This window comes from Paraburkholderia elongata, assembly GCF_013177735.1.
GTDB classification, from domain to species: domain Bacteria; phylum Pseudomonadota; class Gammaproteobacteria; order Burkholderiales; family Burkholderiaceae; genus Paraburkholderia; species Paraburkholderia elongata.
The window spans coordinates 1-85,904 of record NZ_WOEZ01000146.1 but is presented as its reverse complement, the minus strand read 5'-3'; the positions used below and the strand labels follow the sequence as shown (position 1 = coordinate 85,904).

Here is an 85,904-nt window from a genome sequence, read left to right as displayed (position 1 = left end):
CACGCCTGCAGCGCGCAGGAACTCCGCGAAGAACACCAGCTGGCCATTGGGCGTGGCTTGTGACGACCCGTCCCAGCACACCTGCATCCGACCGCCCAGCGTATCGACCACCATCGGCTCAACAGCCCGCCCCAGCGCGGCTATCTGCCCGTTTCCTGTTTCACCCATTTGGTGAGTATGCCAATTTTGCAGAGCGCCGCATCCGTATTGCTTCTCCGACCGTTCCGGCAGCCTCAACTGCGGTTTTTAGGTTTAACCGAATCCGGAGATATATATGAACGCGAAATTACTACTGACTGCTTCCCTGTTGGCACTTTCGTTGGGTACGAGCGCTGTCGCCATGGCTGCCGGTGGGACCGGTAATGACCCGAGTCACCCACCGCAAATGCGGGAACACGGCTCCACCATGATGGGCGGCATGGGAATGGGAGGGATGGGCGGCGGCACGATGGGTAGCTGTCCAATGATGGGCGGCGATATGGGCATGAACCCGAAGACCGCGATGCGCATGCATGGGGAAATGATGAAGGCGATGGGCGACATCATGCTCAAGTACTCGGACCAGGCAGGTGCGTCTCCATCGAAGTGACGCGGGTTTCTTCCCGACACCACTACTCAATCTAATTTCAGAAAGGAAGCAATCATGAAGTGCAACACAAAGACGATGGCGACGACTGCACTTGCGCTCGCGCTTGTTATCGCCCTTGGATATTGGGCGCTGCCTCAGTTCCGAATCGCCCTCGCACCGTTCATTCTGGTGGCCTGCATGCTGGTGTGTCCGCTCTCGATGCTGCTCATGATGCCGGCGACGAAGTCCGGTACCGACAAGCAGGACGTGCAGAGTGAAACGGTGACGGGTCCGAAATCGTGACCTGATTCATCACGCCACGTTGAAATCACGCGGAGCAGCGCGATATCACTGCTCGTCACGCTGCTCCGCGAGTGATGTGAAGGAGGACGATATGGAACTGAAATGCGTTGTTGCCATTGTCAGGCCCGATGTAGTGGAAGTACTGGAACGAAAGCTCGGCGCCCTTCACATCCATGGGGTGACCATTACTAGAGTACGAGGGTTCGGCTCGCATCCGAATTACTTTGCCGACGATTGGACGACGGAGCACGTCAAGATTGAAATCTTCGCGCAGGCAGAAAACGTCGATGCTCTCGTGAAGGCCATCATGGATATCGCACATGTCGGCGCCATTGGAGACGGGATCGTAGCGGTCCTTCCGGTGGAGAAATTCTTCCGCGTTCGCAGTCAGGCCGAAGCGAAGCCGTGACTCGATGGCGGACATCGGTCCGTCGTCGTGTGACGCTTGACCTTAACATTGCGTAAAAATAAACGCCCTGTGTAGGGCGTTTATTGTCTGTGCGTGAGTCGCCGCAGAGCGGCGACGCGGCTTAGACCGTCGCTTCGACAATCGCCTGCGTGCGAGCCGATCTCATCAGCCCCTCAACCATCTTCGCTTCCGCGTTCGCAATCTCGCTCAACGATGCGACGGACAGTTGCCCATCCAGAATCGCCAGCGCGGTGCAAAGACGGGCGTATTCGCCGTCCTCGAGAATCCAGGCGCCGTCTTGATGCTCACGCGCGTCGAGCTGCACCATCGCCGCATGTGCGCTTTCGATATCGGCAAGAACCTCCTCTCCAAGACCAAGACGCGCCAATTCTTGCGACACCAGCAAATGCCGGCTCAAGGTCAGGTGCAAATTCCGCGAGCCTCGGCCGCGCCGGAATGCGTCGAGGGCGGTGTAGCACTGCATGAGCATCGCCGTGGTGACCGGCTCGTGGGCGGTGCGGCTATAGGTCAGCGCACGCAGCAGCGGAGACATGGCCGGCTGGGTGTGCTTGCGAACTCGCGATTTACTGGACATATCGATTCAACTCCTTCGCTAACTCTAGGCTTTGCCACCGAATGCTGTGTTCTCCGGTGGCAAACGCCGCCGATGCGCCGGCGGCTCGACAGGCCCTTAATGTGAGTCTGTGCAACCATCATGGCAAGCAACTATTAAGACAGCCTTAAACAACTCAAAGTCTCGTTTGTGCGCGGCAGCTCGCCGCGCGCGAACGCACTTTCCGCTGCGGCGGGCCCGAAATGCAACGCTGCCATATAGGTTCGGACCGGCCAAATACAAGTCGCATTGGCCGCACCGACGAAAAAAAACCCTGTTCCCGCGAGGGAACAGGGCCGGACAGGATGGAGGAGTCGTACAGGCGCGTGGATGCTTGCCGACCTATAACCACCACAAACTAACAAAGCTGTTGCTACTTGAACTGTTACTGCTGCTACAACTGCATTGCAGCTCGGTCCCTCGCCATCAACATCACCTCGCTGCAACCCCCTGCTGATCCGCGCGCATTGTTGCGTGGATTGCGCGCTGTTTGCATTGCTTCGACTTCCTACTGCTTTACTGCCCTGCCACGTTCGACAACCGCGGCAAACTGCCATCAACGGTACGGTTCAAAACAACGCGGGGGAAGACCGCGTCGATGGGCTCGGTGACTTGTCGCTCCATGGAAAACAGTTTATGTGAGCACGCACGAATGCAATTGCTCGAAACGAGGGGAATTGGCAGGCCAGTTTGCTGAATCGGCGCAGCGTGGCGGTTTCTTCAGACGTAAACTGTGCGCACGCGCTCCGCGGCTCGTGAGTCGCAAACGCCGCCTACACCTGATGCGTCAAGCCTGACGGCGCGTTAATCCGTAACAAGACAGACCCTTGGCAAACGGCACTGAGGCGTGCGCCGCACGCGTCGGCGGAAACTCAAGCAAAATGAGTGTCTGATAAAGACGGAACCGCATCGGACCCCTGTTATGACCTTTCGCGACACCTCAGCCATAGAGAGCTGGCACGCCCACGTTTACTTCGATTCAAGCAGCCGCGACGCCGCGTGGACCTTTCGCGAACAGATCGAAGCGCACTGGAACGGCAAACTGCAAATGGGCCGCTTTCACGAACGCCCGGTCGGGCCGCACCCGATGTGGTCGTATCAGCTTGCGTTCGCGCAGGAGCAATTCGCCGAACTCGTCGGCTGGCTCACGCTGAATCACGGCACGCTCGATATTTTTCTGCACCCGAATACCGGCGACGCCTTGCGCGACCACCGCGACGCGGCGATATGGATCGGCCACTCGCATGACCTGGTACTGAGTGCTTTGAACTAAGGCCAAGGCGTTTTCAGATCACACATACCCGCGCGCGGACCGCTTGCGCGGTCACATATTCGAATACGAACTGCACCAGCCGCGCGCGGCGACCTGCTTGTCGCCAAACAACGTGCAGCCACCGTAGGCGTCCGTGGCTTTACCTTGGAATAGCGAGCAGTTGGCGCAGGTTTGTCCGGCGGCATAGCCAGGGAATTTCGCCTTGTCGACCTTTGATGCGTCCTCTTTATAGCCGAGGGCTTGCGCCTTCGGATCGGCTTCGCTCAGTGTGTTCGCGGTGTCGGCGAACGCGACGCGGGACAGCATGAGCGATGAGCTCACGCCCACACTCAGCATCAGAAAATGGCGGCGTGAGGTTTTCATAGTGGTCCGATGGGAAGTGGGGATGCCCGTCAATCGGGATCAATCGAGAAATCGTGTGAACCGTTCAACCGGTTCGCGATCGGTGCGCAGCGCATTGACCAGCGCGCTTTCGTCGGCGAAACCGAGCGACATGCCGCACACGAGTTGCTCTTTGGCTGGCAGGTCGAGATGCTCGGCAATCACCCGATGAAACGGCGTAAATGCGGCCTGCGGACAGGTATCGAGGCCGCGCCCGCGCGCCGCTGTCATGATCGCTTGCAGGAACATGCCGTAATCGAGCCAGCTGCCGCGCTCCATCACCCGCTCGATCGTAAAGAACAGGCCGACCGGCGCGCCGAAAAACCGGTAGTTCTGCGCGTGCTGTTCATGCATGCGCGCCTTGTCGCCCTTTTCGATGCCCAGCAGGCCGTACAGATTCCAGCCGATCTTGCGGCGGCGGTCGATATACGGCGACACCCATTGATGCGGGTAGTAGCGATACTCTTCCTGATACAGCGCATCGCGCCGGGGGTCGTTATAGGCGGCAACCAGCGCCTGCGACAGTCGCGCGAGCGACTTGTCGGTCACCACGTACACCTTCCAAGGCTGGGTATTGGTGCCCGACGGCGCGCGGCTGGCAGTTTCGAGAATCGCTTCGATGTCGGCGCGCGCAACCGGCGTGGGCAGAAAGGCGCGGATCGCGCGCCGCGACATCAGCGCGGCGTCGACCTGATTGGAGGGTGTGGTCATCGGCAGAATTCCGGCGGGGCCAACAGTTTTGGCGGTCTGCAAAGATTCTAGCGCGAGTGCCCGCTTTCCTGCTGGCGGGCTTGCAGGGCTCTGCATAAAGGCGCATCAATCGCGCTGAAGCTTACCTGGCGCAATCGAATTGCTTTTGTTTCTTTCGGACGTATGGATAACGTAATTTTCAACGCTCCGTCGTCGGTCACGCATTGTGCGGGTGGCCGAACACGAAATCGCCACACCGTTTATCCTTTTGCAACATCGCATACCGCAACCGTTCCGTCCTGCTTCGGAGTTGACCATGCAATACCGCAAATTCGGCCGCACTGGCCTGACCGTTTCGCGCCTGTGTCTCGGCACGATGACCTTTGGCCTGCAAACTGAAGAAGATGTCTCGCATCGCATTCTCGACACGGCGGCGGATGCCGGCGTGAACTTCATCGATACCGCCGACGTTTATCCGCTCGGCGGCGGCGAGAACATTGCCGGGCGCACGGAGGAAATCGTCGGACGGTGGCTGAAGGGCAAACGCGACCGCTTCATTCTGGCAACGAAAGCGGTTGGCAAGATGGGGCCGTCAGCGTGGGATCAAGGCGCGTCGCGCAAACATCTGCTGGACGCGATCGACGCATCGCTGCGGCGGCTCGGCACGGATTACGTGGACCTGTACCAGCTCCATTCCGACGACGCGAATACGCCGCTCGATGAGACGCTGGAGGCGCTGGACGTCATCGTGCGATCGGGCAAGGCACGGTATATCGGCGTGTCGAATTTCCTGGCCTATCGGCTGGCGCGGGCGTTGGGCCGCGCTGACGTGTTGCGCGTGGCGCGGTTTGTATCGGTGCAGCCCCGCTATAACCTGTTGTTCCGGCAGATCGAGAGGGAACTGCTGCCTTTGGCGGCTGAAGAGCAATTAGCGGTGATGCCGTATAACCCGCTGGCGGGTGGCTTGCTGACGGGTAAGCATCGGATGGATGCTACGCCCACGTCCGGGCGATTCACCGAAACCGTCGGCAAGGCGGGGGCGATGTACCAGGAGCGGTACTGGCATCAGCGCGAGTTCGAAACGATCGAAAAGCTGAAGGCGATTGCTACGCCGACGGGCGAGTCTCTGACTCGGGTTTCTCTTGCGTGGGTGTTGGCTAATCCGCTGATTACCTCGGCGATTATCGGCGCCAGTCGCGCTGAGCAACTGAGCGACACGTTGGCTGCTTCGGAGCTTGTGCTCGATGCACAAGTTAAGGCGCAGCTTGATGAGGTTAGTCTGGAATATCGATGGGGTGATGCGGCCAGGTAGTGTGTTGCCTTTGACGGCGGCGTCGTTTACCCGGCCGCCGCAAAGGCAAAATAATCACCGCCCGTATCGCAGCACAATACTTGTAGCAGCAAGCACATGATCCTTCATAGCCGCCTGCAACGCGTCCCGCGTCAACCCTGCCGGCAATGCGTCGGGCGGTAAATCAAGCGCATAAATTTGCACGAGATAATGATGCGGAACCTCTCCGACCGGCGGGCAGGGTCCGCGATACCCCAGGCCGCCAGTCCGGTTCGTTCCGGCCACACTACCGGCCGGCGGCGTAGCACCAGCACCGAGCCCGGTCGCCGAAGGCGCGACGCCATATAGCACCCAGTGCGCAATCCCGAGTCCCTTCGCGCCGTCCGGATCGAACATAGTAATCGCGTAACTCTTCGTGCCGGCAGGCGCGTTCTGCCATTGCAAGGCCGGCGACATGTTCCCGCCACCGCAATTATTCGCGCTCGCCGCATGGCTCGAATCCAGCGTGCCACCGTCGGCCACACCCGGCGACGACAGCGCGAATGCATCCGCCGCGCGGACATTCACTGCAGCTAGAGCCAGCGAGGCGCAAACGCCGACAGCGAACAGGCGTCGTGCAAGACTGGAGTCATTGATTCGAATCATCGTTGGCTGTCTCCGTTTCACTTGAACCGGCCGGTCCGCTCATTGGCCTCCGGCAATTGCCGCGTCTCACGCAGAGACTTCGGATGCCACAAGCGCGCGCCGCCTTCGATCCCCGCATCGTTCGATACTGTCGCAACATTCGCAGGCAACTTGAACGTCAGCCGCGCCGCGTTGCCACCGCCGATCCACAGCTTGTCGTAGTTCACCAACGAATCGAGAATCCCGATCACCTTCTGGATCCGGCGATTCCAGCGCTTATTCCCGGCCTTCTCGCGCGCCGCGTCGCCGATGTACTCATCGTACGCCACACCCTTCTTGCTGACCGGATGATGCGCAAGCTCGAGGTGAGGCATCAACTCACCATCCCTGAACAGCGCCGTGCCCGCGCCCGTGCCAAGCGTCAGCACGAGCTCGATCCCATGGCCTTCAATCGCGGCAAAGCCCTGCATCTCTGCGTCGTTGATCATCCGCACTGGCAGACCGCCCAGGCGCTTCGCCAGCGAATCCGCTAACGGAATATCGTGCCAACCTTCAACGCCAAAGTGCGGCGCCGTCAGAATGCGGTTGTTGCGCACCACGCCAGGAAAACCGATCGACATCAGCGTGGGTGGCTCCTTATCGACGAGCGGTTCGACCAGCTTCACCAACGCATCCACCAGTTGATCCGGCGTGCACGGATGCGGCGTGGGCACGCGCAAACGCTCCGTTTTCATCTGTCCGTCCGCATCGATGATCGCGGCTTTCAAGCCAGTCCCACCGACATCGATCGCCAGAATTCGCTCGGTACTGCTTTTTACTTTCGTCTTACGTGTGGCCAAGGTGTCCCCCGATTGTGTTGGTGTGCCTCATGGAGTTACTTCTTTTCGACCGCATCCTGCTTCAAAGGCCGCCATGCATGGCCGTCGCGTGCGAGCAGCGCGTCCGCTTCAGCAGGCCCTTCACTCCCAGCCGGATAACCGTGCACCGGCATCGCGCCGCCGGTCTTCGGGTGCAGCACGTCGTCCACCGCGCACCAGCTCGTTTCGATGCTGTCGGCACGCTGGAACAGTGTCTCGTCGCCAAGCATGCAGTCGTACAGCAAGGTCTCATAGCCGACGTTGGCGCGTTCGGCGAAGAAGTCTGCGTAGTCGAAAGACGACTGCACGGCGCCCACCTGCATCACCGGCCCCGGCGTCTTCACGTTGAAATCGAAACTCGTGCCGTGCGCGGGATCGATACGCAAGGTCAGCACATTCGGCGTAAGCGCATCGACCGGCGTGTCGCGAAACAGACGGAACGGCACCGGTTTCAGTTGCACCGAGATCTCCGTGCGGCGCGCGGCAAGCCGCTTACCGGTGCGTAGATAAAACGGCACGCCGGCCCAACGCCAGTTCTCGACGTACACGCGTGCGGCGGCGTAGGTTTCCGTCGTGCTGTCCGAGGCGACGTCCGGTTCCTCACGATAGCCGACGCCCGCCGGCCCTTTTTCGTATTGACCGAAGACGACGTCGGCGGCGCTCAGCGGCTGGATCGCGTCGAAGATTTCAGACTTCTTGTCGCGCACGGCTTCGGCATCGAACGAATTGGGCGGCTCCATCGCGACCATGCCGAGCAACTGAAACAGGTGGTTCGGCAGCATGTCGCGGAACGCACCGGTCTGCTCGTAAAACTTGCCGCGCCCTTCCACGCCGATCGTTTCCGCCGCGGTGATCTGCACGCTGTCGATATATTCGCGCCGCCAGATCGGTTCGAAGAGCGCATTCGCGAAGCGCACCGCGAGAATGCTCTGCACGGTGTCCTTACCGAGAAAGTGATCGATGCGATACACCTGCGACTCGTTCGCGTACGACAGAATGTGCGCATTCAGATCGCGCGCCGAGGCGAGATCGGTACCGAACGGCTTCTCGATCACGATCCGACGGAAGCCGCCCGCGTCGCCCTCGCCTTCTTTCAGCAAGCCCGCTTTGCCGAGATGCTCGACGATCGGCTTGAAAAAGCGCGAGCTGACCGCCAGGTAAAAAATCACGTTGCCACCCGGCGATTGATCGAGCTTTTGCTTGAGCTTGGTGAACGTGTCGTCGGTTTCGAACTCGCCGGCCATGTATTCGAGCCGTTGCGCGACCCAGTCCCACGCTTTGTCGTCGAGCTTGCCCGCATGGAAGGTACTGGCTTTGTCGGCGGCAAACTGTTGCAACGACGTGTGCAAGTCTTCGCGCCATTCGCTCGTTTCGCGCTCGCCGTGATTCACGCCGATGATCTTCATGCCGCCGTCGAGCAGGCCGTCCACCGCGAGGTTGTACAACGCGGGCATCAGCAGCCGTTTGGTCAGGTCACCGCCCGCACCGAAGATCACCAGCGTGCAAGGCGGCGCGGGCCGCTTGCCGGCCGGCGACGACGGCGCCTCATGCGGACCCGCGCTGACTTTGCAACTGGGTTCGTGACGGGCGGAAGTTGAGGTGTTCGGAGTAGTCGACATGGGATTCGCTTAAGGAAGCCAATGGAACGGACGTGGCGGTACATGAAAGACCACGCTTGAAGCCGTACAGTTCAAAAACAACGACTCAACCTGCCCGGTGCGTACGCTGTATGGCTTATGTAACCTCGCGCGCGGGTTGGTTGCCACTCGGCACTCGCTACTCGCTACTTGGTCACTGCCGTTGCCAGCGCAGGCGCAGGTTCGGGTGACTTTGCGGGAGCAGGCGCTGAAGTCGACGTTGGCGACGTTGGCACTGGCGCCCGGTCCGGCTCGCCTGCCAGCGGCACACTACCCGACGCGGCCATCGCCCTCGGTTGCAGGAGCAACGCCACGAGCCCGCTCCAGCCGGTTTGATGCGAAGCGCCCACACCTCGCCCGTTGTCGCCATGGAAATACTCATGGAACAGGACGAGATCGCGCGAACGCGGGTCGGCCTGCAAGAGTGGATACGCGCCCATCACCGGACGTTCGCCGTTCTTGTCCTTGAGGAACAAGGTGGTTGCCCGGCGCGCCAATTCGTCGCCGATTTCGCAGAGCGAGAACTTCTGCCCCGAGCCGGTCGGATATTCGACGCGGAAACCGTCGCCGTAGTAGCGATGAAATTCGTACAGCGATTCAATCAGCAGATAGTTCATCGGCATCCACACCGGCCCGCGCCAGTTCGAATTGCCGCCGAACACGCGTGTGTCGGATTCGGCCGGCAGATACTTGACGGTGACGCTGGTGCCGTTGTGGTTGAACTCGAACGGATGGTCGCGATGGAATCGCGACAACGCCCGCACGCCGTGATCGGAGAGGAATTCGCTTTCGTCGAGCGCACGGCGCAGCAATGCTTTCATCCGATGCCCGCGCAGCAGCGAGAGCAGCAACGCATTGCCCTTGCCGGGCTCGTTCCAGCGCGAAACCAGCTTCGCCAGATCGGGGCGATGTTCGAGGAACCAGACGAGCCGCTCGCGCAGACCCGGCAAGTGACCATGCAAGCGTTCTTCGAGCACGTGCACGGCGAAAAGCGGAATCAAGCCGACGATCGAACGCAGGCGCATCGGAATATTGCTGCCGTCGGGCAGACGCAGTTTGTCGTAGAAGAACTCGTCTTCGCTGTCCCATAGACCGGTATCGCAGCCGTCGTCGCAACTCACGGCTTCGGCGATATACAGAAAGTGCTCGAAGAACTTCACGCCGATATCGACGAACACGTGGTTCGCATACGCCAGTTCGAGCGCGATCCGCATCAGGTCGAGCGCGTACGCGGCCATCCACGCGGTGCCATCGGCCTGATCGATATGACCGCCGGTCGGCAACGGCGACGAGCGGTCGAAGATACCGACGTTGTCCAACCCGAGAAAGCCGCCCTGAAAAACGTTGCGGCCGTCCGCATCCTTGCGGTTCACCCACCACGTGAAATTCAGCAACAGCTTGTGGAAAACGAGTTCCAGAAAATCGCGATCCGCTTTGCCCATGAGCGCACGGTCGATTTCATACACGCGCCATGCAGCCCAGGCATGCACAGGGGGATTCGCGTCGCCGAGCGCCCATTCGTAGGCGGGTATCTGGCCGTTTGGGTGCTGATAGCGGTCCTTCACCAGCAGCAGCAATTGGCGCTTGGCAAACGCGGGATCGATCAGCGCGAACGCGGCCGCATGAAACGCCAGGTCCCATGACGCGTACCACGGGTATTCCCACTTGTCGGGCATCGACACGATGTCCGCATTGCACAGATGCCGCCAGTCTGCGTTGCGACCGCGCTTGCGAGACTCAGGCGGCCTGGGTTGCAGCGGATCGCCGTCGAGCCAGCGCTGCACGTCGTACTGGTAGTACTGCTTGGACCACAACATGCCCGCGAGCGCCTGACGCTGCACGAGGCGAGCGTCGGGATCGTCGATCTCGTGCTGCAGCGCGCCATAGAACTCATCGGCCTCCGCGATGCGGTGAGCGAACACGGCATCGGCATCGAGTTGCGCGTCATCGGGACTCGACTGGGGGCGCCAGCGCATGTACACCACGGCGCGGCCATGCGGGGCAAGGTCAATCGACGCGTGCGCGCCCGCCTTGGTGCCGGCGTCACGGCGTACGGCCTGTTCGTCGCCGTGGACGAGGTAGTCGTTGAAACCGTCCTTGAACGGCCCCTTGCCATCCATGTTGAACAGGCGCTTGACGTTGGTGTCGTTCTCGCAGAACAGCCACGCCATCTGCGGCGCGTCTTTCGACCACGCTGTCACGACGATCGGCTCATGGCCATGCTGACGGCCGATCACTTGGGTTTCGCAGTTGTGATCCTGGCCCGCGACGAGCGAGGGCTTGTCCTTGTTTTCCTTCCACGACCACGAATTGCGCGCCCAGATCTGCGGCAGCACATCGAGCGAAGCCGCCTCGTCCGCGCGATTCTCGATGGTCACGCGCATCAGGATGTCGTCGGGCGCATGTTTCGCGTATTCGACCTGCACGTCGAAGTAGCGCAAATCGTCGAACACACCAGTGTCGAGGATCTCGTATTCCGGCATGTCGCCGCCACGTCGCGCGTTTTCCTGAACCAGGTCGTCGTACGGAAAGGCGGCGTGCGGATACTTGTAAAGCATCCGCATGTACGAATGCGTAGGTGTGCCATCGACGTAGAAGTACAGTTCCTTCACGTCCTCGCCGTGATTGCCCTGCGCGTTGGTGAGGCCGAACAGGCGCTCCTTCAGAATCGGGTCTTTGCGGTTCCACAGCGCGAGCGACACGCACCAGCTGAGTTTGTCGTCGCCGAAACCGGCGATGCCGTCTTCGCCCCAACGGTAGGCGCGGCTGCGCGCGTGGTCGTGCGGAAAGTGGTCCCAGGCGGTGCCGTCCGGGCTGTAATCCTCGCGCACCGTGCCCCATTGACGCTCGCTAAGGTACGGCCCCCAGCGCTGCCAATGGGCGCAGTCGGCGGAATGCAGGCGGGAACCTTCGATCGTGTCGAGCAGATTGGCAGCGCGCAGCGGTGGCATGACGATGTCCTTGCGTCGGGCCTGGCGGTGGGACTCACATCGTAGCGCGGTTTAAGCGGCAATGGACTCCAATCGGACAAGCAGGTTTTCGATGCGCAGCAACTCCCCCAGCGACCACGCCTGAAACGGCGTGCCGGCGGGCGTGTGCGGCGCGGCGCCGTCGGCGATTTCGGAGAGATGGTCGAGGCCGGCGTGATCGAGATGCGCGTACAGGGGGTCGAGAAAGCGCGCTTTGGCTTGTGCACGGGCATCCGGCTCGGCACCGTGAACCCGCAGCCATGCTTCGACAAACGGGCCTAGCAGCCATGGCCAGACCGTCCCTTGATGATAGGCGCCATCGCGCTCTAGCGGAGTGCCGCCGTAGTGCCCGCGGTAGGCCGGATCGGACGGGGCGAGCGTTCTGAGGCCGAGCGGCGTGAGCAAATGGGCTTCGACCTGATTGACCACCGCGCGCGCCGCCGCGCCTTCGAGTAGCGGAAACGGCAAACCGCCTACAGCGAAGATCTGGTTCGGGCGGATCGAGCGATCCACTGCGCCTTTCACGAAATCCACGTCGACGTTGTCGACAAGCGCTTGCGTCGACGGATCGGTAAAGCGTTCATGAAACGCTTGCAACGCTCGCTCCGCAGGCGGCTGCCAACGCGAATTCCACGTTGCTGCAATGCGCAATGCGTTGATCCAGAGCGCCTGCACTTCCACGGGTTTGCCGATGCGCGGCGTGACTACCCAGTCGCCGACCTTTGCATCCATCCACGTGAGTTGTACGCCGGGGACGCCGGCGCCGAGGAGGCCGTCGTCGCTGGATGCCTTGATGTTGAAGCGCGTGCCGTTCGTGTAGCCCGTGAGGATGGTTTCGACTGCCTGCTGCAGGTGCGTTCGGGTGTTGGCTTTCGCGTGGTTCGTCGCCAGATAGTCGTGGACGGCAATGACGAACCATAAGGATGCATCGACGGAGTTGTATTCCGGGGTGTCGCCATAGTCGGGGAAACGATTCGGCAGCATGCCTTTGGATAACGTTCCCGACCATTCGAGCAGGATCGCTTCGGCCTCGGCGAGGCGGCCCGCCGCGATCAGCAGGCCGCGCATGGCGATGAACGTGTCGCGGCCCCAATCGGTGAACCATGGAAAGCCGGCGAGGATCGTGCGGCCTTCGTTACGCGCTACGACGTAGGCATCGGCGGAACGCTGCAGGCGTGAGCCGAGTGCGCCGCGGCGCTGCTGTTCGATGCGCGCGAGTTCGGTTGCGTGGGCGGCGTTGCCTGCCGGCGCCGACGCTGGGAATGCCAACACTGAGGATGCGATCGACGCACTGAAGATCATCACCGCTTCGCCATCAGCGAGATTAAAGCTGAACACGCCGGGCGTGGCGAGGTCTTCGCTGAAATCAAGGCCACGCTCGCGCTCGCGAACGTAGCAGAAGTTCCGGTACCAATCAGGCGCGTGCGTGTAGACGCCGTTCGTTACGGCATTGATGACCGGCAGGTCACCATAGGGTTGCCAACTCACGCAGGCCTGGTCGCCGCTTGTCTGCGCGTTGAAGTTGAACGCGGGGTTTTCGTGGTGCAGCGCGTGGTAGTCGCGGCCGGAGAGCAAGGGCCTGACTTTCAGACTGAACCCACCTGCGGCAGAAGCAGCCTCCGAACCTTCCAGCCGCCAGCGCAAAACCGTTTCGCGCGTCGCCTTGCTCACGAACACAACCGCTATCAGCGTTATGTGCGGATCGAGTTGCAAACGCCATGTGGGCCACGGCTCAGTATTGAACTCGAGAGGACTCGCTGTCAGGTCGGGATAGATCACGTCCGGCAGGTACCGCTGCATGCTCAATGGATAACGCTTGCCGTCCGCTTCGAGCCAGGCTTCGATGCCGTTGACGAGCACCACTCGCCCGCCAGGCGCGCGCGTAGCGGTGAGCAGCAACGCGTGATAGCGGCGCGTGCGTAGCGTGCCGACGGTTCCCGATGCGAAGCCGCCGAAACCGTCTGCTTCGAGCCATTCGTCTTCGAGACGCGTGATGTCGAAAGGTCTGCCGATGTGTGTCATGCACTTACCGAGGTTATGCAAACTGCAAATCTTTCGGTGTGCCTGGACTTCAGGCGCGTGGCGTTAACGTGACCATTCTCCTGCTTATCGCTTTCCATTTCCTTTCGACCTGCCGACGCGAATTGTTAAGCATTGTTCACTCGCAAACGTTTTCACAATTATTTCTCGAAAGGAATGGAGACTGCATCCGTCGCCACAAATTGGATGCCGACATGAGAACAGATACTCGCCTGGCCAGCGTCGTTTTAGTTGCGCTCGAAACTTTTGCGTTGAGCGCTTGTGGCGCCGATGACTCCGCCTCGGCTTCAGCGTCTTCATCGCCGACCACCGCGAATAACGTTGCCGCGCAAAGCACGACGATAGCCCCCGCCGCTGGAATCCTCAACGCTCGCAGCCAACCCTGCTGCCTCGTCCGACGCCCTCACGCAAAACATGCAAGCCAGCCTCGCTGCCGATAGCCAGCAAGTCGCGCCCGTGATGCATTACGCACCGAGCGACAACGCCAATAGCAACTGACCTGATTCCACCGGCGCGCGAGGCGCGCTATTCTTTCCCCCGCAGAAGGTGATATTCGATGACATCAAATAGCCGTCGCCGTTTCCTGCAGACCGTGGCCTCATCCGCCGGCGCTGCTGCCGCGCTGACCGCGCTGCCCGAGTCCATTCGCAATGCGCTTGCCGTGCCCGCGTTTTCGCGCACCGGCACGATCCGCGATGTCGAGCACATCGTCGTATTCATGCAGGAGAACCGTTCGTTCGACCACTACTTCGGTCATCTGCGTGGCGTACGTGGTTACAACGACCGCTTCCCGATTCCGCTGCCGAACGGCAAGCCGGTGTGGTATCAACCGTCGAAGGAAGATCCGACCCAGCCAGTGCTGCCGTTCCATCTGAACACGGCGACGACCAGCGCGCAATGCGTCGGCGACCTCGATCACACCTGGTACAAGACCCATGCCGCGATCGACGGCGGCCGCTACGACCAGTGGCCCGCGAACAAGACCGACATGACGATGGGCTATCACCTGCGCAGCGACATTCCGTTCCACTACGCGCTGGCCGATGCATTCACGATCTGCGACGCCTACTTCTGCTCGCTGCCCGGACCGACGCACCCGAACCGTTCGTATCTGATGACCGGCATGGTCGATCCGACCGGCACGATGGGGGGTCCGCTGCTCGACAACAGCGATTTCGTCGATGGCGACGGTCCGCCGAACTATCAGTTGCTCTCGTGGACCACGTACCCGGAACGTCTGCAAGCCGCGGGTATTTCGTGGCAGGTGTATCAGCAGGGTTTGACCGGCGCCGATCCGTTGAACGGCAACTATGGCACCAACGTCCTGCAGAACTTCGCGAACTTCATCAACGCGCAGCCGGGTTCGCCGTTGTACGAGCGCGCGCAAACCGTGCGCACCATCGCCGATTTGAAGGCCGACGTGCTGGCCAACAAGTTGCCGCAAGTGTCGTGGTTGTGCCCGCCGGCTGCGTACTCCGAGCACCCGAGCTATACGCCCGCATACGGCGCGGAATATACGTCGCAGATTCTCGATGCGTTGACGTCGAATCCCGAAGTGTGGAGCAAGACCGTGCTGTTCATCATGTACGACGAGAACGACGGCTTCTTCGATCACCTCGTGCCGCCGCAACCGGCGACGACACCGGCACAAGGCCAGTCGACGGTCAGCACCGACGGCGAGATTCACAACGTGGTGAATCCGGCGCGCGGCGGCAGCTACACCGCGGACGGCTTGCCGTACGGCCTCGGCCCGCGCGTGCCGATGACGGTCGTGTCGCCGTGGACCAAGGGTGGATTTGTGTGCTCGCAGGTGTTCGATCACACGTCGGTGATTCGCTTCATCGAGACGCGCTTTGGCGTGTTTGAGCCGAACATTACGCAATGGCGCCGTGCAGTGTGCGGTGACCTGACAACGGCGTTCGACTTCCGCACGCCGGACTCGAAGGTGCCGCCGTTGCCGGACACGAGCAACTACAAGAGCATCGCCGACAACCAGTGCGCGACGCAGCCGAAGCCGACTGTGCCTGCGACGCCGGGTGCGATCGATCCGCAGGAAAGCGGTATTCGTTTTGCTCGTGCGTTGCCGTATGAGTTGCATGTGAACGGTCACGCGGATGTGAAGAAGAACACGTTCGAGATCGTGCTTGCCAATACCGGCGATCAAGGCGCGCATTTCTACGTGTACTCGACGAATCGCACAGATGGTCCGTGGCGCTATACGGTCGAGGCTGGCAAGTCGCTCAACGAGAGCTTCGATCTGACGACGACGAACGGTGTGTACGCGTTCGAGGTGTTTGGGCCGAACGGTTTCGTGCGTAAGTTTGCGGGGAATACGCAGCAGGCGACGGCGCAGGCTGCGGGTTGGCATGGCCACGATAAACCCGCGCAGCCGGAGATCAAGGTGCAATACGATGTTGCGAACGGGAATGTGTTTTTGAAGTTCAGCAACAAGGGCGGCGGTGTTGCGCGGTTGACGGTCACTGACAACGCGTATGGGGCGCGGACGCGTCCGGTGCTGGTGCCGGCAGAGGCGCATATTGAAGAGGCGTGGGTGCTGGCGTCGAGCCATCACTGGTATGACTTGACGGTGACGAGTAACGATGACGCCAGCTTCTCGCGTCGTTTGGCTGGACACGTTGAGAATGGGCGGCCGAGTATCAGTGATCCGGCGGCAGTGGCGCCGGTGTTGGTGGTGAATTAAGGGCGGGTGAAGTGGATGGGCTTCGGTTGGGCGGCTGCTATGCTGGGTCGCTTGATCGAAGTCCAGAGGTGCGATGTCGTTGCGCTGAGGGAATGTTGCGGCTGTCTTAGGCCGATTGGCCAAAGTTAGATAGTTAGCTTAACAAAGTGAATTTTAAGAGAAGGGCGCACTTATAATTTTGGCTGCTGTTGAAGCAATTTCGACGGCCGGGTTTGACAGCCTGAATGCTGGCTCCCGCACGACCTGCTCCGCAGGCAGTGCGTGAGCTTCTGCACGCCCTTTCAACGGGTGGGCCGTAGCGAGGGAGCCGCAAGGCTCGCCGGTTTGAGCTAGCGCCGGCCTGTTAACCTCGCTACGTGCCCGCCCACCCGTTTGCAGCGAGTGTCGGGCGATTTCGAGAATCAACCGGAAATCGCGCCATGAGCAAACCCGCTGAAGCTACTTACATGTACCCTCGTCTGTCTGTGAAACCCGCCGAATACAAGCGGCTCGCGGCTGAGGTAGTGGAGGCAACCCGCATCTACGTCGAGCGACTCTCGTCGCTGGCCATGCTAGCCAGGACGCTGCGCAAAGGTATCGCGATGAACCTTTGTGACCGCCGCGACCAGATGTTGCTTGCGGAGTTGTTGGAGCGTACGGCAAATCAGTACGAAACAGAGACGAACATCGAGCGAGGGAAGATCTCGGTCGTCATGCTCGACGCAGAAGAGGCGGAAGCGAACGCTACGCGCCGCAGGAAAGGGATGGGCGAATCGTCGCCGCGCGCGCGAACGCGCAGGAAGGTCGACTCCGGCGTGACAGCATCGGCATAACACACGGCTGCGCTCTGCACGAGTTGACGGATAGCGTTACATTGAGTGTCCCCCACTGCCTGAAGATGGAGGCGCCATGGACCGCGAAACATTTACTGAAAACCTGACGAAAGAAGGTTTCGCCGAGACCGTCGTTGTGACGCGGGAGGCGAACACCTCGATGGATGTTCACGAACATCCGTTCGAAGCGAAGGCACTGATTTTGGACGGTGAGTTGCACATCCGCGTGGACGAGACGGAGCAGGCGTATAAAGTCGGCGACGTCTTCCACTTGCCGGCGAACAAACCGCATTCAGAGCGTTATGGCCCGAATGGCGTGACGTATCTCGTGGGAAGGAAGTAGGAGCGCGCGAGTGGGAGGCGTGCGGCGAGCGGCGTGGTCTGACGCAGCAACGGGGCCACTGATCCGGCTATGGTAGGCCCGACTCCGGTGCGGTTGCAAACTGCGCGGCCCCGTGGCACACACCTGACTATTGCAGCGGAATGCGTTCCATACGCAGGTCGCTGGCCTCCAGACGCCCCATCTTCGCGGCCAGTTGAAGCCGCGCCGCGCGCCAGTCGGTGAGCGCCTGAATACGTTGCTGCTTTGCCTCCGAAAGCGCCTTCTGTGCGGCCACCAGTTCCAGGATGTTTCCCACACCCACCGCATACCGATGCTTTGCAACATCAAATGAACGCTGCGCAATCTGCTTTAACGTAGCCGTGTTCCCCACATTCTGTATGTTCGTCTGGAGTGCCTGGTAGCTTTTCCAGACATCGAGCCCGACCTGCTGCCGGGCTTCATCGAGCTTGTCCTCCTGGACCTCCACCTGAGCATGTGCTCCACGCACCTTGTACGTCCGGCTCAACCCGTCGAACAACGGAATCTGCACCTGTACGCCAACATACCAGTCGTGCCCGGTCGCGGCGAATTGAGGTTGGCCCAGCCCCAGACTGGCGGGCTGGTTGTTCTGGCTATACTTCGCAATCAGACTCAGGTTGGGCAATCCTTCGGCACGTGTCTGCTGCTCGCTCGCCATTGCCGCGTCAAGCTTCGCCCTGGCGGCAGCGATATCCGGATGGGCGCTTTGCGCTTCCTCGATCATCGCAGCGACCGACTCCGCGAAATTCTGGTCTGGCACCACGCCGTCGTCAGCATCCGGCATTGTGACGGGTTGATCCGGGCGCAGGCTCATGTCGGCGGCAAGGGTACCGAGAGCGGCCTGCAGGTCGCCTTCGGCCTTCGCCCGGTTGAACGTCGCCTGCGCATATGATGTCTGCGCCTGCAACTGGTCGGAAATCGCGGCGACGCCGTGGGCCACGCGTGCCGACGCCGCCATGAAGCTGTCACGCGCGATACTTTCCGCTTCCTTAGCCGAAGCCAGCTTGCCGGCTGCCGCCTGTGCTGCGTAGTAGTCTGTTGCCACAGAGGAAAAGGAAGCCTGCAGCGTCGCGTCCTGGTTGGCCCACGCGGCAGCAAGCAGAGCCTGTGCATTGGCAAGCGCGGCCTTCCTGCCCCCGAAGTCGTACAGCACCCAGTTCGCCGAGACCGAGCCGGAGTAAACCGTCGAGCGGTTCCCTGAACTCAGGCGAGGATACCCACGCCACGATCACCCATCGAAAGCGGCTCGCCGACAAACGCAAAGCCTTTTCCCGCCGGCGTGCGCAAAAAGCCATAGTCGGCCTCGACGGAACCGAGCAACGCGCCATCAAGGCGGCCGTTCTGCAAGTCAGCAAACACCTCATCCTGACTCTTATACGCAACCACATGCGCGCCAAGTGGCGCCCAATTCTTCAACGCGTACCCCTCAAACTGCGTCCCCGACTGCACGCCGATCTGCTTGCCGGTCAACGCGTTCGTACCGCCCGCGAGCGCCGAACCTTGACGCGCAATCAGCCGCGACTTGAACTGGAACAGCTTCGACGAAAACAGGATCTGTTGCTCGCGTTTCTCCGTGATCGCCATCGAGGAAAGGATCGCGTCGATCTTGCGCGCCTGCAGCGCCGGAATCATCCCCGAGAACTCGAGTTCGACCCACTGGCAACGCGCATGGATGCGCCGGCAGATTTCGTTGCCGAGATCGACGTCGAAACCTTTGAAGCTGCCGTCGGGCGCCTTGGCGTCCATTGGCGGATAGCTCGGATCGATACCGAGGCGCAGCGTGGCGGGGTCGGCGGCAAACGCACCACTGCTGAAAGCCAGCGCGGCGCTCAAGATCATCAGCGGGATTTTCATGGGAGGCAGGTGTGAGTTGGGCGGATGACTGCAGGGTACGGGGGCCATCCTATGCCGCCGCCGCGCCTCAAAGAAGTCCCGAAAGTAATATCATGATCACTTTTACCGATCACAGAGATTCTTCATGGCGTTGACGATCTCCCAGTTGCGCGCGTTCACCGCCGTTGCCGAGCACGGCAGCATCCGCGCGGCGTCGCGGGCGCTCGGCATCGCCCAGAGTGGCATCACGCAGCAGTTGCAGAACCTCGAATCGATGCTGGGCGCGACCTTATTCACCCGCACGAACCGCGGGATCGCGCTGACCGCGCTCGGCCAGCGCCTGTTGCAGCGCGCCGGCGCGATTCTCGGCGAATGCGAGCGGGCCGAACAGGAAGTGCAGCAATTGCGCGGCGACTACGCGGGCGAGGTCACGTTCGGCATGACCACCGAGCCGCTCGTCGACGCCTTCGCGCCGGTGCTAATGGAATTCCGCGCGCGCTTCGAGCGGGTCGCGGTGCATTTGCGCACGGGCACCTCGCGGATGATGATTTCGTGGATTCGCGAAGGCACGCTCGATTTCGCTGTCGCGCTGGTGTCGAAACATACCGATACGGCCGATCTGTCCGTGACGCCGCTCTATCCGTCCGATCCGGTGATCGTCTGCCGTCGCGGTCATCCGAAAGCGGGCGCGACGTCGCTTGCCGAGCTCGTCGATTGCACGTGGGTGGCGACGCGCTCGCCGAATCTCACCGACGATCCGCAAGTCAACCGCCTGAACCATCTATTCGAGAGCCACGGCTTGCCGCCGCCGAAAATCATCGCGACGGTGGAAGGTCTGTACGAGACGCTGCATCTGGTCGGCGCGACGGACTGCCTGTCGCTGGAGTCGTCGATCGTCGCGAAACGCGGGCCGTTTGCGAGCACGCTCACGTCGATCAACGTGCGCGAGCGTGCGATCGAACAGAACGTGTGTCTGCTACAGCGCGCGGCCATTCCCGTCACGCCTGCCGCGCAGGAACTCGCGACGATGATCGCGTCGTACACGCGCACGGTGCGGGCGCGATAGGGGCTGCGGCATAAGGAGCCCGATGAGGGCTGCGTTAGCGTCGAACGTGCATTCGCAATGCACAACGCTTGCAGTGGGTTGGCCGGTATTGCCGGCTTGGCGTGCGGCCGAGGGCTCGCAGCGACCACGCTCGGCAGAATCAGCCCAGCGTTTCGAGCGCGATCAACTCCTCGATGGTTTGCCTGCGCCGGATCAAACGCGGCTTGCCATTTTCGATCAACACCTCCGCAGCCAGCGGCCTACTGTTGTAGTTCGATGACATCGACGCACCGTAAGCCCCCGCGTCGTGAAACACGATGAAGTCCCCCACTTCCGGCGTCTGCATGGAGCGGCTCGTGACGACACCACCCGCCTCCTGCGTGAACACATCGCCCGCTTCGCACAACGGCCCGGCCACCGCGAAAGAGCCACCCAACGCTTCGCTCGGCATGCCGTTACCTTTCACCACCGTCATCTCATGGTGACTGCCGTAAAACGACGGCCTCATCAGATCGTTGAAACCCGCATCGACTAAGGCGAACTGCCGGTTCGGCCGCCGGGTCAGCGCATGCACCTCGGCAACCAGCACACCCGCTTCGGCAACCAGAAAGCGCCCTGGTTCGATCTCCAGTCTCACGCGATGCCCGAGATGCGCTTCGATCTGCCGCCGCGCGGTGTCCCAAAGACGAAAATAATGTTCGACGTCAATCCGCGGCTCACCTTCGCTGTACGGCACCGACAAACCACCGCCAGCCGAAATCGCTTCGATATCGTGCCCCAAGCTTTGCACCGCTTCGACCATCGCATCGCACACGCGCGACAGATGCGTGTAGTCGACGCCGGAGCCGATATGCATGTGCAGCCCGACCAACTTCAGGCCATAACGCCGCACCGTGGCTATCGCCAGCGGCACGTCATCGAGCCAGATACCGTGCTTGCTATGCTCGCCGCCTGTGTTGGTCTTGTTGCTGTGTCCGTGGCCGAAACCAGGATTGATCCGCAGCCACACACGGTGCCCCTCGGGCGCATGCTGCCCCACACGTTCAAGCATATCGAGCGACCCGGCGTTGATCGTGATGCGATGCTCGATCACGGCAGCCAGCGTCGCGTGATCGACGAGATCCGCCGTAAAAACGACGCCCTCGGGGTCACCATCCGGCGTGAAACCCGCGGCGAGACTGCGCGCGATTTCGCCCAGAGACACCGCATCGACCATCGCCCCTTCGTCTCGCATCAACTTCAGGATATGCACGTTCGAACACGCCTTCTGCGCATAGCGGATCACGTCGAAGCTGCGCAATTCGGCGATACGTTGGCGAATCACGTCGGCGTCATAGACCCAAAGGGGCGTGCCGTGCTGTTGCGCGAGTTCGACAAGTTGTTGTGGATTGAACGTGGTCACGGTGCTCGGCTCTCTATATCGAAGCATGGGTGTGAGCAATATGATGCTGAGAACCGATCATTCAGTAAAATACCTTTTCTTCGCGAACTCATTCATTCCTGATATAGGCACCATGGCGCTCACTCATCGACATATCGAAGTCTTCCGCGCGTTGATGACGGCAGGCAGCGTCACCAAAGCGGCCGAGATGCTCTTCACCTCACAGCCCACGGTAAGCCGCGAACTCGCGCGCATCGAACTCATCATCGGCTTTACCTTGTTCGAACGCGTGCACGGCCGATTGCGTCCGACCATGTCCGCGTTGACGTTGTTCGACGAAATCAAGCGCGCGTATGTCGGGCTCGAACGGGTGGCGTCCACGGCGGCAAGCCTGCGCGAATTTCAGGGTGGCCAGCTTTCCATCATCGCGTTGCCCGCGTTTTCGCATTCGATCCTGCCCGCCGCATCGAAGCGTTTCCACGATGTACAGCCCGGCGTAAGCCTCTCGATCGCGACGCAGGAATCGCCGTTTCTCGAAGAATGGCTGACCGCGCAGCGCTACGACCTCGGCTTGACCGAACACGGCGCGCCGCCCGCCGGAACCCGCCTGACGCCGTTGCTCGAAGTGGACGAAGTCTGCGTGCTGCCCGATGAGCATGCATTGCTCGCCAAGCGCGTGATCGAGTTGAAGGACTTGGCGAATCAGCCGTTCATCAGCCTGTCGTCGAACGATCCGTACCGGATTCAGATCGACGAAGCCTTCACGCAAGCGGGCATCGCGCGCCGCCAGATGATCGAGACGCCCACCGCCGTCTCCGTTTGCAGTTTCGTGCGCCAAGGTCTCGGCGTGGCCATCGTCAATCCGCTTACCTCGCTCGATTTCACAGGCCGCAATCTGCATATCCGGCCGCTCGCCGTGTCGCTGCCGTTTCGCGTGAGCGTGATTCATCCGGAGCATCGTCCGAGTCATCCGCTAGCTGGCGCGTTCGTCGAAGCGCTGCAAAGCGAAGCTTCCGCGCTGCGACTACAATTAAAAACCCACTCAAAACGCAAGCAGCAATAAGGGCGCTGTTCGACGAACAATCCGCGCCACGTTGGCCCATCAACAGGAGTTTCCCAAATGATGAATCGAGACAATCCCGTCTGGCTGATTACAGGCTGTTCCACCGGCTTCGGCCGCGAGTTGGCGAAGCTGGTGCTGGAGCGCGGTTGGCGCGCGGTGGTCACCGCACGGGACCCGTCGAAAGTGAAAGATATCGCCGAAGGACACGGCGATCGCGCGCTGGTTCTGCCGCTCGACGTGACGAATCGCCAGCAGATCGACGACGTGGTCGCGCAAGCCAAACAGCGTTTCGGGCGCATCGACGCACTCGTCAATAACGCGGGTTACGGCTATCTGGCCGCGATCGAAGAAGGCGAGGACGACGAAGTCCGCGCGATGTTCGAGACCAATGTGTTCGGCCTAGTCGATATAACGAAGGCGGTGCTGCCGATCATGCGTGAGCAGCACAGCGGCTTGATCGTGAATGTGTCGTCGATTGGCGGCATTACGAGTTTCGCTGCGACTGGTTATTACCACGCCACCAAATACGCAGTGGAAGGCTTGTCCGAATCACTCGCAACAGAGGTGAAGCCGCTCGGCATCGACGTATTGATCGTCGAACCCGGCCCGTTCCGCACGAACTGGGCAGGTCCGTCGATCAAGCAATCGGCCACGGTGATCGACGATTACGCGGCCACGGCCGGCGAGCGCCGCAAGCAGACCGAAGCGCGTAGCGGCAAACAGGCGGGCGATCCGGTGCGCGCCGCTCAGGCGATCATCGACGCCGCGCTGTCGGACAAGCCGCCGCTTCGTTTGCTGCTTGGCAAGGCTGCGCTCGAACTGGCACGCAAGAAGCTGGACTTCATGCGCGGCGACTTCGACGCGTGGCAAGCCACGACGGTCGGCGCGGATTTTCCGGCTTAAAACTCGACCAACGCAAAATCTTCCTTGCCCACGTCGCACAGTGGGCAGCGCCAGTCGGCCGGGACATCTGCCCAACGGGTGCCCGGCGCAATACCTTCTTCCGGCAAGCCGGCGGCTTCATCGTAGATCCAGCCGCAGATCACGCAGACCCATTGTTTGAAATCGTCCGCAGACGCTGCGTTTTCTACCGCCGCATGGGGCACAGCGACCGCATGCGACGCCTGCGTCTCATCGAGGCTCACCACCAAAGGCGCAGCCGTGCCCATACTGCTTTCAGCAAGGCGTGCCTGCAGGCTTTCCAGCAGCCGTTGCGCTTCGGCCTGCGTCAAATCGATCCAGTACGGATCGCCGGCGCCGTCGTTGAGCCGCTCGGGGGAAAACTGGATCTCTACGGCTACGCCCTTCTTGTACATGGCAAATCGGAATATCGATGAAGCCGGCGGCGAGCGCCGGCATAGGGTCGGATGCTTGAAGCGAGGGCGTCGTGGCGGGGGTTGGGTTAGACGAACTGATTCAGCACGAAGGCTGCAATCAGTCCAGCGGCGCCGATGAGGCCCAGCAATTGCAGCAGAGTGAGGGATTTACGGGATGCGGTGGGGATTTGTTGCGTAGTCACGGGGTGTTCTTAAAGATCGGAAAAAGCGAAATGGTACACGGGTCGAAGGCCGGCGCATCTCGAATGGCGCAAACCTAAGTGTGTTAGATGCCATTATCGCTGCTCGATCGGCCTGAATTCCCCACCGGGTGGAAAGCCAGCCTACGAAAGAGCCACCTCGCCGGTATGCTCAGACACCGCCGCTACGATCGCAGCGACGGCCGAAGCATCGAGTGTCAACGCGATATGTGCCACGCCAGGCACGATCGTGACCGGCACCGCACGCCCCGCTTCCTCAAAGACCGCAGCAAATGCCTCGGCGTGAAACGCCTCGTCATCCGCGCCGACCAGCACTTCAACCGGTTGTCGCGTGGCCCGGATATCCGCACGGTAATTCTCATGCGGGCGAAAGTTTTGCATCAGGTTGTACGAGTACTGCGGCGTGAGCTTGGCGGCAGCCTCGGCCGACAACGCGTAGGCCACCGTCGGCAGATGATTGAAAAGCCTGATGTGCAGCTTGTTGAGGATCACCAGCACGATCACGCGTGGCAACCCGACATTCACCCACCCGCCGACGGAAGGCCGCGTTGTCGGCGCGTCCTGATGAATGAACGGCGCAAGCAGCACGTAGCGGTCGAATGCCATTTGCCGCGCATCCCCCGCGAACCGAAGCGCGAAGCCACCGCCCGCCGAGAAACCGGCCAGCGTGCGCGGGCCGGCCGGCTGAACCGCGTCGATGAAGTCGCTCAGATCGTCTTCAAGCTGGCCGATGTACGCGATCGTTCCTTTTTTACCCGATTCGCCATGCCCGCGCATGTCGGGCACGTAGACATCGTAACCGGCCGCGGCGAGCGCCTTTGCCAAGGTATGCAGGCTCACGCCACTCGCCGACGAGCCGTGAATCAGCACCGCGCTGCCCCGCACCCGCGTGATCCCGCTTGCGTAGCGCCGATACGCGAGCTGCGCGTTATCGCGCGCGGTGTAGCGTTCAATTGGAGGTAAATCGGAAGTGTCGACCGACTTGAAAGGCTCATTGATCGATGCGAGCGGCGGCGGCTGTTTGGGACCGCCCTTCACAAGCGCCACCGCCATGATGGCGAGGCCCACACAGAACGCGACAACCGGCATCACTGCATGCAGTTCGATACTCATCGAATGGACCCCTCATGCGATTGATTATGATTTTGGATTTCCCGATCGATGAGCCTGCGCTTTATGCCTCTTATGCGTCTTCTATAGCCGATGCCGCCGGCTCACCGCTCATCGTCGCCGACGATTGTACGGTCCTGCGCGGCGTCAAAAAACTCGAATATCAGGTATTCGACAATGGGTTGCCGTGACGCGAATCCCAGAAACGGATCACCGCGGCGCCACCCGTGCCGGCACCCACCACCTGATCCGGCGCACCGCTTTCGCGCAACAAGGCGCGTAGTTCGTTGATGACCGGAAACACCTCGTGGTTCCAGTCCGCGCCCTGCGTGTCGTGCGCGCGTTGTTCGGCTTCGACAATGGCGCGGTCTTCCTTGAAGATACGTTCGGTGAACCACACGAGCAGAGGCCACGCGAGATTCAGCGCGCCGGGAATACCCGGCTTGCGAATCGACAGCAGCCCGAACGTGCGGTTCGTGCGCTGCTCGCGATCGAGCGGCACGTAGACGATCCACAAATCCATCACCAGCGTCTGATCGGACGTGCGGATCTGCAGCGTCTGATACGGATACTCGGTGCGGATCGTCATGACGTCCTTGTCGTTTTCGCCGCCTGTCTTGCGGCTCTGGCCGAACACGATCGCTTCGCCGATCGGTTGCTGGCCGGCCATGCGCGCAAACGTGTAATCGACTTCGACCCAGCCTTCGCCGCGCCGCCGCCCCAGCGAACGCGCGCGCATCTGCCCCATCTGCCGACGATGCAGGAACTGATGGTTCATGTCCATCAGGTTCTCGTGCATGAACGAATAGTGGCAATTCACCGGACGGCCGAAACGGCGCGTCTTGTACTTCTTGTCGGATACGGAACCGAACGCGGGTAGTGGCTGTTCTTCGGCCAAAGCGGCGTCGCCGGGGAACACGAAAATCAGTCCTTCGACTTCGCGGCACGGATAAGCACGCACGCCGTTCGGCAGACGCTCGCGGCCCAGATAAGGCACGTCGATGCACGTCCCCGAGCAGTCGTAGGTCCAGCCGTGATAGCCGCAACGGATCGATTCACCGTCCACCACGCCCTGATGCAAGGGCACCTGACGATGCGCGCAACGATCTTCGAGCGCGAACACCTTGCCGGACTCCGTACGCGCCAGCACGATCGGCTCGCCCGCGAACGTCACGCCATGCGTCTTGCCCCGCTTCACTTCATGCGACCATGCGAACGGATACCAGTAGTCGGGATGAATGCCGACGCGGCGCAGATCGCGCACCGGGGCCCCGTTGGCGGCCTGATCTGGCGCATGTGCATTCGCGGCTGTTGGGGCATTGGTTTGCGCGGCTGCATGAGCAAGCGACGTATCGACCGGCGCGTCGACGGTGTCTTGTTCGAGCGGGGGAACAGCATGCATGAGTGGAGCCTCCGTGCACGAGCGGATAGAAGGTTGCCGCCCCGCAATTCGCAGGCCGACATCGTTGCACAGTCTACTCGAACCCGAAGCGGCATAACCGCGCGCCATGCCAATCTGCGCAGCCGACGGACGCAATCGCGCCTGCCTGCCACCCTGCGTACGTCAACTAAGGCGATCGGCTGCTAACTTTCGTCGTGCGTCACAAGCCCGGAGCGGCGTTGCACGCCCCACGAGCGACCACCACGCAGGAAGTGCAGCCAGCCGAGCAGTGCACCGACATGTCGCACCAGCTGGAACGTGAACGGCTCGGCGATCGCCGCGAGCATCGCCATCCACAAACTGGAGCCGGTGCGCTCGCCCGTCCAGCGGCGGTACAGATGGATACACCAGAGATAAAACGCGAGATCGATCGCCGTTTTGAGGCCGATCACGCTGAAAATCGACACGACGATCGCGCCATGCCCGCCGAACAGAAAGCCGAGCAGCAGCGCGAACGCAGTCAGTCCGTAGATCGGCTGCATCGTGTCGATTGCCTTGACAGGCAGCATTAGCATGCCGAGCGTACCGTAGCGCGGATTGCCAGTCATGTCGCGGTTCCAGTACTGCGTCTGCAGGAAGCCCGCGAACCAACGACGGCGCTGCCGCAGGAAACTGCCGAGGTTGCCTGGCGCGTCGGTATGCGCGTGCGCGCCGCCAACCACGCGCACGTCCCAGCCAAGACCATGATCGACCGAATAGCGGCGCAGCCGATGAATCAGCTCGTAGTCTTCGACCAGACACTGCGGATCGAAGCCGCCCACGTCGACCAGCGCGTCGCGCTTGAACGACGCAAAGGCGCCTGAAATCAGCAGCAGACTGTCAGCGCGCATCCACGCAAAGCGGGCGATGAAGTTGCGCATGTACTCGTAGCTCTGGAACCACTGGAACACGCGGCCCGAAACTGATTTACCGCACACCGGCACCAGAATGCCGGCCGCCGCGACCAGCTTCGGCTCGCTCGCGAAGGCGGCGCGCATCGCGTAGGTGGCGTCGTCGTCGAGCAGCGTGTCGGCGTCGACGGTCATGATGGTGTCGGTGGTCATGACCGTGATGGCGGCGTTCAGCGCACGCGCCTTGCCGCCGTGCGGCACGCGCAGCCAGTACAGATTGGGGTAAAGCGCACTCGGCGCGCTCAGCACGCCGTCGGCCGCGGCAACGAGGCCGAAGCGTTCGGTGAGCAGCGCGTGGGTGGCATCGGTGGAACCGTCGTCGGCGATCACAATTTGTGCGGGGCCATGCGTCTGGCGCAGCAATGCCGCGAGCGTCACCGGCAACACCGTCGCCTCGTTATGCGACGCGACGATCACGCCCATGCTCGGCAAGCTGCGCGCATCGAAGTCAGGCTCGAGCGACAGCGTAGGCCGCATCAGCGGCAGCGTTTTCCACGTAACGAACGCGAGCAGCAACGTGTCGTACACCACGTACGCAATCCCCGTCGACCACGCCACCACGCCTTGCAGAAAGAAAGCGCGCGCGAACAGCAGCAGCCACAACACGACGACGCTGAAATGAATCAGCGTGCTCAACAGCGTAGTGGGACGCGGCAGAATGCGCGGAGATGCAAGGGCGAGCGCCTGTTCCAGAGTTTTCTTCAAAATGACTGCTGAGTCCGTCGTTGGTATGGTTGTTGGATAGAAGGCAAGATAGAAAGCAGCGTGACGGTGCTTACGGCACCATGCGTTTCAGAACCGACTTGCGATCGATCCATTGATGCTTCAACGCGCCGCCAATATGCATCGCCAGCAACGCATACAGCGCGTAGCCGAGCCACGTATGCAAGGCGCCGAAGCGGTCGTGCAAGGTCTCCTTGAGCGCCGGGTCGAGATTCATTACATAGCCGATGCGCGGCCAGGGGAACAGGTTGAACAGACGCATCGGATGCGTGGCCGCATCTTTCCACGCGGAATCGTGCAACCAGCCGGACAGCGGCAACGCGATCATCAGCAGATACAGCAGGAAATGGGCGACATGCGCGGCGATCTTCTCCCACGACGGAAACTCGCGCGGCAACGGCGGCGGCTTATGCGACACGCGCCACAAGATGCGCATCAGCGCGAGACCGAGCACCGTGATGCCAATCGACTTATGGGTATCGACCACCGGACGCACCCAGTCGTCGGGCCATGATTCGGCGCTCAGGCCGAGTACGACATTGCCGATCATCAGCAGCGCGATCAGCCAGTGCAGCGTTATCGCCGTGCGGGTATAGCGCGACGGCAGCGGCGTGCCGGTCGAATCGGTCAGTGAGTCGGCGTGGGTGTTCATGGGTTGTTCCGTCTGCGAATACGTTTTGCGAAAGCTGTTTGAAAATTCGGCCATGCCGGAGCGGGTACGGTCGCGCCGCCGGTATGAAGCAAACGCATTAGTGTGACGTTTTATTCCGCCGGGCGCTTGGCGATGTGTTTCAGATTATTTCGACCGCGCGAGGCGAATCAATCCTGGAGCGCCGCTGCAACCCGAGTCCGCAAAGTCGGCAACACCTCCGCTTCGAACCACGGATTACGTTTGAACCAGGCGACATTGCGCGGCGATGGATGTGGAAGCGGCATCACGTTGGGGCCATATTCCCGCCAGCGCAGCAGCGTATCGGTGAGCGTTGGCCCGAACGCGTCACCAAGACCATAGCGCTGCGCGTATTGGCCAATCAGCAACGTGAGCCGCACCTCGCGCAATTGGGCAAGCAAGGCCTGATGCCAATGCGCGGCGCATTCGGGCCTCGGCGGCAAATCGCCACTCGCGCCTTTTCCCGGAAAGCAGAAACCCATCGGTACGATCGCAAATTTCGAGGCGTCGTAGAAGGTCTCGTCCGAGACCTCGAGCCAGTCGCGCAAACGCGCACCACTCGCATCGCTCCATGGAATGCCCGAAGCATGCACTCGCGCGCCGGGCGCCTGGCCGATGATCAGAATGCGCGAATCAGCCGACGCCACGACGACCGGCCGCGGTGCGTGCGGCAGCACTGGCGCGCACACCGTACAGGCGCGGATGTCATCCAACAACGTGTTCAGTAAAATGGGTTTCCTTACGTTCATACCACGGCGCGGATCAGGATTCGGTTACCGCCACCATACCGCTTCCGAGCACATCACCGCGCAACGCCGGCGGTGGCCGAGTTCAAGCAGGCGCGCGAGCCCATCCTGAAACGGAGCCGTCATCGCATAGTCGGCGTAGTTGCGAAACGCTGGATGCGACCGCCTGTTCAACGAAGCTAGGCGTCCGCGGCCCGATGGCGGTATCGTGTCGGCAACGCCCGCACCCACCGAATTTTCCGTTTATGTCTACTCGCTTCAACGCAGCTTTCACCGCTCTGCTCGCCGCCGCCCTGTTCGGCGCGACTACCCCGCTTGCCAAGGCGCTGCTCGGCTCGCTGTCGCCGTTTCTGCTGGCCGGACTGTTCTACCTCGGCAGCGGCACCGGCCTTGCCGCCGTGATTCTGGCGCGCCGCCTGAAAGGTCACGCGGACGGGCAACCAGTCAATCACAACCGCTTCCCGCTGCGCGAGGTGCCGTGGCTCGCCGGCGCGATCGCGGCCGGCGGCGTCGTGGGGCCGGCGCTGTTAATGCTGGGTCTGAAGACGACGCCGGCCGCCACCGGTTCGCTGCTGTTGAATCTCGAAGGCGTATTTACCGCGCTGATCGCGTGGATCGTGTTTCGCGAGAACGTCGATATTCAGGTGTTCCTGGGCATGGCCGCGATCGTCGCGGGCGGCGTGGCATTGTCGTGGCAGCCTGGCGCGGCCGGCCTGCCGCCCGGCACGCTGCTGCTGGTCGGCGCCTGCGCGTGCTGGGCGGTCGACAACAATCTCACACGCAAGGTGTCGACTCACGATGCCATGTTCATTGCCTGCATAAAAGGGCTCGTGGCCGGTTCGGTCAACGTGACGCTCGCGCTCACTCTTGGTGCAGCATGGCCCAAGGCCGCGACCGTCGCGCTCGCCATGCTGACGGGATTCGCGGGCTACGGCGTGAGTCTCGTGCTGTTCGTCGTCGCGCTGCGCAATCTCGGCACCGCGCGTACCGGCGCTTATTTCTCGGTCGCGCCGCTATTTGGGGTGACGTTGTCGTGGTTGCTGTGGCCGGAGATGCCGCCGCTGCTGTTCTGGGTGGCCGCGGCCCTGATGACCCTGGGTGTCTGGCTGCACATTCGCGAACGTCACGAGCATCCGCATACGCACGCCCCGCTGGACCACACGCATCGTCATCGGCACGACGCGCATCACCAGCACGAGCACGACTTCGCGTGGGACGGCGACGAGCCGCACACCCATCCGCATTCGCATGCGCCGATCACCCATGCGCACGCGCATTTCCCGGATATTCATCACCGGCATAAGCATTGATTTCCCGCATCGTCGCGCGGCGCGGGCGCTTGCGGCAGTGCAAGACAAAAATCTCTGTGGAACGGTTCATACGATAGACCGATTCAATTGGCATCACGGCCAATCGCATCCTGTAATGAAACTCCGGTTGTGCGCGCCTGTTCATGGCAACCCCGACTGGCAATCCGCTTGTCCACCCCGCTTGCCCCGGAGATATCCATGTCCCAACCCGAGCCTAACGTCGACGAAGTGGTGAAAAGTATCGCAGAGGAAACCGACACGCCCACGGAAATGGTCTCGAAGATGTACGCAGACACACTGGCCGACTACCGGCACGAAGCGCGTGTGTTCGATTACGTGCCGCTGTTCGCCGCGAAGAAAGTACGCGACCAGCTCCGCCTAGCGTCGAAGCTCAAACACTGATACGGCGGCGCGCGGAGACCACCGTCTGCCTGGTAGCACTCCGGATCGACCCCGCGCTCGCGTGGCGATTCGCTAGAACACGTACCGATTTATTTTTCCCACTGCTAGACTCTGACCCGGATACATCGACTCGGGGGACGACGGCATGCGGGTGACAATCGTAGGCGCGGGTATCGCTGGCTTGAGCACGGCGTGGTCTCTCGCGAAGCTGGGACACGACATCACGCTGATCGAGCAGGGCTCGATTCCGAATCCACTCGCCGCCTCGGGCGACCAGCATCGTATGATCCGTCGCGCCTATGGCGATGCCGACGGCTACGCACGCACCATCGCCGAGGCGTTCGATAGTTGGGATCTGCTGTGGAATGACCTGGGCGTATCCCACTATGAGAACTGCGGCGTGCTCGGCATTTCGCAACGCGCAGGCGATGGCGCCGAGCTGTTCCGCGCCGGCCTCGAGCGGATGAAATTCGAGTATGAACAGCTCGACCCGCACGAAGCGGCCGAGCGTTATCCGTTTCTCGATCCCGCCACGTTTCGCTACGCCTACCTCGATCACGATGGCGGTGCGCTGTTTAGCGAACGCATCGCACGCGACATGAAAGCGTGGCTCAAGATGCGCGGCGCGGAGATTCGCACTCACGCCAAGGTGCTCGCAGTCGACGCGCATGCGGCCTCCGTGCGGATCGAGGACGACACCATCATCCGCGCCGACCGGCTCGTGGTCACCGCTGGCGCGTGGACGCTGCAACTGTTCCCAGCGCTCGCTGAAAACCTGATGACTTATCGCAACGCGGTCGCCTATATGGAGCCGCCCGCGGATCTGGAGGACGCATGGTCGAATGCGCCCGCTATCGTCGATATTGGTGGAGATAGCGGCGGTTACGTGCTGCCGCCGATCGACGGTGTCGGCCTGAAGTTCGGTGCCGGTGTGCACAGATCACGCGCACCGGATCCTGACGCCAATCGTGTCGCGGCGCCCGGAGAAGGCGACAGTCTGCGCCGGTTGTTTTCACCGCCGTTCAGCCGCATCGGGGAATATACGGTTACCGAAGTAAAAACCTGCGCTTACACGTTTACCGCGGACACACGCTTTTTTTCGAAGCGCCTCGGCAACACGCTGGTGGTGTCGGCATGCTCGGGCCACGGCTATAAATTCGGCGCGGCAGTCGGGCGCCGGGTCGCGCAAGCGCTGGATACCGATGACGACGCGACACTCGCGCGTTGGCTCAGGGCGGAAACGGTCTAGTTTTATTTCTTCATAACAATAAGACGTTCGCGGTCCAGTCCACGCACCACGTCGGCGAGTCGCGCCACCAGCGCGTCTGCTTCGTGCGGTTTGATGCCTGCATAGCCGAGCATGAAGCCGTTGTAGTGCGCGGCGTTTTTAGCAGGTGGCTGACAAAACGCACTGAGCGCAGCGATATGCAAACCGTGCTTACGCGTCGCTGCGCTCACGTCCTGGTCGTGCAGAGGCGCATCGAGCCGCACCGTCAGATGCATGCCGCCACCATCGGCGGAGACCGTCACCAGGTCGCCCATATGCCGCTCGATCGCATTCACCATTGCGGTGCGGCGCTGCTGATAGAGACGCCGCATGCGCCGCAGATGCCGCGCATATTTCCCACTGTCGATGAAATCCGCCAACGCGATCTGTTCGGCCACGCGCCCTTGCCGTGCGATCTCGCTGAGCGCCTCGTCGATGTCGGCGACGAGGTGCGCCGGCACGACCATGAAGCCCATACGCAGCGCCGGGAACATCGTCTTGCTGAAGGTGCCGAGGTAAATCACCGGCGTGTCGGCCGCCAAGCCCTGGATCGACGGCAACGGTGGACCGCTGTGACGCAGTTCGCTGTCGTAGTCGTCTTCGATGATCCACGCGCCGCGCGCCACCGCGTTCTCGATGATCGACCAGCGCCGCTCCAGGCTCAACACGCTGCCGAGCGGATATTGATGCGAGGGCGTGATGTACATCAGGCGTGGCGGCGTTTGTTCCCAGTGATCGGGCGTCGGCGCCATGCCGGCGGCGTCGACGGGAATCGGCACCAGTTGCAACCCGGCGGCCTGAAACGCAGCCTTCGCGCCGTGATAGCCGGGGTCCTCGACCCACACGCTATCGCCGGGGTCGGCCAGCATGCAGGCGCATAGATCGAGACTCGCCTGCGTGCCCGAGGTGATGAACACCTGCTCCGCCGAACACCGCACGCCGCGCGACACGCGCACGTATTCCGCAATCGAGCGGCGCAATGCGGGGTGCCCGGCGTTGTTGCCGTAACCGAGTTCGCCCGGCTCGACCGAGCGCCATGCGCGCTCCATCGAGGCACGCCATTGCGCGAGCGGGAATTCATCGAGCGCAGGCACGCCGGGACGAAACGGCGTGGGGTCGTCGGGACTCGTGCGTTCGCGCGGCAGATCGGCGACGCGGCGCGAAAGGCGGTTTTCAGGCGCCTGCATGCTGCCGCTTGCTGCGGCGATCGAAGCACCTGAACCGCTCACCATGCTGACGATAGAACCATGCCGGCTCGCCGTGATGAAGCCCTCTTCGGTAAGCCGTTCGTAGGCATAGAGCACCGAGTTGCGCGCAATGCCCAATTGTTCGGCGAGCGCTCGTGTAGCAAGAAGGCGGCTGCCGTGGCGGATATCGCCATCGAGAATCGCGCGGCGCAGACTCTCGTAGAGCAAGTCCTGCTGCGTGAGCTTGCGCCCACCCATTGCGCGCTCGACGTTCGACATCAACAGACCGTAGTCCAAATTCGTGGCTCCAAATTCTGGTCGCATCGTGGAACTAACAATGGTGCCACAAATTTCTTATGCTGACGTTTAGCGCAGCCATCTACGCCTGTTCGACTCAGCCATAGCAGCGGCGATCCACTCGCCCGCAACCATAACCACAGAAGGAGCCACACCCATGTCCGAAGAGATTCAAATCCGCCCCGTCACGCCCGCCGACTTCGACGCCTGGCTGCCGCTGTGGGACGCGTACAACGCGTTCTACGGCCGCTCGGGCGAAACGGCATTGCCGCGCGAGATCACGCAGGTCACGTGGGGGCGTTTCTTCGACGGCTACGAGCCAATGCATGCGATGGTCGCCGAACGCAACGGCCAGTTGCTCGGCCTCGTGCACTTTCTGTATCACCGTCACACCACCATGGTGGCGCCGACCTGCTATCTGCAAGATCTCTACACGCGGGAAGCGGAGCGCGGCAAAGGGGTCGGCCGTGCACTGATCGAAGCGGTGTATGCGCGAGCCAAGGCTGACGGTTTGCAGCGGGTCTACTGGCAGACGCATGAAACGAATCACACGGCGATGAAGTTGTACGACAAGGTTGCGGAACGCTCTGGCTTCGTGGTTTATCGCAAGGCCTTGTGATACACCGCACGCGGCTCAAGTTTGCATGCGGAAAGGGAAACGGCTAACCCAAAAAGCAAAGGGCGCACCACCCAGTGCGCCCTTCGCCTTCCTGCCATTGCGGTACTACATCAACCGCCCACCAAACTCATCACACGCTAAAAGACATCAAGCCTCGAGCTGCTCCAGCACCTTGCCCTTGGTCTCAATCCCAAGAAAGTGCACTGCGATCGCCGCCATGAACGGCACAGCCGCGAGAATATAAAACGCCACCTGCAGATTGCCGCCGATCATCGTCTTCGACACGATGGCCGGCGCGAAGATCGCCGCCACCTTCAGCCACGCGCCGCCCACACCGCAGCCCATCGCACGGATACTCGTCGGATACAACTCCGGCGTGTACACATACGCGGTGATGAAGCCACAAGCGAGGAAACCGAGCGAGAACGCACAGCACGTCGCCACCACATACACGGACGAATTGTGGAACACACCCGCCAGCAACAGCGACAACGCGCACGCCAAGAACGACAAATTGATGATCGGCTTGCGACCCACCTTGTCGACCAGCAACGCACAGGTCAGCGAGCCCACCACGCCCAGCACCGAAGCCGCCACCGCCAGATTCAACGCCAACTGCAGCGGCGCGTGATATACGGTGCGATAGATCGTTGGCAGCCAGGTCGACAGACCGTACTGAATGAAGCCGCACGTAATCCACAGCATCGCCACAGCCATCGTGCGCTTCAGATACGCCGGCCCGAACAGGTCGCTCATGCGGCGCTTCGGATGACGATTGGCCATCGCTTCAAATTCGGCCGCATTGGCGACCGGCGGCAGCGAACCCTTCACAGCGCGTTCGAAAGCATGCACGGCTGCATCGGCATCGGCCATCCGTTCGCGTTCGGCGAGCCAGCGCGGCGATTCCGGCACCAGCTTGCGCAGCACGAAGAACAGGATCAACGGCATGCCGCCGATAAAGTACATCGCCTGCCAGCCGAAACGCGGCACGATCCATGCACCCAACGCGTTCGATGCGAGCAAACCAACCGGAAAAACGATTTCATACAACAGCACGAAACGGCCACGACCATGCGCACGGCTGATCTCGTTGATATAGGTCGCGGCCACCGGCAATTCGCCGCCGAGCCCGAGCCCTTGAATCACACGCAGCACGACAAACGCCGCGAAGGTCGGCGCAAAACCGCACGCAATACTCGTAATACCGATGATCCCCGAACTCAGCGCAATCGCCTTCACGCGACCTTTGCGCTCCGCGTACCACGGGAATACGAACGCGCCGATCAACTGCCCGACCGAACCGGAGCCGATCAGGAAGCCGATTTCCCACGGCGTCAGATGCCATTTCGCAATCAGGATCGGCAGCGTGGCCGCGATCGCGATCACGTCGAAGCCGTCGAAGAACGTCGCGAGACCGATCAGTATGCGCGCGCGCACCTGCATCGCATTCTTCGGCAAGCGTTCGAGACGCGCGATGATCGAGCCCCGGGTCACGGGGCCTGAGACACCGGCGCTGCTGCGGTCCCCTATGGTGTTGTCGATGGTTCTCATGCCGTGGTGCCGTCCGTAGGTATGGTTAGGCAAGTGCCGTTGAGGCGTCGGTCAGGGTGGCAAGGTCGATGGTTCGGCCCTGGTTCATCCATTTGCGCGACAATTTCAGCTCGCGTGGAGTGTTAATAGCGATCACGCCGCGAATCGTGCCGTCTTCCAGATAGAAAAGCGTGGCGCGTTTGCCCGACAAATCACCGCGTATAGCGAGTTGCGCATCGCCCGGAATGTCGCCGAGGATTTGCAGATTGACGTCGTATTGGTCGGACCAGAACCACGGAATGTCCGCATACGGTTCGAAATTGCCGAGTAACGCTTTCGCCGTCGAGATCGCCTGGTTCTGCGCGTTGGCCCACGATTCGAGCCGCACGCGGCGCTTCAACCACGCGCTCGGATGATTAGCCACGTCGCCGCATGCAAAGATGCGCGGGTCGTCGGTCGCGCCGAAATGATCGACGACGATGCCGTCTTCCACCTTGATACCCGCGGCTTCCGCCAGTGCCGTGTGCGGCGTGAGGCCGACGCCGGCGACCGCAAAATCGGCGTCCAATTTGGAACCGTCAGCGAACGTTGCGCGAATGCGGTTGGCGTCATTCGGATGATCCGCGATCGAGACGAGCGATGCGTGCAAACGCACGTCAACGCCATTCGCACGATGCAGTTGCAGCAGGAAATCCGACACCATCGGCGGCAACGAGCGAGCGCACAGACGCGGCGCACCTTCCACTACCGTCGCTTCCACGCCGAGCTTGCGCGCGGTCGCGGCGACTTCGAGACCGATCCAACCACCGCCGACGACGAGTACGCGTTTGCTCGCACGCAGGCGTTCGCCCAAAACGACGGCTTCGTCGAGCGTGCGCAGATAGGTGATGTGCGAGGTCTTCACCAGCGCGTCCGGCAAACGGCGCGCCGCGCCGCCGGTTGCAATCACCAGTCGGTCGTATTGCACTTCACGGCCCGACTGCGTGCGAACAATGCGTTGTTCACGATCGATCGACGTCGCGTACTCCGGTTGCCATGCTTCGACATTCAGCGCGTCGAAATCGTCGGGCGTCACAAGACGCACGGTTTCGATATCGGCTTCACCCGAGAGCACCGCCTTCGACAGCGGCGGGCGCTCGTACGGCAAATGAATCTCGTCGGCGATCATCACGAGGCGGCCGTCGAAGCCTTCCTTGCGCAATGTCTTCACGACCCAACCCGCCGCCTGACCGCCGCCGATCACGACGATCGTGCGCGGCGCATCGAGTCCGGCATGCGCGGCTTGAGCCTTTGCAGCAGCAGCGTCAGTCATTTTTCCGCTCCGTCATGAACTTGCCTTCCGGCGCCTTCGCGTTTTTCTGCCGACGCGTATTGCCGTCGATACCACCGTCGATCGCCCATTCGGCGAACACGGTCGGACCCGGTTCGAAATCGCGAGGCTGCCATTCGGGCGTGAGCTGGTCTTCGTCGGCGTAGTACTCGATCAATCCGCCAGCCGGATTTTGGAAGTACCAGAAGTAAGCCGACGACACCGGATGACGTCCCGGACCGAGTTGCGTATCCCAACCGCAACGGCTGATATGCATGCCGCCGCCAAACACTTCGTGGATATCGCGCACGGTGAACGCCACGTGATTGAGACCGCGCTTACCACCCGGCAAGGCCAGCAGGAAAATGTCGTGGTGGCCGCCGTGCGGTGCGCAGCGCATGAACGCGCCACGTCCCGGATAACGGTCAGACATTTCGAAGCCGAGCAGTTCCTGGTAAAACTTTTCCTGTTCCACGAGTTGATTCGTGAAGAACACCACGTGACCCACTTCAACCGGTTCAGCACGTTCGTAAATCGGCGACGGTTGATCGACACGCAGCGTCTGGCCCCACACGTTCGACGGCGAACCGTGAATATCGAGCGCACGTTTGCGCGTCACTTCGACGCGAATCGCCATGCCGTTCGGATCGATACAACCCACAGCGTCTTCAGTTTCGAAATGGCCCGGTTGACCTGCAAAGCGGCCGCGCAGTTCGTCGAGTTCGGCTTTCGTTGCCACGCCCCACGTTACTTCACGCAGCGTCGGACCTTCTTCGAAGGCGGGCGGCAGCGACGGGTCGTTCGCATCGACGGCAAGAATCGTGCAGCCGTTCAGCGTTTCGAAGCGTGCGTGCGTTTCGTCGTGCGCGGTCTCTTTCAAACCCCAGTCGGCAAAAAACCGCCGACAGGTGGCGAGATCCGTCACGCCGTAAATAATCTGTTCAATGCCGAGAATCGTCATAACGTGCCTCTTGCGTATTAGTTCGCCCACGCCAGCGGCGCGTCGTTCAAGCCCCAGTAGAGGCTCTTCTGCTGCATGTATTCGCGGATGCCGAGACGGCCTTTCTCACGTCCCATGCCGCTCTCTTTCCAGCCGCTGAACGGCGTCGAAATCGAGAACAGCTTGTAGGTGTTGATCCACACGGTGCCAGTTTCAAGCGCGCGGGCAATCCGGTAGGCGCGTTTGTAATCGCGCGTCCAGATGCCGGCGGCGAGGCCGAACAAACTGTTGTTGGCTTCTTTCAGCAGCGAGGCTTCGTCGTCGAACGGCATCGCGACCAGCACCGGGCCGAAGATTTCTTCCTGGCAAATGCGCGCGTCGTTCGTGAGACCTTCGAGTATCGTCGGCTGAAAGTAAGTGCCCTGTTCACGACCATCGCCAACCGGACGCTCGCCGCCGCACAACAGGCGGCCGCCTTCTTCCAAACCCAATGCGACGTAACGTTCGACGGTTTCGCGATGCGCCGCAGTAATCAGCGGACCCATCTGCGTTTCCGCACGCGACGGATCGCCGACGCGCAGCTTGCGTGCGCCTTCAGTAAGACGCTTCATGAACGCGTCGTAGATCGAGCGCTGCACGAACAGGCGCGAGCCCGCGATGCACGCTTCGCCTGACGAACTGAAGATGCCGTACAGCACGCCGTTCACTGCGTGGTCGAGATCGGCATCGTCGAATACGATGGTCGGCGATTTGCCGCCCAGTTCGAGCGAGACCGGCATCAGCTTGTCGGCTGCGATGCGCGCGATACCGCGGCCCACTTCGGTGCCGCCCGTGAACGACACTTTCTTGACCAACGGATGGCGCACCAGCACGTCGCCGATCACCGAGCCTTTACCCGGCACCACACTCACGACGCCCTTCGGCACGCCGGCTTCTTCGCAGATACGAGCCAGCGCCAAAGAGACCAGCGGCGTGACTTCAGCCGGCTTCAGTACTACAGCGTTGCCGCCGGCCAGTGCCGGGGCCAGTTTCTGCGCGTCCGAAGCAATCGGCGAATTCCACGGCGTAATCGCCGCGATCACGCCGATCGGTTCGTAAATGCTCATCGTCAGATAGTCGCCGCGCGACGGCGTGACTTCTTCGTCGAGCGTTTCGAGGCACGCCGCGAAATAACGGAACGTATTGGCGGCGCTCGCCACCAGCACGCGCGTTTCGTTAATCGGCTTGCCGTTGTCGCGACGCTGCAATTGCGCGAGCGCTTCGTGACGCGCCATGATCAGATCGGCGATGCGGTACAGAATCAACGCGCGTTGATGCGGCTTCAGACCCGACCAATCCGCCTTGCGCCATGCGATATCCGCGGCTTCCACGGCTTCACGGGCATCGTCGGCATTCGCAGTCGAGATTTCCATGTTGACCGACTGATCCGCCGGATACAGGCTTTTATACGGGTTGCCACGCCCTTGCCGCCATTCGCCGCCGATGAAAATATCGCCGGTAGGTACGAGGCTGGTATCGAAGTGAGTCATGTCGGTCATTCCGGTTTGCTTCAGCTTAGGTCTTAAATCACGCAACGGGCGGCGCGATTGCGTAGCGCACGGATCGCGCTGTACGCGGTCAGTGCGGACGTCTTGGGGTTGTCCGGCAGCGGCTTGCCGCACATTTCCAGCGACATCTCGCCGAATGCGCCGCGCGCCACGATGCGGTGCACATTGCGCGACACCTTCGGGTCGGCGATCAGACGTACCGTGGTGTGGTCCAGACCCAGGCCGGCCAGCGCGATCGTCGCGGCGACGTTGGCGTTCTTCGGATACAGGCGTGCCGCTTCGCGTGCGCTGCCTTCGAAAATCACCGTCTCTTCGCTCAACGTATACAGATTGCAGACCTGTTCCGCGGGCGTACCGAGCCAGCCCATGGGCGGCTTGCGGCCCGTGTACAGCACTTCGTCCAGGCCGCCGAGCTTGGCGGCGGACAACGCATCCACGCCGCCGATTGCGCCCGACAACAGCGTCAACGTTGCGTCACCTTCATCGGCCGCAGCGGAGAGCGCGTCCAGCAGCATCATGTCGGACAGCGCGCCGATCGACGCGACCGCGCAATCCGTACCGGCTTTCAGCAACGGCACCACGTGATCGACCAGTGCGCTGTGCCCGGCGCATTCCAGTGCAAAATGCGGCCGGCTGCTCAACGCGGACACGGAGGCCACCACATCGACCGACGAACCCACCACTTCACGCACCGACGCCATATGGCGTTCCGGCACGATCACGTGCGACACGCGCACCGTCGGATCCGACTCGACCGAGCGATACACCGCCTGGCCGATCGCGCCGAAGCCGATCATCGCGACGTCGACGGGTGCGTGATGCCCCGCGTAGCCGGTCTCACGCATGTTCCGGCTCCTTTTCCTTGACCGGCGGGCCCGCGAACGCGGTGGCGAACGAGCCAACCGACAGCATGTCCACTTCGACCAGCACCGGGCCCGTCTTCGCCATGCCTTCGCGAATGATCTCTTCCGCCTGATCGAGCGACTTGATACGGTAGTGCGTAAGCTTCAGGCTTTCGCAGAACTGCGCGAAATCCGGCTGGTGCAGATCGACGTAGCAGCGGCGGCCGCCGTATTGCGCGTCCTGAATGTTGCGGATCACGCCGTAGCACTGGTCGTTCATCAGCACGATCATCACGTTGGCGTTTTCCTGCACAGCCGTCGCGAGTTCGCCGACGTTGACCATCAGGCCACCGTCGCCGACCAGGCACACGGTCTTTGCTGCATTGCCGGCGAGTGCTGCGCCGATACCCATCTGCATGCCCTGGCCGATGCCGCCGCCGAGAGCATGAACGCCTGCGCGCGGAGAAAAAATCTTCAGCATGCGGTTACCCCACGTGCTGTTCGAGATCGTGACGTCGCGCACCCAGTTGTAATCGCGGCCAACGGCCTGTTGCAACGCGTCGACGAGACGCTTGTACGGGCCGAGACCCTTGCCCACATCGGCGACCGCGCTTTCGCGTGCGGCGGCCAGGTCTTGTACGAACGTCGGATCGACCTTCAGGCGGCCTTCGAGCAGCGTGGCAAGTTCTTCGAGCACCGACGATGCATCGCCGTGAATGAACATCTCGTTGCGGTAGCCGCGGTTGTCGGCCAGTGCGTCCGCATCGATGCGATACAGCGGTTGCGGCAGCGCCAGCTTGTATTTCAGCGTTTCATTGCCACGCAGACGCGAACCGACCACCACCAGCGCATCGCAAGTCTTGTAGAAGCTCTCAACTGCCGAATGCACGTTGAACGCGCCGAGCGTCGCCGGATGATCTTCCGGCAGCACCCCACGGCCTTGCACGCTGGTCACCACACCGAAGCCCAACGCCACGAGACGTTCAACCGCGGCACGTGCGTGACGCGTGCCGCCGCCGAGCCACAACAGCGGGCGTTTCGCATTCGCCAGTTGATCCGCGAGTTGCGCGACGCGCTTGCTGCAATGCGTGAGCGTCGTGACGTGCGGCGCAGCCAGATCGGCGGGCCATTCCACTTCTGCCGCTTGAATGTCGATCGGAATTTCGACGCTGACCGGGCCGCTCGGTGCGGTTTGCGCGACACGCACGGCTTCGCGGATCGTCGGCAGTGCGGTCTCGACCGAGCGCACACGGAACGCGGCCTTCGAGATCGACGACAGCATCGACAATTGATCCGGCGCTTCGTGGATATACGCGAGATCCTGATCGAGGTATTCCGTTTCGATCTGGCCGGTGACGTGCAGCAGTGCGGTACCGGCCGTCAGTGCTTCGACCATTGCGCCGGCTGCATTACCCGCTGCCGTGCCCGTGCTGGTGAATGCCACGCCAAGGCCGCCGGAGACACGCGCCAGACCATCGGCCATGTTCACCGCGCCCGCTTCGCCACGTGCGCCGACGTAGCGAATCTTGCCGCGGTTGTGGATCGCGTCGAGGATCGGCATGTTGTGGATCGAGATCACGCCGAATGCGGTTTGAACGCCGCATTGCTCGAGAAAAGCGGCGATCAGTTCGCCAACGGTGGTTTTGTTAGACATGTCGTGCAACGCCTCCAGAAACATCGATGTGACTGCCAGTCGTATAGGACGACAGCGTCGTAGCCAGATAAAAGAGCGCTTGTGCGGCTTCTTCGGGGCGACCGAAGCGGCCTAGCGGAATGTTTTTCTTGCGCGCCAGTTCGGCGGTCCAGTCTTCCCAGTTCTGGCCCGGCTGCGCTTCTTTCGCGAAACGGCGGCGCCATTGACCCGATTCGACGATGCCGATCAAAATCGAATTCACGCGAATGCGTTGCGGCGCGAGTTCGACCGCGAGCGATTTGATGAGGCTCAGCACGCCGGCACGTGCCGACGAAGTCGCCACCATGTGCGGCTCCGGTTGCAGCGCGAGCAGCGAGTTCACGCAAACCACTGCAGCGGTGTTGTCCGACCCGGACGCGTCGCGCAGCATCGGCAGGAATGCACGGGTCGGGCGGATCACGCTGAAGTACTTCAGGTCGAGTTCTTCGCGCCAGGCGTCGTCGGTGGTGTCGACGAACGTCGACACGCGACCCTGGCCAGCGTTGTTCACCAGCATGTCGGTGCGGCCGAAGCGTGTTTGCACTGCTTGCGCGAATGCGTTCACTTCGTCGGCATCGAGCACGTCACAGGTTTGCGCGAGCAATTTCGCGTCAGGAAACTGCGCCTTCAGCGAGGCTTCCGCTTGCGCGAGACGTTCGCTGTCGCGTCCGCAGATCGCGACCGAGGCGCCTGCTCGCAGAAACAGTTCGGCAGTCGCAAGGCCGATGCCGGACGAGCCGCCCGTCACCACCGCTACCTGTCCGGTCAAGTCGATTTGAATCATTTGAGCCCCAGTGCCTTCATGTATTTCGTGCCCGCGTTCGGGCTACCCTTCGGCCGATAGTTGAGCCGCTGCGATAGTTCGTCAGCCGCGCGGCGGACCTTGTCGATCAGGCCGCTGTCGAGCAGCGAGGCGTCGATCTCGTGGCGCGGAATCGTCGTCGTGATAACCGCGACGATGCGGCCCGTGTCGCTGCGCACCGGCGCGCTGACCACCGAAATGCCGCGCTCGAACGACGACTCGCTGATCGCGAAGCCGCGCCGTGCGTCGTCGCGAATGCGTTCGTACAAGTCGTCGATCGTGGCGGGCGTTTGTTTCGTGAAGCGCTCGAGTTCCGGCTCGGGATAGAGCTTCTTCAAGTCGTCGAGCGTCATGTCGCCCATCAGCACCTGGCCGTGCGTCGTTGCGTGAGCCGGCAGACGCGTGCCGACATTCACCTTCACCGAGCTGAAAATCGGCGCATGGCTTTGCGCTTTGGCGACAAACACGACATCACGTCCGTCGCGAATCACGATGTGGCTCGTGAGGCCGGTGTCGTCGCGCAGCGCTTCGATGATCGGCAAGCCGAGGTCGGTCAATTCGAGCGAACTCAAATATTCGAAACCGAGCCGCAGCACCGCGACGCCGAGGCGATAGTTGCGGTCCTTATCGGCGCGCTCAAGAAAGCCGAGCGATTCGAGCGTTTGCAGCAGACGGAACACCGTCGTGCGGGGAATCTTCAGGCGCTTCGATAGTTCCGGTGCGCCGAGAACCGGCTCGCGTGGCGAGAACTCAGTCAGAATCTTCAGACCGCGCTCCAGACCCGGCACGCGATAGGCGATATCGCTGCTGGTGTCGTTGCGGTCGTCGTCCGCGTCGCGCTCGGCGTTAATCGTGTCGGGCGTCATTCATTGGCTCCGTTGTCCGTCGCTCGCGCGGCAGAACGTGTCGATGATCGCGGTGTACGCGGCGGGTGCTTCGATATAACCAGCATGCCCCGCGCGTGGCACGACCTGCAGTTTGGTGCCGGCGGCGAGAGCAAGTCGCTCGCAGGCTTCCGGGGGTGTAATGGAGTCGTCTGCGCCGACCGCGACGTTGATGCGGCCTCGATAGCGCGGGAGATCGCTGGCGAGATCGGCGTTCGCGAGCAGATGCGTCGCTTGCGCATAGCCGTGCGGAATCACGCGCGACATGTTCCAGCGCACCCATGCGCGCGCTTCGTCGCTTGCGTGCGCGGACAACATATTGGTGCTGCGTTTCTCGGCGAGACCTTGCGGGCCGAGTTCGTTAATCATGGTGAGGCGCTGATCGCGTTTCGTTTCGCGCACTTCCGCCGACGAAGCGCCATAGCCGCCAGCCGGCGACAACAGGAGCAAACCGGCCACACGCTGCGGATTCGTCACGGCAAACGCGCCAGCCATGATCGCGCCAAGCGAATGACCCAGCAGCACGCAGCGTTCAATGTCTAGCGCGTCGAGCCACTCCTTCAATACCGTTGCGTAATCGCTTGCAGCGGGCGAATCGGCTTCTACGGGTGTCGATGCGCCATATCCCGGCGCATCCCACGCCAGCACACGGCGCGTCTCACCCAGCACTTCAATCTGCTGCACCCACGAAGCCGCGCCCGAACCGATACCGTGAAGCAGCACCAAAGGCAGTCCTTCGCTTGCGGCGCTATCCGCGTCGCGATAGCTCACCGCGCGTTGCGATGCCAGCCAGATCTGCTGCGCGGGAAAGCGTGCCAGGCGCGCTTCGAGCGTAGCGTTCTGATCGACGGTAGCGGACGGGACTGCGGACATGATTTCCTTCGTGGGTGTTTTCAAAGCGAACTTGAGGGCTTAGCGCTTGAGTTTGGCCAACGGCGAATCCGGTGGATACGTCGGCGTGATCGGCTTGGCTGCGCCGAGCATCACGCACATCAACGCGTCTTCTTCGCCGATGTTCACTTCCGTGCGATACACGCCCGGCGGCACCGAGATAAGATCGCGTTCGCCGAGCACGGCTTCCCACGTTTCGCCGTCTTTCTCGCAGATCACTTTCATCTTGCCGCGCAGCACGAAGAAAATTTCTTCGACATCCATATGAATATGGCTCGGGCCGATGTTGCCAGCCGGGATCACCATCGTCGAAAACGTGAAGCTGCCAGCGGGCACCGTGTTCATATCCTTCGCGACGCCCGTGCCGCCCGTGCCGACATAGCGCATTTGCGCGCGGCGGTATTTCGGGTCGTAGTCGGCCTGGAACTTCAGCGCGTCCCAGTCGTAACGACGCGTTTCCAGGCGCGCGACGCGGCCGTCCAGCCATTGCGCAAAGCTCGCGTCTGCAGGTTGTTCCCACGATTTACGTTCGATTTCGGCGTCCGCCATCTCTTTCTCCTTTCGATTCGACAAGATCAATTCATCACGAAGCCGCCGTTGACCGGCAGCAACTGGCCAGTCACGAAGCGCGCGGCATCGGACAACAGGAACAGCACCGGCCCGGAGACGTCGTCGGGCACTTGTGCGCGCGTGAGCGCGCGGCCTTGCAGGTAATACTGGTGACGCTCGGCGGGTACGTAAGCGGTGGCTTCGACTTCGGTGAGGCCCGGCGCGATCGCGTTGACCGTCACGCCGTGGGCGCCGAATTCGCGCGCCAGCGAGCGGGTCATCGAGATCACCGCGCCCTTGCTCGCGACATAGGCGAGCAGCTTCGGCGCGCCCCACATCGCCGTGTCCGAAGCGATGTTGACGATGCTGCCGCGACCCGAGTCGCGCAGATACGGCAGCGCGGCGGTACTCATCAACCACGTGCCGCGCACGTTGACGTTCATCACGGCGTCCCATGTGTCGACCGACAACTCGTCGGCAAACTTGCCGCCCGAGTTGGTGATCGCAGCGTTGTTGATCAACGCGTCGAGGCCGCCGAGTTGTGCGGCTGCTTGATCGGCGAATTGCTTGATGCTGGCGGGATCAGCGAGATCGAGCGGCAGATACGTCGCCGCGCGGCCTTGCTCGACCAGCGACGCAGCGAGCGCACGGCCTTCGTCATGCAGCACGTCGCCGAACACGACTTGCGCACCGGCTTGCACCAGCGAGCGAACAAACGCCGCGCCGAGACCGCGCGCGCCGCCGGTCACGAGGACACGCCGGTCTTTGAGTGCTGACAATGCCGGTGGCGCTTCGTTATGCATGGCTGTGGCCTGCTGCTTCGGTTTGAGTGCTGGCGGCCTGAGCGGCTTGAGCGTGATGCGCTTCCAGATCAGCAAAATGCTGTTGCGCGCGTTGACGCAGCATGCGGCGCACCCGCGTCATGCCGACGTCGTGCTGATAGAGGAATTCGTGATTGCGCGCATTCGGCGCCATGCTTTCCAGCACGTAGCGGTCTTGCTCGAGCACGTCCCAATGCAGACCTTCCAGACGGTTGCGATACATGAAGCGCCATGCGTCGCGCTGCCAGCCCGACACCTTGCGAGTACGCCAGAAGTAAACCTGGCAGTTGTCTTCGTCGATGGGCACCGCAAAGCCGATGATCCCGAAGCTGCCGCCCGGACCGAACTTCTTCTTGTACGGAATCGCGAGGCGCATCCACAGCGTGCCGGTTTCACCGAGCTCGACCCAGTCGAAGTTCACGTCGCGCTGGCCGACCTTTTCGAACATCAGACCAGTTTCGGTCTTGCGCACGCGCATGTCGGCCTGCTTGTCGCCTTCTGCCATCGAGTGCGAGGTCGCGTGCAGATACGCGCCGTGCATCGGGTCCATCACGTTGTCGATTGCGTACTGGTAATTGCACTTCCAGTTCGACATGCACAGGAAGTTCGCGTACTCCTCGCCGACCAGTTCTTCCGGCAGCACGAGCGGCGTGGGTTCTTTATGGGCGTCGTCGCCGAACCACAGGAAGATCGCGCCGGCATGCTCTTCGACCGGATACGACTTCACGCACTTCTGGCCTTCCAGCGGGCAGTTCGAGACGGCCGGGACCTTCGTGACCGTGCCACCGCCGTCGATTTCAATGCCGTGATACCAGCACGCCACGCTGCCGCCGAGGTTCCAGCCGAGCGACAGACGCGCGCCACGGTGCGGGCAGCGGTCTTCGAGCGCGCGGACTTTGCCTTCCTTGTCGCGCCACAGCACGATCTGATCGCCGAGGCGCGTGACGCCGACCGGCGCGTCGCCGACTTGCCAGCTCGGTGCAACGGGGTACCAGTAATTGCGCAGGCCACGGTTCAGATAGGACTGGATCGGGTCGGCCGCGCCTTGAGTCGTTGTATTGGGGGACGTCATGAAGAGACTCCGGATACGAAAGCGATGAGACGTGTTCGGGAAAGCGCGCTTATTCGGCGAGCAGGCGGAATTCGGCGGCGAGACGGTCGGCGTCCCACGTGTTGCCTTCCGGGGTGCGGAAGCCCAAGCGGTTCAACCCGTCGACGACTTCCTGCAACTCATTCGCGCCGGCCTCGAAAACCTTTTCGAGCGCATCGCCGAAGTCGTTTTCGTATTGGGTCGGCTCCGCTTTACGCGTTTGCCAGATGAAGTTTTCGGTCTCGCCCGGCTTTTCGATCACGCCCTTGCCGGCGACGTTGTTCGGCTGCGGCGCGAGCCACGGCTTCAGGAAGGGATTGAAGTTCACGGTTTGCTCTCGCATGTCATTCCACCTTGATCTGGATTTCTTCGCCGGCGAGACGTACCGAGTACATCTTCAGGTCGCGGCCGCCGGGCTCTTTCAAGCATTTGCCGGTCGGGATATGGAACACGGCTTCGTGCAGCGGGCATTCGACGGTGTCGCCGTCGACAAAGCCCTGCGTCAGCAACGCGTACGCATGGGGGCAGACGTTTTCCAGCGCGTACAGCGCATCGCCCACCTTGTAGATGCCGATTTCGGTGCCGTCGAGTTTGAACTCGAGCGGCGCGTCTTCGGACAGGTCGCCGGCATGGCCGGCGCAGCGCCATTGTTCAGTCATTTCTCGCCTTCTCCTGAAGCCTTATGTTCCATACAAGGAACATCAGTTCGTGTATGGATAATTATAGGAGTGGCTTCGACTAGAGAAAATAAAAATCTGGGCTGGTAGGGGAAAACACCGACTGTGGTACTCACAACACAGCTTTGCGTGAACTGACATGAATGGACGAATTGGCTCAAGAGCCTTTCTGGGCTTGGATTTGCCAATAATTTTCAGACAAATACCAAAGCCCTTATGCGGGTTTGTACGGGGTCCGAAAATTTATTTTGACCACGCTCAGACTCACTATACTTTTCCATAGGCGATACAAATGCCCATAGGTGGAACATAAAGCGGAACAGTTTTGGCGCATAAACCCGAAACTGCATTCAACCCAAAGCAAGGATCAGGGACGACGAAATCGGCGCGAGCTATCCGTCGTGTGATCAGGAGAACCAACGGTGAAGCACATCATTGCGGCGGCCGGCTTGACGGCAATCTGCGCAACGACTGGCGCATGGGCGCAAAGCAGTGTGACGCTATACGGCAGCCTGGATGCCGGTATCGCGTATATCAGCAATGCAGGTGGCCATTCGAAGTGGATCGAAGAGCAAGGCAACATGCAGCCGGATCGCTGGGGCCTGAAGGGCGTCGAGGATTTGGGTGGTGGTCTGAAGACGGTTTTCCAGTTGGAAAACGGCTTCTATACGAACACGGGGGCATTCGCCAAAGCTGGCACCCTGTTCAATCGTCAGGCGTTCGTGGGTTTAAGTTCGGACCAGATCGGCACAGTGACGCTCGGCCATCAGACGCCGTTCAGCTTCGACGTGCTGGACCCGTTTAGCACGGCTTTTCTGGCCGCGAGCTGGTACGCGTTTCACCCTGGCAACATCGACGAACTCGCCGACACCGGCGTGGTGCCGTTCGACAACTCGGTGAAGTTCCGCTCGGCGAGTTTCGGCGGTTTCTCGGTCGGCGCGATGATGGGTCTCGGCAACACGACCAACTTCTCGACCGGCAAGACACTGAGCTTTGCGCTTAGCTATGCGAACGGTCCGTTCAAGGCCGGCGCGACCTATGCGAACGAGCACGACCGTACGCCGTCGATCGTGACGACGGGCATCACCAAATTCCAGGGCGTCGCAGCGGCGAACTACACCGCGAGCAAGGTCCAGAACATGGGCGCGGGCGCGTCATACCAGTTCGGCAAGCTGCTGGTGCATGGTTTGTACACGCGTGTGAAGCTGGAATCGTCCGGCCATTCGGACACGTATCAGAGCTACGACTTGGGCGCAAATTATCAGTTCACGCCGTTCAACAGCGTTGCCGGCGGTGCCGCGACCACGACGATGGCCGGCCATCGCTGGACGCAGTTCGAGATCGGCGATATCTACGCGCTGTCGAAGTCGACGCAGTTGTATGTGAATGCGCTGTATGAGCGCGCGGGCTCGAATACGGACGCCGCGTTCTTTACGGCGGGTGTGTCGAGCGGCCGGAACCAGACGATTTTCCTGACGGGTATCCACCACTCGTTCTGATATCAGTTCGCCGTAACCGGTCTGCGACGCGCTTGAGCCGCGGTCGGATCATCCGGCCGCGGACGATAGCTGAGACGTTCGGACAATTCGAGCGCCGCTTGGCAAACCGCGATGATGAGCGGCTCGCGTTCTTCCGCTTCGCCGATATCGGAACGCGGAATAGTGACGGTCAACGCGGCCGCGATCTTGCCGCTTTGATCGCGCACCGGCGCGCTCACGACCGAGATCCCTCGTTCAAAAGATGCTTCGCTCAACGCGTAGCCGAGCGCCGCGCTTTCGCGCACTCTTCCATACAGCTCTTCGACGGTTGCCGGCGTGCGTTCGGTGAAACGTTCAAGTTGCGGTTCGGGATACAACTGACGCAATTCTTCGAAGCTCAAATCGCCCATCAGCACCTGGCCATGCACAGTGGCATGCGCGGGCAGACGCGTCCCAACATGCACCTTCACCGAACTGAACATCGGCTCATGGGTTTGCGCTTTGGCGACGAACACCACGTCGCGCTGGTCGCGGATCAGCAGATGCGTGCTGAAGCCGGTCGCGTCGCGCAAACGTTCGAGAATCGGCGTGCCGACGTCGGTGAGTTCGAGCGAGCTCAAGTATTCGAAACCGAGCCGCAGCACCGCGACGCTCAGGCGGAAATAGCGGTCGCCGTTCACGCGCTCGAGAAAGCCTAAAGCTTCGAGCGTTTGCAGTAGACGAAATGTGGTGGTGCGCGGAATGCCGATACGCTTCGACAATTCGGGCGCGCCCAGAATCGGCTCGCGTGCGCTGAATTCGGCGAGGATGCGCAGGCCGCGCTCGAGCCCCGGCACAAGATAAGTCGCTCCGCCGGTGCTCTCTTCATCGGTGGAATCGGGGGAATCGGCGCCATCCGCCTGGGACAACGCCGTATCGTCCTGCGAAGCCGGGACCGTCGCGCCGCGTGGCCTCGCTTGCTTGCGTCCCGCTCCTGTCTGCTCTTCTTTTGCCATCTTGGCTGCCGTCTTTGCCGTTGTCTCTGCTGTTCATCGGGTACAGATCAACATGATAGCGCGAAGCACGCGGCGGTCATTTACATCGTTTCGCGCGGTGCTATCCTTTGATGCGGTCCATCGCGCAAGGTCTCACAGCCGCGCTTTGGCTACCGCCAGGCGTCCGGAGGCCACGCTCATGTCCGATTCCGTACAGATCCAGGTTGCCGACTCACATCTTTATCCGGGCTGCGCAGTGCATATCGCGCACCTGCCCGAACCGGCCCGCGCAGCCGCGGCCATCGTCGAATTCGCGGACGGCTCCGGCGCGCATGCCACCTGCCATCGGCGGACTTTCGACGAACTCGAATTGACCGTTGACGGTTACGCTACGCAGAGGCGTCATCCCGTCGACGCCAGACATTGGCTTCTGTTCGCCGTCGACTCGACGCACAACAGTTGGCGCGTGAAGCGACGATTACCTTAGCTGTACCGGAGCCTTCCGGCTACCTCGACTCTGAACCCGGTGCCGCGCGCACGCTGCCCCGTGCGACAGCTATCTGGCTTTATTTGGCTGTTATGCGCCCGTCACGCTAACTTCGAGACCTACCGATGACAGACAACGACTCCACCCTGCCGCCGAACCCCGACGACGCCCCCGACGATCCCGAGCGCCGCCGTGTCCTGACCGGGCTCGCGGCGGTCGGCATCGGACTCGCGCTGACCGGCTGCAAGACCGAGCAAAGTACCGCGAGCGGCACGGCGCCGCGCAGTGCCGCAGACCTGCGGCTCGACGCCGCGCTACGCGACCAGGTCAAGCAGATCGTGGTGATCTACGCCGAGAACCGCAGTTTCGCAAACCTGTACGGCAACTTTCCCGGCGTCCAGCATCCGCTCGATGCGGTGAGCGCGGAGCGTTTTCTGCAACTCGACCGCGACGGCAAGACGCCGCTGCCGCGCCTGCCGGCAATCTGGGGCGGCCTCGTGCCGCAAGCGCAGGAGGTGGACGGCAAGCGCTACATGATCGGCCAGAAGGATATCGGCAACCTGCGCAACGGCCCGTTCCATATCACCGACGCGCAAGGCGCGCCGTTGCCGACCGGCGTGATCACGCGCGATCTGGTGCATCGCTTCTATCAGAACCAGATGCAGATCAACGCCGGGCGCAACAATCAGTTCGCCGCGTGGGGCGACTCCGGCGGCCTGGTGATGGGGCACTACCGGAATTCCGCCGACACGCTGCGTCTGTGGAATCTCGCGCAGCAATACACACTGTGCGACAACTTCTTCATGGCGGCCTTCGGCGGTTCGTGGCTGAACCACATTTTTCTGATCGCGGCGCAGGCGCCGTTCTATCCCGACATCCAAAACAGTCCGGCGAAGAAGATGATCTCGGTCGTCGACGGCGACGATCCAACCGGCACGCGGCTGAAACAGGCGCCCAACTCGCCGCCATCCGCGCTCGACGGTCCGCCGAAATTCGTCAACGACGGCGCATTTACCCCCGACGGCTACGCCGTCAACACGATGGCGCCGCCCTACCAGCCGAGCAATGTGCGTCCGGCCGAAGGCGGCAATCCTGCGTTCGCCGACCCGTCGAATCCGCGCGTGATGCCGCCGCAAAATTTCGCGACGATCGGCGACCGTCTGACGGACAAGGGCGTCGACTGGGCGTGGTACAGCGGTGCGTGGCAGTACGCGCTGGAGCATCAGGACACGGGCGCGGTGCCTGACTTCCAGTACCACCATCAGCCGTTCAACTACTTCGCCAACTACGCGCCGGGCACTGCCGCGCGGCGCAAGTATCTGCGCGATGCGGGCCTTGGCAACGACGCCTCCACCAATCGTCTGATCGCCGATATCGATGCGGGGCGTTTGCCAGCGGTCACGTTCTACAAACCGCAGGGCGACCTGAACATGCACGCGGGGTATGCGGACGTCGCATCGGGGGATAGTCACATTGCGAACGTGATCGAGCGTATTCAGCGCGGCCCGCAGTGGGCCAATACTGTGATGGTCGTCACGGTCGATGAGAACGGCGGCTGGTGGGATCCGGTCTCACCACCGAAGGGCGACCGCTGGGGGCCAGGGTCGCGCGTTCCCGCGTTGGTGATTTCGCCGTTGGCGAAGAAAGGGTATGTCGATCATACGGTGTACGACACCAATTCGATTCTTCGCCTGATTAGCCGCGTGCATGGGCTGGCGCCGCTCGACGGGGTTGTCGCACGAGATCGGGCTTTTGCGCAGAATGGCTTGGCGCCGCTTGGGGATTTGACCGGTACGCTGGATCTGGCCTGAACCGCTTGCCTACTGCGAGGGGGGTGGGCCGCAGTGCGTCAATCACTGCGCCACCCCGTGCAGCTTCGTAATCACCGAATCCGAGATCTCTTGCGCGGTCTTCTTGATCGTCTTTTTCTCGTCGCTGCCCGCCATCACGAACTTCGCGGCGATCACATACGGATTGAGTTTGATCACCGCGCCGGGCTTCCCCTTGCTGTCGGCCTCTTCGACGGCCTGATAGAGCGGTGGCAAATCAGCCGTTGCCAGGCTGTCGCACGACACCGCTACTTGAATATCGTTCTGGCCTGCACCAAAACCGACCATCGCACGTCTTAGACGATTGCCGTCGTCGACACTCAGGAACACGCCGCGCACTTGCCAACCCGCTGCGGGTAGCGGCTGACCGGGCGAAATGCGGCGCGCGTCGACGCCGCCTTTTTTCAGATCCGCAGTCAGCGCGTCCGCCATCTCGTCCACGATGTCCTTGGCGTGGTCCTCCGGATTCTTGTTCTTGCCCAACGGTCCCGGGCCGCTCGGCAGCAGACCGCGCAGGCCGCGCAGACGTTGCCCCGGTCCGCTGTCAGGTTTCACGTTGGCCACGTCGAGTTCGAAGTCGGACACATAGACGATCGGCGCCGGCGCGGCGAAGGGGGCGCTGTCCGCCGCGGTACTGAGTGTCGATACCGCGCTCAGGCATCCCGCCACCATCGTGAGTTGCAGAAATCGACGCAGCATGGCGCGCCTCCGCGAATGTCTTTTAGACGCGGCTATCGTACAGCCCTATGCGCGGCGCGTAAGTTTTTTTCGTGCCCGATCGTCATACCTTTTTGCCTTGCATAACACACGTTGCGGCATAGACTGTTAGAGCCATACTTCGCAATTTGTACGGAACTGCTATGCGCCTGACCATCCTCATCAACGGTTCCGATCCCACCGTCAGCCACGATTACGCTGTGTTATGGCTCGACACCGATGAACACCGGTGGTCGAGAGAAGCGCATCAAGGGATCGATCTGCCCCCGTGGGGCGAGTTACACGACGACGACAATGGCGTGACCACGCTCTGTGCGCCGAGCGCGGATGCGCCGCTGTGCACGCTGCGCGGATTGCACGTTGATCGCAAGCAGCGCGTGAGCGCGGCGCAAGGCGCCGCAGCGTGGACAGCTTTGCCCACGCACGCACAGGCCAGCGGCTTCTGGCGCCTGCAAGCCGTCGACCGCCAGAACGTGCATGCCGAGCACAGCGTATTCGGTAATTAAGTTCGAGCGCTTTTTCGCCGGTCGAAATTTTTACTCACGCAAACTGCGCCGCCTGTGCGCGGGTGGGTTCGTGCGCGAGTTCGACCTTCAACACACTCCACACTCTGCGTAGCGCGCGCTTAAGTCCGTCTTAAGTTTGCGTGCGTAGAGTTTGAACTCCACGCATTAGGGTCGCTGCAAAGCGGCCCGTTTTTTTGGTGTGGTGTTTTTTGCTGCGCTTCTTCCGCTTCTTCCGCACGCAGTATTTTCATCGCCGCGGGCGCCGCGCAAACGCCGCTTTCTTCCCCCCATGTTCTTCTGCGTTCCACGTCGCTCGATACGGGCTCCCGACGCTATACTTGCGCCCCCATCTCCCGACCGACTGACACATGAAGAAGTGGTTTGCCTGTCTGTTATTCGCCGTTGCCGCTCACGCGAGCGCGGCGCCTTCCTGCATCCAGTTCACCCCGAATGCGCAGTGGCCTATTCTGACCAATCAGAAGATGGCACCGAAAACGCGCATGCTTTGCTATAGCGATTTCGCGGTGCTGCATTCGGGTATCACGCATGGTCCGCTGTGGTCCGCCGAACATCTGACGCGCGACCATATCGATGCCGCCAAAGACATGGTGCGCACCAACAAATTCTTCGAAGACGCGCGTTTGCCCGACGGTGAAGGCGCAACGCTCGCGGACTATAAGCGCAGTGGCTTCGATCGCGGGCATATGAGCCCGGCGGGCAATCGCTGGAATCAGGAAGCGATGGCACAATCGTTTTCGCTGGCCAACATAGTGCCGCAGAACCGCGAGAACAATCAGCGCTTGTGGGCGCGTATCGAAACGTCGGTGCGTAAGATCGCGATGTCGTACGACGATACCTATGTGGTCACCGGGCCGATTTTCAGCGGCCAGCAATTGCAGACCATCGGACCGACGCGCGTCTTCGTGCCGACGCAATTATTCAAGGTGGTCTACGTGCCGTCCCGGCAAATGGCGTTCGCGGTGATGGTAGACAACGTCTCGACCAACCGTTACGACATCAGGACGATTCATGAACTCGAGGCGGCCTCGGGCATCCGTTTTCCGGGTATTCCGGAAAACCTCAAAGATCAGCGACCGGGAGGACTGAAAGGTGTTTAAACCCTATTCGAACGATGACGACGTGCTCAACATCCAGGGCGACGCACTCACCGTCAGCAACGGCACCACGCGCGTGGTGCTGAACGGAACGCTGGAGCTGACTCAAGACCAGCGCGGGCTGAAGGCGGCGCTCGCACTGAAGGAAGCGATCGATGCGGTGGTGGCTGCGCTGCAGGCACAGACCAATTTGCCGGCGAAGGTGAAGGACGAGCCGGATGCGAAACCGGGAGTCGTGCAGAATCCGTTTCAATAGCGCGTTCACGGATCACAACGCTAGCCTCTTGCCGGTGTAGCGTCCGAGGAAGATCGCACCGGCATGGTGGATCAGCTGACCCCATTGATACGGCTCCAGCGCAGAGATTAATTCAGACAGGGCTCCAGAGGTATTCGGCCAGGCGAGCCAACATTGCATCGCAACTGGTCAGCTGCTCAAGGGTAATAAATTCGTCCAGCTTGTGCCCTTGGTCCATGCTTCCCGGCCCGCAGACTACGGTGGGAATACCTGCCTGATCGAACAGCCCACCCTCTGTGCCGAAGGCCACCGTACCGAACTCGGTGGAACCGCTCAGCAGTGCCAACAGGCGTGCCGCTTCGCCATCGGGCGAAGTTGCCAATCCCGGGTAGGCGGAGAGCGGCTGCAAGCGAATGTCAGTATCGGGCTGCACCGAACGCATCTTCGGCAGCAGCTCGGCCTCGGCATAGGTCTGCAGCTCATCCGCCACTTCGTGGGCATGGAAGCCTGGCAGCGCGCGTACCTCGAAATCGAATTCGCATTCAGCCGGCACGATGTTCAGCGCACGCCCCCCTTTTATTAAACCGGTCTGCACTGTCGAGAACGGCGGATCAAAGCGCTGATCGTGATGTTCAGGCCGTGCCAACTCCGAACCGATCTCCTCCAACCTGCCGATCAGTCGCGCAGCATATTGGATAGCGTTGACGCCATAGGGCGCGTAGGCCGAGTGGCACGCGGCTCCCTTCACATGGCAGCGCATGGCCAGCTTGCCTTTGTGACCCAGCACCGGTTTCAACTCAGTCGGTTCGCCGATCAGGCACAGCCGCGGCTTGTGCGGACGCTTTTCCAATTCCGCCAACATCGGCCGCACACCCAGGCATCCCACTTCCTCGTCATAGGAGAAGGCCAGGTGTACCGGTAGCTTGAGCGACCGCTTGAGAAAGACCGGCACCGCCGCCAACACCGAGGCGATGAAGCCCTTCATGTCGGCCGTGCCGCGACCATATAAGCGCCCGTCTCCCTCGGTGAGACGGAAAGGCTCCACTGTCCAGGCCTGCCCATCCACCGGCACCACATCGGTATGGCCGGAAAGCACCACGCCACCTCGGTCACGAGGACCGATGGTGGCGAACAGGTTGGCCTTGGTCCGCTCCGGGTTGTAGAAAAGCTCGCTCTCCACGCCGAGTTCCGCCAGGTAATGCCGGATGAAAGCGATCAGTTCCAGGTTGGAGTCCCGACTGACCGTGGCGAAACCGATCAGTCGTTCGAGCAGCTCACGGCTGGACATTTCACTCATTGCCCGGCACCCCGTAGCTCGGCGCGGCGGTCGGATTCAACGCCCGAGCCAGATAGTCCCGCATCTGCAGCCGATAGGCTTGCCAGAGAGCGTCCAGCTGGCCGATTGGATCTTCATCCGCCCAGTCGACCCGCAGATCGACGATCGGCCAGGTCACGTCACCCACAACCTTGAGCGCCGCCGAGTGGACGGGCCCCGCTTCACCACCAGCCGCCATCGCGGCATGCATGGCCACCAGCAAGCGGTCCGCGAGCATCCCGGGCGCCTTCTCGAACGCCTGAACCATAGCCTCGATGACCTGGACGCCAGCCAATAAGTTGCCAGCCGCTACGCACTGCTCACCAGCCACAGCGTTGTGCACACCCAGTGCTTCTTTACCGCTGAAGAGCGCAGTACGGCCCTGGCCATCGATCACCGTCACCTGTCGATACTGGCTCCAACCGTTGGCGCTGAGCGCCCGGTCCAGGGCCGCCGCAGGCTCGATCTGCTGGTTTTCGAGGAGGTCGAGGATCTGCGGGCCGAGAGCCGGCAGGGTGACGTTCTGCGTCGCCACCGCACCCACCCCTGCACGTACCCAGGGGCATCGCGCCCCCACCGCGATACTGGAAGAGCTGATGGCGATCCCAAGTTGCCCGGTTTCCGAGCACCGTCCGATGATAGAAAATGTCATGTCCTACTCCTTAGGCCTGGTTCTAAGCTTGGTTCTAGGCCTTGTTCGGCTTCCAGCCATCCGGGATCACCGCGATCACATCGATCTCCATCAGCCACTGCGGCTGGCCCAAGGCGACCACAACCAGGCCGGTGGAAATGGGGAACACGCCTTTAAGCCACTTGCCGACTTCCTGGTACACCGGCTCGCGATAGCGCGGGTCGGTCAGGTAGGTTGTGGTCTTGACGATGTGGGACATATCGCTGCCCGCCTCTTCCAGCAGCTGCTTGACGTTCTTCATCGCCTGCTCGGCCTGGGCGCGCGGGTCGCCGAGCCCGACCAGGCGACCTTCGAAATCGGTGCCCACCTGACCGCGCACATAGACGGTGTTGCCGGCGCGCACGGCCTGACAGAGATCGTTATCCAGCGTCTGGTTCGGGTAGGTGTCCTTGGTGTTGAACATGCGGATGCGGGTGTGCGTAGGTTGGCTCATCAATGCACCTCAATACTGAGAAAGAAAATTCGCCTCGTAGATTTCGCGGCCGTCTTCTGCCTGGCGTTCCGAGGCATCACGGTAGGAGAGATATTTGCGCTGCGTGAGGATATGGTCGGCAATATGCCTGGCATCGTGCCAGACGCCCCAGATGAAAGCGGAGCCACGACGCGACAGCCACGGCAGACCCAGGAAATAGACGCCAGGCTCGCTCGAAACGCCGCGCTGATGCTTCGGCTTACCGTTTGCGTCGAAGGCATTGACATGCAGCCAGCTGTAATCGACTGCATAGCCAGTTGCCCAAACGATCGAGGTCACGCCGGCCTCGACCAGATCGAGTTCAGGAATGGGATGGGTCACGCATTCCGGATCCGGGAGCATATGGCGGGCTTCAGGTTCTTCCGGAAGGTCGAGACCATTGCGGGCAATATAGGCGTCAGCTGCATTCAGCAGCGACAGATAGTTTTCATCGCCGCGAGCAAGGTTGTCTGCCAGATCCGGTTCGAAGGTCACTACACCGTCATTGAATGATTTCGTTAAACCAACGAGCGTCATCCCCTGATTGGCAAGACGCCGGAAGTCAACCGTATGGCCGCCACGCGCACCGCTTACTGCAATGGTGACATGCTCCCTGCCCGGCCTCATGACCTCCGCATCCCATTCGCCGAGAACACCCAGCCACCAGCAAAAGTCACGGCTGCGATAGGCGCGTGGAGGACGATCGTGCGGTCCAACCGAGAGGTAAACCTTCTTGCCTGCGCGCTGCAGCTCATCCGCGATCTGCACCCCCGACGAACCGGCGCCGACCACCAGAACAGCGCCCTCGGGCAATTGCTCTGGATTACGATATTCGGCGGAGTGGATCTGTGTGAGCTCCCCGGCTTTGGGAGCGATCGGCGGAATAACCGGGCGCTGAAAAGGTCCGGTTGTGACAACCACGCGGTTGGCCTCGATCACGCCCTCTGTGGTTTCAACTGTGAAACCCGGCCGGCCAGCATTGCGTACAACCTTCGTCACTTCCACACCAGTACGAATGGGTGCGTTGAACTTCCTGGCATAAGCTTCAAAATAGTCCGCAACCCGATCTTTCGAGGCAAAGGCGTCGGGGTCGAGATCGTCGAACTCCATTCCCGGGAAACGATCGTGCCAGGCCGGGCCATTGGCCACCAGAGAATCCCACCGTCCCGTGCGCCAGCGTTCAGCGATACGATCGCGCTCCAGGACGAGGTGGGGCACCCCGAGTTTGCTCAGATGTTCACTCATGGCGATGCCGGCCTGACCGGCGCCAACCACAAGCGTATCTATTGACGTTCTTTCAACTGTCACGGCTATCTCCTTCCAAGATCCACTGATGAAGGAAATCTACGCGGAAACACACCATCCGAGAAACATATTTAAAAAATGCAAGGCATCTGTTTTAACTATGCAAACAGCGAGATAATCAGCATGAGACCGAGCGCCGTGCCAGGCGCCTCCAGAATGATTTTTCTCATGGGAACAGTTCAATGGAAAGCCCACTGCTTCGGTATTCGCTGCGCCAGCTGCGATACTTTGTCGTGACGGCAGAAGCGCTGTCATTTACCGGCGCATCAAAAGTCCTGCACATCTCGCAGCCCTCGATTTCTACCGCGATTGCTGAGTTGGAGGAGTCTTTTGGTGTGCAACTGTTCATCCGTCACCACGCCTCCGGACTTTCCCTGACCCAGGCCGGGCGCGAGATGCTCGGCAAGACGCGTGACCTGCTAAAGAATGCGGAGGAACTGCAGGTTGCTGCACGCGGGATGGACACCGGCATATCGGGCGGCATCGCGCTCGGCTGCCTGGTCTCGCTTGCCCCGCCGTTGCTGCCGGGCCTCATCAGCCGCTTTGTCGCTCAACATGCCGGCGTCGTATTCCAGACGCTGGAGGCGCATCAGGAAGATTTGTTCACGGGCCTGCACGACGGATCGCTTGACCTCGCGCTGACCTACAGCATTGATCTGACCGACGACATTGAATTCCTGCCGATGCTGACGCTGCCGCCGTACGCCATCTTGCCGAAAACCCACCATCTGGCCCAGCATCGCTCGATCGCGCTCGCGAATCTCGTGGGGGAGCCCTACGTGATGCTCGACCTGCCCCATAGCCGCGAATATTTTGCGGCGCTGTTCGACGCGGTGGGCGAGCGTCCGGTCCCGACGTTCAAGTCCGCACAACCCGAGGTGGTACGCGGTATGGTGGCGAACGGTCTGGGATACAGCATCCTGAACTTTCCGCTCAAATCGACCCATACCGTGGACGGTGAGGATTTCGTCGTCAAGCGGTTCAAGGACGACGTGACAGCAGTCACGTTGGGCATTGCACAGTCGCGCAACATGAAGCCGAGACAGGTTGTGCGGCATTTCACGGCTTTCTGTGAAGCGCAGATAAAAAAGCAGCACGCGAAGCGCTGACCTTTTGCGCTGGAGCCCGACGACGTCTGTCGACGGGCTCCTTACTTCGACACTTCAACGCAAGGCGTTAGAACGAGTAGATGAACTGCGTCGCGAGCAGGTCGTTGGACTTGCCGTACGAACCGTCGTTCTTCAGGAACACCTGCTTGTTCGCCCAGTCGTGACGGTATTCCACCTTGACCGTGATCTGCTGGGTCGGGTAGAACAACAGGTCGAGCGAAACGTCCTGACGGGTGGCACCCTTGCACTCGAAGCCAAAGCCGCCACCGGCCTTCGAATTGGCGAGGCAGTCCGCGCCGATGCCGAAGCCGTCAGCCGTATCCATACCGTTCGCGTTCAGCGCGATGCCGCCACCACCGCCGCCGTTCTTGCTGTCGACGAGCACGTCGTAGCGGGCGGTCACGCCCATACGGCCCACCATCGGCAGACTGAACTTGCGGTGCGCGAGCAGCGAGAGGCCGTACCACTGCGCCTGGCCACCGTTGAACGCGGCGTTCTGCTGCTGTCCGTAGTCGACTTCGGCGTTGTACTGCACGTCGGCGAGGGTGTAGGTCAGGTCGGCTTCGCCGAAGAAGAACGTACCGCCCGCGCTAGGCGAGTTGCCGCCTACGCCGTAAGAGACCGTGCCGGTGGCCGGATTGATTGCGCTAGCCAGCGTCTGACGCCCGATATTGAACGACGCCCCGATATCCAGTGCGCTCGACCACGTGTAGTCCGTACGCGCCGTGAAGGTCGGGATCTTGTTGCTGGTCGTGATCGGATCGCCCAGCGCGTTGGTGCCGATCTGCGTGGTCGCGCCGTACGTGCGGTACTGCTCGTTGCCGAGGAAGAACTTCCACGCCCAGTTGCCCGACGTGTAGTTCGCACCGGCCCCGATGTAGCTGCCCGGATCCGAGAAGTCATACAGCAGGTTGTGCGTGAGCGTGAGCATCTGGTTCGACTGCTGCACTTCGTAGCCGCCGAAGCTCGGAATCAAACCGGCCACGAACGTCGTGGTCGCCGTGATCGGCACATTGACGACCGCCGTGTTCAGGATGTTGTTGCCGATGTTGCCATGCTCGTTCGTCAGCAGCGTAATACCGTTGCCGCGGTTCGGCATCAGGGTGATTTCGGCCGACGGCGCCATCGGGCCAACACCGAAGGTCTTCTTGATGTCGAGGTACAGATCGCCGAACGTGCTGTTGAAGTAGTTGTAGCTGCTCTCGTGGTTCGCGAACAGGAACGACGAGCTGCTCTGTGCGCGGTTATAGATGTAGGTCGGATCGATATAGCCCGTCACCGACAAGCCCGCGATCGGCCCCGTGTTCGCCGCGTCCACCAGCGAATCGACCTTCAACTGCTGATTGGCGATCTGCTGCTTCATCGAATCGACCTGATCGTTGGTCAGCGTCGCTTGCGCCTTGCCGTAATCCGGCGAGGAAATGTCGACCGGCGCGGCCACCACTGCCGGGGCAGGGGCCGCCGTCGCCGCCGCCGCTTTAGGCTTGCTGGCAACTTCCGAGCGCAACTGCTTCACCTCCTTCTGCAGTGCGTTGAGCTGGGCCTGGAGCGCCTTGATCTGGTCGCTGGTGGCATCTGCCATGGCAAAGCCTGGCAAACTCCCCGCCACCAACAGACAGATGAGCTTCTTTCTCATGCAAATTCTCCTTATTGGTCGTATTGCAAAAGGACTTCTTATGCGCTTGCCGTATCGAGCGACTTCCGCGACGTTACGGGTTGTGGCGCAGCGGGAGCTGCATCGGCGGCTTCGGCCACGGTCAACGCCGCTTGCATATCGCGCAGGCGCTTACGTTCCTTGGCAACCAGCAGCGTATTCACGCTGACCACGCCAATCGTCACCAGACTGATGAAGATCGTCGCCAGTGCGTTCATTTCCGGATTCAGGCCGAGGCGCACACGCGAGAACACGACGAGCGGCAGCGTGGTGGAGCCCGGACCCGACAGGAACGCGGAGAGCACGAGGTCGTCGATCGACAGCGTGAACGACAGCAGCCAGCCGGACATCAGTGCCTGCGAGATCAGCGGCAACGTGATAACGAAAAACACCTTGAGCGGTGTGGCGCCCAGGTTGAGGGCGGCTTCTTCGAGCGATCGGTTCAACTCCTTCACGCGTGACTGCACGATGATTGCCACATAGGACACGCACAGCATCACGTGACCGATCCACATCGTGACGACGCCGCGGCCCTTCGGCCAGCCGAGCATCTGTTCCATCGCCACGAACAGCAGCAGCAGTGAAATGCCCTGAATCACTTCCGGAATCACGAGCGGCGCGTTGATCATCCCGGCGAACAGCGTGAAGCCGCGAAAGCGCCCGAACCGGGCCAGCACGAAGCCGGCCCACGTACCGATCACGACCGACGCGCACGCCGTCATCAGACCGATCTTCAAGGACAACCAAGCGGCGGTAAGCAGCTCCTCGTCCTGCAGCAGTGCGGCATACCATTTCAGCGAGAAGCCGGACCAGACCGTGACGAGCTTCGACTCGTTGAACGAGAACACGACGAGACTGATGATCGGGATGTACAGAAACAGGAATCCGAACGTCAGCATGCCGATCGAAAGAGGTTTATTCGGTTTGATCATTTCGCACCTTCCAGTTCCTTGACCTGGTAGTACTGGAACACGGCCATCGGCACGAGCAGCAGCAGAACCATCGCGACCGTCACGGCGGATGCCATCGGCCAGTCCATGTCGTTGAAGAACTCATTCCACATCACGCGGCCGATCATCAGCGTGTCGGCGCCGCCCAGCAGTTCGGGAATCACGTACTCGCCCACCGCCGGAATGAACACCAGCAGGCTGCCGGCGATAATGCCGTTCTTCGATAGCGGCAACGTGATACGCGTGAACGCGGTCCACGGTTTGCAGCCGAGGTCGTAAGCGGCTTCGAGCAGCGTGAGGTCCAACTTCACCAGGTGGGCATACAGCGGCATCACCATGAACGGCAGATACGAATAGACCATGCCGATATAGACGCCGATATCCGTGTGATAAAGCCGCAACGGCGAATGGATCATGCCGATGGCCATCAGCGTGTGGTTAAGGAGGCCGTCGTCTTTCAGAATGCCGATCCATGCGTACACGCGAATCAGGAACGACGTCCAGAACGGCAGCATGACGCCCATCATCAGCAGGTTGCGCTTCGCGGGCTCCGAGCGTGCGATGTAGTACGCAACCGGATAGCCGATCAACAGGCAGCAGAGGGTCGAAACCGCAGCCATCTTCAGCGAACTGATATACGTGGCCACATACAGGTCATCCTGCAACAGGAACGCGTAGTGCCCCAGCTGCATGACCACGTGGAGCACGCCATCCTTCGCACTGAGGAGATCGGTGTACGGCGGGATGCCAAGCCGCGAGTCGGTGAAACTGATCTTCAGCACCAGTACGAACGGAACGGCGAAGAAAACGGCAAGCCAGATGAACGGCACACCGATGACCGTTGTTCGTCCCGACGGCAACAGCATGAAGAGGCGTTTTTTCAGCGAGCCGAGCAGACGGCTGCCGGACGGCGCGCCGAGCGCCGCGGGGGAGGAGGGTGTGGGATTGCTCATTGCGTCAGCACCACGCCGCTAGCCGGCGACCAGTAGACGAACACGTCGTCGTTATAGGAAGGGGCACCTTCGCTCATCAGGTGCGAACTGGACAGATTCGACACGACGGTTTTGCCGCTCGCGAGGCGTACGTGGTACAGCGAATAACTGCCCATGTAGGCAACATCCGAAACCACGCCGCGCGCCCAGTTGTTCGGCGTGGAGGGCTTGTCGAGCGAGACCTTCACGCGCTCCGGGCGCACCGAGATGCCCACCGGCATGCCGAGCGGTCCGGTAATGCCGTGGCTCACGTAAATGCGCGATTCGAGGTCTTCGCTTTCGACGAAGATGTGGTCCGGTTCATCCGCGACCACGGTACCTTCGAACAGGTTGGTCGAGCCGATGAACTCGGCCGAGAAGCGGCTATTCGGAAACTCGTACACCTGGCTCGGAGAGCCGATCTGCACGATGTGGCCTTCGCTCATGACCGCGATGCGGCCTGCCATCGTCATCGCTTCTTCCTGATCGTGCGTCACCATCACGCAGGTCACGTCGACTTTCTCGATGATGTTCACCAGCTCGAGCTGCGTTTTCTGGCGGATCTGTTTGTCGAGCGCGGACATGGGCTCGTCGAGCAACAGCAGCTTGGGCCGTTTGACGAGCGAACGGGCCAGCGCCACACGCTGCTGCTGGCCGCCAGAGAGCTGATGCGGCTTGCGCTGCGCATATTTGCTCATCTGCACGAGATTGAGCGCGTCGGCAACACGTTCCTTGATCTCGTTCTTCGGCGTGCCTTCCTGCTTGAGGCCGAACGCGATATTCGCTTCGACGCTCATATGCGGGAACAACGCATACGACTGGAACATCATGTTGACCGGGCGTTTGTACGGCGGCATCGCAGCGAGATCTTCGCCGTCGACGAAAATGCGCCCGGAGGTGACCGTTTCCAGTCCGGCGAGCATGCGCAGGAGCGTGGATTTTCCGCAGCCTGAACTGCCGAGCAGCGCGAACAGTTCGTTCTTCGCGATGTTCAGGTTGACGTTATTGACAGCGGTACTGTCGCCGAATTTTTTCACGACATTTTCGATGCGAACGAATTCGTCCGATTTCGATTTAGTCGTCGGGGCGGGGCGGGCCATCTGGGTGGCGCCGGCTACGCTATTTAATGTCGTCGAGTTCATGATGTAACCATTCCTTGCGGATCGCGAGCGCAAGTGTCTCCATACGAGACGCTGGGAGCGGCTCGCAGAATGCGCTGCGATCGGGAAACATGGGACTGCGCGCAGGTGCGACCCTGAAAGCGCGCAGGCTGACTACCGTGCTGCTTACTTCAGGCGGGCAGGGGTCAAGCGACCCCTGCCGCGAAGGCTTCGATGAGCTTGTTTGCCGTGGATAACGGTTTAGTGGCCTGTTTTAAGCTGGGCCCAGAGGCGGTTTTCAAGCCGAAGGATGTCAGTCGGCAAGGGCTTCAACAGGGTCATCTTCTTCAGCACATCCGCCGATGGGTACACGCCCTGGTCATGCAAAACGGCCGGTGTGACGAACTGGCGTGCGGGGACATTGGCGGTCGGATAGAAAACCTCGTTGGTAATGGCCGCGTTAACTTTCGGGTCCTCGATGTAATTGATCCACGCGAGCGCCGCTTCGGAGTGCGGCGCATCCTTCGGGATCACCATCACGTCGAACCACACCAGGCCACCTTCCTTCACGTTGTCGAACTTGATCTCGTATGAACGCTTGGCTTCCACCGCACGGCGGTGCGCGATGCCGACGTCGCCCGACCAGCCGAGCGTGACGCAAATGTCGTTGTTCGCGAGGTCGTTAATGTAGCCCGACGAGTTGAACTGTGTGATGTACGGACGAACCTTCTTCAGCACTTCGAAGGCGGCCTGATAGTCGCCTGGACTGGTGCTGTTCGGGTCCTTGTGCATGTATTGAAGCGTGGCGGCGAACACGTCGACGGGCTGATCGAGGAACGACACGCCGCAACTCTTCAACTTGGAGACGTACGCCGGGTCAAGCACCAGCGCCCAACTGTCAACAGGAGCATCCGCACCCAGGGCTTTCTGCACGGCCTGCACGTTGTAGCCGATGCCGTCGGTGCCGTAGGCGTAGGGCGCACCGTACTGATTGCCCGGATCAGCCTCACTGATGATCTTCATCAACGTGGGATCCAGGTTGGCGAGATTGGGGAGTTTCGTCTTGTCGAGCTTCTGATACACGCCGGCCTGAATCTGCTTGGCCATGTAGTTCGATGTCGGTACGACGATGTCATAGCCGGAACTGCCGGCCAGCAGCTTGGCCTGCAACGTGTCGTCGCTGTCGTAGTTGTCGTACTTCACGTGGATACCGCTCTGCTTCTCGAAGTTCGGAACCGTGTCCTTGGCGATATAGTCCGACCAGTTGTACACATTCAGCTCCGTGTCGGCCGCCAGCGCCGGCGCGACCGACAGCCCGCAGAGGCTGGTGAAGGCGAGTAGCGCGGCCGCCGCGGTTGCACGGCGAAGATGACGTCCAGAATGACAAGCGCTCATGATGTTCCCCTAGTAAGAAAAGAAGCCGGTGCGAGCGTCTGTCAGTGCTCTTGCCGGACGAGACGGATGGAGCGTAGCATCGCGCATTTATTGAATAAAAATAGTTTTCCTACCTTATGGATAGTTTTTTCAGATGCAAAATCGTCTCGTTCTTCCCCGCCTACTAATGTGTGTTCACAATCTGTTCCGGCGTTCGAGCAACGGAACCTCGAAAAAGATCAGAAGGGAATGCAACTCTGGAAATGGATAGGAAAAACAGATGCAATGAAGAGCAAATTTGTTCTTTCCGGTCCCTTTTTGTTGATCGACAGTACGGCTTTAGAGCAGTAGCTGTCTCGATCATTGATACGCGTGATGGGCAGGTAGACCTGCCCATCGCCAGACCGGAGTTATTCCTTGAGTCATTCTTCAGCTGATATTCACAACTATATGGACTGGCGGCGACTGGCCGCAGAAGTTCTCCCGCGCGCGCAGGCACACATTGACGGTCGCTTCAAGGACGCTCAAAACGGCGAGACTTTCCAGGCGATCAATCCGGCGACCGAGGCGGTAATTGCCCACGTTGCATCCTGTGGCATTGCAGATGTCAACTACGCCGTTCGTGCTGCGCGTGTTTCGTTCGATGCAGGGCATTGGTCGCGTTGTCCGCCGGCCGAACGCAAGCGCGTCCTGTGCCGGTTAGGTGCAATGATTGCGTCCCACGGCGCAGAGCTTGCCCTGCTCGACTCGCTCAACATGGGCAAACGCGTGGCCGACGCATTCAATATCGACGTGCCGGCCGCAAGCAGCCTGTTCTGCTGGTATGGCGAAGCGATCGACAAAGTGAACGGCGAGGTCGCGTCGACCGATCCGGGCAATCTCGCTGTTGTCACGCGGGAGCCGCTCGGCGTGGTCGGCGCAGTCGTGCCGTGGAATTTTCCGCTCGATATGGTGGCCTGGAAAATTGCACCTGCGCTTGCAGCCGGCAATAGCGTCGTGCTGAAGCCCGCGGAGCAATCGCCGCTGTCTGCACTGCGTCTTGCCGAACTCGCGCTCGAGGCTGGACTGCCGCCGGGCGTGCTGAACGTCGTGCCCGGGTTCGGGGAAACGGCAGGACGCGCGCTCGGATTGCATCCAGACGTCGACGTCCTGGCATTTACGGGGTCGACGGCCGTCGGCAAGAAATTTCTCGAATACGCCGCGCAATCGAATATGAAGCAGGTCTGGCTCGAATGCGGCGGCAAGAGTCCGAATCTGGTTTTCGAAGACGCGGACGATCTCGATCTTGCGGCCCGCAAAGCGTGCTTCGGCATCTTCTTCAACCAGGGCGAAGTGTGCTCGGCCAATTCGCGACTGCTGGTGCATCGCTCGATCCATGATGAGTTTGTCGATCGCCTGATCACCCATTCGCTCGACTTCATGCCGGGCGACCCGCTTGATCCTGCCAGTGGCATGGGTGCAATCGTCGACCGTACGCAGTTCGACCGGGTAAAAGGATGGATCGAGCGGGGGCGCACGAGCTCGACGCTGGCGACCGGCGGCGGAACACGGCTTGTCAATGGCAAGGGATATTTCGTCGAGCCGACCATCTTTGTCGATGTGAACGCAAGCGATCCGATTGCGCGAGAGGAAATCTTTGGGCCGGTTCTGTCGGTTCTCAAATTCGACACCGAGGACGAGGCGATCGCGCTCGCCAACGATTCGATTTATGGACTCGCCGCATCGGTCTGGACGGGCGGTCTGTCACGCGCACATCGCGTAGCGTCACGCTTGCGTGCCGGCACGGTTTCCGTCAACACCGTCGACGCACTTAGCGCGCAAACCCCGTTTGGCGGTTTCCGTCAATCGGGGTTCGGCCGTGATCTGTCCTTGCATGCACTCGACAAATACACGGGGCTAAAAACGACGTGGATCAGCTACTGATCCGGCGATCCACTGCCTGAATCAAACCCGCAATGAGCCTGAGAGCACAGTCCAGGTGCAGGCGACCCGCCGCACCGGACGTGGAAGGCGAAATCCGTCCGCTACACCGCTAAGCAACAGGAACCTTGAACATGAATGCTCCTAATTTTCCGCACCGCGCCACCCGCGATTACCAACAAAGCGATGCAGCCCATCACCTGCATGCCTTCGTCGATCAGAAAGCCCTGAACAACGAAGGGGCGCGCGTGATGGTTCGAGGTGAAGGTGTCTATCTTTGGGATAACGACGGAAACCGTTACATCGACGGCATGTCCGGCCTCTGGTGCACCAACGTCGGCTACGGCCGTCAGGAACTGATCGACGCAGCGTCACGGCAAATGAAGGAACTGTCGTACTACAACATGTTCTTTCACACCACGCATCCCGCAGTGATTGAATTGTCGGAACGACTGTTCTCGCTGCTGGGCGATCGTTTTAGTCATGTCGTGTACACGAACTCTGGCTCGGAGGCGAATGAAGTACTCATTCGTACGGTCCGGCGCTACTGGGACATCATGGGCAAGCCCGGCAAGAAGGTATTGATCGGCCGAATCAATGGCTATCATGGGTCGACCGTCGGCAGCGCGTCGCTGGGTGGTATGGCCTTCATGCATGAGATGGGCGACCTTCCGATTCCGAATGTGACGCACGTCGACGAACCCTACTGGTACGCGAATGGTGGCGATCTGAGCCCCGAAGCATTCGGCAAGCAGGCCGCGTTGTCGCTCGAAAGGAAGATCCTCGAACTGGGCGCTGACCGGGTCGGCGCCTTTGTCGCCGAGCCATTTCAGGGGGCAGGCGGCATGATCTTTCCGCCGGACGGCTACTGGCAGGAGATCCAGCGCATTTGCCGTCAGTACGACGTGCTGTTGTGCGCGGACGAAGTGATTGGCGGTTTCGGGCGAACCGGAGAATGGTTCGCGCATCGGCATTTCGGCTTCGAGCCAGATCTGATCTGTATTGCGAAGGGTCTGACGTCGGGCTATGTGCCGATGGGCGGTCTGGTGATGAGCCGGCAGGTCGGCGAGGCGCTTGTCGAAAAAGGCGGTGTCTACGCGCACGGACTGACCTATTCAGGTCACCCGGTCGCGGCAGCGGTCGCGCTGGCCAATCTCGATGTCCTCGAGAAAGACCGTCTTGTCGAGCGCACGAAGAACGATACCGGTCCGTATCTGCAGAAGGCATTGCGCGATGCGTTCGCCGGTCACCCGTTGATCGGCGAGATCCAGGGCGTGGGCGCGGTGGCCGCGATACAGTTCGCGAAGAACAAGGCCACGCGCGAGCGCTTTAGCGACGAAGCCGAGTTGACCTGGCATAGCCGGACTGTCGGCTTCGAACTGGGCGCCATCGTGCGCTCGACGAACGGCCGGCTGATCGTCGCCCCGCCGCTCGTGATCGAACACGCGCAGATCGACGAACTGGTCGACAAAATGCGGCAGGCCGTCGATGCGACTGCGCAAAAGGTACTCGGCAATAGCCGTTGATCCCGTTCCGCGATCGAACACCGGCGCAATCGTGTTCTTGCGATTGCGCCGGTTCCCAGCAAAAGCCGACGGTGCAAAGACGGACCTTATCTGTTATCACGCAAGTCGATCAATGCGTGACGGGTGCGCGCCACAACTTCTGGCCACCCCACGCCTCTTTCCCGAAATAGACGAGCAGACGGATACCACGGACTGTCGTCCCGATCGAAGTGCCATCGCCAGTCGCCATACATGGGCAACATCAGCCACACGGGCTTACCCATCGCGCCCGCCAGGTTGGCTGCTGACGTATCCACGCTAATCAACAGATCCAGCGCCTCCAGCACGTTTGCCGTATCGCCAAAGGAACGAAGACAAGGTCCCAGATCATGAACATGGTCCAGGCGCGCCGAGTATTCGGCGGCCTCCGCTTCGCCCTGGCCCTTTTGCATGATGTAAAACTCAACCCCCTCCAGTTCGAACAGAGGATCGAGACAGCCAAGCGAGGGTAGTGATCTGGCGCTGTCATTCTCATGTGTCGGTGCCCCCTTGAACACCACACCGACCTTCAATGCCCTCTGGCCGCGCGGCACGACCGTCGGCGCGCTGCTGCCAGTCGCCCGCAGGTACGGCACTGCTTCCGGTAAATGATCAATGTCGAGCGCGGCCCATGCGGAAATTGCATAGGGATAGACCCAATAGTCGTGAGGCGGCAATGACTGCGCCTCCTCAACGGCGTAGATGGCCGCGGCCTCGCCCGAGGCCTTGAACAGTTCGACGAGCGGTGCCTGACACACCACCGTGACCCGCGCCGCGCCGTAGTGCGCACGAAGTATCCGCGCAAACCGGAAGAAGAAAATTTCGTCGCCGATACCGAATTCGCTCCAGATAACGATCGATTTGCCCCGAAGCGGCTCGCCGCGCCAATCCGCGTAAGCCGGCGGTTGAGCCGTTGTTCGGCGTGACCAATCCACTCCGGCAAGCAACGCTTCGCGTTGTCGGAAACCCTCGTTCAGCTTACCCAGCGCAACGAGTCCCAAGGCGCTGAAGAGCCGAGGCAGGTATTCGTTCGGAAGCCGCCGGACACAAGCCGCCCACAATGCTTCGAGTTCATGACTGTGGTCCCGGCACAGCAGCGCCAAACTCACACGATAGTAAGTTTCGAACCGGTAAGGATAAAGTCTTAGCGCCTCACGGCAATTTTGCGTGAGTACCGATTCGTTTTCCGCCGTGTTGATGGCATCGAGCACGTCGGACAGTTGCGAAACATGGCGTTTGCGCAGCACGATTTCTATCGCGCACTGCGCAGCTTCGTGCTGCAACTCGTCGAGCGGGCCGCGTCGATCGCGGTCATGCTCACGGATCAGGCAAATCCGTTCGCACGATGCTATCGGCGCGGCATCGATTGCGAGATCCAACACGTTCACCGAATCTTGCATTGCCGCGCCCGGCTCGTAGATCGTGAAGCCATGCTTATGATCGGCATCGAACCCGGTCGGCGGCACGCCGCCTTGGCCCGGGTCCCCATTCGGTACGGTCAGAATCAGATAGCCACCGGGTTTGACTAGTTCCAGCCATCTGGCGATGACCTGGCGGGGGTTCGCGAAGCGCCCAAGGCAGTGCGAGTGAACGAAATCGAAGACGTCGACCGGCGCACCATCCATATGGACCGGATCACGCTGCTCAATATCCCAGCCGACCAGTTGCTGGATAGCAGGAAAATGAGACGCAAGATCACTCTGGAAATCTGAACCTGTGCCAATGTCCAGGCCGATACCGGAGAAATAGCGGTCAACAAATTCAGGATCGTTTGCGCGCCGCAGCGCGGATTGACGTGTTTCGTTCATCTGGTTTTACGCACAAATTGATTCGAAGCCTAGCCGTTGAATGGCAGACAACCGACTTCGATCACGGGGAAAGGTAGATGATAATCGCCGGTTAGCTTGCCGCATCACAATATATGCGGCGCCTCGTATGCATGCCATGCTTCCGAGTCAAAGCGAACACAGGCTTTCGCTACGAACGCACCGTAACAGCCTCAGGCGGATTCAGGATCCCGATATGTATCCGCCGTTACGTTTTGTCACCAGAACACCGTCAACTGCTGTCTCCCGGCCAACGTTAAACCGGCAGCGCTGAAAAATTTCAGCCGCGACACAAGAAACAACCGGTTAAACCAGGAGTTACATCATGAAGACGCTTTTCGCTGCTCTCGCTTTCGCTCTCGTCGTGTCGACCGCATTCGCACAAACCGCAGCGCCGTCGGCCGCACAACCCGCGCAAACGCAACCCGCCGGTCAGGCGAATCTGAAGGCGAGCACCGCCGTGCAAACCAGCGCCACGGACGAAGGCACGGCGACGACGAAAGCGCCGACGAAGGCCGCTACGAAGGCGCATGTGAAAAAGGCTTCCGCCAGCCACACGGCAAAGGCCCATAAAGCCACCAAGAAGACCGCTGTCGACACAAGCGCAAGCAAGGCAAAAACGGAGAGCGCGAAAGAGGCCAGCACTGCCCCGGTGAAAGCCGACGGCGCAAAAACCGACACGACGAAAACGCAATAACACGTGATCGGCTTTCGGCACGCACCGGCCACGCATGCGTAGTTAATCGAAGCCGAATTGTGCCGTTCAGGGAGGGCGAGTCTGATGACTCGCCTTTTTTTATGGGCGCGTCGCATGGACCTGGTTGAAGCCCACGCAAAGTTTATTTGCAAGCCCTGCCCCAGGTTCAATTCGAGCGACTTGTCGATCCCGCATGATTTTTTCAGCAGACACCCTAATTTTTGCACCGCGTTTACCCGCGGAAGTCTAATCTCGAACTGTCTTGATCAACCATGGCGTCAACGAACGCCGCATAAAATGGCTCTCACGCAATCAATCAACAGCTTCGAAACGCGGCCGCTCAGCGCGCCGCCGGTCCAACGCAACAATGTCATTCCCTTCCCCGCGGCCCGCGCCCGCTTGCAGGTAACCCTGCCCCACCCCGCGCACGATCTTCCTGGCACCCAGCTCCGCACACTGCTTCATTCTCCGCTCGGCGTGTATGTGGTCAGCACGGAGGCCGTACGCGAAGAAGTACGCGTGCAACTCGACATTGCGCTCGACGACCTCGATTTCACCTTGCATACGCTGATCTCGACACTCCCCGCAGCACTGATCGGACCACTGAAGCGCCGCCATGCCGTCGCAAAGGCGCGCTAATCATGTTCTCCGGTATCTGGTTGCCCATCGTTACACCGTTGCGTAATGGCGAAGTCGACGTCGATGCGTTGCAGCGCCTCGCGGACTACTACCTGCGCACGGAGATCAGCGGTTTTGTCGCCTTGAGCACGACGGGCGAAGCCGCTTTGTTACAGGAATCCGAACGCCTCACCGTGTTGCAGGCGCTGACCGATGTGATCGGCTCCCGTCTGCCGATGCTGATCGGCGTCGGCGGCTCCAATACGCGCGACGTCCTGCACGATATTCAGCGCTATGAGCGCTGGGACAGCGCGGGTTACCTGGTGTCTCCACCGTCCTATGTATGTCCGGATCAGGCTGGCGTGCAATGGCATTTTGAACAGGCCGCACTCGCCACCGAGCGCCCTATTGTTCTGTACAACGTGCCGCACCGGACCGGCGTGACGATCGCGCCGGACACGGTTGCGCGCCTGGTCGAGTACGGCAACATCGTCGCGATCAAGGAATGCGTCAAGGAACACTTCAGCAAGCTGCGCGGCCTGCCGATCAACGTGCTATGCGGCACCGACGAAGCATTCGACGACTGCCTGAACAACGGCGGCACAGGCGGCATTCTGGCAAGCGCACATGTTTGCACGGACCTGCTGGTTGCAGTACAGGAATTGATCCGGGCCGATCGCAACGCGGACGCGCGCAATCTGTTCGCCTGCTTGCTGCCCGTGTTGCGTTTGCTGTTCGCCGCGCCCAATCCGTCCGCGATCAAGGCGCTGCTGGCATTCGATCATTCAATGACCGACGAAACGCGTATGCCGATCACGCGGGCTTCGGCACAACTCGTCGAGCGCCTGAGCACCGCGCGCGACCGGTTGCAAGACCTGCGCGCCGAGTTTGCTGGGGCGATGAGCTAAAGAGCTAACGCAAGAACAAGAAGGTCCGAGGAAGAATGCGTCACGAATGAGTTCATCATTCGTGGCGCAAACTTGCGTCCAGGCGCTGCATGCGCAGCACGACACGCCGCGCGTAACCGCGGCCGCCGCCGCTGTAGCGAAGCAGCGCGGCGTCGAGATCGCCGCCACTCTCATCGAGGTAGCCGCGCAAAATGGTCGAGCCGATCCGCACATTGATCGCCGGATCGGACAGGTCGGTTGTGCCCGCAATCAATTGCGGATGCGCGGCGGGCAAGACCTGCATGAGCCCGCGCGCGCCTGCGATGCTGACCGCATGGCGATCGAAACTCGACTCGACCGACATCACGGCAAGCAGCAATACCGGCGAGATGGCGTGGCGGTCGGCTTCGATCAACACCGCGCGCGCGATCTTCATGGATTCCAATGGCGCAACGCGAAACTGCGCGCGCAGCATGGCGGTGATATCGCTGAGCGCCGGCAAGCCGGTGTCAGGCGTTGCCTCGCTCGCGGTAATCGGAGCGGCCAACGCTAACGCCGACTGCGCGTCGGCGGCATGCGATGCCGCGGCGAGCGAAAAAACGATCGCCGCGAGCATGACCTTCAGGCCGACTCTCGGGTGAAGTTCTCTTTGTGTTTGCACACCATCCAGAGCGCTATTTCCATGCATAGGTTCGCTTCCTGACCGGGGGTGCATCGACCTTACCGGGCTTGGTGTAGCGAATCGCCAAAGAAATAGGGGTGCGCCGTAAAATGCTTATAAAGATGCGTTGTCACGCGGGACCTCAGCGCGACTTACATGCACCTTTTGCGCGGCTTGCTGGGAATTCAGTTCGATCCATCCACTGCCGGATTCAGATCAGCTAGCGCGCTGAGCTTTTGCACATCGGCGATTTCGATTTCCGCATAGCCCAGCTTCAACGCGCCCTGCGTTTCGAACTGCTTGAGTACCTGATTGATCGTCTGCCGCGACAAAGCCAGCATCATCGCGAGGTCCTCCTGCGGCACTTTGAGTACACGCCGCAATGCGCCGGATTCGCCGTAGCCGCCTGCCATCAACAACAAACGGCGCGCCACGCGCTGCGCGGCGGGAAGCAAAGCGGCTTCTTCAATGGCATGGAAAGCAAGGCGCAGCTTTTGCGTCAACAGCAAACCGAAGACATGCCAGTACTCGGGCATGCGTTCGAGCAGAGCGGCAAGCGCGGCGCGCGGCACATGAAACAGCTCGGAATCGCGTTCGGCGTACGCATCATGGGTTCGCGGGCGGTTATCGAACAGCGCGATCTCACCGAACCAGTTGACCGGCTCGATGACCGCAAGCAGGGCTTCCTTGCCTGCCGAACTCGCCGCGCCGATTCGCACCAGACCGTCGAGCACGCAATAGAGGCCGTCGTCGGAATCACCACGCGTAAAGAGCCGTTCACCGGCCGCGAGGCGCTCGACACGCCCCGCCTGGATCAACTGCGCCTGCATGGCAGCCGGTGCCGAGCGAAACCACGCGCTGCGCTCGAGCAGCGTGGCAAGCTCATTCGATGAAAAACTCGTAGTCATAGGACAGCATCCGTGCCCGATTGTCGGCTACCCGATGGTTTCAAATTCCGCTGCCCGCGATTATGCTGACTTTGATCGAGGAGCGGCATCCATGAGAACGCTGACGCAACAGCTTACGCAATACGCGGCCTACCATCGTGACCGGCGCAATATCGCTACGCATTTCATCGGCATTCCGATGATCGTGCTGGCGCTGGCGGTGTTGTTGAGCCGGCCCGTTTTCAGCTTCAGCGCACTGCCATTTGCGTTGCCATTTACCTTATCGCCCGCGTGGGTGCTGTTCGTCGCGGCGACCGTCTATTACCTCGTGCTCGACGTGCCGCTCGGTGTGATGATGGCCATGGTATCGGTATTGTGCGTCGCATGCGGACAATGGCTCGCCGCGCAAGCTACGCTCCCCTGGCTCGCCTCGGGCATCGGACTCTTCGTGGTCGGCTGGGTGTTTCAGTTCATCGGCCACGTGGCATACGAACATCGCAAGCCGGCATTTGTCGACGATGTGATCGGTCTGCTGATCGGGCCGCTATTCGTCCTCGCTGAGGCGTTGTTCGGTTTTGGCTGGCGGCCGACGCTGCGCGAAGCGATCGAGGCGGAGGTCGGCCCGACGCGTATCAATGCGGATCGCGCAGCTTATTAGCGCGGGGCAAGCCGAACGAGCCGCACGCCATGCAATGCCGTCAGCGCGACCGCAATCCAGATCGGAATATACGTGGCTAACTGTGCGGCGCTGAGCGTCTCGCCGAGCAACGTGATCGAGACAAACACGAGCAACACCGGCTCGACATACCCGAGGATGCCGAACAATGCGACCGGCAATAAACGGCTCGCCTTCAGATACGAAGCCAGCGCAATGGTGCTGAGCGCGCCGAGCCCTGGCAACAGCAAGCACCACATGTCGATACGGCCGCCGATCATCGCCAGCGACCCGCCGATGACGACGAACACAGCCGCCGCCGGCAGCAGCAGCGCCATTTCCACCGTGAACATGGCCAGCGAATCCTGATTGATTCTGCGGCGCAGCACGAAATACGGCGGATAGCCGAGTGCGACGAGCAAGGTGGGCCACGAAAAGGCACCCGTCATCCACAGTTCATGCGCGACACCCAAAGCGGCGCAGATAACAGCGAGCCACTGCAGACCGTCGAGACTCTCGTGATAGTAGAAGCGCCCCACCAGCACCATCACGAGCGGCAGCAGAAAATAGCCGAGCGAGACTTCAAGCATGCGCCCATGCAGCGGCGCCCACAGAAACACCCACAGCTGCGCGCCCAGCAAAACCGCGCTGACGACCATCGCCATGCCGAGCTTCGGCTTCGTCACCATGCGGTAAAGAAGTTGCCGAAGAATGGGCAGGCGTTTGCGCAGCACGATCAGCAATAGAGCGCCGGGGACGGTCCACACGATACGCCACGCGAAAATGTCGAGGCCGCTCAACGGAGCAAGCAGCTTGGCGTAAGCAGACAGTAAAGCAAACATCGCCGACGCGCCGACCGACAACGCAATCCCGCGCTTTGGGTCATACTGGTTCATTGCGCGGCCCATGGCGCAATCGCTTTGGTGTGCGGTGCCGGTGCGCTAGCAGAAGCAGATGCGGGTGTGTGCGGCGCAGCATTCGGCTGCGCGCCTCGAGTTGTTGTCATTAGAGGTGAAGTCTCACAAGCTGGCCGTGCGGCTGACGGTGCGTATCAAGCGCTGCGTTTTTATCTTCGATATGCGATGCAAGCGGGCATTCTAGACGCGTTCCCGGCCAACGTGCCCGCTCGTTCCTTGCAGTAAGCAGCAATTTTTCCCGTGCGCATCGAGCGCCGATGCACTAGAACATAACTTCACGCGCGCCTCGCGAATCCGAAACTGCAACGCTGGCGATTTCCCGTGCAGTTGCTCAAGCGCGAATCTTGCTACGAAGTCTGGCGACACCGTTTGTAACGTCATCCGAGACATCCTGGATATCCGTCGCAACGGTCCGCCGTCATTTGCAACCGTCTTCTGCAGCATCAACGAGCCGGGCCGGCAAAGGCAGTCCACGCGGACCGAACCAGCCCTTCTCTCCCGCGGCATGCATCAACTGCGTTTCACCACTCATGCCGCCGCCCGGCCCGCAATCCCGCTCATCGAATGTGACTACTGGAGCCAGCATGACCCAGCCAGCCCTCTCGCACGACGCATCACCCGATCTATTCCGCGCTACCTTCGCCGCCGAAGTACGCGCCGGACTTACGCACACGCCGCAGAAAGAACTGCCGTCGAAGTATCTGTATGACGAAGTAGGCTCCGCGCTGTTCGAAGTGATCACCGTACTGCCTGAATACGGCGTGACACGCGCCGAGGAGCGGCTGCTCGCGAAGCACGCGGCGGACATCGTCGCGCATCTGCCGCACGACGTGACCGTCGCCGAACTCGGCAGCGGCAGCGGCCGCAAAACGCGGCGCATTCTTGAAGCACTGTGTAAAAAGCGCCCCACTTCTTACTTCCCAATTGAAATTTCGCGCAGCGCGCTGCAGTTGTGCAGGCGCGAACTCGGCGACATCGAACGGATCTCGATCGTCGGTTATGAACGTGATTACTTGGCCGGGTTGGCCGAAGTGAGCAAGAACCGCGCGGCGGACGAACGCTTACTCGTGCTGTTTCTTGGCAGTACGATCGGTAATTTCGGCAGACTCGCGGCGACGCGTTTTCTGCGCGATATCCGCAACATGCTTGCGCCGGGCGACACGCTGCTGCTCGGCACGGATCTGATCAAGCCGACGCCGGTGCTCGTGGCCGCCTACGACGATGCGATCGGTGTGACCGCATCGTTCAATCTGAATCTGCTGGCGCGCGTCAATCGCGAGCTCGACGGCGATTTTCCGCTCGATGCATTCGAGCACGTCGCGCGCTTCAATCCGGATGCGCGCAGCATCGAGATGCATCTACGTGCGAAGCGCGATGTCACCGCGCATGTGGGCGCCGCGCAATTGACGGTCTCGCTCAAAGCCGGCGAAACAATCTGGACCGAGAGCAGCCACAAATATCGCGCCGACGAGATGCCCGCGATCGCCGACGATGCCGGCTTCGTGTGCAGCCATCAGTGGATCGAAGATGGATGGGGGTTCGCGGAGAGCCTGCTGGTAGCGAGTTGAGCGCGCTTGGCCGCTGAGGAGCGGCCGGGCAAACACGGCAAGGCGGAGCGCCATGGGCGTGATGGAGCGCCGCATTTTCTTTTGCATGAAGCCGCTCAGTGCTGTTCGAAACGCTCGTAACGCTTTTCCGTCACGCGCTCTTCGCCGGCCACTTCGGTCACGCGCGCCGCCGGCGGCCCGTGACGCAGCCACGACAGCATCCGGTCGACCTGGTTGGCCGAGCCTTGCAACATGGCTTCGACGGAGCCGTCGTCGCGATTCGCCACCCATCCCTTGATACCGAGCGCGTGGGCCTGCCGCACGGTGGCGTGGCGAAAGCCTACGCCCTGCACGGTGCCGCGCACCCGCACGTAATACGTTTCGATCCGCTGATCCAGATCCGGGGCCATGCCGTCCTCTCCTCTGTCGACCCGGAGTTAGCGCTTTGGCTGTCGACTAGAGTTGGCGCTTTAGCGCTTACTCTAGTCCCATGCAAAGCACTTACTCCGGTCCCATGCAACGCAAATCTTTCAAGCCGGCATTCTAGTCGCGTCGCGACGAGATTGCTCGGCGATATCGCAGCTCGCCCGCGCGCCTGAGCCGTCCGGCGCGACACACGGTCCGCGCGACACGTACAATCCGTCGACTGTCACGCAGGGAATGAAAGAGAATGACCGAACAGAATCGCGATCTCGTGCTCGTGACCGGCGCATCCGGCTTCGTCGGCTCGGCGGTGGCGCGCATCGCGCAGCAGAAGGGTTTCAAGGTGCGCGTGCTGGTGCGCGCCACCAGTCCGCGCAAAAACGTCGAGGCGCTGGATGCGGAAATCGTCGTCGGCGATATGCGCGACGAAGCGTCGATGCGCAACGCGCTGCGCGGCGTGCGCTATCTGCTGCACGTGGCCGCCGACTATCGCCTGTGGGCGCCGGACCCGAGCGAAATCGAACGCTCGAATCTCGAAGGCACCGAGGCGACCATGCGCGCGGCGCTGAAGGAAGGGGTCGAACGCATCGTCTACACGAGCAGCGTGGCAACGCTGAAAGTCACCAGTTCCGGTCAGTCCGCGGACGAGACCTCGCCGCTCAAAGCCGACCAGGCGATCGGCGTATACAAGCGCAGCAAAGTGCTGGCCGAACGCGCGGTGGAGCGAATGATCGCCGAAGACGGCCTGCCGGCGGTAATCGTCAATCCGTCCACGCCAATTGGTCCGCGCGACGTCAAGCCGACGCCGACCGGGCGCATCATCGTCGAAGCGGCGCTCGGCAAGATTCCCGCGTTCGTCGATACGGGGCTGAACCTCGTGCACGTGGATGACGTGGCCGCCGGCCATTTTCTTGCGCTCGAACGCGGCAAGATCGGCGAACGCTACATTCTCGGCGGCGAAAATCTGCCGCTGCAACAAATGCTCGCGGATATCGCTGCGCTGACCGGCCGCAAGGCGCCGACGCTGAGTTTGCCGCGCTGGCCGCTTTATCCGCTCGCCGCGGGCGCCGAAGCGGTCGCCAAGATCACGAAGCGCGAACCGTTCCTCACCGTCGACGGGTTGAAAATGTCGAAGAATAAGATGTACTTCACGTCGGCGAAGGCGGAACGCGAGCTCGGCTATCGCGCGCGACCTTATCGCGAAGGCTTGAGCGATGCGATCGAATGGTTCAGGCAAGCCGGGTATTTGAAGCCCTGATCAAGCCCTGACGCGGGCACGATAGTCAGTGGCGGGCCGCGCAAGCGGCATCACCCAGTGCGTGCAGGCCACGCCGCGCCGAACGCGCCGGCGTGGTCTGCACGCACTTTGTTACAACGTCACTTTGTTTGCGACAGGTAAAAGCCTACGCGCAGCAGGTAAAATCGTGGGTCTTACCAGAGAAACCTCGCATGAATCTTCACGAACAGCTCGGCGCGCTGGAAATGGGCGTCGATCAGCTCATCCAGGCTGTCGTGGCCCCGCGGGCCGAAAACATCCCCGAGACATCCGCAGAGAACGCAGCGCAGCAAGCGCCGGTGGCGAATCACGTCTCGTCCGCCGTCTCGTCCGTATCGCAAACGCAAGACGTTGCGCCTGAAGCAGCGGCGGTCGCGATAGAAGCAGCAGCGGCACCGGAAGCGGCACCTGCGCCTGGCGAAGAGCCGGGTGCCAAGTTGCAGCCCACGCTCGAAATCAATCGCCCCGCGCAGAACGAGATCACGATGACCATCGGCGGTCAGACGGTCGCGCTGCGTGCTGAGCAGATCGGGCAACTGATCGAGGAATTGTCGAACGCGCGCGCCTCGATGACGCCGGAACCGCCGCCGGGCATCCCGCCGGGCTGGCGCTTCGTCTCGACGAAAAATCCCGTCATGGCCGTGCAGAAACAGTCGAACGGCGACCGGCTGCTGGTGATGCGCCATACCGGCCACGGCTGGGTGCCGTTCACGTTCTCGCCCGACATGGTGATCCAGATGTACATGATGCTCACCAAGGGCTGATGTAAAGGTCGATGTAAAAAAACGGCGCCTGAGAGCCAGCCCTTTCAAGGTCTTTGCGCGACAAACCTGGTAACCTGGCGACCTGTTCAAGGACGACGGGTACGAAGGGATGTTTGACGAGGTGATGAAGCGTTTCGAGCAGCAGGCACCGGTATGCGTGATGGCACGCCTGGCACTGCAGAGAGCCATCGCACCGCAATGGGTCGACGAGGTGTTTGCCGAGCACCGGCAACGGCAATATCCACGGGAATTGCTGTTCTCGACGGTGGTGGAACTCATGACGCTGGTGTCGCTAGGGCTGAGCCCGTCGCTGCACGCTGCGGCGACGCAGACGAAGCACCTGCCGGTGTCACTGGCCGCGCTGTACGAGAAGGTCAACCGCACCGAACCCGCGATCCTGCGTGCCCTGGTACAGGGAAGCGCACAGCGTCTGGAGCCAGTGCTGGCGGCATGGCCATGCCCGGCCAGCCTACCCGGCTGGCGTGTGCGTGTGCTTGACGGCAATCACCTGGCGGCCAGTGAGAAACGGCTGGCGGCGCTGCGCGAACAGCGGGGCGCAGCGTTACCCGCGCAGGCCCTGGTCGTCTACGAGCCGGATCTGGGACTGGTGACCGATCTGATCGCAATCGAGGACGCACACGCGCAGGAGCGCTCGGCCATGGCACCGCTGATTGAATGTGCCGGCCCGGGCGAGCTGTGGCTGGCCGACCGGAATTTCTGCACCAGCACAATCCTGCTGGGCTGGCATCAGGCGCAGGCCAGCTTCATCGTGCGCGAACATGGGCGCAACAGACCGCCGCTTGCCAGTAGTGGGCCATGGGTGGACGCTGAGCGCATCGAGACCGGACAGGTACGTGAGCAACTCATTGACCTGAAGTCCGGGCTGCAGGGCTGGCGGCGCATCGAACTGCAGCTGGAGCAGCCCACCGAGGCGGGCGACACGGTGATCCGGCTGTGGAGCAATCTGCCTGCCGCGGTGGGCGCACACGAGATCGCCCGACTATATCGCAAGCGCTGGCGTATCGAAGGCATGTTCCAGCGACTCGAGTCGGTCCTGCAAAGCGAGATCCGCACCCTGGGTCATCCACGGGCCGCGCTGCTGGGTTTTACCGTCGCGGTGCTGGCGTACAACGTGCTGGCCACGCTCAAGCGCGGTGTTGAAACTGCCCATGCTGCAGCCGATGAAACCGGTGCAGCGCCACCGGAGGTCTCCACGTATTACCTTGCCGTGCAGATTCGCAGCCACTATGAGGGCATGCTCATCGCGCTGCCGCCCAACGAATGGTCGCACTGGCGCGATGCCTCGCCCGATGTGATTGCCGGCAAACTGTTCGAGCTGGCCCGCTGCGTCGATCCGGCTCAGGTACGTACACGCAGGCGTGGCCCCAAGACCCGCAAACCCGCACCCTATGTCGAAGGCGCGGTAGCCCGTGCCCATCACAGTACCGCCCGCCTGCTTAAACGCGCCAAAGGCGAAACATCTTGATCAAGACCTTGAAAGGGCTGCGCCTGAGAGCGCCGTTTTTCTTTTCGTCCGACAAATCGCGAGGCGCGCGTCTCAGCGCTCCTGCACCGGCGCCTGCACCCGCGCCTTCCATTGCCCGCCCTTGCCGCGCCAGTAGCGCACCGCCGACGCGAACGTCGCGCCGACATAGAACAACGCCACCAGCGGCAGAAACGGAGCCCACAGCGGTGAGCGGCGGTAATAGCTGAGCATCGGCGCATACGCGCAGCACATGAGCGCCCAGGCAAGCCACGCGGGCGAGCCTTGGGGACCGAGCATCAGCGCAGCCACCGGCGGGATCAGGTAGATGATCGTCATGCCCAACAGCGTGCCCGCCAGCAGCAGCGGCGAGTAACGCAACTGCGTAAAGGCCGTGCGCGCGATCATGTTCCAGATTTCACGCCAGCTATCGTAGGGACGCAGCGACACGCTGCGCGCCGCCACATCCAGACGGATCGGATGACGCCCGGTGCCGCGATGCTTGATGCGCGCGGCGAGGCTGCAATCGTCGATCAGCTCGGCGCGAATCGACTCGATGCCGCCCGCTTCTTCGAGCGCGCTGCGCCGGACCAGCATGCAGCCGCCTGCGGCCGCGGCCGTGCGGTTGCGCGGGTTGTTGACCCACGAGAACGGATACAGCTTGGCGAAGAAGAACACGAAGGCCGGAATCAGCGCCTTCTCCCAGAACGAATCGCAGCGCAGACGGACCATGAGCGAGACGAGGTCGCGCTTCTCCGCATCCGCACGGGCGACGAGTTGCGCGACGGCGTCGACGGGATGGCCGATGTCCGCGTCGGTGAGCAGCAGGAAATCGGCCGGCAGGCCGAGCGTGCGCACCGCCTCGATTCCTTGCGACTGCGCCCACACCTTGCCGGACCAGCCCGGCGGCAGCGGCTTCGCGCTCAGCACCGTCAGGCGATCCGGGCATTGCAGTTGCAACGCGGCCGCGCGGGCGGCGTCGGCGGTGCCGTCAGTGCTGTGGTCGTCAACGACGATGACGTGGAATTCGCCCGGATAGTCCTGCTCCAGCAGGGTGGTGACCGCTTCTGCGATCACATCGACTTCATTGCGTGCCGGCACGACGGCGGCCACCGCAGGCCACGCTTCACGCGGTTCGAGCGTGAGCGGCGTAGCCGGACGCGCCCGCCAGAAACCGCCGCGCGCGAACAGCAACACGCACCAGATCAGCAGGGAAAGACACGAAAGAAGAAACAGAACCACCGCCATTAAGCGTTACCCTCGAGTGAACCCGCTTGCACGCCGACGCGCCGCGACAGGCGCATCACCACAGTGCGTACCGCGACGACGCACCAGTCAAAAGTATTGAGCACCGGCCGCTCGCGAAACACGTCGTAGCCGGCCTTTTCGATCCGCTCGAGGATGCGCAGGCCGCCGTGGATGGCGCCGCACAGCTCGATACCCAGCCGCCCGGGAATCCGCAACGCGAGCGGCGCGCCGCGTACCAGCGTGGCCCGGACGAATGATATTTCGTAGGCCATCAGCTTCGCCCAGGCATCGTCGACGACGCCTCTCGCGATGTGCGCCTCGGTCACGTTAAAGCGCCGCAGATCCGCGAGGGGCAGGTATACGCGGTCTTTCTTCCAGTCGGCGGCAACGTCCTGCCAGAAGCTGATCAGTTGCGAAGCCGTGCAGATCGCATCGGCGTCGGCGAGATTCTCCGGCGTGGCGGCGCCCACCAGATGCAGCATCAGCTGCCCGATCGGGCTAGCCGAGTGGCGGCAATAGTCGAGCAAGGCGGACCGGTCCGCGTAACGGCGGGTGTCGATGTCCTGACCGCAAGCGTGGAGCAGATCGTAGAACGGCGCGAGCGGCAGCTTACACTGCGCAATCACGCCGGCGAGCTTGCCGAACAGGAGCGGGTGCACCGGCGCCGCGCGCCGCTCGGCTACAGCGTCGAGGCCGGCGCGGAAGTCGGCGAGGCGGGCATGCCGCTCGGCCGGGCTCCAGTCGCCTTCATCTGCGATGTCGGCGGCGGTACGCACAACCTGATAGATAATGCCGATAGGCGCGCGCAGCGCCTTGGGCAGCAACACGCTCGCGACCGGAAAATTTTCGTAGTGATCGACGTCCATCCAGCGAGCCTCGAAACCATTCTGTAATGCGGCCGCTAACGTGCGCCGCAGGACCACGTAGTTTAAGGGTTCCGCCAAACCGGTGCAGCGTGTAATCATTGCCACCCGAGCATTGCCACCTGCGCATTGCCGCACGCGCCATGGAGGCGGCGCCGGACGGCGAGCCCACGGCGCGGCGGCGGCCCAACACCTTGGCGGGCGTGCCAGAGCAAAGCCGGCCTGATAGCGTTAGAATGCGCGTTTGGTTTTGCTGTACCGGCTTGTTGCCGGGGCTCAAGACGTCAACTAAATAGATGGTCGCGGCGATAAAGTCAAAGTTACCGACTTCTTCGAAACCCGCGTCAGTCGGAGTTCGCCAATTTATGCGAGTCATCCTTGCTCAGCCCCGCGGCTTTTGTGCGGGTGTTGTTCGTGCCATCGAGATCGTCGATCGCGCGTTACAGCAACACGGCGCGCCCGTGTATGTTCGCCACGAGATTGTTCACAATCGCCACGTGGTGGACAACCTGCGCCAGAAAGGCGCGCGCTTTGTCGAAGAACTCGATGAGGTGCCGCATGGCGCCGTGGCGATTTTCAGCGCACATGGTGTCGCGCAGACTGTCGAGCGCGACGCGGAACAGCGCGGCCTCGACGTGCTCGACGCGACCTGCCCGCTCGTGACCAAGGTTCACGTGCAAGGGCGCCAATATGTGGCTGCCGGTCGTACGCTGATCCTGATCGGCCACGCGGGCCATCCGGAAGTGGAAGGCACGATTGGCCAGATTCCGGGAAAGGTGCTGCTGGTGCAGAGCGAGGCCGAAGTCGCGCATCTGGACCTGCC

General features: G+C 61.4%; 83 protein-coding genes and 3 pseudogenes. 35 read left to right on the top strand and 51 right to left on the bottom strand.

Annotated elements, in window-relative coordinates; all coding sequences use genetic code 11:
* Positions 1 to 274: 274 nt before the first annotated feature.
* The 3 genes from GNZ13_RS26765 to GNZ13_RS26755 all read left to right on the top strand — a co-directional run bounded on the left by GNZ13_RS26765 (position 275) and on the right by GNZ13_RS26755 (position 1,280).
* Complete coding sequence (locus GNZ13_RS26765) at positions 275 to 589, top strand: hypothetical protein (RefSeq protein WP_172170172.1); 315 nt, start codon at positions 275 to 277, stop codon at positions 587 to 589.
* Positions 590 to 643: 54 nt separating this feature from the next.
* Positions 644 to 871 carry a DUF2933 domain-containing protein gene (locus tag GNZ13_RS26760; RefSeq protein WP_172170169.1) on the top strand — a complete coding sequence of 76 codons (228 nt, stop codon included), beginning with the start codon at positions 644 to 646 and terminating at the stop codon, positions 869 to 871.
* A gap of 91 nt (positions 872 to 962) precedes the next feature.
* On the top strand, positions 963 to 1,280 hold the full coding sequence (locus GNZ13_RS26755; protein ID WP_172170166.1) for a P-II family nitrogen regulator: 318 nt from the start codon (positions 963 to 965) through the stop codon (positions 1,278 to 1,280).
* 121 nt (positions 1,281 to 1,401) lie between these two features.
* Here GNZ13_RS26755 and GNZ13_RS26750 read toward each other — a convergent pair whose 3' ends face one another.
* On the bottom strand, positions 1,402 to 1,875 hold the full coding sequence (locus GNZ13_RS26750) for a hypothetical protein (RefSeq protein ID WP_172170163.1): 474 nt from the start codon (positions 1,873 to 1,875) through the stop codon (positions 1,402 to 1,404).
* 940 nt (positions 1,876 to 2,815) lie between these two features.
* Between GNZ13_RS26750 and GNZ13_RS26745 the strand changes: the two genes are divergently transcribed.
* Positions 2,816 to 3,166, top strand: coding sequence for a DOPA 4,5-dioxygenase family protein (locus tag GNZ13_RS26745; protein ID WP_172170160.1), 351 nt, complete (start codon positions 2,816 to 2,818; stop codon positions 3,164 to 3,166).
* A gap of 51 nt (positions 3,167 to 3,217) precedes the next feature.
* Here the strand turns inward: GNZ13_RS26745 and GNZ13_RS26740 are convergent, their stop codons facing one another.
* Entirely contained in the window at positions 3,218 to 3,529 is a 312-nt protein-coding gene (locus GNZ13_RS26740) for a high-potential iron-sulfur protein (RefSeq protein ID WP_172170157.1), read from the bottom strand.
* A 39-nt stretch (positions 3,530 to 3,568) separates the two neighbouring features.
* Positions 3,569 to 4,258 (bottom strand): nitroreductase, encoded by a 690-nt coding sequence (locus tag GNZ13_RS26735; protein ID WP_172170154.1) that lies wholly within the window; start codon positions 4,256 to 4,258, stop codon positions 3,569 to 3,571.
* A gap of 295 nt (positions 4,259 to 4,553) precedes the next feature.
* Here GNZ13_RS26735 and GNZ13_RS26730 point away from each other — a divergent pair, with 295 nt between their 5' ends.
* Positions 4,554 to 5,549: an aldo/keto reductase gene (locus tag GNZ13_RS26730; RefSeq protein ID WP_172170151.1), complete on the top strand. Its 996-nt coding sequence runs from the start codon at positions 4,554 to 4,556 to the stop codon at positions 5,547 to 5,549.
* A 54-nt stretch (positions 5,550 to 5,603) separates the two neighbouring features.
* On the opposite strand, the gene GNZ13_RS26725 is transcribed toward GNZ13_RS26730, so the two are convergent.
* The 5 genes from GNZ13_RS26725 to GNZ13_RS26705 all read right to left on the bottom strand — a co-directional run bounded on the left by GNZ13_RS26725 (position 5,604) and on the right by GNZ13_RS26705 (position 13,637).
* A complete protein-coding gene (locus GNZ13_RS26725) occupies positions 5,604 to 6,173 on the bottom strand; it encodes a YbhB/YbcL family Raf kinase inhibitor-like protein (RefSeq protein WP_172170148.1) in 570 nt (189 codons plus the stop codon).
* 17 nt (positions 6,174 to 6,190) lie between these two features.
* The gene (locus tag GNZ13_RS26720) at positions 6,191 to 6,991 is read right to left on the bottom strand and encodes an ROK family protein (RefSeq protein WP_172170145.1); all 801 of its coding nucleotides are present in this window, start codon (positions 6,989 to 6,991) and stop codon (positions 6,191 to 6,193) included.
* 35 nt (positions 6,992 to 7,026) lie between these two features.
* Positions 7,027 to 8,628 (bottom strand): glucose-6-phosphate dehydrogenase, encoded by a 1,602-nt coding sequence (gene zwf, locus GNZ13_RS26715; RefSeq protein WP_172170142.1) that lies wholly within the window; start codon positions 8,626 to 8,628, stop codon positions 7,027 to 7,029.
* Between the two features lie 164 nt (positions 8,629 to 8,792).
* On the bottom strand, positions 8,793 to 11,597 hold the full coding sequence (locus tag GNZ13_RS26710) for an MGH1-like glycoside hydrolase domain-containing protein (RefSeq protein WP_172170140.1): 2,805 nt from the start codon (positions 11,595 to 11,597) through the stop codon (positions 8,793 to 8,795).
* A 51-nt stretch (positions 11,598 to 11,648) separates the two neighbouring features.
* The gene (locus GNZ13_RS26705; protein WP_172170137.1) at positions 11,649 to 13,637 is read right to left on the bottom strand and encodes an amylo-alpha-1,6-glucosidase; all 1,989 of its coding nucleotides are present in this window, start codon (positions 13,635 to 13,637) and stop codon (positions 11,649 to 11,651) included.
* 574 nt (positions 13,638 to 14,211) lie between these two features.
* On the opposite strand from GNZ13_RS26705, the gene GNZ13_RS26700 reads away from it, so the two are divergent.
* The 3 genes from GNZ13_RS26700 to GNZ13_RS26690 all read left to right on the top strand — a co-directional run bounded on the left by GNZ13_RS26700 (position 14,212) and on the right by GNZ13_RS26690 (position 17,511).
* Complete coding sequence (locus GNZ13_RS26700) at positions 14,212 to 16,356, top strand: phosphocholine-specific phospholipase C (protein ID WP_172170134.1); 2,145 nt, start codon at positions 14,212 to 14,214, stop codon at positions 16,354 to 16,356.
* Between the two features lie 419 nt (positions 16,357 to 16,775).
* Positions 16,776 to 17,168: a hypothetical protein gene (locus GNZ13_RS26695; RefSeq protein ID WP_172170131.1), complete on the top strand. Its 393-nt coding sequence runs from the start codon at positions 16,776 to 16,778 to the stop codon at positions 17,166 to 17,168.
* Positions 17,169 to 17,244: 76 nt separating this feature from the next.
* Entirely contained in the window at positions 17,245 to 17,511 is a 267-nt protein-coding gene (locus GNZ13_RS26690) for a cupin domain-containing protein (RefSeq protein ID WP_172170128.1), read from the top strand.
* 127 nt (positions 17,512 to 17,638) lie between these two features.
* Here GNZ13_RS26690 and GNZ13_RS26685 read toward each other — a convergent pair whose 3' ends face one another.
* Together GNZ13_RS26685 and GNZ13_RS26680 are read right to left on the bottom strand one after the other, a co-directional pair.
* Positions 17,639 to 18,736: a TolC family protein gene (locus GNZ13_RS26685; RefSeq protein WP_268959190.1), complete on the bottom strand. Its 1,098-nt coding sequence runs from the start codon at positions 18,734 to 18,736 to the stop codon at positions 17,639 to 17,641.
* 5 nt (positions 18,737 to 18,741) lie between these two features.
* A pseudogene (locus GNZ13_RS26680) lies at positions 18,742 to 19,383 on the bottom strand (transporter substrate-binding domain-containing protein); the annotation flags it as partial.
* 124 nt (positions 19,384 to 19,507) lie between these two features.
* Here GNZ13_RS26680 and GNZ13_RS26675 point away from each other — a divergent pair.
* Positions 19,508 to 20,428 (top strand): LysR substrate-binding domain-containing protein, encoded by a 921-nt coding sequence (locus GNZ13_RS26675; protein ID WP_172170125.1) that lies wholly within the window; start codon positions 19,508 to 19,510, stop codon positions 20,426 to 20,428.
* Positions 20,429 to 20,567: 139 nt separating this feature from the next.
* On the opposite strand, the gene lysA is transcribed toward GNZ13_RS26675, so the two are convergent.
* Positions 20,568 to 21,836 (bottom strand): diaminopimelate decarboxylase, encoded by a 1,269-nt coding sequence (gene lysA / locus GNZ13_RS26670; protein WP_172170122.1) that lies wholly within the window; start codon positions 21,834 to 21,836, stop codon positions 20,568 to 20,570.
* Between the two features lie 85 nt (positions 21,837 to 21,921).
* Here lysA and GNZ13_RS26665 point away from each other — a divergent pair, with 85 nt between their 5' ends.
* Both GNZ13_RS26665 and GNZ13_RS26660 read left to right on the top strand, forming a co-directional pair.
* A complete protein-coding gene (locus GNZ13_RS26665) occupies positions 21,922 to 22,851 on the top strand; it encodes a LysR family transcriptional regulator (RefSeq protein WP_172170119.1) in 930 nt (309 codons plus the stop codon).
* A gap of 57 nt (positions 22,852 to 22,908) precedes the next feature.
* Complete coding sequence (locus GNZ13_RS26660) at positions 22,909 to 23,754, top strand: oxidoreductase (protein ID WP_172170116.1); 846 nt, start codon at positions 22,909 to 22,911, stop codon at positions 23,752 to 23,754.
* On the opposite strand, the gene GNZ13_RS51610 is transcribed toward GNZ13_RS26660, so the two are convergent.
* Positions 23,751 to 24,167: a rubredoxin gene (locus GNZ13_RS51610; RefSeq protein ID WP_216675027.1), complete on the bottom strand. Its 417-nt coding sequence runs from the start codon at positions 24,165 to 24,167 to the stop codon at positions 23,751 to 23,753. The two genes, GNZ13_RS26660 and GNZ13_RS51610, sit on opposite strands and share 4 nt — an antisense overlap.
* Positions 24,168 to 24,511: 344 nt before the next feature.
* Positions 24,512 to 25,501 (bottom strand): alpha/beta hydrolase, encoded by a 990-nt coding sequence (locus tag GNZ13_RS26645; RefSeq protein ID WP_172170113.1) that lies wholly within the window; start codon positions 25,499 to 25,501, stop codon positions 24,512 to 24,514.
* 14 nt (positions 25,502 to 25,515) lie between these two features.
* Between GNZ13_RS26645 and GNZ13_RS26640 the strand changes: the two genes are divergently transcribed.
* On the top strand, positions 25,516 to 25,689 hold the full coding sequence (locus GNZ13_RS26640; protein WP_172170110.1) for a hypothetical protein: 174 nt from the start codon (positions 25,516 to 25,518) through the stop codon (positions 25,687 to 25,689).
* On the opposite strand, the gene GNZ13_RS26635 is transcribed toward GNZ13_RS26640, so the two are convergent.
* The 5 genes and pseudogenes from GNZ13_RS26635 to GNZ13_RS26615 all read right to left on the bottom strand — a co-directional run.
* Positions 25,662 to 26,900 (bottom strand): aromatic ring-hydroxylating oxygenase subunit alpha, encoded by a 1,239-nt coding sequence (locus GNZ13_RS26635; RefSeq protein ID WP_172170107.1) that lies wholly within the window; start codon positions 26,898 to 26,900, stop codon positions 25,662 to 25,664. The genes GNZ13_RS26640 and GNZ13_RS26635 overlap by 28 nt on opposite strands.
* Positions 26,901 to 27,082: 182 nt before the next feature.
* The gene (locus GNZ13_RS26630) at positions 27,083 to 28,534 is read right to left on the bottom strand and encodes a glycosyltransferase family 2 protein (RefSeq protein WP_172170104.1); all 1,452 of its coding nucleotides are present in this window, start codon (positions 28,532 to 28,534) and stop codon (positions 27,083 to 27,085) included.
* Between the two features lie 70 nt (positions 28,535 to 28,604).
* Complete coding sequence (locus tag GNZ13_RS26625; protein WP_172170101.1) at positions 28,605 to 29,204, bottom strand: cytochrome b; 600 nt, start codon at positions 29,202 to 29,204, stop codon at positions 28,605 to 28,607.
* 167 nt (positions 29,205 to 29,371) lie between these two features.
* On the bottom strand, positions 29,372 to 29,971 hold the full coding sequence (locus tag GNZ13_RS26620) for a uracil-DNA glycosylase family protein (RefSeq protein WP_172170098.1): 600 nt from the start codon (positions 29,969 to 29,971) through the stop codon (positions 29,372 to 29,374).
* 27 nt (positions 29,972 to 29,998) lie between these two features.
* Positions 29,999 to 30,130, bottom strand: a pseudogene (locus tag GNZ13_RS26615) (DUF488 family protein); the annotation flags it as partial.
* 83 nt (positions 30,131 to 30,213) lie between these two features.
* On the opposite strand from GNZ13_RS26615, the gene GNZ13_RS26610 reads away from it, so the two are divergent.
* The 3 genes from GNZ13_RS26610 (at position 30,214) to GNZ13_RS26600 (ending at position 32,929) form a co-directional block, all read left to right on the top strand.
* Positions 30,214 to 31,278, top strand: a complete 1,065-nt coding sequence (locus GNZ13_RS26610; protein WP_172170095.1) for a DMT family transporter — start codon at positions 30,214 to 30,216, stop codon at positions 31,276 to 31,278.
* 198 nt (positions 31,279 to 31,476) lie between these two features.
* On the top strand, positions 31,477 to 31,680 hold the full coding sequence (locus tag GNZ13_RS26605) for a DUF3562 domain-containing protein (RefSeq protein ID WP_172170092.1): 204 nt from the start codon (positions 31,477 to 31,479) through the stop codon (positions 31,678 to 31,680).
* A gap of 145 nt (positions 31,681 to 31,825) precedes the next feature.
* Positions 31,826 to 32,929, top strand: a complete 1,104-nt coding sequence (locus GNZ13_RS26600; protein WP_172170089.1) for an NAD(P)/FAD-dependent oxidoreductase — start codon at positions 31,826 to 31,828, stop codon at positions 32,927 to 32,929.
* 2 nt (positions 32,930 to 32,931) lie between these two features.
* On the opposite strand, the gene pdxR is transcribed toward GNZ13_RS26600, so the two are convergent.
* Positions 32,932 to 34,431: a MocR-like pyridoxine biosynthesis transcription factor PdxR gene (pdxR, locus tag GNZ13_RS26595; protein ID WP_172170086.1), complete on the bottom strand. Its 1,500-nt coding sequence runs from the start codon at positions 34,429 to 34,431 to the stop codon at positions 32,932 to 32,934.
* A 157-nt stretch (positions 34,432 to 34,588) separates the two neighbouring features.
* Here pdxR and GNZ13_RS26590 point away from each other — a divergent pair, with 157 nt between their 5' ends.
* Entirely contained in the window at positions 34,589 to 35,050 is a 462-nt protein-coding gene (locus tag GNZ13_RS26590; RefSeq protein ID WP_172170083.1) for a GNAT family N-acetyltransferase, read from the top strand.
* A 147-nt stretch (positions 35,051 to 35,197) separates the two neighbouring features.
* On the opposite strand, the gene GNZ13_RS26585 is transcribed toward GNZ13_RS26590, so the two are convergent.
* Genes GNZ13_RS26585 through GNZ13_RS26520 form a run of 14 tightly spaced genes read right to left on the bottom strand, consistent with a single transcriptional unit; the run spans position 35,198 to position 48,586 of the window.
* Positions 35,198 to 36,601, bottom strand: a complete 1,404-nt coding sequence (locus GNZ13_RS26585) for an MFS transporter (RefSeq protein WP_172170080.1) — start codon at positions 36,599 to 36,601, stop codon at positions 35,198 to 35,200.
* A gap of 25 nt (positions 36,602 to 36,626) precedes the next feature.
* A complete protein-coding gene (locus GNZ13_RS26580; protein WP_172170077.1) occupies positions 36,627 to 37,892 on the bottom strand; it encodes an NAD(P)/FAD-dependent oxidoreductase in 1,266 nt (421 codons plus the stop codon).
* Positions 37,885 to 38,850, bottom strand: coding sequence for a VOC family protein (locus GNZ13_RS26575; RefSeq protein WP_172170074.1), 966 nt, complete (start codon positions 38,848 to 38,850; stop codon positions 37,885 to 37,887). The genes GNZ13_RS26580 and GNZ13_RS26575 overlap by 8 nt, the downstream gene beginning before the upstream one ends.
* Positions 38,851 to 38,867: 17 nt before the next feature.
* Entirely contained in the window at positions 38,868 to 40,358 is a 1,491-nt protein-coding gene (locus GNZ13_RS26570) for an aldehyde dehydrogenase (protein WP_172170178.1), read from the bottom strand.
* Between the two features lie 32 nt (positions 40,359 to 40,390).
* Entirely contained in the window at positions 40,391 to 41,221 is an 831-nt protein-coding gene (locus GNZ13_RS26565; RefSeq protein ID WP_172170071.1) for an aspartate dehydrogenase, read from the bottom strand.
* A complete protein-coding gene (locus tag GNZ13_RS26560) occupies positions 41,214 to 42,872 on the bottom strand; it encodes a thiamine pyrophosphate-binding protein (RefSeq protein WP_172170068.1) in 1,659 nt (552 codons plus the stop codon). Before GNZ13_RS26560 ends, GNZ13_RS26565 begins: the two co-directional genes overlap by 8 nt.
* Positions 42,865 to 43,674 carry an SDR family oxidoreductase gene (locus GNZ13_RS26555; RefSeq protein WP_172170065.1) on the bottom strand — a complete coding sequence of 270 codons (810 nt, stop codon included), beginning with the start codon at positions 43,672 to 43,674 and terminating at the stop codon, positions 42,865 to 42,867. Before GNZ13_RS26555 ends, GNZ13_RS26560 begins: the two co-directional genes overlap by 8 nt.
* Positions 43,671 to 44,558: an IclR family transcriptional regulator gene (locus GNZ13_RS26550; RefSeq protein ID WP_172170062.1), complete on the bottom strand. Its 888-nt coding sequence runs from the start codon at positions 44,556 to 44,558 to the stop codon at positions 43,671 to 43,673. Before GNZ13_RS26550 ends, GNZ13_RS26555 begins: the two co-directional genes overlap by 4 nt.
* The gene (locus GNZ13_RS26545) at positions 44,559 to 45,449 is read right to left on the bottom strand and encodes an alpha/beta fold hydrolase (RefSeq protein WP_172170059.1); all 891 of its coding nucleotides are present in this window, start codon (positions 45,447 to 45,449) and stop codon (positions 44,559 to 44,561) included.
* Between the two features lie 39 nt (positions 45,450 to 45,488).
* Positions 45,489 to 46,016, bottom strand: coding sequence for a cupin domain-containing protein (locus GNZ13_RS26540; protein ID WP_172170056.1), 528 nt, complete (start codon positions 46,014 to 46,016; stop codon positions 45,489 to 45,491).
* A 26-nt stretch (positions 46,017 to 46,042) separates the two neighbouring features.
* Positions 46,043 to 46,819: an SDR family oxidoreductase gene (locus GNZ13_RS26535; protein ID WP_172170053.1), complete on the bottom strand. Its 777-nt coding sequence runs from the start codon at positions 46,817 to 46,819 to the stop codon at positions 46,043 to 46,045.
* The gene (locus tag GNZ13_RS26530; protein ID WP_172170050.1) at positions 46,812 to 47,909 is read right to left on the bottom strand and encodes an aromatic ring-hydroxylating dioxygenase subunit alpha; all 1,098 of its coding nucleotides are present in this window, start codon (positions 47,907 to 47,909) and stop codon (positions 46,812 to 46,814) included. Before GNZ13_RS26530 ends, GNZ13_RS26535 begins: the two co-directional genes overlap by 8 nt.
* Before the next feature lie 49 nt (positions 47,910 to 47,958).
* Positions 47,959 to 48,270, bottom strand: a complete 312-nt coding sequence (locus tag GNZ13_RS26525; protein WP_172170047.1) for a recombinase-like helix-turn-helix domain-containing protein — start codon at positions 48,268 to 48,270, stop codon at positions 47,959 to 47,961.
* 1 nt (position 48,271) lies between these two features.
* On the bottom strand, positions 48,272 to 48,586 hold the full coding sequence (locus tag GNZ13_RS26520; RefSeq protein WP_020068683.1) for a non-heme iron oxygenase ferredoxin subunit: 315 nt from the start codon (positions 48,584 to 48,586) through the stop codon (positions 48,272 to 48,274).
* A 440-nt stretch (positions 48,587 to 49,026) separates the two neighbouring features.
* Here GNZ13_RS26520 and GNZ13_RS26515 point away from each other — a divergent pair, with 440 nt between their 5' ends.
* Positions 49,027 to 50,103 (top strand): porin, encoded by a 1,077-nt coding sequence (locus GNZ13_RS26515; protein WP_172170044.1) that lies wholly within the window; start codon positions 49,027 to 49,029, stop codon positions 50,101 to 50,103.
* 2 nt (positions 50,104 to 50,105) lie between these two features.
* On the opposite strand, the gene GNZ13_RS26510 is transcribed toward GNZ13_RS26515, so the two are convergent.
* Entirely contained in the window at positions 50,106 to 51,077 is a 972-nt protein-coding gene (locus tag GNZ13_RS26510; protein WP_172170041.1) for an IclR family transcriptional regulator, read from the bottom strand.
* Positions 51,078 to 51,255: 178 nt separating this feature from the next.
* Between GNZ13_RS26510 and GNZ13_RS26505 the strand changes: the two genes are divergently transcribed.
* Together GNZ13_RS26505 and GNZ13_RS26500 are read left to right on the top strand one after the other, a co-directional pair.
* Positions 51,256 to 51,543: a hypothetical protein gene (locus GNZ13_RS26505; protein ID WP_172170038.1), complete on the top strand. Its 288-nt coding sequence runs from the start codon at positions 51,256 to 51,258 to the stop codon at positions 51,541 to 51,543.
* A 125-nt stretch (positions 51,544 to 51,668) separates the two neighbouring features.
* Positions 51,669 to 53,354: an acid phosphatase gene (locus GNZ13_RS26500; RefSeq protein WP_172170035.1), complete on the top strand. Its 1,686-nt coding sequence runs from the start codon at positions 51,669 to 51,671 to the stop codon at positions 53,352 to 53,354.
* A gap of 42 nt (positions 53,355 to 53,396) precedes the next feature.
* Here the strand turns inward: GNZ13_RS26500 and GNZ13_RS26495 are convergent, their stop codons facing one another.
* Entirely contained in the window at positions 53,397 to 54,071 is a 675-nt protein-coding gene (locus GNZ13_RS26495; RefSeq protein ID WP_172170032.1) for a DUF4410 domain-containing protein, read from the bottom strand.
* Positions 54,072 to 54,232: 161 nt separating this feature from the next.
* Between GNZ13_RS26495 and GNZ13_RS26490 the strand changes: the two genes are divergently transcribed.
* The 3 genes from GNZ13_RS26490 to GNZ13_RS26480 all read left to right on the top strand — a co-directional run bounded on the left by GNZ13_RS26490 (position 54,233) and on the right by GNZ13_RS26480 (position 55,966).
* Positions 54,233 to 54,595: a DUF3564 domain-containing protein gene (locus tag GNZ13_RS26490; RefSeq protein WP_172170029.1), complete on the top strand. Its 363-nt coding sequence runs from the start codon at positions 54,233 to 54,235 to the stop codon at positions 54,593 to 54,595.
* A 368-nt stretch (positions 54,596 to 54,963) separates the two neighbouring features.
* Positions 54,964 to 55,713, top strand: a complete 750-nt coding sequence (locus GNZ13_RS26485) for a DNA/RNA non-specific endonuclease (RefSeq protein ID WP_172170026.1) — start codon at positions 54,964 to 54,966, stop codon at positions 55,711 to 55,713.
* Entirely contained in the window at positions 55,706 to 55,966 is a 261-nt protein-coding gene (locus tag GNZ13_RS26480) for a hypothetical protein (RefSeq protein WP_121107400.1), read from the top strand. The genes GNZ13_RS26485 and GNZ13_RS26480 overlap by 8 nt, the downstream gene beginning before the upstream one ends.
* Before the next feature lie 112 nt (positions 55,967 to 56,078).
* Here the strand turns inward: GNZ13_RS26480 and argE are convergent, their stop codons facing one another.
* Genes argE through GNZ13_RS26460 form a run of 4 tightly spaced genes read right to left on the bottom strand, consistent with a single transcriptional unit; the run spans position 56,079 to position 59,710 of the window.
* Positions 56,079 to 57,242 carry an acetylornithine deacetylase gene (gene argE, locus GNZ13_RS26475; RefSeq protein ID WP_172170023.1) on the bottom strand — a complete coding sequence of 388 codons (1,164 nt, stop codon included), beginning with the start codon at positions 57,240 to 57,242 and terminating at the stop codon, positions 56,079 to 56,081.
* Positions 57,235 to 57,912 (bottom strand): DUF1028 domain-containing protein, encoded by a 678-nt coding sequence (locus GNZ13_RS26470; protein ID WP_172170020.1) that lies wholly within the window; start codon positions 57,910 to 57,912, stop codon positions 57,235 to 57,237. The genes argE and GNZ13_RS26470 overlap by 8 nt, the downstream gene beginning before the upstream one ends.
* A 34-nt stretch (positions 57,913 to 57,946) precedes the next feature.
* On the bottom strand, positions 57,947 to 58,384 hold the full coding sequence (locus GNZ13_RS26465) for a RidA family protein (RefSeq protein WP_172170017.1): 438 nt from the start codon (positions 58,382 to 58,384) through the stop codon (positions 57,947 to 57,949).
* A 9-nt stretch (positions 58,385 to 58,393) separates the two neighbouring features.
* Positions 58,394 to 59,710, bottom strand: coding sequence for a flavin-containing monooxygenase (locus GNZ13_RS26460; protein ID WP_172170014.1), 1,317 nt, complete (start codon positions 59,708 to 59,710; stop codon positions 58,394 to 58,396).
* 179 nt (positions 59,711 to 59,889) lie between these two features.
* Here GNZ13_RS26460 and GNZ13_RS26455 point away from each other — a divergent pair, with 179 nt between their 5' ends.
* Positions 59,890 to 60,816 (top strand): LysR family transcriptional regulator, encoded by a 927-nt coding sequence (locus GNZ13_RS26455; protein ID WP_172170011.1) that lies wholly within the window; start codon positions 59,890 to 59,892, stop codon positions 60,814 to 60,816.
* Between the two features lie 67 nt (positions 60,817 to 60,883).
* Here GNZ13_RS26455 and GNZ13_RS26450 read toward each other — a convergent pair whose 3' ends face one another.
* The 5 genes from GNZ13_RS26450 to GNZ13_RS26430 form a co-directional block, all read right to left on the bottom strand.
* Complete coding sequence (locus GNZ13_RS26450; protein WP_172170008.1) at positions 60,884 to 62,452, bottom strand: DUF3138 family protein; 1,569 nt, start codon at positions 62,450 to 62,452, stop codon at positions 60,884 to 60,886.
* Positions 62,453 to 62,490: 38 nt separating this feature from the next.
* Positions 62,491 to 63,402 (bottom strand): ABC transporter permease subunit, encoded by a 912-nt coding sequence (locus tag GNZ13_RS26445; RefSeq protein ID WP_172170005.1) that lies wholly within the window; start codon positions 63,400 to 63,402, stop codon positions 62,491 to 62,493.
* Positions 63,399 to 64,373 (bottom strand): ABC transporter permease subunit, encoded by a 975-nt coding sequence (locus GNZ13_RS26440; RefSeq protein ID WP_172170002.1) that lies wholly within the window; start codon positions 64,371 to 64,373, stop codon positions 63,399 to 63,401. The genes GNZ13_RS26445 and GNZ13_RS26440 overlap by 4 nt, the downstream gene beginning before the upstream one ends.
* Positions 64,370 to 65,491, bottom strand: a complete 1,122-nt coding sequence (locus tag GNZ13_RS26435; RefSeq protein WP_172169957.1) for an ABC transporter ATP-binding protein — start codon at positions 65,489 to 65,491, stop codon at positions 64,370 to 64,372. Before GNZ13_RS26435 ends, GNZ13_RS26440 begins: the two co-directional genes overlap by 4 nt.
* A 261-nt stretch (positions 65,492 to 65,752) precedes the next feature.
* Positions 65,753 to 66,886 carry a polyamine ABC transporter substrate-binding protein gene (locus GNZ13_RS26430; protein ID WP_172169950.1) on the bottom strand — a complete coding sequence of 378 codons (1,134 nt, stop codon included), beginning with the start codon at positions 66,884 to 66,886 and terminating at the stop codon, positions 65,753 to 65,755.
* A 66-nt stretch (positions 66,887 to 66,952) separates the two neighbouring features.
* Here GNZ13_RS26430 and GNZ13_RS26425 point away from each other — a divergent pair, with 66 nt between their 5' ends.
* The 3 genes from GNZ13_RS26425 to GNZ13_RS26415 all read left to right on the top strand — a co-directional run bounded on the left by GNZ13_RS26425 (position 66,953) and on the right by GNZ13_RS26415 (position 70,311).
* On the top strand, positions 66,953 to 67,216 hold the full coding sequence (locus tag GNZ13_RS26425) for a hypothetical protein (RefSeq protein ID WP_172169947.1): 264 nt from the start codon (positions 66,953 to 66,955) through the stop codon (positions 67,214 to 67,216).
* 99 nt (positions 67,217 to 67,315) lie between these two features.
* On the top strand, positions 67,316 to 68,788 hold the full coding sequence (locus tag GNZ13_RS26420) for an aldehyde dehydrogenase (RefSeq protein WP_172169953.1): 1,473 nt from the start codon (positions 67,316 to 67,318) through the stop codon (positions 68,786 to 68,788).
* Between the two features lie 131 nt (positions 68,789 to 68,919).
* Positions 68,920 to 70,311 carry an aspartate aminotransferase family protein gene (locus tag GNZ13_RS26415; protein ID WP_172169944.1) on the top strand — a complete coding sequence of 464 codons (1,392 nt, stop codon included), beginning with the start codon at positions 68,920 to 68,922 and terminating at the stop codon, positions 70,309 to 70,311.
* A gap of 86 nt (positions 70,312 to 70,397) precedes the next feature.
* Here the strand turns inward: GNZ13_RS26415 and GNZ13_RS26410 are convergent, their stop codons facing one another.
* A complete protein-coding gene (locus tag GNZ13_RS26410) occupies positions 70,398 to 72,137 on the bottom strand; it encodes a methyltransferase domain-containing protein (protein WP_172169999.1) in 1,740 nt (579 codons plus the stop codon).
* A gap of 343 nt (positions 72,138 to 72,480) precedes the next feature.
* On the opposite strand from GNZ13_RS26410, the gene GNZ13_RS26405 reads away from it, so the two are divergent.
* The 3 genes from GNZ13_RS26405 to GNZ13_RS26395 all read left to right on the top strand — a co-directional run bounded on the left by GNZ13_RS26405 (position 72,481) and on the right by GNZ13_RS26395 (position 74,378).
* Positions 72,481 to 72,852, top strand: a complete 372-nt coding sequence (locus GNZ13_RS26405; RefSeq protein ID WP_172169996.1) for a hypothetical protein — start codon at positions 72,481 to 72,483, stop codon at positions 72,850 to 72,852.
* A gap of 297 nt (positions 72,853 to 73,149) precedes the next feature.
* Entirely contained in the window at positions 73,150 to 73,491 is a 342-nt protein-coding gene (locus tag GNZ13_RS26400; RefSeq protein ID WP_172169993.1) for a hypothetical protein, read from the top strand.
* A 2-nt stretch (positions 73,492 to 73,493) separates the two neighbouring features.
* Positions 73,494 to 74,378, top strand: coding sequence for a 4-hydroxy-tetrahydrodipicolinate synthase family protein (locus tag GNZ13_RS26395; protein WP_172169990.1), 885 nt, complete (start codon positions 73,494 to 73,496; stop codon positions 74,376 to 74,378).
* Between the two features lie 55 nt (positions 74,379 to 74,433).
* On the opposite strand, the gene GNZ13_RS26390 is transcribed toward GNZ13_RS26395, so the two are convergent.
* Entirely contained in the window at positions 74,434 to 75,045 is a 612-nt protein-coding gene (locus GNZ13_RS26390; protein WP_172169987.1) for a lytic transglycosylase domain-containing protein, read from the bottom strand.
* A gap of 158 nt (positions 75,046 to 75,203) precedes the next feature.
* Positions 75,204 to 75,926, bottom strand: a complete 723-nt coding sequence (locus tag GNZ13_RS26385; protein WP_172169984.1) for a Crp/Fnr family transcriptional regulator — start codon at positions 75,924 to 75,926, stop codon at positions 75,204 to 75,206.
* 91 nt (positions 75,927 to 76,017) lie between these two features.
* Here GNZ13_RS26385 and GNZ13_RS26380 point away from each other — a divergent pair, with 91 nt between their 5' ends.
* Positions 76,018 to 76,563, top strand: coding sequence for an Mpo1 family 2-hydroxy fatty acid dioxygenase (locus GNZ13_RS26380; protein ID WP_172169981.1), 546 nt, complete (start codon positions 76,018 to 76,020; stop codon positions 76,561 to 76,563).
* Here the strand turns inward: GNZ13_RS26380 and rarD are convergent.
* Positions 76,560 to 77,456, bottom strand: coding sequence for an EamA family transporter RarD (gene rarD, locus GNZ13_RS26375; RefSeq protein WP_172169978.1), 897 nt, complete (start codon positions 77,454 to 77,456; stop codon positions 76,560 to 76,562). The genes GNZ13_RS26380 and rarD overlap by 4 nt on opposite strands.
* Before the next feature lie 605 nt (positions 77,457 to 78,061).
* Here rarD and egtD point away from each other — a divergent pair.
* Entirely contained in the window at positions 78,062 to 79,045 is a 984-nt protein-coding gene (egtD, locus tag GNZ13_RS26370) for an L-histidine N(alpha)-methyltransferase (RefSeq protein WP_172169975.1), read from the top strand.
* Between the two features lie 95 nt (positions 79,046 to 79,140).
* On the opposite strand, the gene GNZ13_RS26365 is transcribed toward egtD, so the two are convergent.
* A complete protein-coding gene (locus GNZ13_RS26365; protein WP_172169972.1) occupies positions 79,141 to 79,434 on the bottom strand; it encodes an acylphosphatase in 294 nt (97 codons plus the stop codon).
* A 260-nt stretch (positions 79,435 to 79,694) separates the two neighbouring features.
* On the opposite strand from GNZ13_RS26365, the gene hpnA reads away from it, so the two are divergent.
* The 3 genes from hpnA (at position 79,695) to GNZ13_RS26350 (ending at position 82,973) form a co-directional block, all read left to right on the top strand.
* Positions 79,695 to 80,705, top strand: a complete 1,011-nt coding sequence (hpnA, locus tag GNZ13_RS26360) for a hopanoid-associated sugar epimerase (protein WP_172169969.1) — start codon at positions 79,695 to 79,697, stop codon at positions 80,703 to 80,705.
* Positions 80,706 to 80,896: 191 nt separating this feature from the next.
* Positions 80,897 to 81,487, top strand: coding sequence for a hypothetical protein (locus GNZ13_RS26355; RefSeq protein WP_172169966.1), 591 nt, complete (start codon positions 80,897 to 80,899; stop codon positions 81,485 to 81,487).
* Between the two features lie 160 nt (positions 81,488 to 81,647).
* Positions 81,648 to 82,973, top strand: a complete 1,326-nt coding sequence (locus GNZ13_RS26350; RefSeq protein ID WP_172170175.1) for an IS4 family transposase — start codon at positions 81,648 to 81,650, stop codon at positions 82,971 to 82,973.
* Positions 82,974 to 83,045: 72 nt separating this feature from the next.
* On the opposite strand, the gene GNZ13_RS26345 is transcribed toward GNZ13_RS26350, so the two are convergent.
* Positions 83,046 to 84,218 (bottom strand): glycosyltransferase, encoded by a 1,173-nt coding sequence (locus GNZ13_RS26345; protein WP_172169963.1) that lies wholly within the window; start codon positions 84,216 to 84,218, stop codon positions 83,046 to 83,048.
* Complete coding sequence (gene hpnC, locus GNZ13_RS26340; protein ID WP_172169960.1) at positions 84,218 to 85,084, bottom strand: squalene synthase HpnC; 867 nt, start codon at positions 85,082 to 85,084, stop codon at positions 84,218 to 84,220. The genes GNZ13_RS26345 and hpnC overlap by 1 nt, the downstream gene beginning before the upstream one ends.
* Before the next feature lie 362 nt (positions 85,085 to 85,446).
* Here hpnC and GNZ13_RS26335 point away from each other — a divergent pair.
* A pseudogene (locus GNZ13_RS26335) lies at positions 85,447 to 85,904 on the top strand (4-hydroxy-3-methylbut-2-enyl diphosphate reductase); the annotation flags it as partial.

Excerpts from the sequence above, each read along its gene's own strand:
- GNZ13_RS26565 (WP_172170071.1), bottom strand. The coding sequence starts at position 41,221 with ATGCGTGAGACCGGCTACGCGGGGCATCACGCACCCGTCGACGTCGCG.
- GNZ13_RS26700 (WP_172170134.1), top strand. The coding sequence starts at position 14,212 with ATGACATCAAATAGCCGTCGCCGTTTCCTGCAGACCGTGGCCTCATCC.
- GNZ13_RS26535 (WP_172170053.1), bottom strand. The coding sequence starts at position 46,819 with ATGCATAACGAAGCGCCACCGGCATTGTCAGCACTCAAAGACCGGCGT.
- GNZ13_RS26465 (WP_172170017.1), bottom strand. The coding sequence starts at position 58,384 with ATGAGCCAACCTACGCACACCCGCATCCGCATGTTCAACACCAAGGAC.
- GNZ13_RS26645 (WP_172170113.1), bottom strand. The coding sequence starts at position 25,501 with ATGAGTATCGAACTGCATGCAGTGATGCCGGTTGTCGCGTTCTGTGTG.
- GNZ13_RS26690 (WP_172170128.1), top strand. The coding sequence starts at position 17,245 with ATGGACCGCGAAACATTTACTGAAAACCTGACGAAAGAAGGTTTCGCC.
- GNZ13_RS26470 (WP_172170020.1), bottom strand. The coding sequence starts at position 57,912 with ATGACATTTTCTATCATCGGACGGTGCTCGGAAACCGGGCAACTTGGG.
- GNZ13_RS26570 (WP_172170178.1), bottom strand. The coding sequence starts at position 40,358 with ATGACTCACTTCGATACCAGCCTCGTACCTACCGGCGATATTTTCATC.
- GNZ13_RS26540 (WP_172170056.1), bottom strand. The coding sequence starts at position 46,016 with ATGGCGGACGCCGAAATCGAACGTAAATCGTGGGAACAACCTGCAGAC.
- GNZ13_RS26485 (WP_172170026.1), top strand. The coding sequence starts at position 54,964 with ATGAAGAAGTGGTTTGCCTGTCTGTTATTCGCCGTTGCCGCTCACGCG.
- GNZ13_RS26660 (WP_172170116.1), top strand. The coding sequence starts at position 22,909 with ATGATGAATCGAGACAATCCCGTCTGGCTGATTACAGGCTGTTCCACC.
- GNZ13_RS26755 (WP_172170166.1), top strand. The coding sequence starts at position 963 with ATGGAACTGAAATGCGTTGTTGCCATTGTCAGGCCCGATGTAGTGGAA.
- GNZ13_RS26760 (WP_172170169.1), top strand. The coding sequence starts at position 644 with ATGAAGTGCAACACAAAGACGATGGCGACGACTGCACTTGCGCTCGCG.
- argE (WP_172170023.1), bottom strand. The coding sequence starts at position 57,242 with ATGAGTGAAATGTCCAGCCGTGAGCTGCTCGAACGACTGATCGGTTTC.
- GNZ13_RS26415 (WP_172169944.1), top strand. The coding sequence starts at position 68,920 with ATGAATGCTCCTAATTTTCCGCACCGCGCCACCCGCGATTACCAACAA.
- GNZ13_RS26510 (WP_172170041.1), bottom strand. The coding sequence starts at position 51,077 with ATGGCAAAAGAAGAGCAGACAGGAGCGGGACGCAAGCAAGCGAGGCCA.
- GNZ13_RS26550 (WP_172170062.1), bottom strand. The coding sequence starts at position 44,558 with ATGACGCCCGACACGATTAACGCCGAGCGCGACGCGGACGACGACCGC.
- GNZ13_RS26435 (WP_172169957.1), bottom strand. The coding sequence starts at position 65,491 with ATGGCCCGCCCCGCCCCGACGACTAAATCGAAATCGGACGAATTCGTT.
- zwf (WP_172170142.1), bottom strand. The coding sequence starts at position 8,628 with ATGTCGACTACTCCGAACACCTCAACTTCCGCCCGTCACGAACCCAGT.
- GNZ13_RS26555 (WP_172170065.1), bottom strand. The coding sequence starts at position 43,674 with ATGATTCAAATCGACTTGACCGGACAGGTAGCGGTGGTGACGGGCGGC.
- GNZ13_RS26425 (WP_172169947.1), top strand. The coding sequence starts at position 66,953 with ATGGAGCGTAGCATCGCGCATTTATTGAATAAAAATAGTTTTCCTACC.
- GNZ13_RS26350 (WP_172170175.1), top strand. The coding sequence starts at position 81,648 with ATGGCACGCCTGGCACTGCAGAGAGCCATCGCACCGCAATGGGTCGAC.
- GNZ13_RS26695 (WP_172170131.1), top strand. The coding sequence starts at position 16,776 with ATGAGCAAACCCGCTGAAGCTACTTACATGTACCCTCGTCTGTCTGTG.
- GNZ13_RS26400 (WP_172169993.1), top strand. The coding sequence starts at position 73,150 with ATGGCTCTCACGCAATCAATCAACAGCTTCGAAACGCGGCCGCTCAGC.
- GNZ13_RS26750 (WP_172170163.1), bottom strand. The coding sequence starts at position 1,875 with ATGTCCAGTAAATCGCGAGTTCGCAAGCACACCCAGCCGGCCATGTCT.
- GNZ13_RS26600 (WP_172170089.1), top strand. The coding sequence starts at position 31,826 with ATGCGGGTGACAATCGTAGGCGCGGGTATCGCTGGCTTGAGCACGGCG.
- hpnC (WP_172169960.1), bottom strand. The coding sequence starts at position 85,084 with ATGGACGTCGATCACTACGAAAATTTTCCGGTCGCGAGCGTGTTGCTG.
- GNZ13_RS26525 (WP_172170047.1), bottom strand. The coding sequence starts at position 48,270 with ATGCGAGAGCAAACCGTGAACTTCAATCCCTTCCTGAAGCCGTGGCTC.
- GNZ13_RS26605 (WP_172170092.1), top strand. The coding sequence starts at position 31,477 with ATGTCCCAACCCGAGCCTAACGTCGACGAAGTGGTGAAAAGTATCGCA.
- GNZ13_RS26725 (WP_172170148.1), bottom strand. The coding sequence starts at position 6,173 with ATGATTCGAATCAATGACTCCAGTCTTGCACGACGCCTGTTCGCTGTC.
- GNZ13_RS26440 (WP_172170002.1), bottom strand. The coding sequence starts at position 64,373 with ATGAGCAATCCCACACCCTCCTCCCCCGCGGCGCTCGGCGCGCCGTCC.
- GNZ13_RS26590 (WP_172170083.1), top strand. The coding sequence starts at position 34,589 with ATGTCCGAAGAGATTCAAATCCGCCCCGTCACGCCCGCCGACTTCGAC.
- GNZ13_RS26640 (WP_172170110.1), top strand. The coding sequence starts at position 25,516 with ATGCGATTGATTATGATTTTGGATTTCCCGATCGATGAGCCTGCGCTT.
- GNZ13_RS26345 (WP_172169963.1), bottom strand. The coding sequence starts at position 84,218 with ATGGCGGTGGTTCTGTTTCTTCTTTCGTGTCTTTCCCTGCTGATCTGG.
- GNZ13_RS26430 (WP_172169950.1), bottom strand. The coding sequence starts at position 66,886 with ATGAGCGCTTGTCATTCTGGACGTCATCTTCGCCGTGCAACCGCGGCG.
- GNZ13_RS26735 (WP_172170154.1), bottom strand. The coding sequence starts at position 4,258 with ATGACCACACCCTCCAATCAGGTCGACGCCGCGCTGATGTCGCGGCGC.
- GNZ13_RS26390 (WP_172169987.1), bottom strand. The coding sequence starts at position 75,045 with ATGCATGGAAATAGCGCTCTGGATGGTGTGCAAACACAAAGAGAACTT.
- GNZ13_RS26560 (WP_172170068.1), bottom strand. The coding sequence starts at position 42,872 with ATGTCTAACAAAACCACCGTTGGCGAACTGATCGCCGCTTTTCTCGAG.
- GNZ13_RS26395 (WP_172169990.1), top strand. The coding sequence starts at position 73,494 with ATGTTCTCCGGTATCTGGTTGCCCATCGTTACACCGTTGCGTAATGGC.
- hpnA (WP_172169969.1), top strand. The coding sequence starts at position 79,695 with ATGACCGAACAGAATCGCGATCTCGTGCTCGTGACCGGCGCATCCGGC.
- GNZ13_RS26445 (WP_172170005.1), bottom strand. The coding sequence starts at position 63,402 with ATGATCAAACCGAATAAACCTCTTTCGATCGGCATGCTGACGTTCGGA.
- GNZ13_RS26355 (WP_172169966.1), top strand. The coding sequence starts at position 80,897 with ATGAATCTTCACGAACAGCTCGGCGCGCTGGAAATGGGCGTCGATCAG.
- egtD (WP_172169975.1), top strand. The coding sequence starts at position 78,062 with ATGACCCAGCCAGCCCTCTCGCACGACGCATCACCCGATCTATTCCGC.
- GNZ13_RS26545 (WP_172170059.1), bottom strand. The coding sequence starts at position 45,449 with ATGTCCGCAGTCCCGTCCGCTACCGTCGATCAGAACGCTACGCTCGAA.
- GNZ13_RS26505 (WP_172170038.1), top strand. The coding sequence starts at position 51,256 with ATGTCCGATTCCGTACAGATCCAGGTTGCCGACTCACATCTTTATCCG.
- GNZ13_RS26705 (WP_172170137.1), bottom strand. The coding sequence starts at position 13,637 with ATGACACACATCGGCAGACCTTTCGACATCACGCGTCTCGAAGACGAA.
- GNZ13_RS26500 (WP_172170035.1), top strand. The coding sequence starts at position 51,669 with ATGACAGACAACGACTCCACCCTGCCGCCGAACCCCGACGACGCCCCC.
- GNZ13_RS26490 (WP_172170029.1), top strand. The coding sequence starts at position 54,233 with ATGCGCCTGACCATCCTCATCAACGGTTCCGATCCCACCGTCAGCCAC.
- GNZ13_RS26625 (WP_172170101.1), bottom strand. The coding sequence starts at position 29,204 with ATGAACACCCACGCCGACTCACTGACCGATTCGACCGGCACGCCGCTG.
- GNZ13_RS26740 (WP_172170157.1), bottom strand. The coding sequence starts at position 3,529 with ATGAAAACCTCACGCCGCCATTTTCTGATGCTGAGTGTGGGCGTGAGC.
- GNZ13_RS26520 (WP_020068683.1), bottom strand. The coding sequence starts at position 48,586 with ATGACTGAACAATGGCGCTGCGCCGGCCATGCCGGCGACCTGTCCGAA.
- GNZ13_RS26575 (WP_172170074.1), bottom strand. The coding sequence starts at position 38,850 with ATGACGATTCTCGGCATTGAACAGATTATTTACGGCGTGACGGATCTC.
- GNZ13_RS26455 (WP_172170011.1), top strand. The coding sequence starts at position 59,890 with ATGGAAAGCCCACTGCTTCGGTATTCGCTGCGCCAGCTGCGATACTTT.
- GNZ13_RS26665 (WP_172170119.1), top strand. The coding sequence starts at position 21,922 with ATGGCGCTCACTCATCGACATATCGAAGTCTTCCGCGCGTTGATGACG.
- GNZ13_RS26495 (WP_172170032.1), bottom strand. The coding sequence starts at position 54,071 with ATGCTGCGTCGATTTCTGCAACTCACGATGGTGGCGGGATGCCTGAGC.
- GNZ13_RS26580 (WP_172170077.1), bottom strand. The coding sequence starts at position 37,892 with ATGACTGACGCTGCTGCTGCAAAGGCTCAAGCCGCGCATGCCGGACTC.
- GNZ13_RS26405 (WP_172169996.1), top strand. The coding sequence starts at position 72,481 with ATGAAGACGCTTTTCGCTGCTCTCGCTTTCGCTCTCGTCGTGTCGACC.
- GNZ13_RS26385 (WP_172169984.1), bottom strand. The coding sequence starts at position 75,926 with ATGACTACGAGTTTTTCATCGAATGAGCTTGCCACGCTGCTCGAGCGC.
- lysA (WP_172170122.1), bottom strand. The coding sequence starts at position 21,836 with ATGCTTCGATATAGAGAGCCGAGCACCGTGACCACGTTCAATCCACAA.
- GNZ13_RS26675 (WP_172170125.1), top strand. The coding sequence starts at position 19,508 with ATGGCGTTGACGATCTCCCAGTTGCGCGCGTTCACCGCCGTTGCCGAG.
- GNZ13_RS51610 (WP_216675027.1), bottom strand. The coding sequence starts at position 24,167 with ATGTACAAGAAGGGCGTAGCCGTAGAGATCCAGTTTTCCCCCGAGCGG.
- GNZ13_RS26710 (WP_172170140.1), bottom strand. The coding sequence starts at position 11,597 with ATGCCACCGCTGCGCGCTGCCAATCTGCTCGACACGATCGAAGGTTCC.
- GNZ13_RS26410 (WP_172169999.1), bottom strand. The coding sequence starts at position 72,137 with ATGAACGAAACACGTCAATCCGCGCTGCGGCGCGCAAACGATCCTGAA.
- GNZ13_RS26380 (WP_172169981.1), top strand. The coding sequence starts at position 76,018 with ATGAGAACGCTGACGCAACAGCTTACGCAATACGCGGCCTACCATCGT.
- GNZ13_RS26530 (WP_172170050.1), bottom strand. The coding sequence starts at position 47,909 with ATGACGTCCCCCAATACAACGACTCAAGGCGCGGCCGACCCGATCCAG.
- GNZ13_RS26730 (WP_172170151.1), top strand. The coding sequence starts at position 4,554 with ATGCAATACCGCAAATTCGGCCGCACTGGCCTGACCGTTTCGCGCCTG.
- GNZ13_RS26365 (WP_172169972.1), bottom strand. The coding sequence starts at position 79,434 with ATGGCCCCGGATCTGGATCAGCGGATCGAAACGTATTACGTGCGGGTG.
- GNZ13_RS26635 (WP_172170107.1), bottom strand. The coding sequence starts at position 26,900 with ATGCATGCTGTTCCCCCGCTCGAACAAGACACCGTCGACGCGCCGGTC.
- GNZ13_RS26420 (WP_172169953.1), top strand. The coding sequence starts at position 67,316 with ATGGACTGGCGGCGACTGGCCGCAGAAGTTCTCCCGCGCGCGCAGGCA.
- rarD (WP_172169978.1), bottom strand. The coding sequence starts at position 77,456 with ATGAACCAGTATGACCCAAAGCGCGGGATTGCGTTGTCGGTCGGCGCG.
- GNZ13_RS26745 (WP_172170160.1), top strand. The coding sequence starts at position 2,816 with ATGACCTTTCGCGACACCTCAGCCATAGAGAGCTGGCACGCCCACGTT.
- GNZ13_RS26765 (WP_172170172.1), top strand. The coding sequence starts at position 275 with ATGAACGCGAAATTACTACTGACTGCTTCCCTGTTGGCACTTTCGTTG.
- GNZ13_RS26620 (WP_172170098.1), bottom strand. The coding sequence starts at position 29,971 with ATGAACGTAAGGAAACCCATTTTACTGAACACGTTGTTGGATGACATC.
- GNZ13_RS26585 (WP_172170080.1), bottom strand. The coding sequence starts at position 36,601 with ATGAGAACCATCGACAACACCATAGGGGACCGCAGCAGCGCCGGTGTC.
- GNZ13_RS26450 (WP_172170008.1), bottom strand. The coding sequence starts at position 62,452 with ATGAGAAAGAAGCTCATCTGTCTGTTGGTGGCGGGGAGTTTGCCAGGC.
- GNZ13_RS26610 (WP_172170095.1), top strand. The coding sequence starts at position 30,214 with ATGTCTACTCGCTTCAACGCAGCTTTCACCGCTCTGCTCGCCGCCGCC.